This is a genomic window from Thalassotalea euphylliae (assembly GCF_003390395.1).
Classification (GTDB): domain Bacteria; phylum Pseudomonadota; class Gammaproteobacteria; order Enterobacterales; family Alteromonadaceae; genus Thalassotalea_F; species Thalassotalea_F euphylliae_C.
On sequence record NZ_QUOV01000001.1, the window covers coordinates 576,713 to 692,055 of the forward strand.

80 protein-coding genes and 1 other RNA gene (2 of these 81 running past the window's edge) are annotated in these 115,343 nt (G+C 43.8%); 45 read left to right on the forward strand and 36 right to left on the reverse strand.

All coding sequences use genetic code 11. The annotated features are described in order from the left end of the window. On the forward strand, window positions 1-68 hold the 3' portion of the coding sequence (locus DXX92_RS19075; RefSeq protein WP_181901675.1) for a hypothetical protein. Its footprint begins 97 nt before the window's first position; 68 of the gene's 165 nt are visible here — the last part of the coding sequence; its start codon lies off the left edge, out of view; the stop codon is at window positions 66-68. A 106-nt stretch (window positions 69-174) separates the two neighbouring features. Here DXX92_RS19075 and DXX92_RS02570 read toward each other — a convergent pair whose 3' ends face one another. Next, window positions 175-1,386, reverse strand: coding sequence for a uracil-xanthine permease family protein (locus DXX92_RS02570; RefSeq protein WP_115998998.1), 1,212 nt, complete (start codon window positions 1,384-1,386; stop codon window positions 175-177). 1 nt (window position 1,387) lies between these two features. Beyond that, the gene (upp, locus tag DXX92_RS02575) at window positions 1,388-2,017 is read right to left on the reverse strand and encodes a uracil phosphoribosyltransferase (protein ID WP_115998999.1); all 630 of its coding nucleotides are present in this window, start codon (window positions 2,015-2,017) and stop codon (window positions 1,388-1,390) included. 318 nt (window positions 2,018-2,335) lie between these two features. Between upp and DXX92_RS02580 the strand changes: the two genes are divergently transcribed. Both DXX92_RS02580 and DXX92_RS02585 read left to right on the forward strand, forming a co-directional pair. Continuing rightward, window positions 2,336-3,475 (forward strand): FIST signal transduction protein, encoded by a 1,140-nt coding sequence (locus tag DXX92_RS02580; protein ID WP_115999000.1) that lies wholly within the window; start codon window positions 2,336-2,338, stop codon window positions 3,473-3,475. Then, entirely contained in the window at window positions 3,468-5,384 is a 1,917-nt protein-coding gene (locus tag DXX92_RS02585; RefSeq protein WP_115999001.1) for a putative bifunctional diguanylate cyclase/phosphodiesterase, read from the forward strand. Before DXX92_RS02580 ends, DXX92_RS02585 begins: the two co-directional genes overlap by 8 nt. Before the next feature lie 85 nt (window positions 5,385-5,469). Here DXX92_RS02585 and DXX92_RS02590 read toward each other — a convergent pair whose 3' ends face one another. Then, the gene (locus DXX92_RS02590; protein ID WP_115999002.1) at window positions 5,470-7,041 is read right to left on the reverse strand and encodes a methyl-accepting chemotaxis protein; all 1,572 of its coding nucleotides are present in this window, start codon (window positions 7,039-7,041) and stop codon (window positions 5,470-5,472) included. Between the two features lie 497 nt (window positions 7,042-7,538). Between DXX92_RS02590 and DXX92_RS02595 the strand changes: the two genes are divergently transcribed. The 3 genes from DXX92_RS02595 (at window position 7,539) to DXX92_RS02605 (ending at window position 9,932) form a co-directional block, all read left to right on the forward strand. Continuing rightward, window positions 7,539-8,018: a BufA2 family periplasmic bufferin-type metallophore gene (locus DXX92_RS02595; protein WP_115999003.1), complete on the forward strand. Its 480-nt coding sequence runs from the start codon at window positions 7,539-7,541 to the stop codon at window positions 8,016-8,018. Window positions 8,019-8,279: 261 nt separating this feature from the next. Further along, entirely contained in the window at window positions 8,280-9,125 is an 846-nt protein-coding gene (locus tag DXX92_RS02600) for a DUF692 domain-containing protein (RefSeq protein WP_220347679.1), read from the forward strand. Between the two features lie 15 nt (window positions 9,126-9,140). Next, entirely contained in the window at window positions 9,141-9,932 is a 792-nt protein-coding gene (locus DXX92_RS02605; RefSeq protein WP_115999005.1) for a DNA-binding domain-containing protein, read from the forward strand. Between the two features lie 76 nt (window positions 9,933-10,008). Here DXX92_RS02605 and DXX92_RS02610 read toward each other — a convergent pair whose 3' ends face one another. Then, window positions 10,009-10,614 (reverse strand): short chain dehydrogenase, encoded by a 606-nt coding sequence (locus DXX92_RS02610; protein ID WP_115999006.1) that lies wholly within the window; start codon window positions 10,612-10,614, stop codon window positions 10,009-10,011. 220 nt (window positions 10,615-10,834) lie between these two features. On the opposite strand from DXX92_RS02610, the gene DXX92_RS02615 reads away from it, so the two are divergent. Then, window positions 10,835-11,761 (forward strand): LysR family transcriptional regulator, encoded by a 927-nt coding sequence (locus tag DXX92_RS02615; protein ID WP_115999007.1) that lies wholly within the window; start codon window positions 10,835-10,837, stop codon window positions 11,759-11,761. Window positions 11,762-11,861: 100 nt separating this feature from the next. On the opposite strand, the gene DXX92_RS02620 is transcribed toward DXX92_RS02615, so the two are convergent. Then, complete coding sequence (locus DXX92_RS02620; protein WP_115999008.1) at window positions 11,862-13,517, reverse strand: methyl-accepting chemotaxis protein; 1,656 nt, start codon at window positions 13,515-13,517, stop codon at window positions 11,862-11,864. Window positions 13,518-13,734: 217 nt separating this feature from the next. Then, window positions 13,735-15,123: an ATP-binding cassette domain-containing protein gene (locus DXX92_RS02625; RefSeq protein ID WP_115999009.1), complete on the reverse strand. Its 1,389-nt coding sequence runs from the start codon at window positions 15,121-15,123 to the stop codon at window positions 13,735-13,737. 205 nt (window positions 15,124-15,328) lie between these two features. On the opposite strand from DXX92_RS02625, the gene DXX92_RS02630 reads away from it, so the two are divergent. Next, window positions 15,329-17,560, forward strand: coding sequence for an ammonia-forming cytochrome c nitrite reductase subunit c552 (locus DXX92_RS02630; protein WP_115999010.1), 2,232 nt, complete (start codon window positions 15,329-15,331; stop codon window positions 17,558-17,560). Window positions 17,561-17,632: 72 nt separating this feature from the next. Here the strand turns inward: DXX92_RS02630 and nagA are convergent, their stop codons facing one another. The 4 genes from nagA to DXX92_RS02650 are packed head-to-tail and all read right to left on the reverse strand — an operon-like array spanning window position 17,633 to window position 22,300. Next, complete coding sequence (gene nagA / locus DXX92_RS02635; protein ID WP_115999011.1) at window positions 17,633-18,850, reverse strand: N-acetylglucosamine-6-phosphate deacetylase; 1,218 nt, start codon at window positions 18,848-18,850, stop codon at window positions 17,633-17,635. Beyond that, entirely contained in the window at window positions 18,847-19,842 is a 996-nt protein-coding gene (locus tag DXX92_RS02640; RefSeq protein ID WP_115999012.1) for an ROK family protein, read from the reverse strand. The genes nagA and DXX92_RS02640 overlap by 4 nt, the downstream gene beginning before the upstream one ends. A gap of 3 nt (window positions 19,843-19,845) precedes the next feature. Continuing rightward, complete coding sequence (locus DXX92_RS02645; protein ID WP_116002271.1) at window positions 19,846-20,967, reverse strand: SIS domain-containing protein; 1,122 nt, start codon at window positions 20,965-20,967, stop codon at window positions 19,846-19,848. Window positions 20,968-21,010: 43 nt separating this feature from the next. Next, entirely contained in the window at window positions 21,011-22,300 is a 1,290-nt protein-coding gene (locus tag DXX92_RS02650; RefSeq protein ID WP_115999013.1) for a D-tagatose-bisphosphate aldolase, class II, non-catalytic subunit, read from the reverse strand. Between the two features lie 298 nt (window positions 22,301-22,598). Between DXX92_RS02650 and DXX92_RS02655 the strand changes: the two genes are divergently transcribed. The 4 genes from DXX92_RS02655 (at window position 22,599) to DXX92_RS02670 (ending at window position 27,719) form a co-directional block, all read left to right on the forward strand. Further along, window positions 22,599-23,927, forward strand: a complete 1,329-nt coding sequence (locus tag DXX92_RS02655; RefSeq protein ID WP_115999014.1) for a sugar MFS transporter — start codon at window positions 22,599-22,601, stop codon at window positions 23,925-23,927. A 32-nt stretch (window positions 23,928-23,959) separates the two neighbouring features. After that, window positions 23,960-24,742 (forward strand): transcriptional repressor AgaR, encoded by a 783-nt coding sequence (gene agaR / locus DXX92_RS02660; protein WP_115999015.1) that lies wholly within the window; start codon window positions 23,960-23,962, stop codon window positions 24,740-24,742. Window positions 24,743-24,998: 256 nt separating this feature from the next. Then, window positions 24,999-26,699, forward strand: a complete 1,701-nt coding sequence (locus DXX92_RS02665) for a sulfatase (protein WP_115999016.1) — start codon at window positions 24,999-25,001, stop codon at window positions 26,697-26,699. Window positions 26,700-27,125: 426 nt separating this feature from the next. After that, the gene (locus DXX92_RS02670) at window positions 27,126-27,719 is read left to right on the forward strand and encodes a hypothetical protein (RefSeq protein WP_181901676.1); all 594 of its coding nucleotides are present in this window, start codon (window positions 27,126-27,128) and stop codon (window positions 27,717-27,719) included. Window positions 27,720-28,388: 669 nt separating this feature from the next. Here DXX92_RS02670 and DXX92_RS02675 read toward each other — a convergent pair. After that, a complete protein-coding gene (locus DXX92_RS02675) occupies window positions 28,389-32,747 on the reverse strand; it encodes a chondroitinase family polysaccharide lyase (protein WP_115999018.1) in 4,359 nt (1,452 codons plus the stop codon). 416 nt (window positions 32,748-33,163) lie between these two features. On the opposite strand from DXX92_RS02675, the gene DXX92_RS02680 reads away from it, so the two are divergent. Then, a complete protein-coding gene (locus DXX92_RS02680) occupies window positions 33,164-35,836 on the forward strand; it encodes a TonB-dependent receptor (protein ID WP_115999019.1) in 2,673 nt (890 codons plus the stop codon). A 151-nt stretch (window positions 35,837-35,987) separates the two neighbouring features. On the opposite strand, the gene DXX92_RS02685 is transcribed toward DXX92_RS02680, so the two are convergent. After that, a complete protein-coding gene (locus tag DXX92_RS02685; protein ID WP_115999020.1) occupies window positions 35,988-37,601 on the reverse strand; it encodes a sulfatase in 1,614 nt (537 codons plus the stop codon). 53 nt (window positions 37,602-37,654) lie between these two features. After that, on the reverse strand, window positions 37,655-40,822 hold the full coding sequence (locus DXX92_RS02690) for a chondroitinase family polysaccharide lyase (RefSeq protein ID WP_115999021.1): 3,168 nt from the start codon (window positions 40,820-40,822) through the stop codon (window positions 37,655-37,657). A 295-nt stretch (window positions 40,823-41,117) separates the two neighbouring features. Here DXX92_RS02690 and DXX92_RS02695 point away from each other — a divergent pair, with 295 nt between their 5' ends. The 3 genes from DXX92_RS02695 to DXX92_RS19295 all read left to right on the forward strand — a co-directional run bounded on the left by DXX92_RS02695 (window position 41,118) and on the right by DXX92_RS19295 (window position 46,224). After that, a complete protein-coding gene (locus DXX92_RS02695) occupies window positions 41,118-42,422 on the forward strand; it encodes a glycoside hydrolase family 88/105 protein (protein ID WP_115999022.1) in 1,305 nt (434 codons plus the stop codon). 347 nt (window positions 42,423-42,769) lie between these two features. Continuing rightward, window positions 42,770-45,277, forward strand: coding sequence for a TonB-dependent receptor (locus tag DXX92_RS02700; RefSeq protein ID WP_115999023.1), 2,508 nt, complete (start codon window positions 42,770-42,772; stop codon window positions 45,275-45,277). Between the two features lie 368 nt (window positions 45,278-45,645). After that, window positions 45,646-46,224, forward strand: coding sequence for a type II secretion system protein (locus tag DXX92_RS19295; RefSeq protein ID WP_428977326.1), 579 nt, complete (start codon window positions 45,646-45,648; stop codon window positions 46,222-46,224). A gap of 150 nt (window positions 46,225-46,374) precedes the next feature. Here the strand turns inward: DXX92_RS19295 and DXX92_RS02710 are convergent, their stop codons facing one another. Both DXX92_RS02710 and DXX92_RS02715 read right to left on the reverse strand, forming a co-directional pair. Further along, the gene (locus tag DXX92_RS02710) at window positions 46,375-47,937 is read right to left on the reverse strand and encodes a sulfatase-like hydrolase/transferase (protein WP_115999025.1); all 1,563 of its coding nucleotides are present in this window, start codon (window positions 47,935-47,937) and stop codon (window positions 46,375-46,377) included. Between the two features lie 9 nt (window positions 47,938-47,946). Beyond that, window positions 47,947-49,257, reverse strand: coding sequence for a DUF4861 domain-containing protein (locus tag DXX92_RS02715; protein ID WP_115999026.1), 1,311 nt, complete (start codon window positions 49,255-49,257; stop codon window positions 47,947-47,949). Window positions 49,258-49,727: 470 nt separating this feature from the next. Between DXX92_RS02715 and kduD the strand changes: the two genes are divergently transcribed. The 6 genes from kduD (at window position 49,728) to DXX92_RS02745 (ending at window position 56,717) form a co-directional block, all read left to right on the forward strand. Further along, complete coding sequence (gene kduD / locus DXX92_RS02720; protein WP_115999027.1) at window positions 49,728-50,498, forward strand: 2-dehydro-3-deoxy-D-gluconate 5-dehydrogenase KduD; 771 nt, start codon at window positions 49,728-49,730, stop codon at window positions 50,496-50,498. A 61-nt stretch (window positions 50,499-50,559) separates the two neighbouring features. Continuing rightward, the gene (kduI, locus tag DXX92_RS02725; protein WP_115999028.1) at window positions 50,560-51,402 is read left to right on the forward strand and encodes a 5-dehydro-4-deoxy-D-glucuronate isomerase; all 843 of its coding nucleotides are present in this window, start codon (window positions 50,560-50,562) and stop codon (window positions 51,400-51,402) included. An 89-nt stretch (window positions 51,403-51,491) separates the two neighbouring features. Continuing rightward, window positions 51,492-52,490 carry a TRAP transporter substrate-binding protein gene (locus DXX92_RS02730; RefSeq protein WP_115999029.1) on the forward strand — a complete coding sequence of 333 codons (999 nt, stop codon included), beginning with the start codon at window positions 51,492-51,494 and terminating at the stop codon, window positions 52,488-52,490. Beyond that, window positions 52,483-52,986, forward strand: a complete 504-nt coding sequence (locus tag DXX92_RS02735) for a TRAP transporter small permease (protein ID WP_245961383.1) — start codon at window positions 52,483-52,485, stop codon at window positions 52,984-52,986. Before DXX92_RS02730 ends, DXX92_RS02735 begins: the two co-directional genes overlap by 8 nt. After that, window positions 52,976-54,274 carry a TRAP transporter large permease gene (locus tag DXX92_RS02740; RefSeq protein WP_115999030.1) on the forward strand — a complete coding sequence of 433 codons (1,299 nt, stop codon included), beginning with the start codon at window positions 52,976-52,978 and terminating at the stop codon, window positions 54,272-54,274. The genes DXX92_RS02735 and DXX92_RS02740 overlap by 11 nt, the downstream gene beginning before the upstream one ends. A gap of 67 nt (window positions 54,275-54,341) precedes the next feature. After that, entirely contained in the window at window positions 54,342-56,717 is a 2,376-nt protein-coding gene (locus tag DXX92_RS02745) for a DUF1961 family protein (protein ID WP_115999031.1), read from the forward strand. A gap of 108 nt (window positions 56,718-56,825) precedes the next feature. Here DXX92_RS02745 and DXX92_RS02750 read toward each other — a convergent pair whose 3' ends face one another. Further along, window positions 56,826-57,572 (reverse strand): FadR/GntR family transcriptional regulator, encoded by a 747-nt coding sequence (locus DXX92_RS02750; protein WP_115999032.1) that lies wholly within the window; start codon window positions 57,570-57,572, stop codon window positions 56,826-56,828. Window positions 57,573-57,813: 241 nt separating this feature from the next. On the opposite strand from DXX92_RS02750, the gene DXX92_RS02755 reads away from it, so the two are divergent. Further along, complete coding sequence (locus DXX92_RS02755) at window positions 57,814-58,764, forward strand: sugar kinase (RefSeq protein WP_181901677.1); 951 nt, start codon at window positions 57,814-57,816, stop codon at window positions 58,762-58,764. 118 nt (window positions 58,765-58,882) lie between these two features. Here the strand turns inward: DXX92_RS02755 and DXX92_RS02760 are convergent, their stop codons facing one another. From DXX92_RS02760 to mutS, 3 genes are all read right to left on the reverse strand, one after another. Next, window positions 58,883-59,296, reverse strand: coding sequence for a hypothetical protein (locus DXX92_RS02760; RefSeq protein WP_115999034.1), 414 nt, complete (start codon window positions 59,294-59,296; stop codon window positions 58,883-58,885). A gap of 280 nt (window positions 59,297-59,576) precedes the next feature. Continuing rightward, on the reverse strand, window positions 59,577-60,065 hold the full coding sequence (locus DXX92_RS02765; RefSeq protein WP_115999035.1) for a hypothetical protein: 489 nt from the start codon (window positions 60,063-60,065) through the stop codon (window positions 59,577-59,579). A 32-nt stretch (window positions 60,066-60,097) separates the two neighbouring features. Next, window positions 60,098-62,662: a DNA mismatch repair protein MutS gene (gene mutS, locus DXX92_RS02770; protein ID WP_115999036.1), complete on the reverse strand. Its 2,565-nt coding sequence runs from the start codon at window positions 62,660-62,662 to the stop codon at window positions 60,098-60,100. Window positions 62,663-62,931: 269 nt separating this feature from the next. Here mutS and recA point away from each other — a divergent pair, with 269 nt between their 5' ends. After that, a complete protein-coding gene (gene recA, locus DXX92_RS02775; protein ID WP_115999037.1) occupies window positions 62,932-63,960 on the forward strand; it encodes a recombinase RecA in 1,029 nt (342 codons plus the stop codon). A 468-nt stretch (window positions 63,961-64,428) separates the two neighbouring features. Continuing rightward, the gene (locus DXX92_RS02780) at window positions 64,429-65,508 is read left to right on the forward strand and encodes a hypothetical protein (RefSeq protein WP_115999038.1); all 1,080 of its coding nucleotides are present in this window, start codon (window positions 64,429-64,431) and stop codon (window positions 65,506-65,508) included. A gap of 116 nt (window positions 65,509-65,624) precedes the next feature. Here the strand turns inward: DXX92_RS02780 and dolP are convergent, their stop codons facing one another. Genes dolP through DXX92_RS02800 form a run of 4 tightly spaced genes read right to left on the reverse strand, consistent with a single transcriptional unit; the run spans window position 65,625 to window position 68,990 of the window. Further along, window positions 65,625-66,194 carry a division/outer membrane stress-associated lipid-binding lipoprotein gene (gene dolP / locus DXX92_RS02785; protein WP_115999039.1) on the reverse strand — a complete coding sequence of 190 codons (570 nt, stop codon included), beginning with the start codon at window positions 66,192-66,194 and terminating at the stop codon, window positions 65,625-65,627. A gap of 5 nt (window positions 66,195-66,199) precedes the next feature. Then, on the reverse strand, window positions 66,200-66,787 hold the full coding sequence (locus tag DXX92_RS02790) for a phosphoheptose isomerase (RefSeq protein WP_115999040.1): 588 nt from the start codon (window positions 66,785-66,787) through the stop codon (window positions 66,200-66,202). Window positions 66,788-66,802: 15 nt separating this feature from the next. Continuing rightward, complete coding sequence (locus DXX92_RS02795; protein WP_115999041.1) at window positions 66,803-67,177, reverse strand: YraN family protein; 375 nt, start codon at window positions 67,175-67,177, stop codon at window positions 66,803-66,805. Then, window positions 67,164-68,990 (reverse strand): penicillin-binding protein activator, encoded by a 1,827-nt coding sequence (locus tag DXX92_RS02800; RefSeq protein WP_181901678.1) that lies wholly within the window; start codon window positions 68,988-68,990, stop codon window positions 67,164-67,166. The genes DXX92_RS02795 and DXX92_RS02800 overlap by 14 nt, the downstream gene beginning before the upstream one ends. 124 nt (window positions 68,991-69,114) lie before the next feature. Between DXX92_RS02800 and rsmI the strand changes: the two genes are divergently transcribed. The 4 genes from rsmI to DXX92_RS02820 all read left to right on the forward strand — a co-directional run bounded on the left by rsmI (window position 69,115) and on the right by DXX92_RS02820 (window position 71,991). Continuing rightward, on the forward strand, window positions 69,115-69,966 hold the full coding sequence (gene rsmI, locus DXX92_RS02805; RefSeq protein WP_115999043.1) for a 16S rRNA (cytidine(1402)-2'-O)-methyltransferase: 852 nt from the start codon (window positions 69,115-69,117) through the stop codon (window positions 69,964-69,966). Between the two features lie 6 nt (window positions 69,967-69,972). Then, complete coding sequence (locus DXX92_RS02810) at window positions 69,973-70,374, forward strand: hypothetical protein (RefSeq protein WP_115999044.1); 402 nt, start codon at window positions 69,973-69,975, stop codon at window positions 70,372-70,374. A 55-nt stretch (window positions 70,375-70,429) separates the two neighbouring features. Beyond that, window positions 70,430-70,811, forward strand: an RNA gene (rnpB, locus tag DXX92_RS02815) — RNase P RNA component class A. Window positions 70,812-71,124: 313 nt separating this feature from the next. Continuing rightward, entirely contained in the window at window positions 71,125-71,991 is an 867-nt protein-coding gene (locus DXX92_RS02820) for a tetratricopeptide repeat protein (protein ID WP_115999045.1), read from the forward strand. A gap of 503 nt (window positions 71,992-72,494) precedes the next feature. Here the strand turns inward: DXX92_RS02820 and DXX92_RS02825 are convergent. The 3 genes from DXX92_RS02825 to DXX92_RS02835 all read right to left on the reverse strand — a co-directional run bounded on the left by DXX92_RS02825 (window position 72,495) and on the right by DXX92_RS02835 (window position 78,297). Further along, window positions 72,495-73,730, reverse strand: coding sequence for a methyl-accepting chemotaxis protein (locus DXX92_RS02825; RefSeq protein WP_147301920.1), 1,236 nt, complete (start codon window positions 73,728-73,730; stop codon window positions 72,495-72,497). A 186-nt stretch (window positions 73,731-73,916) separates the two neighbouring features. Then, window positions 73,917-74,804, reverse strand: coding sequence for an aspartoacylase (locus DXX92_RS02830; protein ID WP_115999047.1), 888 nt, complete (start codon window positions 74,802-74,804; stop codon window positions 73,917-73,919). A gap of 256 nt (window positions 74,805-75,060) precedes the next feature. Continuing rightward, complete coding sequence (locus DXX92_RS02835) at window positions 75,061-78,297, reverse strand: VPS10 domain-containing protein (RefSeq protein WP_428977355.1); 3,237 nt, start codon at window positions 78,295-78,297, stop codon at window positions 75,061-75,063. 556 nt (window positions 78,298-78,853) lie between these two features. Here DXX92_RS02835 and DXX92_RS02840 point away from each other — a divergent pair. From DXX92_RS02840 to DXX92_RS02865, 6 genes are all read left to right on the forward strand, one after another. Then, the gene (locus DXX92_RS02840; RefSeq protein WP_181901679.1) at window positions 78,854-81,031 is read left to right on the forward strand and encodes a tetratricopeptide repeat protein; all 2,178 of its coding nucleotides are present in this window, start codon (window positions 78,854-78,856) and stop codon (window positions 81,029-81,031) included. 298 nt (window positions 81,032-81,329) lie between these two features. Beyond that, a complete protein-coding gene (locus tag DXX92_RS02845; protein WP_147301921.1) occupies window positions 81,330-81,902 on the forward strand; it encodes a hypothetical protein in 573 nt (190 codons plus the stop codon). An 8-nt stretch (window positions 81,903-81,910) separates the two neighbouring features. Further along, window positions 81,911-82,774 carry a hypothetical protein gene (locus DXX92_RS02850; RefSeq protein WP_115999051.1) on the forward strand — a complete coding sequence of 288 codons (864 nt, stop codon included), beginning with the start codon at window positions 81,911-81,913 and terminating at the stop codon, window positions 82,772-82,774. Between the two features lie 190 nt (window positions 82,775-82,964). Continuing rightward, a complete protein-coding gene (locus DXX92_RS02855; RefSeq protein ID WP_115999052.1) occupies window positions 82,965-83,156 on the forward strand; it encodes a hypothetical protein in 192 nt (63 codons plus the stop codon). 197 nt (window positions 83,157-83,353) lie between these two features. Further along, window positions 83,354-84,754: a flagellin gene (locus DXX92_RS02860; RefSeq protein ID WP_115999053.1), complete on the forward strand. Its 1,401-nt coding sequence runs from the start codon at window positions 83,354-83,356 to the stop codon at window positions 84,752-84,754. Between the two features lie 269 nt (window positions 84,755-85,023). After that, window positions 85,024-86,799, forward strand: coding sequence for an AMP-binding protein (locus DXX92_RS02865; RefSeq protein ID WP_115999054.1), 1,776 nt, complete (start codon window positions 85,024-85,026; stop codon window positions 86,797-86,799). 55 nt (window positions 86,800-86,854) lie between these two features. On the opposite strand, the gene DXX92_RS02870 is transcribed toward DXX92_RS02865, so the two are convergent. The 5 genes from DXX92_RS02870 to DXX92_RS02890 form a co-directional block, all read right to left on the reverse strand. After that, window positions 86,855-87,487, reverse strand: coding sequence for a Crp/Fnr family transcriptional regulator (locus tag DXX92_RS02870; protein ID WP_147301922.1), 633 nt, complete (start codon window positions 87,485-87,487; stop codon window positions 86,855-86,857). Between the two features lie 511 nt (window positions 87,488-87,998). Further along, window positions 87,999-88,448, reverse strand: coding sequence for a cyanase (cynS, locus tag DXX92_RS02875; protein ID WP_115999056.1), 450 nt, complete (start codon window positions 88,446-88,448; stop codon window positions 87,999-88,001). A gap of 48 nt (window positions 88,449-88,496) precedes the next feature. Beyond that, a complete protein-coding gene (locus tag DXX92_RS02880; RefSeq protein WP_245961384.1) occupies window positions 88,497-90,290 on the reverse strand; it encodes a bifunctional protein-serine/threonine kinase/phosphatase in 1,794 nt (597 codons plus the stop codon). A gap of 106 nt (window positions 90,291-90,396) precedes the next feature. Next, window positions 90,397-91,242 carry a formate/nitrite transporter family protein gene (locus tag DXX92_RS02885; RefSeq protein ID WP_115999057.1) on the reverse strand — a complete coding sequence of 282 codons (846 nt, stop codon included), beginning with the start codon at window positions 91,240-91,242 and terminating at the stop codon, window positions 90,397-90,399. 542 nt (window positions 91,243-91,784) lie between these two features. Then, entirely contained in the window at window positions 91,785-92,522 is a 738-nt protein-coding gene (locus tag DXX92_RS02890) for a substrate-binding periplasmic protein (RefSeq protein ID WP_115999058.1), read from the reverse strand. A 535-nt stretch (window positions 92,523-93,057) separates the two neighbouring features. Between DXX92_RS02890 and DXX92_RS02895 the strand changes: the two genes are divergently transcribed. The 4 genes from DXX92_RS02895 to DXX92_RS02910 all read left to right on the forward strand — a co-directional run bounded on the left by DXX92_RS02895 (window position 93,058) and on the right by DXX92_RS02910 (window position 100,902). Then, entirely contained in the window at window positions 93,058-93,519 is a 462-nt protein-coding gene (locus DXX92_RS02895) for a RidA family protein (RefSeq protein ID WP_115999059.1), read from the forward strand. 222 nt (window positions 93,520-93,741) lie between these two features. Next, window positions 93,742-95,790 carry a TonB-dependent receptor gene (locus tag DXX92_RS02900; protein WP_245961385.1) on the forward strand — a complete coding sequence of 683 codons (2,049 nt, stop codon included), beginning with the start codon at window positions 93,742-93,744 and terminating at the stop codon, window positions 95,788-95,790. Between the two features lie 29 nt (window positions 95,791-95,819). Next, window positions 95,820-96,311, forward strand: coding sequence for a TlpA disulfide reductase family protein (locus tag DXX92_RS02905; protein ID WP_245961386.1), 492 nt, complete (start codon window positions 95,820-95,822; stop codon window positions 96,309-96,311). A gap of 160 nt (window positions 96,312-96,471) precedes the next feature. Next, complete coding sequence (locus DXX92_RS02910; RefSeq protein WP_115999061.1) at window positions 96,472-100,902, forward strand: PAS domain-containing protein; 4,431 nt, start codon at window positions 96,472-96,474, stop codon at window positions 100,900-100,902. Window positions 100,903-100,948: 46 nt separating this feature from the next. Here the strand turns inward: DXX92_RS02910 and DXX92_RS02915 are convergent, their stop codons facing one another. The 3 genes from DXX92_RS02915 to DXX92_RS02925 are packed head-to-tail and all read right to left on the reverse strand — an operon-like array spanning window position 100,949 to window position 104,434. Next, window positions 100,949-102,367, reverse strand: coding sequence for a sigma 54-interacting transcriptional regulator (locus tag DXX92_RS02915; RefSeq protein WP_115999062.1), 1,419 nt, complete (start codon window positions 102,365-102,367; stop codon window positions 100,949-100,951). Then, window positions 102,367-102,960: a hypothetical protein gene (locus DXX92_RS02920; RefSeq protein ID WP_115999063.1), complete on the reverse strand. Its 594-nt coding sequence runs from the start codon at window positions 102,958-102,960 to the stop codon at window positions 102,367-102,369. The genes DXX92_RS02915 and DXX92_RS02920 overlap by 1 nt, the downstream gene beginning before the upstream one ends. A 1-nt stretch (window position 102,961) precedes the next feature. Next, a complete protein-coding gene (locus DXX92_RS02925) occupies window positions 102,962-104,434 on the reverse strand; it encodes a sensor histidine kinase (RefSeq protein WP_115999064.1) in 1,473 nt (490 codons plus the stop codon). Window positions 104,435-104,854: 420 nt separating this feature from the next. Between DXX92_RS02925 and DXX92_RS02930 the strand changes: the two genes are divergently transcribed. The 5 genes from DXX92_RS02930 to DXX92_RS02950 all read left to right on the forward strand — a co-directional run bounded on the left by DXX92_RS02930 (window position 104,855) and on the right by DXX92_RS02950 (window position 111,228). Continuing rightward, the gene (locus DXX92_RS02930) at window positions 104,855-105,205 is read left to right on the forward strand and encodes a hypothetical protein (RefSeq protein ID WP_115999065.1); all 351 of its coding nucleotides are present in this window, start codon (window positions 104,855-104,857) and stop codon (window positions 105,203-105,205) included. A 151-nt stretch (window positions 105,206-105,356) separates the two neighbouring features. Continuing rightward, complete coding sequence (locus DXX92_RS02935) at window positions 105,357-105,674, forward strand: hypothetical protein (protein ID WP_115999066.1); 318 nt, start codon at window positions 105,357-105,359, stop codon at window positions 105,672-105,674. 66 nt (window positions 105,675-105,740) lie between these two features. Then, window positions 105,741-106,595, forward strand: a complete 855-nt coding sequence (locus DXX92_RS02940) for an alpha/beta hydrolase family protein (RefSeq protein ID WP_115999067.1) — start codon at window positions 105,741-105,743, stop codon at window positions 106,593-106,595. Window positions 106,596-107,007: 412 nt separating this feature from the next. Continuing rightward, on the forward strand, window positions 107,008-108,537 hold the full coding sequence (locus DXX92_RS02945; protein ID WP_115999068.1) for a methyl-accepting chemotaxis protein: 1,530 nt from the start codon (window positions 107,008-107,010) through the stop codon (window positions 108,535-108,537). A gap of 123 nt (window positions 108,538-108,660) precedes the next feature. Beyond that, a complete protein-coding gene (locus tag DXX92_RS02950) occupies window positions 108,661-111,228 on the forward strand; it encodes a bifunctional diguanylate cyclase/phosphodiesterase (RefSeq protein WP_115999069.1) in 2,568 nt (855 codons plus the stop codon). 100 nt (window positions 111,229-111,328) lie between these two features. Here the strand turns inward: DXX92_RS02950 and DXX92_RS02955 are convergent, their stop codons facing one another. Together DXX92_RS02955 and DXX92_RS02960 are read right to left on the reverse strand one after the other, a co-directional pair. Continuing rightward, window positions 111,329-112,867 carry a sensor histidine kinase gene (locus DXX92_RS02955; RefSeq protein ID WP_428977356.1) on the reverse strand — a complete coding sequence of 513 codons (1,539 nt, stop codon included), beginning with the start codon at window positions 112,865-112,867 and terminating at the stop codon, window positions 111,329-111,331. A gap of 8 nt (window positions 112,868-112,875) precedes the next feature. Then, a complete protein-coding gene (locus DXX92_RS02960; RefSeq protein WP_115999071.1) occupies window positions 112,876-113,589 on the reverse strand; it encodes a response regulator transcription factor in 714 nt (237 codons plus the stop codon). A gap of 647 nt (window positions 113,590-114,236) precedes the next feature. Between DXX92_RS02960 and DXX92_RS02965 the strand changes: the two genes are divergently transcribed. Continuing rightward, window positions 114,237-115,343 carry the 5' portion of a dehydrogenase E1 component subunit alpha/beta gene (locus DXX92_RS02965; protein ID WP_115999072.1) on the forward strand. Its footprint extends 1,206 nt past the window's final position, so 1,107 of the gene's 2,313 nt are visible here — the first part of the coding sequence; its start codon is at window positions 114,237-114,239; its stop codon lies beyond the right edge, outside the window.

Sequence of the window (115,343 nt, forward strand, 5' to 3'; positions counted from 1 at the left end):
CTTTGTTTCCTGTTGTTGGCGCAATTGCCATTGCCTTATTGAATATTAAGTACTCAGATTTTTACTAGTTTTTTATAAATGCTCGCAGAAAGAAAAAATCCACCTTATTTCGGTGGATTTTTTTATGTCGATATTTTTTATGTCGACAGATGCTAGTCAAACTAAACGTAAAACTTACTTCTCGTTTGGCAGTAATAGGTTAAGTGCAATTGCCGAGATTGCAGCCAACGCGATACCTTGTAGTTGGAATAAGCCCAAATCGAACTGCATACCGCCAAGGCCAAATACCAGGGCTACAGCGACAATCGCCATATTTTTACCTTTGCCAAGGTCGACTTGTGCAGTAATTAACGTTTTTAAACCAACAACAGCAATAGCGCCAAATAGTAATACCATAATGCCACCCATCACAGGTGCAGGAATGGTTGCTAGCAGTGCGCCTGTTTTTCCTAGGAAAGATAAACCGATGGCAAAAACAGCCGCCCAAGTCATGATAACTGGGTTAAATGATTTGGTTAAAGCAACTGCGCCAGTGACTTCTGAGTAGGTCGTATTTGGTGGACCACCGAAAAGTGCCGCAGCTGAAGTGGCTAAGCCATCCCCCATAAGCGTGCGCTTTAAGCCCGGCTTTTCGAGAAAATCTTTACCAGCTACATTGGAAATTGCCGTGATATCACCAATATGCTCAACTGCTGGCGCAATGGCTATTGGCAAAATAAACAGAATCGCTTCCCAGTGAAACTCTGGGGCAGTGAAGTTAGGTAAAGCAAACCATGCCGCTTCACTTACGGAATCAAAATTAACGATGCCGAAGTATAACGAAAGCAAGTAGCCAACAGTTAAGCCAATTAAAATCGGTACTAACTTAAATAACCCTTTACCTAAAAGCGAAACCAATACCGTAACCGCGAGCGCCGTTAGCGAGATGGTTAATGCCGTACTTGCTTCAACCAACTGAACCGCGCCATCACCTGTTTTACCAAGCGCCATGTTCACACCAACAGGGGCTAAGTTTAGGCCAATCACAATGATCACCGGCGCCACCACAACGGCAGGTAAAACGCGATGAATGATTTGGTTGCCTTGCCATGCCACAAGTAACCCCAGTGCCATATACAACACACCAGCGGCGGCTAGGCCAGACATAGTGGCGGCGATGCCCCAAGTAGCGACGCCGTAGCTAATGGGGGCGATAAAGGCAAAAGAAGAAGCTAAGAAAATAGGGACTTGGCGTTTCGTCACTAACTGAAACACCAAAGTACCAATACCCGCAGTAAACAGGGCAACGTTGGGATCTAATCCCGTTAAGATAGGCACTAAAACAAGCGCCCCAAAGGCTACAAACAGCATTTGTAACCCAAGTAATGGGGTTTTCAATTGCTGCATGTTACTTAGTACCGAAAATCTTATCGCCTGCGTCGCCTAGGCCAGGAATAATATAGCCTTTGTCATTTAAGTGATCGTCAACCGATGCGACATAAATATCCACATCAGGGTGCGCTGCTTCGAGTTTTTCGATACCTTCAGGAGAAGCTACCAAGAATAGACCCATAATGTCTTTACAGCCTTTTTTCTTAAGCAAATCGATAGTGGCAATTAAGGTACCGCCAGTCGCCAGCATAGGGTCAACAATCAGTGCCGTGCGTTCGTCAATATCAGCAACGACCTTGTCAAAATATGGTACGGCTTCTAACGTTTCTTCATCACGATATAAGCCAACGACACTGACTTTGGCACTTGGTAGTAGTGACATAACGCCGTCTAGCATGCCTAAACCTGCACGTAAAATAGGCACTAGTGTGATTTTTTTACCCTTAATGTGCTCAACGTCAATTGGCGTACCTTGCCAGCCGTCAATGGTTTTTGTTTCTGTTGGTAACTGTCGTGTTGCTTCATAGGTCAGCAAAGTACCAATTTCAGAGCAAAACTCGCGAAAGCTTTTTGTGCTAATGCCGTTAGCGCGCATTAAGCCAAGTTTGTGTTGAACAAGCGGGTGAGTAATTTCGTGAACAGCCATGGTTTTCCTTAATCAAAAATTTGTAATAATTATAACAATTTGTAGGTCAACTATGGCAGTAATAAAACGTAATGAATGACCTAGTGTTGATCTAAACAGCAAATTGAAGACTAAGTGCGCGAGCTTGCTTGCTAAGGCTTCACGTATATCTGCTAAAATCAAGAGCATAGATAGTTTGTTACATATTGTAACTTTAGTACGACTTGGTAAGATTAGTCACTGATCGTATTAATCATATTTATTGTTAGTCGAAGTAGCAGTTACCCGCAGTTATTAGTAGAAGATAGCGCCGTAAGTTGCTTTAGAAATGAGGAAGTAATGAAAACATTTCAGTCAATTTATCGAGCGTCTGCTTGGTCAACACCACTTGTCCAACATTCACCTGCACAGTTGGTTATGGCGTATGGCAATCGTGACTTTGCCTTAGACCAAACGCTTTATGCAGAACTTCAAGAATCTTTCCCTGATGCACAAATTGTCGGCTGCACCACCAGTGGTGAGATACAAGGTGCGCAGTTACACGATGACACCTTGTGTTTAACAGCGATTGAATTTGACCGTGTAAATGTCGAAGTTTTTAGCCAACTAGTAAGTGATTTTGATAATAGTTTTCAACTTGGCCAAGCGTTAGCGCGTGGTATTCCAGCACAAGGTCTTAAGCACGCTTTTGTTATTTCTGACGGTCAGGCAATTAACGGCTCTGAGCTTATTGCTGGGATTAGTGGCGTGCTGCCAGAAAATGTTGTTGTTACCGGTGGGTTAGCGGGGGACGCCGCTAAGTTTCAAGAAACCATTGTTTGGCATAATGACCGAAAAGCCAGTGGCTTAGTTGTGATCGTTGGTTTATACGGCGATGCGTTAGTGGTTGGGCATGGTCACCTTGGTGGTTGGCGGGAGTTTGGCCCCATGCGCGAAATTACCCGTTCAGAAGACAATGAATTATTTGAAATTGACGGTAAGCCAGCGCTCGAATTGTATAAAGAGTTTTTAGGTGAGCATGCCGATAATTTACCTGCCTCTGCGCTACGTTTTCCGCTTGCGATGAAAACTGAGCAGCAAGAGCAACCTGTGGTGCGCACGATTTTAAATATTGATGAACAACGTCAAAGTATGATTTTTGCGGGCAATATGCCAGAGGGGGCAAGTTGCCAACTCATGCGTGCAAATTATGACCATCTTGTTGATGGCGCACAAGATTCAGCTGAGCAAGCACTCACTTTTTTTGACCAAATAGAACCTCAATTGGCAATATTAATTAGCTGTGTTGGCCGCAGATTAGTGCTGGCACAGCGGGTAGAAGAAGAACTCGAAATTGTTGAAGAAACCTTACCAGCAAATTGTGCTATGACAGGTTTTTACTCTTATGGTGAAATTTCCCCCATTGTGCCTGCTGGTCGTTGTGGTTTGCATAACCAAACCATGACCATCACCTTGCTATCAGAGCTGTCGAGTGACTGAGTTACACAAACTAGCCAAGCGCCAACTTAAACGCTTTGGCATTGACGATTCATTAAAAACAGAGCACCGAGATTATTTTGCTGCGGTGTCTGAAGCTTATGTCGGTTACGAGCAAGACGTTAGCACCCTTGAACGCTCTTTATTTTTAATTTCGGAAGAGCTCAATGAACGCAACGCGCTGCTCAAAAATCAACTTGGTGAACTCAGCGAAACAAAAAACCAATTGCAATCATCGTTGAGTGTACTCAACGCTACCTTTGATGCGACGGGCGAAAACATTGTGGTTTACGATGTTGATGGCAATGTCGTGAGCATCAATTGCATGGGGCAAACATTTTTCCTGCAAAATGGTGTTACTGAATATCAACGTTGGTCAGCGTTGCTATCATTATTTAAATACCCAAACCAAGCGGTTCAAGTTAAGCAAAAACTAGAAGAAGACCCAACGCGCCACATCAATGGGGTGATCGAACTGAGCAGTAACCGCTTTTTTGAATATCGCTCTTTGCCACAAATAGCTGAGGGTAAACTCATCGGTCGAGTGTGGTGTTTTCGTGACATTACGCAGCAAAAAGAAAGTGAAGATTTAATTCAACACCAAGCCTACCACGATGCTTTGACGGGCCTGCCCAATCGCAACTTGCTATTAGATCGCGTTGAACACGCACTTGCATTAGCAAAGCGCTCAGAGCAGCTGTTAGCGGTTTTGTTTATTGATTTGGATAACTTTAAGCGCGTTAATGACACTGAAGGGCATAAAGCAGGGGACGAATTACTGATTGAATTAGTGCAACGAGTTAAATCTCGTTTGCGCGAGCAAGATACGCTTGCTCGCCTAGGTGGTGATGAATTTGTCTTGCTGCTGGAATCGGTCGCAAATAAACAAGATATTCGCTTACTGTGTGAGGAGTTACTGGCGATTTTAACCGAGCCATTTTGTCTTTCCGGTCGCCAGCACTTTGTCAGTTGTAGTATCGGTGTTGCCTGTTTTCCACAAGACGACAACAACGCTGAACACTTAATTTTGAAAGCCGATATGGCGATGTACCAAGCAAAGGCACAAGGCAAAAATAACTACCAGTTTTATGATCAAAGCCTAGAGCAGCAAGCGATGTTGCAAGTAAAAGTTGAACGTGAATTGCGCGAAGCTTTGCAGGCAGATGAACTTGAGCCTTATTTCCAGCCAAAAATTGATTTAAGCACTGGTGAGATCATCGGCGCAGAAATATTGATGCGCTGGTTTAAGCCAGACGGAAGTTCAATTCCTCCCGATATTTTTATTCCGGTTGCAGAAACTACAGGGCTTATCAGCCAAGTCGGTAAGAAGGCTATTGACTCTGCGTTTGAATGCATCAGTCAGTGGCGCAGCCAAGGGCTTAATCATTTAAAACTCGCGATTAATTTATCGATTATTGAATTTCAAGATGCCGAGCTTATTCGCTATCTACTGAGTAAATGTGACGAAAGCAACGAGTGCGGAAGCCAATTGATTATTGAGCTAACTGAATCTATTTTCATGGAAAACAAAGAAGTCATCAGCCGTACTATGGAGCAACTTCGAACCCGTGGCATTGCGTTTGCACTTGATGATTTCGGCAAAGGTTATTCGTCATTTAGTTATCTGCAAATTCTGCCCATTGATTATTTGAAAATTGATAAGGCGTTTTTACAGGGAGTTACCACCAATAAACAAAGTGCAGCGATCACGCGTACCATTATTGATATTGGTCACAACTTGGAATTGTCGGTAATTGCTGAAGGGGTGGAAGATCAGGCAACGCTCGACTATGTGATGCGTGAACGTTGCCAAAGTGCACAAGGCTATTTCTTATATAAACCCATGCCGAGAAACGACTTTAATGAGCTTATAAAGCAAGAGTGTCTGCAACTAGCAGCCGGCAGCGAATAGGCGATAATTGCCTCTAGGCTAACGGCCTTTAAACCTCGTTTCTCATTTAAAGCCCAGTTGCGAGTGCGAGTAAACCTGAAGTTAGTTAAGCTGAGGTATTAAAGCGACGAATCAATGAGCTGACATTAGCGATGGTATCTTTTAGCTGCTGGCTGGCGCCAAACGATTCTTCTGCTGCCTGTTTGGCGACTGGTGCACCTTGTGCGATATCACCCACTTGTTGGTTAATATGCTCAGCCACTGCGCTTTGTTCTTCAACTGCAGACGACATTTGAATTGTCATATCCGCAATATTGTCGACCGCCTTATTAATTTCGCCCAAAGCAATGCGCGTACCATCGACAATTTGCATGCCTTTTTCCGCTTCTTCTAAGCCTTGTTCAGACACTTCAGCAGCTTTTTGCGAGCGAGTGATCAACTTGTTAACAATACTATGAATTTCTTCGGTTGATTCGCGTGTACGCATTGCCAAGCTGCGCACTTCATCCGCTACCACCGCAAAGCCGCGACCTTGCTCACCCGCGCGGGCAGCTTCAATAGCGGCGTTTAAGGCGAGTAAATTAGTTTGCTCGGCTATGGATGAAATCATGGTTGCCGCTTGGTTAATCTCTTCTGTCGATTCGGCTAAGTCTTTTACTGTGCTGGCGATGGAAGTTACTGAATTTTTCAGTTCCTCGATGGATTTTGCGGCTTGCTTAGCCTGCTGGTTACCATTGTTCACACTTGCCGCAGCTTCTTTAGCGCTGCTTGCGTTACCTTCAACACGCTCGGTAACTTCTTGAATGGCACTCGACATTTCGCTAATAGCGGAAGCAATGACTTGAACTGCTGTTTCTTGCTGTTCAATAACTTGGCTGGTTTTTTCTGCTTGATAGTGGGTTGTTTCGGCAACTTCAGCAAGCACCACAGAGGCGTCATCAATTCTTGTGAGGCCGGTTCTGCCGCGGGCTATTTCGCAAATTAGTGCCAGCTTGGCACGTGCCTGTGCTTGGTTAGCATTAAAGTAAGTTTGCGCTACGGTAGTATCTTTATAGGCATCAGGCGCAATATTTAAAAATAATGACCATGACTTTTGCTGACTCTTAATGCTCCAATATCCACACAGCACCATCACCGCTGGGCCAATGAGCATCAATTCTGTAGAGTTGGTGAGCCAGCCAGCGCCAACACAGGCAAGGCCGCCGACGATAAAAGGTCTTATTTGCCGAGTAAAGTGGCGAATTGTGTCGCTAATTGGCAGTGCCGACTTATTTTGTTGCAACCTTTGATATGCTTGGCTAGCTCGCTGCTTTTCTGGCTCAGAAGCATTAACCCTCACTGATTCGTAACCAACGATATCATCGCCTTCAAAGATCGGGGTAACGAATGCTGATACCCAGTAGTGATCGCCGTTTTTGCGTCGATTTTTAACAATTCCCATCCATATTTTGCCAGCGCGTAAGGTTTCCCACATCTCTTTAAACACGTCACTTGGCATATCAGGGTGGCGAACAATGTTGTGATTACTGCCGATAAGTTCGTCGCAGGTAAAACCACTAACTTCGACAAAAGCATCGTTACAGTGAGTAATTATGCCGCGCTTGTCGGTTGATGAGATAAGTCGTTGACTGGTTGGGAATTGATATTCTTTTTGGCTGATATGACGGTCTTTATTCACGCTGTCTTCCTTTAATGCGAGTTAAGCAAAGGCTTAATTCATTGGACGTCTGATGATATTGCTTGTAGCTACCTGCTAGCGATATCTAGTTGCTAAATGATCAGGTGTAAACAAAATGGGTATTAAAAATGGAGTAAATCTAATGCCTTAATAGAGTGAGGTTTAATTAAACTATAGATGCAATTAGACTATTTGCACTTTATTTTGCTCTCCAAAAGGGCGGAGGATTATATTGTTACAGTGCTTATTGTTTCAACATCGAATTTGGTGGTCAGAGCTCTCTTTGTAAGTGCTTATAGCTAAGTCTATATGAGCAAGTTTTTACCCTAGGAATGCTCAACTTTTTGCTCATCGACTATGCTTATCTTTTGTTCGATTAAAATTTTTTTACAATTTGTGTCAATTTTTTTGACGGTGTCGGGTCTTATGCCCTGACTCATGAAAAACAAGCGGTATTTGAACAATTTTCAATACTGCGTTTAAGCCCCGGAGAAATTATGAAGAAAGCAACAAAGACTCATTTATCAGGCGCAGCAATGGCATTAGCGGCAGCTACTTTAGTTGGTTGTGGTGCAACTGCTTCTAACTCAGGCTCTGCTGGCAGCACAGTAGCAGCAACAAACACTAATACAGTTGAAATGGTTCACTGTTACGACGTTAACGTATGTAAAGGCCACAACGACTGTAAAACAGCTGAGCACGCATGTGCAGGTCAAGCATCTTGTAAAGGTACTGGCTTTGTTGGCATGCCAACTAAAGCGTGTAAAGATGTTGGCGGTACCGTTTCTGATGAATGGACTGGCCAAATTTCAACGGCTAACTTAGTACACTGTTACGGTGTTAACGTTTGTAAAGGTCACAACGACTGTAAAACTGCTGAAAATGCGTGTGCAGGCCATGCAACTTGTAAAGGTACAGGCTTTGTTTCTACCACAGCGAAATCATGTGGCGATATCGGCGGTACTGTAGGCAAATAATATTAACTAAAAAGTATTAGTTAGTATGTTTAGACAAGGTTGTTTAGTGACTTACGCTAAACAGCCTTGCAATAAAGTAAAGCAGTTATTTGAATGTAGCGACAAATTCAATTGCTGCTTTACTTTGCTTGACCTTACGTAAACTTTGCGAGCAATTCGCATAGATCAACAAACTGACAATTTTCCTGTCATCATTAGCCTTTGAGTTTTTATCTACCCCAAGCTCATTTACACTATCTCTATTACTAGACACGAGTGACTATTTTGAAGAAATTTCTAGGATTTGGCCTTGGCCTGCGAACGAATCATTACAATGATGTGATTGAACAAAAACCAGATGTTGATTGGTTTGAGATCATTTCAGAAAACTATATGGTTGCTGGTGGTAAGCCAAGATATTACCTTGACCAAATCAGAGAAAATTACCCTATTGTGATGCATGGGGTGTCGATGTCGATTGGTTCAACTGATCCATTGAATATGGAGTATTTGACCAAGTTAAAAACCTTAATTGCTGATGTGCAGCCAGAGTGGTTCTCTGATCACCTTTGTTTCACGTCGGTTGGTGGTGTTAACAGTCATGATCTACTGCCACTGCCATACACAGAAGAGTCATTAACTCACGTTGTTCAGCGTATTAAGCAAGTACAAGACTTTATGGGCCGTCAAATGCTGATGGAAAATGTATCCAGCTATTTAACGTATAAAACTGACGAGATGAACGAATGGCAGTTTTATCGTGAAGTTTGTGAGCAAGCTGACTGCCGCATGTTGTTAGATATCAATAATATCTACGTAAGTGCACGCAACCATGATTTTGATGCCATGGAATATTTACGCTCGTTAAACCCTCAGCGCGTGCAACAGTTCCATTTAGCAGGTCATTCTGACTTTGGAGATTATGTGGTTGATACCCATGATCACGATGTGCCAGATCCTGTCTGGCAACTATACAAAGAAGCATTAAAATTGTTTGGCCCGGTAAGCACTATGATTGAGCGCGATGCGAATATTCCCAGTTTTGCTGACTTAACGGCAGAGCTAAACATCGCACGAAATATTGCTGAGCAGCATATTCCCAATATTCGCAGCCAGATTGAAGCCTAGTCTGAGGTTGGTTAAATGAGTTCTCTTAAACAAATTCAACAAGACTTCCTGCACTTTTTACTGCATGGCAATGGCCCATTCGCCGAGCATGTTGTAAATGATCAAGGCAATATCAGCGCTGAGCAACGCGTGTCTATTTATGGCAACGCGTATCGTATTCGATTACAAGAGGTGGTTGAAACCGACCACGAGATTCTTGGCTTGTATTTAGGCGATGAGCTATTTGATAAAATGTTTGCAGGTTATCTTGATGCCTATCCATCAAAATTTGATTCATTGCGCCATTATTGCCAGTTTATTCCTGAATATCTCGCCAACAATGCGCCTTTTAGTGAACACCCGATATTGGCCGAATTAGCGCGTTTCGAGCGCTTATTATTGGCCGCCTTTGATGCTGCAGATATCGCGCGTGCTCAGCCGCAAGACCTAGCAGCAATTGCACCTGAGCTGTGGCCGACGATTCGAGTGCGTTTCCACCCAAGCATGCAACTCTTTAATGAGCGTTATAATGCGGTTCGCAGTTGGCAGGCAATTAAAGGTAATCAAGCACCATCACCAGCTACTGAGCATGCCGAAGAGCAACATTGGTTGCTATGGCGTAATCACGACCGTTTAACCGAATTTAGATCATTAGAAGCTGACGAGCGCTATATGATTGAGCAGTACTTACAAGGTGCAGACTTTGCTGACGTTTGTGAAGGCTTGCTAACATGGCATGCACCAGAAAAAGTGCCAGTGTTTGCCGTGCAAAGTATTCAAACTTGGTTGCAACAAGGGCTAATTTATCAGTTTAAAACAGCGAATTAATACTGCATACCGTTAAGCTTTGTTGTTAAATAACTTTAACTTAAAAGGCCTGCATTACTGCTGGCCTTTTTAATATTTATTGAAACACCTTATAGATAGTGCCAGTTTGCACTCCCATAGCACTTTTTAGATAAGCGTTAGCGAGTTTAGCTGCTGGTACGGCGGTAAACCCTGGAAAGTAGTCGCCAAACACAGGGATAGATTCTGTAACCAGTGTCGGGCTAACCGCGTTGATTCGAATGCTTTTTGGTAACTCGGTTGATGCAGCTTTAACAAAGTGGTCAATAGCACCATTAACTGTGCTAGCGGCCGTTCCCCAAGCAACAAATTCATCGGTCAAAATACCACTGGTTAAGGTAATTGAACCACCTTGATTCAAGTGCTTGGTGGCATAACGGGCTAAATTTATCTGCCCCATAAGTTTATTTGCTAGGCTAAATTGCCATTGCTCGCTGGTCATTTCATTGAAATCGGCAAAGGCGACATCGCCAGCGGTGACAATAAGCTCATCAAATGCCCCAATATTGTCAAACAAGGTGCTAATGCTTTGCTCGTTGCTCAAGTCTACTTGCCAGTCACCACTTGAATTTGCAACGCTTATTACCTGATGTTGGCCATCAAGGGCCTCGACTACTGCTTTACCAATCGTACCTGTTGCGCCAATAACTACAATCTTTTTCATTACATTTACCTCATGTGTTGTTGATAAAGTGCATCTTATGAGAATTTATTTGCCTGAAAAACCGCGTAAACAGAAAGTATTGTTGCAAAAACTTAGTTAATTGCATCTGGCATGGGCTAGAATTGAGCAATATTTTAAGACTCGTTGCCAAGTCCGTGAGGTTGCGGCTTGAGCATCGGGTAAGACAACCTAAGTCGTAAGGTATCTGATTGAGTACACCATGAAATTAAGTTATCTGGAAAGTTTCTATTTAGTGACTAAATTAGGCAGCATCACCAAAGCTGCTGATCAGCTAAATGTCTCGAAAAGTGTTGTCAGCCGTTATATCAAACAGCTTGAATCGCAATGTGCTGCTCAGTTGTTATTGCGCACGACGCGCTCAATAACGCCAACCGAGGCAGGACAAGCGCTATACATTAAATGCCAAGCTATTTTCAGTCTCACCCAAGAAGCCGAGCAAGATATTCGAGATATCACCCAGCAAAACCATGGTCGGCTTAGATTTTCATGCACAGTATCGCTAGGGGAAGTGTTAGCTGAGCAAGTATTACCTGTGTTTTGTCAGTCAATGCCAGAAGTGAAACTTAAACTCAACTTAAGTAATGACAAAGCGGATATTGTTAATGGCGAGCAAGACATCGCCTTGCGCGCTGACGATTCGCTAGATGACAATTTGGTTGCCAAGTATTTAGGGCGGTTAAAAGATGTGATTGTCGCTTCGCCAGTCTTAGTTACATCATTGGTGCGCTCTCATGGGGAGCTCACTCAGCCGAATCAATTAGCAGAAATGCCCTGTCTTATTAACAGCCACCAACAGCACTTTAATCAGTGGCAGTTTAGCCATAGTGAGAAACCTGAAGTTTCTGTCGATGTGAGTGGCGATCGAGCAGGCGCTATTGCCAGTAACAGCTATTTCGCCATGCGCCAATTGGCACTCAATCATATGGGAATTGCCCGTATGCCTTATTATTTAGTCGCTGACGATATCAAAGCTGGTGCCTTAGTATTATTGCTGGCGGACTATAGCATCTCGACACATTCGCTTTATATCGTGCACGCTCGCCATAATCGATTGCCCAATAAGCTCAGAGTATTTAAGCAGCTCTTGGTAGACTGGCGAGCTGCACATCCTGAATTATTTGAATAAATAAACTGAAACACCAGTCTTTAGGCTTAACGACAAGAAATTCTAAGTTCAGTAAATATGAAAAATACCAAACTAAAAATTTTTGCTTGCTCTGCAAGCTTTAGTTCAGCTTAAAGAAACCAACATCTGATTTAAGCTGGTCAGATAGCTCAGATAATGAATTTGTGGCGCTATTATTCGCTTGCAGTGAGTTAATCGAATTTTCTGACATTTCTGCTATTTGCTCCATGGTATGGGCAATATCACCAATACTGCTCACTTGATCACTGGCAGCACTGGCCAATTCTTGAATACGAGCCAGAGAATCTGACGCCTGTTGTTCAATATTTTCCAGTAAATCTGTTGCCTGTAAGGTCAACGCTCGGCCATTTTCTACTTGCGGCTGGGTTGTTTCCATAGCGCTTACCGATGCAGCGGTTTCCGCTTGCACTTGGCCAATCATATTTTCAATCTCGGCGGTCGCTTCACCAGTGCGTTTGGCTAGTTGGCGTACTTCATCGGCGACTACCGCAAAGCCTCTACCAGATTCACCTGCGCGTGCCGCCTCAATTGCTGCATTTAGTGCCAATAAGTTGGTTTGCTCAGAGATGCCGCTAATGACATTGGCAATACCACCAATTTCTTTAGTGCGCTCTTCTAAACGTCTAATTTGCTCAACGGTGCTGTTCACGGTTTCGGAAATTAACTCCATTTCTTTGGCACTGGCGTTAATTGCTTCGCGCCCTTGTTTCGCATAACTGGCAGTTGAACTGGAGTTTTCTTCGGTGCGAGTCGCGGTTTGTGAGACTTGGTCGATATTGTCGCGCATCGTTTCCAATCGCGCGGCGGTATCTGCGGTTAGCGAAGCTTGATTTTGCGCCGCTTGGTAAGCCTGCTCTGAGCCGGAAGAAACTGTCAGGGTTTGATGGCTTAGCTGGTCGGCGGCGTTCACAATATTAGCGACAATCCCCGTCAATTTATTCTGCATGGCATGCAACGAGCCTAGCAAGCTATTGCTGTCATTGCTGGTAACACTTGAGGTTAAGTCACCCTGTGCAATTTTGGCGAGCTCACCAGCGGCTTCGTATGGCTCACCGCCGAGTGAGCGGCGCATACTCTTTTCAATCAAGTAGCCAACAAACAAGCTGATCACTAAAGACACTGCGGTCAATGCTAACATCAGCTCTTGGAAACCACTGGCCACGGCGCGTGCTTCTGGTGTCGCTTTTTGGTTCGCGGCTTCTTGATAATCAATAAATTGATTAATCGCCGCTAGCCAATCAATAAAGGCGGGCCTTGCTTGGTCAAGCACTAAGTCATTTATCTGCTCGGTTTGATTGTTATTTTTCAGCTGAATAATGTTGTTCACAATCGGTAAAGTGCGCGCTTGAATACGATCGATATTGGCTAAAATACTGCGTTCTTGGCTACTAAAGCTCTCAGGCGTGTCGCTTAACATGGCTTGCATTTTGCGCTCAGACTCAAGGTAAAAGGCTTCCAGCTCAGTAATTTCACGTGCAAACGCTTGAACTTCATTTGTGCTTCTGGCGTTAGCCACATCGCGAATCGCAATGGCTCGATCGTGCACACTGCCGCGATAGTTGATGGCATACCTTTGTTTAACCGAATTGATATCGGTAATTTCCGTTAAGGTGTGGTCAATCACATTCACTTTTTGAATGCCGAGAACCGTTAAGATCAGCATAAGTAGTAAGATAATGCCAAAGCCAAGCGTTAGGCGAGTTTTCACGGGAAGTAGAGTCAAATAGTTTAACATCGAGCGCTCTTTTGTTTGTTGTAGTGTTGCTTGTTTAGATTAATTGTCTTGCTTATCTAGCGTATGTGCCTAAACCATACCAATTGTATAGCAGATTTATGCGACTTCAGAATAACTAAACAGCTTATTCGGGGGTTTTATTATTATATTTGTGCGCTAAGCAAGTTAAATTAACAATTGTTAATTGACCGTTAAAAGTAACCGTTAATTCCTGACATTAAAAAGAAATTGACTGAGTGAACAGCGGTAGATGTTCATCCTCTCGATGACTGACATATAAAATAGTGGTTTGCTTCATTGCGGCAAGTTGTTCAAGAAAGCCGAGTAACATATGCCGGCTGGTTTCATCTAACCCTTGTGTCGGTTCATCGAGCAGTAGCATTAAAGGTGATTTAACTAAAGCGCGGGCAATTAGCACCAATCGTTGTTGGCCGTGGCTTAAGTCGTGAAATAACGACTGGCTATGATCTGCTAAGCCAATAATGGCAAGCCATTGTTTTGCATCGTCAATATGTTGCTGACTAACTGCCTGATAGACACCAATGGAGTCAAAGAAGCCAGAAATCACCACCGTCAGTACGTTGCAACGCACGCGGTAGGAGCGATGCAAATCTGAGCTTACTAGCCCGATATGCTTTTTAATGTCCCAAATGGTTTCACCGCTGCCGCGCCGATAGCCAAATACGGTAACATCATTGGCAAAGCATTGTGGGCAATCGCCGGAAATAAGCTGCAACGCGGTTGACTTACCGCAGCCATTCTTACCCTGAATCAAGGTATGTTGCAGTGGTCTAATGGTTAAATTAAAGCGTTCAAATACAGGTTTATCACCATAACGAACAGTGCAATTGACCAGCTTGGCTATATATGGGTGTTGGTAATTATCAAGTGGTAAGTGTTGATTGGGCCAGTTTATTTCCTCTCGTTGGCTGGCAAAGTAGTGGTCAATTTGCTGGTCAATTGTGTGAGTTGTCTGACTTAGCTTATCGGTTAACACCTCCAATTGCCCATGTGACATGGTGGCAAAGTGTTGGCAATCAGTGGGGATATCTTCGCGATTATTGACTAGGTAGATAACTTGAATACCTTGTGCCATCAACTGGTTAAATAGTAAGGCTAATTTATGACGAGACTCTTTATCTAAGCTGTCATTCGGGTTTTCGCAAATCAGCAGTTTAGCGCCATCTGAGATTGCTTTAATGATCATCAGTTTACGACTTTCACCAGTGCTAAGTTGGCGAAAGCCGGTGCCGAGTTTGTGGCTTAAACCGATTAACTCTATCAACTTGAGGTTAGGCTCGCTAAGCGGAATAAAATCACGGACGCGTCGGCCGATATCGAGTTTATTAAGCTCATCTGAGCGATCCCTTTTCAGCTCAACTTCATAAAGATTTTGCAGCGCCTGAAAAGAAAGAACCGCGATCTTATCTTGTGCTGGCAAGGTTAAGTTGCTGGCTTGGTAACCGACTAAGTCACCATTAAATAGATCAAGTAAATATTGTTCACCGCAGCCAAGCTGAGTTAACACACACCAGTGCTGGTTTGGTGATAATTGCCAATGGTCTATGGTTAGATTTGGGTGGCTGAGTTTCTCAATGGTGAACATCTTGGCGCTTGAACCTTAGTTTTGCTATCACTGGTGACTATAGCCATTGAATATCAGTTTTTTCCAAACTAAGTCAAGCAGCTAGGCTATTAACAATTGAATAAACACATAGATAACCAAGTGGAATTAGCCGTGGGCATTAATCGTAGGCATTACCTAAAGAAGTGGTTATAGTATTTTCACGGTTTACTATGTAGTTACTGGTTTGAATCTCGTCGTTTTAGCTCCTTGTTACCTTGCTTTTTTACTGGTTAGCCTCGGCTTTTTTAGCACTGCCAATGCAACCGATTTTGCTGATTGCCAATCTTGTCATCGTCAGCAATATCAGGATTGGCTCAGTTCAGATCATCGGCAAGCGATGCAGCCAGCCAACCGTACAACGGTAAAAGGAGATTTTAACAATGCGCATGCAACGCACTATCAGCTGTCCGCACGCTTTTACCGAAAAGACGGCGAATATTGGGCAAGATTAAGTAAACAAGACCAAGCGCAAGAAAACAGGCAAACAAGTCAGGTTGAGCAGGCGCAGCATTATCAATTTGCCTATACCTTTGGCCATTATCCACTGCAGCAATATCTAGTAAAAACCGCTAACGGTAAAATGCAGGTGTTTCCATTTGCATGGGACAGCAGAGCCGCTGAGCAAGGTGGGCAGCGCTGGTTTCATATTTACCAAGAAGCTAATACCGAGCAAAGTGCCGAGCAAATTACCGAGCAAGATCGCTTACATTGGTTACAGCCTCTACAAAACTGGAATGGCATGTGTGCCGACTGTCATTCTGATGGTTTTCAGCGAAATTATAATGCGCAAAAAGATAGTTTTGACAGCAAGTGGCAAGCAGATAATGTTGGCTGCCAATCCTGTCATGCTGGCTATCAACAAGCACATTCTAAAGTAAATCCGCAAGCGCAAGTTCAATCGAGTGAAAGTGCGAGCAGCAAGGTAGTCGGTAGTTGGCAACGAAACCAGCTGCCAACGGCGCAATGGCAAGGCACGGCAAGGAAGGAAAGCGCTATGTGGAATTGCTTTGCTTGTCATTCACTGCGTACCCCACTAACCGATGGTTTTAGCCCTAACGAGCACTTTCTCAACCAATTTTCCCCCAGTTTATTAAATGCTCCGCTTTATCACGCCGATGGCCAAATTAAAGAAGAAGTTTATGTGATGGGATCATTTTTACAGAGCAAAATGTATCGCAAAGGGGTGCAATGTGTGGATTGTCATAACCCGCATTCCGGCAAAGTGAAAATTGACGGTAACGGCCTTTGCCTGCAATGTCACTCACCACAAGTGTTTAATGATAAAACGCATCATGGCCACAGCGACAATTCACAAGGGGCGCAATGTGTGAATTGTCATATGCCAACGACCACGTATATGGGGGTTGATGCCCGTCGTGATCATAGTTTTAAAGTGCCTAACCCTAAGCTTGCCAAACAGTTTGATACGCCACTTGCTTGTTTAACCTGTCATCCAAAACAGAATGCTGACTGGGCACAGATGAACATAGCAAGCTGGCAAGCAGACTCAGTAAAAAGCTCCCAACAAGCGGCTAAACATCAGCTTGCCTTTGATTATGCCAGTTTTATCGCTGGCAAAGCGTCTCATCCAGAGCGGCTAGCGCGCATGCTAGATGATCCGCAATTACCGGATATTCAAAAAGCGAGTTTACTGGCGCAAGTTCCGTATTTAACGCAGTCATTACCCGGCAATTGGTTGGCGAGATATTTACAGTACGAGTCGCCATTAATTCGCATGGCAGCAGCAAACCTTGGTTCCCTATTATCCTCGCCAGATAAACAGCGCTATATGCTGCCGATGTTAGCCGATCAATTTAAGGCAGTGCGTATTGCTGCGCTATCCAGTTTGTTGGGAACTCATATTCCGGCAGCTTTTGCTAAGCAATATGCGCAAGTCTTTAATGAGCTCAGCACAGCACAGGCACAAGTGGCATGGCGTGGGGAAGGGCGTGTTAATATTGCTCAGCGCCAGTTAGCAGTGGGGCAGACCGAACAAGCAATCAATCAGTTAACACAAGCCATCGCAATCGATCCTTATTTCGAAGCCAGCTATATCAATTTGGCGGATATTTATCGCAATATCACTAAGGTAAATGAGGAAGTTGAAACCTATCAGCAAGGTTTAGCTGTGCTGCCAAAATCCGCGACGTTACACTACGCCATGGCATTGTCTTGGGTACGCCAGCAGCAATATCGTCAGGCGTTAACCAGTTTGGCACAAGCAACGCAGTTGGCACCGAATGAAGATCAGTATCATTACACTTATGCGTTGGCGCTAGAAAAAGTAGCAGGTAGGCCTGAGGCATTAAGCTATGTGCAGCAGGCATTGGTGAGCTTGCCACAATCGGTACTGCTAAGAAATCTTGAGCAGTACTTTATGTCGACTACCGATGCCAGTACTGATAATCAAGGGTGATATCAGGTATTAACATCGGCAATCGAATTTAGCCTTAAATTAGCCTTAGAGGCTAGCTGAAAAGTGCAGCGCTTATGCAGGCTCTGTTTGTGACAGGGTAGGTGCGCCGTAAACTAGTTGGCCATCAATTATGGTTGCTTGCACATCATAATTGTCGTCAACAATGGCAAAACAGGCGCGTTTACCTACTTTAATGCTGCCTAACTGATCGTCAATGCCAAGAAACTCTGCAGGTCGCAAGCTGGCAGTATGCACGGCATCAAGCGCTGGAATATTCGCAAGCTTGATCAAATTAGCGACTGCTTGCTCTAAAGTTAAGGTACTGCCGGCAAGTGAACCTGTGTCTGTGCGAGCAATGCCTTCATTGACGAATACATCCAGCATACCAAGGCGATATTGACCATCGTTAAGCCCACCAGCAACAATACAATCACTGATCAAGCCCATTTTCTCGGCGCCTTTTAAGCGATAAATCAATTGCAAAATCGCAGGGTGCAGATGAATACCATCGGCGATAACTTCGACATAAGCGTCCTGCTCAAGTAATACCGCACCAGCGCAACCGGGGTCTCTATGATGAATACCTTTCATGCCATTAAACACATGTACCCCACCACAGGCACCCGCATGCAAGGCATTGCAGGTTTGCTGATAGTTAGCGGAGGTATGGCCGAGCATAGCGCGAATACCTTTGCTTTTTAGATAAGGAATAATAATTTCGGAATTTTCTAATTCTGGTGCCAAGGCAACAACTTTAAGTGAGCCTTGCGCAGCGTCGATGATGGCATCAATATTGTCTTTGGTAAGCGGCAAAAAGTATTGCTCGTCGTGGGCACCTTTATGATCTTTGGTAAAGAACAAACCTTCGTTGTAGGCTCCTAACACTTGTGCACCGCTGGGCTGTTGGTGATAAGCCTCGCCAACACAACGAAATGCGTCGAGCGTATTTTGCCATGTCGAGGTCACAGTGGTACCTAAAAATCCGACTACACCGTGTTTGGCTAGTGAGCGTGAAATAGTCTCAATTGACTCGCGTTTAGCATCCATAATGTCACAACCTTCACGGCCGTGAATATGAAGATCAAGAAAGCCGGGCAAGACACTATTATCACCTAAATCGAGTACCGGTAAATCTGCGCTTGGGCGTTGCTCGATGGCGGCGATTTGCCCTTGCTCGATTAACACATAGGCTTGTTCAAGTACTTGCTGCTCAGTAAAAATTTGCTTAGCAGTAAGGTAGTAGCGAGCCGGTAGTGGCTGATTTTTTTGTGTATCTAGCGGTAAGTTCACAAACGCTCTCCATTTACGTCATTTTTAGCTAGTTGTGTTCCTAGAATTGCGGCGCCGCGCACACCACTGGAATCACCGAATTTTGCCGCTTGAACTGGTGGCACTTCAACACCGGCAAACAGATGTTTGGCAATAGCCGTTGGAAGTGCGTCAATAATCGCGGTAATTTTTGATAAGCCACCACCAACAACGATAACATCTGGATCATAACTTAACACAAGACCTGCAAAGGCTGCGCCGAGTAGATCCATATAACAGTCAAAGGTTTTTTGGGCGACGGCGTCACCCGCTTTAAGCTGTTCGACAAAGACTTTAGTATCAGCCTTGTCGGCACCAAAGTACTGGTAAAGCTTAGCTAAACCTGGGCCGGCAATATAAGTTTCGTAGCAGCCTTGGAGGCCACAACCACAGGCGTAGATCGGTAATTGATATTGATTAATCACACTGGCTGAGGCGGCAATATGGCCATATTCACCAATAATATTTTGGCGACTTTTAGCCAGTTGGCCATTGATACAGAATCCGCCCGCAGCACCCGTACCGATTATGGCGCCGTAAACATTCATTTTGCCATCGCCCGCGCCACCATTGGCTTCAGATAATGCAAATAAGTGGCAATCATTAGCGATGTGTAGTGGTTGCGCCAACGCTTGCTGTAAGTCTTGCGCAAGTTGTTGGCCTGTTGCACAAGGAATGTTGGCGGATTTTACCCTTCCTTGTGAATCGATAATGCCCGGCATACCGATGCCAATAGCGTTAGTGGCACCAAATTTTTGCTCAGCTTGCTGCACTAGGCTAGTGACGGTGGCAATAAATGCTTGGTAGTTATCTGTTGGGGTTGGTGTGCGCCAGCTGTCGACTAAATTCAACTGGTTATCGAATACGGCAATTTCTATTTTTGTGCCACCAATATCTAGCCCGTAGCAGTATTGTGCTGAGCTGGATTGTGATCTGGCTGCCGCATTGACAGCTGCATTAACTGCAGACTTCATGGCTTACTGCTCTAACGAATAAATGGTTACCCCTTGCACCACGCGGTTTACTTCACCGGTTGGGCAAGGGTTATCTGGCGTTAGTTTAGCATTAATTGATTTGAAAAAGGCCAGTATCTGGCAATAGAAAATATAAGGTAAACCAGCCCATACATCCTGCAATTTGTCATTGCTGCCAAAGCTGGTGTTGTCCAGTGCGGTAATGGCTAAGGCTTGATCGTCGCGAATCAGTTCGGCCAATAAATCTTCATCGTATTGCTGGGTATAAGCATCACTTGAAGTGAGTAAGATCACTTCGGTGGTTGCGTCCATTAACGATTTGGGTCCGTGACGAAAGCCCATTGGGCTCTCACAATAACTTAGGGTTTGACCTGCCGTCAGTTCTAAACACTTTAATGCGGCTTCACGGGCAATCCCCTGTAAGCCACCTGAGCCGAGGAAGACTAAGCGTTGACATGAACGCTCGGCGACTTGCTTCAAATTGCTAATGCCCTGCGCTAGTAAGGTTTCGCTCCATTTTGCCGCGGCTTCCAACTGTAATTGATCGGGTGTGAAAATCGCTAAGGTACTGACCAACATAGAAGTAAAGCTGCTGGTCATGGCAAAACTTTGATCTAAGGTGCCTGCTGGCATCAACAGCGAAAACGCATTAGCATTTTGCTCGGCATTTACCGCTAATGCGCCTTCTGGGTTACAGGTGAGTACCAAGTGATAACATTGGTCGACCACTTGATTAGCAAGCTCTATCGCGGCAACGCTTTCTGGGCTATTGCCAGAGCGGCCATAAGAGATCACTAACGTGGGGGCCTGCTTAAGTAAATACTGAGTAGGGCAGGCAACCAAATCTGTGGTGCTGATCGCCTCAAATAGATGGCCGGTATGCTGCGTTAAGTGCGGTGCTATGCTATCACCAACATAAGCTGAAGTGCCTGCACCGGTTAGAATAATGCGCAGTTTCGGCTGGGCTAATATCGGCTCTAACCAGTTATTTAATTGCTTGCGCTGAACGTTGACATTGGCTGCTGCTTGACGCCAAATTGCTGGCTGTTGCTCAATTTCTCTTGCTGTCCAATAACCATTGTTGGCTTTAAGAAATTCTTCACTGTAGGTTAAGTAAGTGCTCATTGGCTTTCCTAAATTTAATTCGTTGGTACTTTTTCGTCTGCGATTAGCTGGCAACTTGGCCATAACAGGCATTGGCGTAGCTATTGGTTACTTGCTTGATTTTTGCTTTGATTAAAGCATGAGGCTCAGCACTTAATTGACCATTGCGAATTGCGCGGTATTGCTCTGGTAGAAACTGGCTGATCAACGGCAGTGGAATATCGATTTTCGCTAAGTTGCTCAGCAAGGTTTCGGTTGCCGCTTGAATGCGCTCGTTAGGCCAATAGTAGCGAATGCGATCGCTGTAACTATAGCGACGATATAACTCTCCTTTACTCGCCGGCACAGGGTAAAAACGTTGCCAGTTGGCGGGCATTTCTTGCATTTCCTGCTCGCAAATATCACGAAGATAAGAGCGCTGCTCGTTAGCAATAAGTTGTTCTTCAATATAACTAAGTGCAAATAAGGCTTCGCGCAGCGCAAAAGTTAATTGCGGACCTACTTTTAGAATAGCGAAGTGATCTTTTACCAGATCGATATAGGCCTGATCGTTTTGATAGTCAGTAGAGTGCGCTTCATAGACGACTTGCGGCAACTCTTGCACGCAGGCTTTAAGTGCCTGTGCTTTATCGGATTGATAGTCAATTAAGCTGGTGTGATCAAACTCAACCCCCGGCTGCACCACTAAGCCGACAACACGTTGCCACGCTTGGCTAAGCCCCGCTTGTTCAAATGCTTGCTGATGTAGCTGATAGGTTTGTTTAACGCGACTTACTGGAGTTAGCGCTAACTCATCAATTTCTTCAGTGGCACCACCTGGCGGCGGTACTTCCGTGCCAACAATATAGACTAAATCTGCGTCGCCAAACGCTTTGATTGCGGTTTGCTCAGCAATTTCACAAAGGCGGGCGGCGCGAATCGCTACCGTTTCATCTGGCAAACAGCTGGGATCATCTACGCACGGCATACTGGTGTCTAAGTGAATTTTCTTAAAGCCAGCAGCGACATAGCTGGCAATTAATGCATCTGCTTTGTCCATCGCCTGTTCGGCGGGTTCATTTACCCAACAAACAGGGCCAAGATGATCGCCACCTAAAACTAATTGCTCACGTGGGTAATCAAGCTTATCGGCAATAGCACCAACAAATGCCATAAAATCAGCAGGCAACATACCAGTGTAACCGCCAAATTGATTTACCTGATTAGCGGTTGCTTCAATTAGCAGCGGTGTATTGTCTTGCTTGGCTTGTTCGATTGCAGCTTCAATGACCATAGGGTGGGCAGAGCATACAGAGTAAATACCGCAGGCTTGGCCATTGCGGTTAGCGGAAACTATATCGCGGATATCAGGCATCTTTTTTCTCGATTGGCAGTGAGTGTTGATTACATTTTGATCTTATCTTAACAGTGGAAATGAAACTTTCAATATCTTTCATTTGGTTTTTTTACTTTCTTAATGTTTCCTTGATAAGTATCTATAGGTGCTTTAGCAGCATAAATGACAAGTGAAAGGAATTTTTAATGGATGCTTGCAATTATTTCGAGATGTGAATACAGTTTATGAAAGCAAATGAAAGTTAGCTGTTCATTATTGTTCAATAACATCTGCTAATGAACGATTGTTAATAAATGGAAGAAGGGAGACGAAAATAATGCCAACAAAAGTGTCTAACGCCTTACCGATCGCCATCATTGGCGGGTTGTTTTTTATATTTGGTTTTGTGACTTGGTTAAATGGCTCGTTAATTCCTTTCTTGCAAATCGCCTGTGAATTAAATCATATGGAAGCCTACTTGGTGACCATGGCCTTCTATATTGCCTATACCGTGTTTGCCTTACCCATGGCGGCTATTCTAAAACGCACTGGCTATAAAAATGGCATGATGCTGGGATTATTATTAATGGCGGTCGGCGCGCTTATTTTTATTCCCGCAGCAGAGTTTCGCACTTACAGTATCTTCTTAGTTGCCCTATTTGTGCTGGCTTCTGGCTTAACCATTTTGCAAACCGCAGCTAACCCCTACATTGTTTTATTGGGTGATAAAGACAAAGCGGCGATGCGCATCAGTATTATGGGCTTTCTCAATAAAGGCGCAGGCTTTCTAGCACCACTGGTATTCACGGCACTAGTACTTAGCGATATGTCACAATTTAGTGAAGCTTATTTAGCCACTTTAAGCCCCGAGGCGAAAGCGCAAGCATTGTCTGAGTTATCGTCACGCCTAGTCACGCCCTACATTATTATGGCGATTGTCTTGTCAGCATTGGCAGCTTTGATCAAGTTTTCGCCGTTACCTGAACTAGAAGCAGAAAGTGATAACGATGATGAAGCACAGGATAGCTGGGCGATTCTGGGCCATCCAAAACTGATTTTTGGCGTCTTCGCGCTATTTTTCTATGTCGGTGTTGAAGTGGTTGCTGGTGACACCATTGGCTTGTTTGGTAAAGAAATGGGCGTAGCGAATTTTGGCCAACTGACCGCCTATACTATGGCCTTTATGATGCTAGGCTATGTGCTGGGGATGATTTGTATCCCGCGCGTGATTTCGCAGGAAAATGCCTTGGTGGCTTCCGCGCTACTTGGTTTAGTGTTAACGACTTTGCTATTAAGTGCTGACACAACCAGCTATAGCGTATGGAACAGCTTATTGGCGTGGACGGGAATAACGGCATTGCCTAATGTCGTGCTTTATGTGGCGGCACTTGGCTTAGCCAATGCTTTAGTTTGGCCAGCGATTTGGCCAATGGCGCTCGATGGCTTAGGTAAACTGACGAGCATAGGTTCGGCGCTATTGATTATGAGTATATCGGGTGGTGCGATTATGCCGATGGTGTATGGCGCTTTGGTGGAGTCGAGTGGTAACTCACAAAGCTCCTATTGGATCATGTTACCTTGTTATCTGGTGATCCTCTGGTATGCGGTTTATGGTCATAAAATTGCGCGTTGGTCAAAATCAAAAGCAATTGCAAAACATGTATAATCGTCGCCAGTTAGCAATATCTGAGAGCTGTAATGTCAACTCTAGAACGTAGACAAAGTATTTTAAGCCTGCTGCAAACAGATGGCCGAGTCGAAGTACCGGCCTTAGCTGCGCAATTTGCGGTGTCGACTGTTACCATTCGCACCGATCTCAATTATTTGGATAAGAAAGGGCTATTGGTGCGTTCGCACGGCGGTGCTGTGGCCAGTGAGCGGATCACTAAAGCACTTTCACAAGAATTATCAATTGGTGAGAAAAAGCAGCAAAACCATGCCATTAAAGAGGCCATTGGGGAGCGTGCTGCGCAGTTTGTTGAACATGGTGATAACTTGATAATTGATTCCGGTACCACCACTTTGGAAGTCGCCAAGGCACTATTTGCCAAGGAAAACTTAGTGGTGATGACCAATGGCCTCAATATTGCCTCTGAGTTAGCTAAGCATCCGTCGTCAGAAGTGATGGTAACGGGCGGGCAACTTAGAAAGAAATCTCTGTCGTTTTATGGTCGTCAAGCGGAAGCCAGCTTAAGCAGTTATCGCTTTAATAAGTTATTTCTCGGTGTTGATGGCTTTGATGTCGCGACTGGCATTACCACGCATTTTGAACCAGAAGCCCACTTAAATCGCGTGATGTGCCAAGCCAATGTGGAAATTATTGCGGTTGCTGACTCCTCTAAGTTTAGTAAGCAAGGGCTACATATTATTTGTGATGTCGCTGATATTGATGTGTTAATTACCGATAGCAAGTTATCACAAGCGCATCAGCAAGCATTGATTGATGCTGGTATTCGACTTGAATTAGTGGAAGCCGACTAAGTTACTTACTGATATCTTTAGTTTTCGCGCTAGCTTTGGCGAATACTTGGTAGTGAAAGCTTGGTCTTGAAAACTTAGTGGCTCAGTGTAAACCCTTTTGGTTTTTGCCACTGTTATTTTTCATCTTGTATGATAAGATGAATTCATACCTTTGGTTTTATATGCGACGCCGATTATTGGCTAGTTGGTTGCTAGCTGACAATAGTGAGTCAATGAGCAGCGGATAAGCATTACTAGCGTTAGGAATGGGATAATAATGATAAAAACACATAGAGTTACTCACGCTAAGCGTTTCACTGTCAGCAGATTAGGTGCTGTATTCGCCAGCCTCGCCATTGGCTTGCTAACTAGCCAAGCGCAAGCATTGGCAACAACATCAGATGGCCAGCAATCACAGCCAAGCTCTCAGCTAGAAAAACAGGCAAGTGGCCAACCTAATATCGTGCTGTTTTTGGTGGATGATATGGGCTGGCAAGATACGTCATTGGCTTTTACTGCCCAGCCAACGCCAGCGAACCAGCATTTTCGAACACCCAATATGGAAGCGCTGGCGGCAAAAGGGGTAAAGTTTACCCAAGCCTATTCGCATGCGGTGTGCTCACCTAGTCGCGTGTCATTAATGACCGGGCAAAATCCGACCCGTCACCATGTCAGTAACTGGACGAAATTACCGGATATTGATCATTCAGGCAGTTGGGGGCCAAACGCCGCGCCTCGCGATTGGCGCACCGAAGGCTTACAGCCAAATGATGTGACGCTAGCGAAAACACTACAACAGGCAGGTTATCACACGATTCATGTCGGCAAAGCACATTTTGGCGCTTACGGTACTCGAGGGGCCGAGCCGAAAAATTTAGGCTTTGATGTCAATATTGCCGGCCATGCCGCAGGTGCGCCAGCCTCCTATTGGGGCGAGAAGAATTTTGGTAATGGCATGGATGGGGCTGAAGGTTTGCCTCAAGGGGTGCCGGGCCTAGCAGAGTACCATCAACAAAAAGTGCATCTAACTGATGTACTAACTGAGAAAGCCAAGCAAGAGATTTCCAAAGCGCAGCAAACAGGCAAACCTTTCTTTTTAAATATGGCCTACTACGCGGTCCATACACCGATTGAAGCACACCAGCGTCTGGTCAAGCACTATCAAAATAAAACCTATGAAGGTACAGATATCGATATCCCTGTAGTGGAAGAGAATTATGCGTCATTAGTAGAAGGTATGGATGACAGTGTAGGTGGCGTGCTTGCGCATTTAGAGGCGTTAGGTATCGCTGAAAATACCTTAGTGGTGTTTACCTCAGATAATGGTGGTTTATCTGGTCATAGCCGCCAAACCACGCCACGTGGCACTGAGCTTAATAGTCATAACTGGCCACTACATTCAGGGAAAGGCTCTGCTTATGAAGGAGGAACACGCGTACCTTACATTGTTGCTTGGGCCAAGCCAGATCAACAAGCTGCGATGCAACAAGCGCTGCCAATCGCGGTTAATAAAATGTCGTATCAGCAAGTAATGATTGAAGATTTATTTCCGACCTTAGTTGCGGTTGCCGATGCAAAACAACATTTACCGCAAGGCTACCCATTAGATGGCATGGATACCCGTCAATTTTGGCAAGCTACCGATAAACGAGTGATGCGCCCCGTTGTTTTTCACTACCCGCATGTATGGGGGCCGCATGGTCCTGGCTACGAGCCACACAGTGCAATGCGACTCGGTGATTGGAAAGTGATTTATCTGTACAACAGCCGCACTTGGTTATTGTATGACCTGGCAACCGATCTGACCGAGCAGCACAATTTAGCAGAGCGTTATCCGGTTAAACTTGCGCAACTTGCGAGTCGCTTAAAACAAGAGTTGGAAAGTATGGATGTGCAGTGGCCAGTGAATCGCGTCACCGATAAAGATGAGGAAATGAAGCTGCCGCAAGGCAGCGAGAATTTGTTGGCACAACACTAGATCGTGCTTTAATAAAAGATTTTAATTTATCGCTTTTATGTAGTTATACCAAATGAATTAAATAATTGATCAATTCAGAGCGATGTCAGCGGTGGGAGAACAAGCCAAATTTTTGTTGATATAGTTATTCTACATCTCATCAATTTGGCGCAGTTATCGCGACGCTGACAGGCTCCCGAAGGGCGAGTTTAAAAGTCTCATATGCAGCGTTATTGATTTTGACAAGGGAATAACCATTCTCTGCAATCAATGCCTTGCCTCTGAGCCTTTTAATTCTCGCTGAATGATTAAGTATTTATTTCAATTGGTATTAGTCATGCAGTTACCCAGCGTTTATCGGTGACTTATTGTCTGATAACTGATGTCATAAAAATAAAGTGTAGATAATCAAACTACCAATAGTAACAACATGATAAGCAGGAAACGATGATGATAAAAAATATAGTAAGTAAATCTTGGTGGCTAGGGATATGTTTGGTACTGCCGCTCTCAGTACAGGCCACACTTATTGACTTTGATGCGCTGCCAGATGGCAACTATGCCACGGTGGGGGACACCAGCTTTTCGCTAGTTGGCGAGGGTGTTACAGGCGACCCTATTAAAAGTAGTTTGTTAGGATCCGGCTATTTGTTTAATTCGTCGCAACCTTTTTTGCTTCCCACTAACTCGATTTTACGAGTCGACTTTAATGGCTTAGTCGATAACTTGATGTTTGATTTTAACGGCTTTGGTCCAGAAGCAAGTTTAATGACGTGGCGTATTTTTGATGAAAATCTCACAGAGCTTGCTACCGGCAATGATCTTACGGCTAGTCTAGCGAGCTTTGATCTCTCGGCATTTTCAGGTATCAGCCGAATCGAATTTTTTAATGGTGGCGGTAACGTTAATCGCTTTTTTGGTTTACGGCAAATTAGTTTTGATAGTCAAGTTGCCAGTGTGCCGCTGCCACATACTATTTTGCTATTAGTCAGTGGCTTGCTGAGTTTCGCTTTAGTTCGAAAACACCGTTCGCAAATATAGCTTAGAACGATCAAGCGCTGAAAATAACTTAATAGACGCAAATTTAATAGCAACTGGCCGCTATGGTTATTTAACAACAGCTACGTGCGCCTAAAACACTTCTCTCTTAAAAGGCATATCGCTTATGGTGATATGTCTTTTTATTTTGGTCTTATTTGAAACAACGCCTTGCGCCTAGACAAGAGCTTTTAGATAAGTATTTTCGGTATATACGCAAGAAATTTCACTTAAACAATGAGCTGATGCTCATTAAGCGTATCACTGGGAAATCAGCATATTTTAAGCAAGGTTTAAGTAGCGGCTGTCAGGTGTATTGGGTTATTTGCTGGAGTAGTTTACTGGAGTTATTTACTGGACTAATTATTGGCCTAATTGATGCTGAATAACATACCTAAATGCCTATCAATGATACTTGATAATTACATACTATCTGTCTCTGGCAGCTAACACTTCAATCAACGTTAGCCAAACTTGCTCTCGACCAAAACCTGCTATCGGTCTAGCCTGTTACATATACCATGGCAGCTTTATGCGGATAAGCTAAGTTTTTGCGAAGAGCGAATATAGGTGATAGAAATAAATAAAAAACGCCCGATACTAATGAAACTATCGGGCGTTAACTTTGAGCCTGATTAAAAGCTTAATAAGCTCTGGCGAATAGCGCCAACACTACTCGACTTGGCTAAGGCTTAGATCATAGGCTTTACCATCAGTTGTGGTAATGGTGAACTCAGTATTTTCGCCGACAATGCCAAAGCTAGTGATCTCAGCCACTGGCTGGTTAAGTGACCATTTCCCCTTCAGTGTCACCGTGACCGACATTGGCTGATTATCGCCCCAGCGCGGAGCTTTACCAGTAAAGTTGTGATCTGGGTTACTCAAGCTGAGCGCCATTTGTGTACCTTGTTGCTCAGCCATGACCAGCACAGGGGTATCACTTCCCTCAACATAGCGGCCTGCGAGGCTATTGCTTGGGTTAAATATGACGTAACCTTCTTTGGTGCTGCGTCCAAAGCTGACGATATGCGCATCGCTGTCTTGCTGTAATACTCGATATGAAAGCTGCATTTGCATTTCCATGGCAAAGCGGAACATGTCCATTTTGCTGCTATTTGGCAAAATAGCGTATTCGTATTTGCCATTGAGCGGTGCTTCACCGTGATTAATCCACGCAGAAGCAAAGTCACCAAAACTTAGGTTATTAATATCATTATACTTTTGGCTAGGTGAACCTTGGTTTTGAATTCTAACTTCGAGGTCGCCACCATATTTCACATAGTAACCTGTGCCATACATATCGATTAACCAGTTCCGCTCTGCTGTCAGTGTTTTACTGTAGTTATTGCCACTGATATCCGCACCGTTTTCCACTAAGTTTTGTGGTGCTTCAAGCAAACTTTGCTGGAATAGGTTAGTAGCAATGATGTTCTGGCTGTCATCACTGTTAATGTCAGAGCCTAACGCGATAATCATACCTTCACAGGCAAACATTGATTTTTTAAAAGTGAAGCTACCATCGTGAGTTGGCGACCAATCAGCACGTTGCTGGAAATCTAAGCCGTATATGCCACACTGGCCTTCGATATCATGGTCGACATACAATAACGCATTATTTTGCTGGCCAAAACGCAATGCACCAGCAAATGCTTTATCGTTCCACTCATCTTGTCGGTCTTTGGCGGCGACGAGATCTGCCCACGCTAAGTGCTTAGTCGTTGTCCCTGGTATTTTATTCCAATCCCAGCCAGCCTCAGTATAGCCAGTTGAACCTTTTACGGTGACTGTGCCACTGTGTTCATCGTCAGGTAGCTGGTAGTTCAGAATGATGCTGCCGTAACTTTGATAACGACCAAAACGGTTGGCATCTTTATAAATTTCGCTCCCCCAAAAGTACTTGTTTAAGCCTTTAAAGTTGGCTACCCAGTTTTCATCGCGATAAACCCCCATAGGTCGGTAGTTGAACTGCCAGAAGCCCCAAGGGTTAGGCTCTTTACCTGCATCTTGTGTAGTTTCATTTTCGAGGAATAAGCGATTGTAAGTTTGATAAAAGCTTGTGTCACCAGTGGTATTGGCTAAGTTAAGCAAGCTACCTGCTAGTGATGGCACAGAGAATGGGTTACGTCCAGATAATGAAATCGGCATGTCTCGATTGGCATGCTGAACATTGTAGCTTTTTACCACTTTTATCAGAAAATCGAGCTTATCTTGGCTGATTGCAAAGCTAGAACTGGCAATGTTATCGACCGCCTTGGTGATTGAATTAATAGCGCCATAGACATAGCCGGGGTAATGCGTATTGTGATGGAAGCCTGAATAATCTGGTTTAAAGCCGTTCTGACCGCGACTGTAATAGGTTAACCAAGTTTCTAGGTGCTGTTTATAGCCGTTGAGGTACTGGATACGTTTATCTGGATCATCAATATGTAAGATAACTCCCAGAATAAAGCCGACGCGCGTACGCGCATGGTCAACGTTGCTGTCGTTATCGGACACTGGCTGCCATATTTGCTCTAAGGTGTTATACCAAGCAACCGCATCAAAAGCTTGCTGCCACAAACCAGCTTCTTTTAGCGGTGTTTCCATTAGTAAAATAGCATTGTTAATACCGCGCGCGTGGTAACCAATATGGCTCATGTTTTCGAGCATAGAGCCTGCCGCGAAACCTTGATCTAACATATAGCGAACAAGGTTGAGGAAGTACTCTTTGCTGAGCTCGTCGTTGTTATCTAGATATTCTCGAGCAAATACCATGATGTAGCTGTCGACCACGTCACTTTTTATACCAAAGTCTTTGTGGATATGGCGAGGCCCAAATAAAGGTACTTGTGCAGTGACTTTGTCGCCATCAACAACAATGCCAAGCTCGTCATACTTAGCAATTGCATCGGCTAACGAGGTAATACCGGATGTTCGACTACGTTCAGACTCTAGCGCTTTCTCGCGGTAGGTGGCTTTCATTTGCACTGATTCTGCAATTTGAGCATCGCTGGCGGTGACGCTAGGCCCTTTCGGATAAGTTTCATACACCAGCATATCGGTCCAATGATTTCTGTACCCTGTTGTTGCCATTGGTACTTGATAGTCGCCCCCTTGAATTAAGGTTTTAGGGGCAGTGAAATCGACTAAATCGATAAGTAATTTACCGCGACAAGTTGATGCAGGTGCCTTGATCTTCATGGTGGTTAGATCTTGGCTATTTTTGTTGCCTGACATATCAGTACGATATTTTACGCTTGCTGGACGCCAACCAGTGAAGTTTAAATTGATTGGATAAAAGTATTGTAGCTCGTCATTTGCATCATAAAATTCGATGCGCATCGTATCGTTTTCAAGTGGTGTTTCATTGTATAGCCAAAGGCGGAAAGTGGATTGATAGAAGTTAGTGCGATCAATAGCGTAAGGGTCTAAACCTTGGTTTTGAATATCGCTAACATCAATACTGTCACCAGCAACCCAATGCCACTCCAGAGCACTGCTGCCATGCTTGGCGCGCTCAGAATTTATTGCCAATTTTCCTTTGTTAATTTGCCATTCATAAGGCACATCATTTTGCTCAAATGAAACAAAGTCATTATTGCTCAGCAGCGCTGTTGAATTGCCCGTGCCAGTGCCGGCTTCATCGCCTAAGGTGCAGTACTCTAGCTGTTTTTGCCAGAGGCCAAGAGCTTCGGTGCTTGATGCTGCGCCTTGGAAAAACTGTACTTCGTCAAGTACACCAGCAAAGTTCTCGCGCGCTGCTGGCGTGCTGGCATCAATATTCTTAACCCCTAAGCGCCATGGTCGGAAAAAGCCTTGGGTAGAATGATCGCCAGGTTCATAGTCGCGGCTGCCTGCCAAACGACCGTTGACATAGATGCTTAAGTTTCCTTCATTACCATTAACCGCAACGGTAATGTGGTAGAACTGTCCCGGCTCAAAACTTTCATTTGTGGTGACTTGTTTTGTACCCGTCGCGGTTCGATGCTTAAAGTTGAAGGTTTTATCTGCGTTGTAAAATAGTCCTTGGTGAACTCCCCAGCGAGTGATCACACCGCTGCGGTGTCCCAAAGCTGCAGTTGGCTGTACCCAAGCTGAGATGGTGTAGTTGTCTTCATGGAGTAGGTCAAGCGCTGAGTTATCAACATTATTGATATCAACATAGCTATTAACACCGTCAAAGCTTAAGCCTGCATCGTTACGTCCCGACACCCATGTGGCATCATATAAGTCGGCGTGGTTGTCATTGCCTGAACTGTCTGTCGCGGTTAAACCTGTATTGTCATTGAGCTTTAAGTAGACTAGGGGCTTTAACTCGCCCAATTGTCGCCATAATTCATTGGCTTCTGTCGAGCTTAGGACGTCATCGTAAAAATAAACTTCATCTATTAAGCCAGCAAAGTTTTCACGTGCGGCTGGACTGCTGGCGTTGGGATCTTTTACGCCTAAACGCCATGGTCGGAAAAAGTTCTGTGTTGATTGAGCTGGTGCGTAAGTTAACTTGCTGTCTTCTTGACCGTTAATGTATAGCGTTAACTCGCCATTGGTACCGTCAATTGTGACTAGGATATGGTAGAACTCACCTGCCGGATAAGCTTGGCTAGAATTTAAATTTAGCGTCTTACTACCAATTCTATGTTTAAAGGTGAAGGTTTGATCAGCGTTGTAAAATAATCCTTGATGCACGCCCCAACGGGTAATAATACCACTGCGATGAGCGAGGGTAGCGGTTGGCTTAACCCAAGCGGCAATCGAATGATCTTGTTTATGTAAATTGTATAGTTGGCCATTAGGGTCATTGGCTAGATCTGCATGACTATCGTCACCATCGAATAATAGTGCACTACCATTTTTTCCCGCAAACCAAGTTGCGTTGCCTTGCAGTGTGGCATCATTACTATTGCCACTCGTGTCAGTCGCTTGTAAGCCTGTGTTTTCATCTAGCGGCAGTTGCACTACTTCATTGGCAAGAATGTCGGCATAACTGATGGATGGGGTTAGCAGTAGCAGTGAGATCACTGTTGCCACTTTTGTTTTTTGAATTCTTTTCATGGCTAACTCTTAGTTGTCGTTATATGTGTGGTGTTCCTGTTGTTTACTGCTCCTTAGTACCAGTTATAAGATAACTGATTAGATCACAAGTTATACTAGGATTGAGGAATGATCAAACTTGTGACGCTTCATTCAGATACTGGATGCTCGAAATGAACATGTGAGTTTCTTATAAATTATTTAAAAACCAGTTATTTAGTGGTTGTTGTGAATTTCTTATAAATATATAAAAAAATTTACTTATTTTATGCCATCTACTTTAGCCGCGCCTTAGTGCGAATTAAAAATTGCTTGTTTTTTGTTCTGGTGATATTGTTATCATACAACTTGGTTTGCGTTAGCTATTATAACTTCATTTGTTATCAATGGATTAGTTGTAATGTGGCAAGCACATATAACAATAATAAAGGTAGGGTATGGAATATAAAAAGAACTTATTGGCAGCATCAATACTAAGCGCTTTTGCTAGTGTGCCTGTGTTTGCCCAAGAGTCTGGCCAAAGCGCCGAGGAAACGGAAGTGATTGAAGTTAGAGGGATTCGCAGTTCAATCATTAACGCACTCAATGTTAAGCGTGCCGACATTAAGATTGTTGACGGTATTTCGGCTGATGATATTGGTAAATTACCGAACGATAATATTGCCGAAGCGATTCAGCGTATTCCCGGTGTGCAAATTACCCGCTCGCAAGGTCGTGGTGGTCAAATCGCGGTACGTGGTTTAGACCCGCGTTTAGCGCGTACTACTGTTAATGGCCAAACTTTCGCGGCGGCAGGCTTTGACGGCTTTAATTTTGGCTTTGTCGAATCGGAAGTGGCATCAAGTATAAATGTTTATAAATCGCCAACAGCTGATTTAGATGAAGGTGGTTTAGCTGGTGTGGTGAATATTGAAACCGCGTCAGCATTAGATTTTGATGAGCGCCGCGTAATTATCTCTGTTGATGGTATTTATGGCGATTTAGACAAAGAAGTGGATCCGCGGTTAAGCGCGACATTCGCGGATAAGTTTCTCGATGACAAGCTAGGTGTCTTGTTCAACGTCGTTTCCGAAGACGTTAACACGCGCTTTGATGCGATTTGGATCCAAAGCCCACGCTTGGTTGATACCAACGGTGATGGCGAAGACAATGCCGTGCGCTTGAGTAAAACACGTTCGCGTATTGAGCGCTACGAAGCGGATGGATTAACCTTTAACTTAGCGCTTGATTATAAAGTGAATGATCAGCTTACCCTTGGCCTTAAGGGCATTAAAGCTGAAAACGTTGGTGTGAACTCAATTGCCAACCTACGCCCAGACTTTAATACCGGCGACAACATTGTTGATTCTAAGGTTGAACCAGCCAGTGTTGATGGCGCTAAAGATACCATCTTTGCCACTGAAGCTGACAATGTACAACTTTGGAACCTACCGGTTTATCGTACCGACGATATGAAAACCTATGCTTATACCGCAGATATGGAATGGACAGACGGTACTTGGACGGTAAGCAGTGCCCTGCATAGCTCTAAAGGTGAATCTTTCCAGAATAACCAGTTCTTTATCTTTAATTTCAATGTCGATCACTTAGCGGCTGATATGACTTCATCGGGTGCGGGTGATACTAATGATTTAAGCTTTGTTTCTTCGCAGGCGGTGAACGATCCGAATACTTGGTCAGCCAATGCCCGCCCTGACGCAGTTAACTCAATTTCATTGGGGGCGAACCAGCCAAAAGGTACTGAGCTGGAAGAAAATGCCTTTCAAATTGATGTTGATCGCATGTTCGACAACGGCATCTTGAGCTCGGTTGAATTTGGTGTCAAATACCGCAATGAGAAAAGTGAGCGTACTCGTACTCGGGTAACTCATGACGCTGCACTGGTGGCACAGGTGATGCCTGACTTTACCGAAGTGTCACAAAATGCCGCCACTAACTTCTTAGGTGGTAACCGCCCGAATGGTTGGCCAGCACATTGGTTAACTGTCGATTTACCACGTTTGTTAGATATGGTGTTAACACCTGAAGTGCGAGCGACTCGTCAGGAAACGGAATTCAGAGGTGATATCTTCTCTGCTGAACGTGATATCTATGCCGCTTATGCAATGGCGAACTTTGAAGGTGAAATTGGTGAAATGCCATTTAGAGCGAACCTTGGCGTTCGTCATATTCGTACCGAGCAAACCAGTAATGCACCTGTGGTACAAGGTGATCAAGACGTAAACTTTGATAGCGACTACAACAATACCTTGCCAAGTTTCTCGTTCTCGTTAGATATTAACGATGATTGGGTAACGCGCTTTAGCGCCTCGCAAGTGCTGATTCGTCCGAAATTGGCGGCTAGTAACTTTAATCGCACGGTACGCCAAGTGGAAGATCCTTCTGCAGGTACCACTGACTATACGATTGTTGAAGGTAACCCTAACCTAGAGCCACAATTAGCCGATGCTTTTGATGCGACGCTAGAGTACTACTACGGCGATGGTAATGCGGTTTATACCTCGGTTTTCTATAAAGATGTGACTGATGCTGTGGGTACACGCTCTGTTTGTCCAAGCACTTTTGATTTAGCGACAGGCGCGCTAAGTGAAGCCTCCGGTGTGTGTATGGATAGCGCTGGCAATACGTTTGATATCAGCCAAACCTACAACTCACCTGAAGGTAATACCTACAAAGGTATTGAGTTTGGTGTCACCCATAACTTTGAAAATGGCTTTGGTGTGGTATTCAATACAACTTATTTAGAAGCCGATTCTGGTGAGCAAGATCCAATCACAGGTGAAGACTTACCGCCAATTAACTTGTCGAAGAATACTTACAACTTTATTGGTTACTATGAAACGGATGATTTCGCGATTCGTGCCGCTTACAACTATCGCAGCTCGTTCCTTGCCAGCTTAGGCGGCTTCTTAGGTGTGCAGCAGCGTGATTCACGTGGTCAGTTAGATATCTCGTCTAGCTACAACGTTAACGACAACCTAACCCTATCGTTACGTGCGCTAAATGTGACGGGTGAGCCTGATGTGGATTACTCAGGTGTACCTGAGCGCTTCCAGCAGCTTGGTTACGGTGGCCGTACCTATTACTTGGGTGCTCGTTACGAGTTCTAATGGCATGATGGCATCTGGTTCACAGGTGCCAATATTGCTGTCTGCAAAGACTGTCAGTAAAACAAAAAAAACGATAGCAATAGCTATCGTTTTTTTATGTCTGTTCTTTACGGTTAAACTTACGTTATTGAGCCTATTAGCTTAACCACTTTCAACTTAACCAATCGGGCACACCATTTGCCTGCTGCCATTGATTAATTCGTTGCTCTAAAAAGTCGCCCGTAAACTCGCTCATCCCCGGTGGTAATTGGTTGTGCTTCGGTAACCAAATCTGCAGGGCATTTTTAACCGCTTGGTACTCTGGCGTGTTAGCGAGATTGTAGTGCTGATTAGGGTCATCAATATTGTGGTAAAGCTCTTCGCTGCCATCGCGATATTGAATATAGCGCCATGTCTCTGTGATCACCGCATGGTTTTTATAACCCCAAGTGCTGACTGCCGGTTGCGCACGCTCCAAGCTCGGTTCAGCACACAAACTGGCTAATGATAAGCCTTCATTGGTATCGACTGCAGGTAGCTGACACAGCGCGGTTAAGGTTGGATAAATATCTAATAGGCTAACCGCTTGTGGACAAGCTTTGCCTTGCGTTTGGCCGGGCAGGCGGATAACAAAAGGCACATGGGTAGACTCTTGCCATAAGGTCATTTTTCGCCAATTTCTGTGCTCACCAAAGTTTTGACCATGATCTGACCACAGCATCACTAAGGTATTCGCGCTGTTTGGCCCAGCTTCTAGCGCATCTAACAACTTACCCACTTGATCATCAACAAAGGCAATACAGGCGAGGTTTGCTCTAACCAGTTCGCGCCAAAAGCTATCACTGACTTGCGTAACCGCTGCATGATCGCCACCGTCAATAATGCCCAGTGCCATGGCTTTGCCATACAGCGGAATATCTGCCATTTCATCGTCAATAATTTCTGGCATTTGCACTTGTTCTAATGGGAACAAATCAAAATATTCTTTTGGCGCGGTAAAAGGCGAGTGCGGCCGAATAAAACCTGCTGCAAGGAAAAACGGCTGTTGATGTGTCTGCTGCAACTGCTTTATTGCCCAGTTGGCAATATATTCATCGGGCATCACACCATTGTGAGGAATGTCTTTACGATCTAACGCGCCCCAGCATAGCGACTTACCACGGGTATCTGGCCCTAAGGTTTGGACAATTTGACCGCCATCTTTAGGGAAGGGGTAATACTTGTGATCTTTGTTGCCATAGCGGCCATAACCATAGCCGCGGCCTAACAAATACTCATTGGTGATCACATATTCAGGTAAGGTTTCATGCCATTGGTGGTGACGGTAATCTGAAACCCCGGTATGAAATACTTTGCCGCCTGCCATGGTTTTATAGCCATTATTTTTAAAGTGCTCTGGCAAGGTCGGAATATCTTTTAAAATATCATCGACTGAATGCTCAAATTTAGCATTGGTATACCAGCCAGTGGTACTGGGTTTTAAACCAGTGAGTAGCGAATTGCGCGAGGCCGAGCAAATTGGGGCAGAGCAGTGGGCGTTGGTAAAGTTAACGCCGGAACTCATTAAGCGATCGATATTTGGGGTTTTCGCTTGCGGATGCCCCCGTAAGCTGCCAATCCAATCATTAAGATCGTCAATACAAATAAACAGTACATTGGGTTTATTAACGGTTGGATTAACTGATGAGCCAGCGACTGTTTGCTCTGGTGTGGGCTTACTGCAACTTGCGGTAGCAAGTAGCGGCGATAATCCGGTTAATTGCAAAAACTGTCGTCGGGAAACCATCACCTTACCTTCTCTTTGTCCTTTAAACTTAGCTTGCTAAATCTCTATGTTGGCTAAATTTGGGTTAGCTGAATTTGCACTGGCGTACCCGCAATCGAGGTAACCGCCAGTACCGTTTGATTATTGTCATGGCTAAGCACTTGGTAATGTTGCCCTTGGCCTTGCCATAGCCCATTTAGAGTCAGCTGGATGGTTTTGGCTTGTGGCTGGTTATGTCGCCACTTGGTGGAATAAATACTGACTTCTTTTTGTTTACCATCAGCTCCTACTTGATTGGCATCAACCCCTTGGTACAAGTTTAAGTCGGGATCGGTAACCGCGAGTTTTAGCACCGAGGCCTGCTCGCCCTGTTTAGCTGGCGAAGCAGCTGAGGTCTTGACTTGCGCCATAACCATAATTGGGGTGTCGTTGGCGGCAATTAAGCTATCAGCCAATTGCTGGTTGCTGCTAAATAACGCATAGCCAGTAATATCCGTCGCCTTATCGTGAACGATATGAGCATACTTATCTTGCTGTAATACCTGATATGGTGGTGTTTTACTGTCTAGCTGCTGATGAAAGTTTTGTGCTTCTGTCGGCGTACTGCCAATTAATACGGCGTACTGATAACTGGCATTTTGTGGCGCTTTACCGTGGCTTAACACTAGGCTGGCAAAGTCCCCTTCGGTTGGCTGTTTGCGCTCATTTTCCAGTGACTGCTGATGCTGGCGGGCAAATAATACAGTTTGGTCTTTAGGGATAAAGTAAGCGTTATTTAAAGTATCTAGATAGAAGCTATCGGCATTGAGTTGTGTGCGCTTTTTCGTGTTGTTACCAGTGATCGCCTTTGTGCCAATAAAGCTTGGTTGGTTTTCACTAATACTTTGCTGGAACAGGGTGGTTTCCGTTGGATATTGGCTATTTGAATTGCTGATATTGGAGCCTAGCGCCACCATGCGATTATCGAAAAAGAAGACGGATTTATTTGCGGTTAAATCATCATTGTATTTCGCATGCCCCTCTAACTTCATGGCGAACATGGCATTTTGCTGATCAAGCTGATTCGCCCCCGCATAACTTTGCGTTGACAGTAACATCTCTTCAACACCCGAGTATTGATCTACTTGATAAATATTCGCGGCCAGTAAATCTAACGGTAAATGCACTGTAGTGGTTCCGGGCCAGCGGTTCCAGTTCCAACCCGCTTCTTGATAAGCGCCGTCTTGAGTTGCTGATGGCAGAATTTCGACATGACCATAATTCATATAGCGGCCAAAATGGTTAGCGTCGGCATAGCTTTCATTACCTACCAAGTAGCGGCTAAAGCCACGAGCGGTGGCGAGCCAGTCGTTACGTCGTTGTATGGCTAAGCCAGAGTAGTTCATGACCCAAGCGCCATTGGGTGTTGCTTCTGGGGTTATTGAAATAGCTCTGTCTTTGAGTTTATTGGTATCGATGTTGGCTAAACGTAAGTAAGCACTAGCGACTTTTTTATCCCCCATTAAAGTAAGGTACTTAAACGGGGCTAGTGTGATCTCTTCGTATTTTTCAGGGTGCCGTCCAGCTAAACTTATCGGCGCCTTTAAACCATTAGAGAAAAGGCGTGTCATCATCACACCGTGGCGCAACCTCTGGTAAGCATCATCTGACAGTGCAAATGGTGTATGGCTAAGATAGTACACCACTGGGGTTAGGCCATTGAGGCCACCATTGCCATAAGCGACATAATGCTGGGCGTGATGGTAAAAAGAGCCATCTGGCTGAATGCCGCCGCTGAGCCCTTTTATTGCCAGCATAGAGTAGGACATCCATTGCGACAGCGCGCGTAAATAAGCAACCTGTAGATCTTGCTCAGTTTGCATTACGATTGACATTACCATACCGGGTAAAAAGGTATTCATGACATCGACATTAAAGCCATTGTTTTCTTGCTCAGGGCGGAAGATTCGGCCTAGGCCAGTTAGCCAAGCAATGGCTTGCTGGCTGTCTTTTAAAAGTTCAGGGTTAAGCATTTCACGGCCAAGAAACAGCGCCTTTGACCATTCACGCATTGAGTAGCCCTGGTGGTGCATTATACCGACCGCACTACCGCGCACATAACCTTGCTGATACATATGAGCAACCAGACTCGTAAATTGTTTTTTTACTTTCGCTTTCATATGTGCAGGTTTAGTTAGTCGATACGCTCTAGCGAGTTGAAGGAGATGCCTAGCGACTTGTCTAAATTTTACCGTTTCTTTATTTAGTGACTGCCACTGTTGCTTATTTACCGGCGCTTTTTGGTAAACCTCTAATTGACGCCCCATTTGTATTGGCTTTAATTGGCCATTGTCGGTGAAGTAGCGTTCTTCGCCTCGATTGAGAGTATTTTCTGCGTACTTGCCTGAAACTAAGTTTTGTTGTTGGCTTCTCAACGCCTTACGGGTTTTGTGTTTAGCGCGCTCTTTCACTTTACCGTTCTTGTTGAGTGAACTGTTAAAGCTATTGAGAATATCTTGATCGATGCGGGCGGTAATTTGTGCGATAGCGCTTAGCTCTACAGAGGTAGGCGCTGCATGCGGTAATTGTTCGTACTGCTGTTGCCATTCGTCATAGGTCAGCAGTGCACCCCAATGTGCATTGGCCCTTGCCATGATCGCTTTATTAACATGCGGAACTTGAAAGTCTGGTGTTGGCCAACGAGGGTCAACAGGAATGCTTAGCGCCATTAAATCGAAGTAAATGGTAGTCGTGATGTTGTGAGAAAGAGCAGCTGGGGCCTTAACAATGAGCTGGTTCATCGCCTCATGTGGTTGCCCCTGCATATCTGTCTCAAAGGGGACTGCTACCGCTCGCCAGCCTTGGAAGTCAAGGTTAACATCAAAACTGGCCGCCACCTGCTGGTTCTCAGCAAATTGAAAAGTTAGCTTATCTTTGATTGGTGTTTCATTGTACAGCCATGTCATAAAGGTATGGCGTGCTTGCTTTTTAGCGTTTGGGTTAAACGTCTTAAAGCCTATATGCTGATTTAACGTTAATTCACCGCCTGCGCTAAACTGCCACTTTAGCGAGTGTTGGCCGAATTTTGCTTGCTGGTTAGTAATCGTAAGCTGACTATTGGTGGCGTTAATCTGTTGCAAGTCGATGGTCTGCTCAAACGACAGTAATTGAGTTGTCTGCTCGGCTTGTGTTGTATGGCTTGTTGATATCAGCAATAGGACAATAGCGAAGATAAACAATTGTGGATATGCGGACAGTTTCATTTGTTCTTCCTTAATTCAGCTATTGCTCGTCAGTACTTAGTGGCGGTTCATTCAATAATGAACGCTCTCTCTTGTAAGATATCATATAACTAAGTTTGGTATTTGCAAGCAATACTTACACTTGCTAGCCTAGTTTCGTTTGTGCCTGCTTTTTCAACAAAAACTATTTAACTTTTCGACAAGTTTATTCTTGAGGTTCTCTTTAATGTATGCTTATATGAAAACATACAACTTGCTGGGTGAATCATTCACTAAGTTCAAGCATAGATAAAGTGTATTCACAGGAATAGATGCAATGACGCTGATAAATAAGAAAAAACTTTCCGGACTTTATTTGGGGGCAATTAGTGCTGCAGTGCTGGCATTTAGTGCTTGCAGTGAGCAGCCTAGTGCGGTGCAAGCGAGCAGCCAGGCGGCTAGCCCAGTATCTGATGAGCTAAGTAAAGCAGCCGTTTACCAAACTATGAAATATGTGTCTGACTGGCAGATGAGTAAGTTTAATCAGCAAACAAATCTGTTTGAAGGTTATGAGGAAGGCGCTTTTATGTCGGCAGATCAAGCTGATAGTCATCCGCAAGGCTGGGTGTATGCAGCGTTTCATGTTGGCATGGCGAAGTGGGCAAAATTAGCGGCAGAGCAGGGCGATGAAAGCTACTTCAAGCAATTGGCAGACATTGCCAAACGCAACCAATACCTATTTGCGCCTCGTATTTACAATGCTGATGACTATGCGATAGGTCAGCTGTATCTCGACTTATACGATCAATACCAAGACCCTAGTGTACTTGAACCACTAAAAACCATTTTCGACATTATTTTGTTATCGCCGTCGACCACAGATTTGTACTTCAAGAAAATTAAGGTTGACCCCAAGGCAGATCAAGATAACAACGAGCTGCCGTTTGATGAATTTGAAGGCCGACAGTTTAGTATCGTACCTTGTAAGAGTCGCTGGTGCTGGGCAGATGCGTTGTTTATGGGCCCACCTGTATGGATGCACCTAGCTAAGGTAACAGGCGAACAAAAGTACTTTGATTTTGCCAATAAAGAATTCTGGGAAACGGCAAATTTGCTATGGGACAAAGAAGACCACTTATTTTTCCGTGATACCCGTTTCTTTGACCGCCGAGAAGCCAATGGTGAAAAGATTATCTGGGCCCGCGGTGTTGGCTGGGTCGTTGCTGGCTTAGCGCGTATTTTAGAAAATGTTCCAGCAGAACATCCACAACGAGCTGACTATGAAGATATTTTCAAAAAAGTCATGGCACGCTTAGTCACCGCTCAGCAAGGCGATGGCTTATGGCGACCTTCGGTGTTGGCACCTAAGTCACAGCCATATAAAGAAACCAGTGGCACGGCATTAATTGCTTATGCGTATGCGTCAGGCATCAATCAGGGATTGCTGGATAAGCAAACTTACTTGCCAACAGTGCAAAAGGCGTGGTCAGGCTTAGTTAATGCAGTACAGCCGGATGGCAAATTAGGCTGGGTACAGCAGATTGGTCATGCACCAGATACTGTTTCTGCAGATGACACACAAATATATGGTGTTGGCGGTTTTCTGTTAACGGGTGTTGAACTTTATAAGTTGGCAAATTAGCTAACTTAGCTATGGCGAGATAGGTCTCCACTATTTTACACCCGATAAATACTCAACTAGCTCCTGAATAGTAGGCACCAGCAGAGTGCCCCTTCCAAGTTGCCCAGTAATAATATTACTGGGCTTTTTTTATCTTCCAAATCAACCTACTCACATATTTGTAACTATCTATCTGATTTTTATTGATTTTGTGTCGAACGAAAAATAATCAAAAAAGCATTTGCTTATATTCTGGTCAGGTAGTATTGTTATCATATAAGCTGTAAACAACACTAAAACAAACGAGCTTTATCATTAACTGGCGTATCCAACCAAGTTAATGAAAAAATAATAAGTAGGGGATAAGTATGAATTACCAAAGATCACTGATCAGCAAAGCTATTGCTACCCACCTATTAGGTGCGGCTGTCGCCAGCGTGTCGCTTACTGCGTTTGCTGAGGACGATAAAGAAATTGAAGTTATTGAAGTTACCGCGCAAAAACGCGTTCAAAACATTCAAGACGTTCCAGTATCGGTTTCTGCGATTAGTGGCGATTTCATTGCCAATTCAGAGCTTTCAACGTTTGCGGATATTGTTTCGCTGGCACCTGGTATTACGTTAGACCAAGGTGCTGAAACGCGTACTACATCGATTAGCATTCGCGGTGTTGGTTCAAGCCAAAACAATATGGGCATTGAACCAAGTACGACTATGATGATTGATGGCGAAGTACTGCCGCGCTCTTCTGCGCTAAATGGCGACTTAATGGATACTGAGCGAGTGGAGGTTCTGCGCGGCCCACAAGGTACGTTGTTTGGTAAGAATACGTCATCAGGTATTGTTCATTACATTTCAAAGCGCCCAGAGCTGGGTGAAAACTACGGAAAGGTAAAGTTTGCTACTGACGAGTATAGCCTAAAGCAAACACAGTTGACGACAAACTTTGGTGTGACTGACGATGTTGCGCTGCGCTTAAACCTGCTTTATAGCGACACTGATGGTTTTATGGAAAACCTCAAACCTGGTCAAGATGATATTGGTGCCCGTGATAGTCAAGGTGCACGATTGCAAGCCTTATATAAGCCAAGTGATATTTTCGACTTGCTTGTGCGTGCAGAATACAAAGAGAGTAGCAGTAATTGTTGTGGCTCAACCATTATTGAAACCGACCCAACACGCCAATTTAATGCTCACTTAAACCACCCAGCGATACGCGACTTTGTTCAGAATAATACTGGCTGGGGTGAGTTTGCCACCTATATGAGCGATGACCAAATTAGCGACATTGAAAACACAGGGTTCTCCGTTGAAGCAAACTACGATTTTGGTGATTACTTATTGACTTATACTGGCCATTATCGCGACTGGAGTTTGTTTAACAATACTGAATTTGGTGGTGCAACGTTAGATAATACCGAATTCTACTTTGGTGGTGAAAACGCCTTCCAATCACGCCAACATGAGTTAAGAATTTCGGCAGACAATGAGAAAGTGTCGTTTGTTGCTGGTCTATTTTATCAAAACGTTGATCAATCTCGTGAGGCCAAGGAAGCGTTCTGTAACCAAACCGCACGGGATACTTTCTGGAGTTTAGAAAACTGGGAACCAGGTAATGAAGCCAATGACGGCAACCCGACCGACTTTGATGTTGATGGCAACTTGCTAGCGTGTCGCAATGGTTGGCAAGAAACCGGTGGTATCGCCACAGGTGGCGGGCTTTACAACCAAATTGCTCAATATCGTACTACCGTGGAATCAACCAATAAGGCAGTATTTGGTCAGTTTGATTTCCACCTTTCTGAAGCGTTAACCGCTTTTGTTGGTGCTCGCTACTTAGATGAAGATTCGGAGCTTTATTATGAAGGTGGTCGTAACGCGACTCGTGCTTTATTAAAGCAATTAAATGGCCGAACTTTGAATGCTGCAGATCAAGAAGCACTGGGTTTTACTCATGAAGCAGACAGCAATGATACAGAATTTATTTACCGCTTAGGTGCGCAATATCGCGTAAATAAAGATCTAATGTTTTACGGCTCATACGGTACAGGTTACAAAGGTGTCGGTTGGTATAATGCGATCTCAAATGCACCAGCAGATATTGCAAATGATGAACTAAACCCAGTTAAACCTGAAAAGTCGAAGTCGGTTGAACTAGGGATGCGCTCAGATTGGTTTGACAATGATTTACGCTTGAATGTTACTGTGTTCCGCACTGAATACGAGGACTTCCAAGAGCGCGTGCGCGTTGAAGATGAAGATGAAGAAGCAGAAGATGGTACAGTTGGTCGCCCACTATTCGTTAATGCGGGTAAGGTGATATCTCAAGGTTTAGAAGTTGAGTGGAAAGCGATTTTATCTGAAAACATCACCCTAGATGGTACTTATGCATTTATTGATGCGACGTATGATGAATTTGATGGATTCTTCCAGAACTGTCCTGCTGGGCTAAAGGGTACAGACGAATGTATGTTTGTGAATGACGGCGCTCTAGAAGTATTGATTCTTGAAGGTCGTGAATTAGCTCAAGCACCAGAGCATCAGTTCCGTATTGATGTTCGTTATGACTTTGACTTTATGGGGCAGGAGTCACATGTTCGTCTAGGTTATCGTTGGAAAGATGAAATTCAATACCGTTTCGACCATAACCCAGACACTATTCATCCATCTTTTGGCTTACTAGACCTATACGTGGGTACCGAAGGAACAATTGGTGAGTACGATTACAACGTTAACCTATTCGTTAAGAACTTAACCGATGAAGAATACTACACTCGATTAGTTACACGCTCTAATCAAGTGGGTGGTGGCTTACGAGGTGTTATCGGTAAAGATTCACAGCGATACTGGGGCGCATCAGTTACTTTCCACTTCTAAACCGAAAGTTTTGGTATCGTGGTTAATATCGCGATAAATTTTGCGAAGCAGCAGAAAACTGACGTAGTAAAAAAACCAGCCAACGGGCTGGTTTTTTATTGCGCTTTTTATCACGCTTTTTATCACCTTAAGATGCATTCTATTTATTGTGATATGCCGAGAGTTTTGTCACAAGTAACTCGTTTGATAAGAGCAAATATTTAGTTAAGTGGTTGATTGAGTAATGTTGGCTAATATGCTTTCAGAAGTGGTGCTAAAACATATGATTTATATAGTGTTTAACAATTATTTTACTTTACATCGACAGATATAACTTTGATAATTGCAGCCAATATTAGTCGTAATCTAACCAAAATTTAGTCATGGCAGTGCAAAAGAAAAATCAGGGTTTTACATTAATTGAATTAGTGGTCGTTATTGTTATTCTTGGTATCTTAGCCGCGGTAGCCTTACCTCGCTTTATCAATTTAAATCAAGATGCAGAGCGCGCTGTGTTCAATGGTTTTGTCGGCGCATTTCGTTCAGGAGTTAACCTTTACCACCTAAGTTGGCAGGCAAAAGGACAACCTGACCAAGCTTTTGCTGGTGTTACTAGCGTACCTTCGGCTACTGGCTTTCCTGCCGGTGGGAATGATATTACATCAGCGTTCGAAGGTGATTGTCGGATTATTTGGCAAGATGTGATTGACGATCAACCAATACCGAGTTTTATTACCGCTAATCACGGGTGGTCGTCTAGTGTTAACAGTAATAATGCACAGTGGTCGAGCAATGCTGGTCAGCTAGCACTATTAAATGAAACCACTGATGTCTTTTGTCATTTTGTCTATACTGGCGGATTTCTAAGTGGTGGATTTAGTGGTCAAGACGGTTCTCGCTTGCCAGTGATTCAATACAATATGCAAACAGGTGAAGTGCGCGCACTAGAGTGGCCGTATAATCCTTAGCAGACCTTAGCACTGCTAGCTGATAAAACAAAAAAGGGCGTTTTTTACGCCCTTTTTTGTTGGTATGACCCGTCCTAAATAAGGTTGACACTTTTCAATCAATGAATTGGAGAGCGTCATGAAATCAACAACTAAACGAACTCAAAAGGATTACTCACTCGCTTTTAAGTTGGCGGTTGCCATAATTCGCATATAGGCAGCTTTCATCGCCTTTGTTTTTTCTGGGTATTTATCCGCTAAATTGGTTTGTTGCCCGGGGTCATTAGCGAGATCATAAAGCTGATAGCAAGAACAGGCACCGGTTTCGATATCTTCTTTTGCCAGTTTCTCATCACCCCAATAGGCAGGAATAAATAACCAGCTTTGCTCGCGATAGGCAGTTCGCCCGCCCAATGCTTGCACAACTAACGCTTTTCTCCCCTTAGCTGACTTACCTAACAGCGTTGATAGGTGGTTTTCGCTATCGAGCGTATCGTTATTGCTAACTGGCTGCTGAGTAAGAGCTGATAAAGACGCTAACAAATCGAGCTGAGAAAATAGCTGCTCTGATTCGCTATTGGCTTCGATTGTCCCCGGCCAGCTGGCAAGCAGTGGCACATGCGCGCCAGCATCAAATAAGCTATATTTGCCACCACGGTAGATACCCCAAGGAGTATGCTCGCCGTTTTTGCTAACCGCCTGATCTTGATAACCATCATCTAGAACTGGGCCGTTATCAGATGAGAAAATTACGAGTGTATTGCGCGCTAAGCCTTGTTGAGCTAAGTGTTTGATTAACCGACCAATCGCCCAATCTGCTTCTAAAATCGCATCACCCCTTGGTCCTAGCCCTGAACTGCCGGCAAATCGCTGATGCGGCACTCGTGGCACATGAGGCTGATGTAAGCTGTAGAATAGAAAAAATGGTTGGTTTTGGTTTTTTAGGGTCACAGTTGGTACTACTTGGGCATCGATAAACTCTGTTGCTTTTGCCAAGAATAGATCTGACATATCTTCATCTCGCCACTGTGCCTTTTTCCCTCCTGTTTGATAGCCAATACGCGGTATGCCATTGTTAATACTATGGAAGTGACCGTTGCTAAACTTCATCTTGGTCATTAACTCTGGGTTGTCGAGACCAGTTGGCTGGTTTGCAAAGTTCTTTTGGTAGCTAACATATAAAGGATCGTCTGGCTCAAGGCCAATAACCGCACCATTTTCTAAATAGACATTTGGCACTCTATCATTCGTCGCCGCCATTATATAAGAGTAATCAAAACCCACTTGGTTTGGTCCAAGTGCTATGGTTTGGTTCCAATCAACCTGACCATGGCCAAGGCCTAGATGCCATTTACCAACAATGCCGGTGCGATAGCCAGCACGCTTGAGCATTTTAGGGAGCGTCTCTTGTGCCGGATCAATCAGTAATGGCGCATCACCGGGCAAGATCTTAGCGTTTTTACGCCACGGGTATTGGCCAGTCAACAAGGAGTAACGACTTGGAGTGCAGGTTGCGGCCGTAGCATAGCCTTGATTGAATTTCAGCCCCTGATTGGCGATTTCATCAATATTTGGGGTTTGTAGCTTGCCCATTTGATAAGCGCTAACATCACCAACTCCCAAGTCATCGGCATAAATAATGACAATATTGGGCTTTTGTGTGTCTGCCTGTGAATAGCTGGAGACTAGCAGAGCTAGTGCCACTAGCAGCATAGTGTTTACCTTAGTCATCATACCGCGCGCCTATAAATTAATGGTAAGCGGTTGATTTAGTCCCGCTAAGGTTTGCTCTAAATAGTCCACAAAGCCTTGTTTAGTGGCAATACCGTCGACATCTTGCGCCCAAGTACCAGCAAAGTAATAGTCCAGCTTACCTTGTGTTGGCTTCATCACCACTAAGTGGTTATGGCTATCTTCACTGACTTCAAGTAATGTCGATTTTTTATAGAAAATCGCCATGCCCATTTCATCGCCGACATAACTTTGTTTGCCAAAGGTTGCTATGTAAGCCCAGTCTCCTAGACTAGTGTCAGAGGTGATTAATTCACTCGGTTGGTGTTTAACAATACCTGTCACTAAATTATCTGGCGAGCCATCTATGGTTAATTGGTTGTGAGTCAAACGCGAGCCCGCGCTTAGGGTTAGATCACTAGTTAACTGAAATTTTTGCTCGGCGATTGCCCAGTCAGTATGCTTTACCTGTAAATGAGCGCGGATTGGTCCCTGCTCAATAATGTTGACACTCATATCGCTGGCGGTGGCAACCCGGCTTAACTTGCCATTTACCAACATACCTAAACCGCCGATTCCTAATGAGGGGCCAACCTTTAATATATCCATGCCCCACGGCGCTGGTTCATGGTAGCTAACGCCGATATGACCCACTTCCGGCAAGACTATATCAGGCACTCTTTTACCGAAAATATCGTTAACGTTTCGCTCGTCAAAGTAGAGGCGATAGGCAATTTTATCTGACTCCCAGCCTGGCCCTTCATAACGAAATTGAAAGTCACCGGGGATATGATTTTCTGGGATCTGTTGAAACTTAACAGGAATAAATTCACCACCTTGCAACTTGCCATCGGCGCCGCGAATACCACCTTGATTAATCGATAACTCAGCATGCGCGCGCGACGGGTATTGATGTGTCACTTGTCCTTTAGCTTGATAACTTAAGGTAAAGGTTTTATTTTGCTCGGCGTCAAACTGGCTGGTAAAGAGCAGGGCATCTGCTTGCCCATCACCATCATTATCAATCGTTTGACTAGCAACTTCTTGCTCACCTTGATACAGGGTTGCCGCGTTTAGGTTAACTTCTGACGCTAACGTTAATAGTTGCGCTTTAGCTATGGTGACTAGCTCTTCACTGCGATTTTGCTTTGTTGGGTTAGCGACTGAAAAGGAAATGCTCGACTCAGCCGGTGCAGTGGTCGATACTGTGTTATTCGAACCATTGTCGGTCGCGGTTAGTTTCGGCTGTGGCGAACAACCTAGCAGTGTGGTGGCTGCCGTCGCAGCCAGAAGATAGGTGAATTTACTTGGCTTATTATGCATGTCTTGCTTACCTGTTGTTTATTCCTGTCGCCATCGTTATCTAAATGGGTTCAACTTAGCACATGAGTGTTAAGTTGAACTTGGTGGGTACAGGTTATTGTCATCTTGTATGATTACATATAAGTAACGAATGGATGTCAACGTTTAATAAGTAACCAAAGGCGGAAGTTTGAGCTTACTTTAGCTTGTTGGGCTAATAACCAGCGCTGTTCTTTATCCTTAATGGGAACATTGGCTAACACTAAGCAACTCGATACCTGATATTCATCTCCTGACAATCACTTCAGTGCTTTAATTTAAGTATTTGTTTATCATTGTATTTATTAGGGCGAAAACAAATAGCGAAGTGATAATCACTCGATAGTTCCCCTGTATATCTGCAAATTATCTTTTTATTTTTACTTGTATGATAACATGAGGACTGATATCTTAATTAGTAAATCAAGGTAATTAGCTTAGGGCGTATGATAATGAGTTCACAGCAAGCACTATTCTCGCTGCACGGTAAAGTCGCTTTGGTCACAGGAGCGAGTAGAGGTTTAGGCCGTGCCTTGGCGATTGGGTTAGCACAAGCGGGCGCGGAAGTGATTTGCAGCAGCTCTCGCCCTGGCGGTAGCGCTGATACGGAAGCTGCGATTACTGCAATGGGCGGTAAAGCTTATGGTTTAGCTGCAGATTTATCAGATCCTGATCAAGTAGCCAGTCTAGCTGCTCAGGCATACCAACTGACTGGCCGAATTGATGTGCTGATAAATAATGGCGGCACAATTTCACGTTTTCCAGCAGCGAAATATCCACTCACCGAATGGCAAAAAGTGGTCGATGTTAACTTAAATGCTGCGTTTCAGCTCAGTCAGCTTATTGGTCAAAAAATGCTAGCGGCTGGTCAGGGTAAGATCATCAATATCGCGTCAATGCTCTCATTTCAGGGGGGCATCACAGTGCCAGCATATACCGCGAGTAAGCACGCTATTGTCGGCTTAACCAAAGCACTTGCTAATGAGTGGGCGGCTAGCAATGTGCAGGTGAATGCCATTGCCCCGGGCTACTTTAGAACTGATAACACCCAAGCGTTGCAAGACAACCCTGAGCGCAATCGTGATATTGAAAAGCGTATTCCTGCCGGACAGTGGGGCGAGCCGGAGCAGTTGGTGGGCGCCGCAGTATTTTTGGCGACAGCTGCAAGCGACTACGTTAATGGCCATGTTTTGGCTGTTGATGGTGGTTGGTTAGCGAGGTAGGCCGTAATGAATCAACAAGCGTTAATAACGATAATAATGGGCACAACAACGGAATAGTATTATGACAATTGATTATGAAAACAGATATGCCATTGGTCATAACGAGGCTAAAGGATTTGATACCACTCAGCTAAGAGAAAACTTTCTCGCTGATGATTTATTTCAGCAAGACAAAATCAAGCTGGTTTACACACACTATGAACGATTAATTGTTGGGGGTATTGTGCCCGTCAATCAAACCTTATCGTTAGATGCTATTGACCCACTAAAAGCACAACACTTTTTAGACCGACGTGAACTGGGTTTGATCAATATTGGCGGCAGTGGCGTGGTGGTTGTTGATGGTCAGGAATACTTCCTTGATAACAAAGAAGCGTTATATGTGGGTGCTGGCAATAAGCTAGTAACCTTCCGTAGCCTTGATAGTGCATCACCTGCTAAATTTTATTTAAATTCAGCACCTGCCCATAAAAGTTATCCAACTAAAAAGGTCACTAAGGCTGAGGCAAATGTATTAGAGCTGGGCTCGCAAGAAACCTCAAACGAACGTTCAATTTATCAATTGATCATTAACGGTGTTGTCGATACCTGCCAGCTTCAAATGGGCATGACCAGCTTAAAGCCGGGTAGCGTGTGGAACACTATGCCAGCCCATCAACATGATCGCCGGATGGAAGCCTATTTATATTTTGATTTGGCACAAGACCAAGCAGTTGCCCACTTTATGGGAGAGCCTAAGCAAACGCGCCTAATTTGGACGGCGAATGAGCAAGCGGTGATTTCACCAGCATGGTCAATTCACAGCGGTGCAGGCACCTCAAATTACACTTTTATTTGGGGAATGGCCGGTGAAAATTTAGATTACGATGATATGGATAAGTATGCGCCAACTGAGTTAAGGTAATGATAAGCAGACAAAAAACAGGCCAATAGGCCTGTTTTTTGTCTCTAGGAAGCGATGGGGGAAGTATGGTGATTAAGATAACAAAAATAATGATAATCACGCTGCTGAGCCTAATGATGTTAGGCTGCCAGCAACAAAGCAACAAGCTAACTCTTAGGGTCGGGCATACATTGGACATGGGACATAATGTCCATTTGTCACTGCAGCATATGGCTGAGCGACTGGCACATTACTCCGACGGTAAAATGGCACTTAAGCTATACGCCAATGGTCAGTTAGGCTCAGAGCGTGAAATGGTTGAGTTACTGCAAATTGGCAGCTTGGCCATGACTAAGGTCTCAGCGGCGGCGCTAGAAGGCTTTGTGCCAGATATGAAGGTCTACAGTTTACCTTATATCTTTCGCGACCGAGCCCATCGCTGGCAGGTGCTGCAAGGCGATGTCGGTAAAGATATTCTTGATTCGTTAGCACAAGCACGGCTTGCTGGCCTTGGCTATTTTGATGCGGGGAGTCGCAGCTTTTACACCTGTGATGACATGGTGCACTCGCCACAAGATGTCGTCGGTAAAAAAATTCGAGTGATGAATAGCCAAACTGCCGTTAAGATGATTGATGCCTTTGGCGGCGCGGCGACACCTATTTCGTGGGGGGAGCTCTACGCGGCCTTGCAACAGGGCGTGGTTGACGGTGCGGAAAACAATCCACCAGCATTTTATTCATCACGTCACTATGAGATCTGTCAAAACTATTCGTTAAATGAACATACCTCAATTCCCGACGTTATTATCGCAAGCAAGCATATTATTGATTCCTTGACCCTGCAACAGCAAGCATGGTTGGCACAGGCGATGAATGATGCGGTTGAGTTTCAAAAGTCGGGCTGGTTGGCGGCAGAAAACCACGCTTTAGCGGAAGTTAAAAAAGCCGGCGTTAACGTTGTCTATCCTGATAAAACCGAATTTTTCGCAGCCGTTGCTCCCTTTCACGCCACGTTTAACAACACCTTAGTCGGGCGTTACCTCGAGCGTATTAAACAAGTAAAAACCATTACTGTCGCTGACTATCAGCAGGAGGGCGCAGGTGAATAAAATACTACAAAGCTTGGACTGGATTATTACCCGGACTTTAATGGTGCTGATGCTGACAATTGTGCTAACCGTTACTTGGCAAGTGCTTTCACGCTATATTTTGCAATCGCCAAGCTCAGGCTCGGAAGAGCTGGCGCGTTTCTTATTGATTTGGATCGGCATGTTAGGTGCTGTCTATTGCTATCGCACCAGAGCGCATTTAGGGCTAAATATTTTAACTAACAAAATGACGGCGCAGGGGCAACTAGTTGCGGCGCTGATTAGCCATGCCATGGTGTTTTTCTTTGCGGTCACTACCTTGATCATGGGCGGCTTTAACTTAATTGATATGGCCATGTCGCCAGTACAAACCTCTGCCGCGCTAGGCATTAAAGTGGCGCATGTTTATGCCATAGTACCACTGAGTGGCATATTGTTCTGTGTCTATGGCATCGCCGAAATTGCTGAGTTGTTAGAGCATGGTGTGGTCAGTGAAGGGGAAGAGCATGGAAGTTAGTGGTCTAATACTGATTGGCGTATTCTTCGCGCTATTGCTGATTAACTTGCCAATTTCCGTGTGTATTGGCGTTGCTACCTTAGCGACCATGTTATTTAGCATCGACTTTATGCCGGCGGTAACCACCATAGCTCAGCGTATGGTGGGTGGTTTAAACAGCTTTGCCTTGCTGGCGATTCCATTTTTTGTGTTATCTGGGTTATTGATGGGGCAAGGTGGCGTTGCGCGGCGACTGATTGAATGTGCCATGGCATTAATTGGCATGTTACCGGGCGGCTTAGCCTTAGTTAACGTGTTGTCGTGTACCTTGTTTGGTGGTATTTCCGGCTCAGCAGTGGCAGCGACCAGTGCCATCGGCAGCTTTATGATCCCAGAAATGGAAAAGCGCGGTTATGATCGCAGCTTTTCATCGGCGGTCACAGCTACCGCAGCGACCACAGGGATGATCATTCCACCCAGTAATATCTTGATTATTTACGCCATTGCCAGCGGTGGTGTGTCAATTTCGGCATTATTTGTCGCTGGCTATTTACCGGGCGTGCTAGTGGCGACTTTCTTGATGTTGGTCTGTTCGGTTTATGCGTTACGACGAGGTTTTCCAACAGAAGACAGGTTGCCAGTTAAACTGGTCGCGGAAAAGGTGATTGCGGCGCTACCCAGTTTATTACTGATCGTCCTTGTTATTGGTGGCATTGTCGGCGGTATATTCACGGCAACCGAAGCTGGCGCCATTGCGGTGTTGTACTCTTTGTTTTTATCTGTGGTGCTCTATAAAGAAGTGAAGGTAAAAGAGCTTCCAGATGTCTTGCTAAAAGCGGCAGGTATTACCGCAATTGTGATGTTTTTAATTGCCACTTCGTCTGCGATGTCGTGGATTTTATCCTACGAAAACGTACCGCAAACCATCAGCGACGCCTTGTTAGTGTTAAGCGAAAACCCGCTGATTATTTTATTGATCATCAATATCGTACTGATTGTGGTTGGCGCCTTTATGGATATGACACCAGCCGTACTAATTTTCACTCCAATCTTTCTACCTGTCGCTGAGAGCTTAGGTATGTCGCCGATTCATTTCGGCATTATGATGGTGCTGAATTTATCGATTGGCCTGTGTTCACCGCCCGTTGGGGCCGTTTTATTTGTTAGCTGCTCGGTCGCTAAAACCTCGATAGAGCGAATGATCAAACCTATGCTACCACTGTATTTTGCGATGTTTATCGCCTTAATGTTGGTGACTTATATTCCCGCGATTAGCGAGTTTTTACCTAAGCTATTTGGCTTAATGTAATGATTTAACCTAATGGGGATGGTCGCCAAGTTGTGTATAGCAATTATCTACTCTGATGTTGAAGTAAATGATGCGTAATAAACTAATGATATTACTGTGCTTGTTAAGCATGCACGCGGCCGCCCAGCCCAGCTCAGTTGTTCAAGAGAGCTCAATTGTTCAGCACAGTTCGGTTGTTCAAAAAACCTCCATTGCGAGGCAGTCACTACCTGTCGATCACCCAATGCCGGTGTTATTGCAAGGTGACTATCGAAGCGATGAGTTGCATCAAGTACTTGGCAGTCAGAGGATTTATCAGGCTGACTTTTCGTCAAAGGAAAGTCTAGCTAAAGAATGGCAAGTTGAAGGGCCTGCTAAGCTCACGTTAAATAAAGCTCAGCAACTGACTTTTGAATCGCAACTTACTACTGATTTTATTCAAGCTTATCAGCAAGGTTTATTTGATTTTGTGCCGAATCAACTCGGCCAATATTACCAAGTGCTGGGGCAGCTGGCGCAAGCGACATTGCCGAACGAGCAATATCAGCGTATGTTAGATGCACAGCAGCGCTTTAAAGGTGGGCATGTAGTGCTGTGGAACAAACAGCAACTTCCTGACAGTTACATTGTTGAGTTTGATTTACAGCACCAGTCGCCAATGGGATTGTTTATTTTGTTTTTCTCTGCGTCTGGACTCAACAATGAATCCATTTTCTCGCCAGCGTTGGCCAAACGTAATGGCGTGTTTAAACAATACACCAGTGGTGATATTCAGTCTTACCACGTGTCCAGCTATACGCCACATCGCAGTACCGCGAATTTACGCAAAAACCATCATGGTGGCCAGTTACTGAAAAGCCAACCTGATATGGCAGCATTGGCGCCGGATAAAGCCTATAAATATCGGTTAATCAAATGGCGTGATCGCTTTCAACTTTACTTAAACGATCAGCTGCAAATGGATTACGTGGATAAGGATAATGCCTTACAAGGTGGGCATGTCGGTTTAAGGCTTATGGCTAGTGCCCGTGCTATGGTCAGTGATTTTAATCTGTATCAATTGCAGCAAAATCCATTTGAATTACCCGCGAGCAAACAGCAAGTTACCGTCAGCAATAGTGAGCAGTTAATCGATGCGCTGGCTAAGGTAACAGCGGGCACCACTATTTGGTTGGAAAGTGGCAAATACCCTGATGTTGCTGCTGAACTAAGCACTTCAGGAACTCTTACCGAACGCATTTATATTAAAGCGAAACAGCCGGGACAAGTGTTATTTACCGGCAAACCGGCATTAAAAATTACGGGCTCGCACATTACCTTAACTGGCATTCGCTTTACTGACGGAAGTCGTTTTGATAACAGTGCTTATGTGAAAAATAAAGGCAATAAGATCAGCCAAAAAGCCCCATATATATTGGATCTTCAGGGGAGCTATATTCGCATTAGCAACTGCAGTATCGACTTTTTCGACCGTCATCATGCCACTTGGCTTAATATCGAAGGAAGTAAAAATCGAGTGGATCATTGCACCTTTGTCAATAAGCAAACTCATGGTGGTGTGCTAAGCAATGCTAAACCACCGGCCAGTGGCGCGTTTCATCGTTTTGATCATAACTATTTTTCACGACCAGATATTGGCTCTGATAATGCCGAAGTTATCCGCCTTGCGACTGGCTGGTCACACAATATTGATGCCTATATGACGGTTGAATACAACGTGTTTGAGCAATGTAATGGTGAAGGGGAGGTGATTTCCGACAAATCGAGTAGTAACACCATACGTTTGAATCGCTTTACCAATAACTTGGGTGGGCTGAGCTTACGCCAAGGCAATTATAGCCATGTATATGGCAATTGGTTTGAGCGCCAGCAATCGCCGCATATAGGTAATATAAAAGAAAGTAGTCAGCATAAGCGTAGTAAGCGGGCTCGTGACTTTGGAGTCATGATCCGTGGTAAACATCATCTAATTGAGAACAATCATTTTCAAGGTGGTGGCCCCAACTTGGTGAAGCTAGTTAATGGGCAGCCAGAAGGGTACCAAAAGCCGGGGCGGCCAAAATCGTTACCGCGTCATCATATTGCAGCTGAACAGGTAGTGCTACGTCGCAATAATTTTATTCCAACGGGTGTGCTGGCTGAAATAGATAAGCGAAAACTTAATAAAGACCGCAGTGTTTTGGCCCATGATGTTAGTTTTATTGCCAATTTAATTTACGGTCAGCCTGGTTGGCAGTTACTATCCTCTATGCCCTATGAAGGCGTGAGTTGGCAGGATAATGGGATAGTTGCTCTGCAAAACCCAGTTGCCGATCTAGATAAAGGCACTAATGGCTATTTTAAACGCCGAGCAGACTTGCCTAACGCTTACCAGCAACGTTTTGGTAGCCAACCATTAACTAACTACATGCAGCTTCATCGCGCTGGTGCAAGTTGGCAAGATTACCCAGTAGCACCACACTAATAAGTGTCTGTAGCTCACTGATTACTTTGTTTATATAGCTCAATAAAAAATGGCGCTTAGTAAGCGCCATTTTTCCAGTTACCTTAAGTTAGGCAGGTAAAGTGAGTATTACAAGCCTTGCTTGCGTTTCACATGTTCCGCAATTTTTATATGGCGATCACGGCTATTTCCTAAGTGCTCACGCGTAGCCGAGCGAGCCGCTTCGCTGTCTTTCGCTTCAATCGCTTCAGCAATCTTTTTGTGCTCATTTTGAATAATTTTCAGGTAATCTGTTGAGTCAATGGACTCTTCATAGTCAGTGACAATATCTCGGTCTGGGATAACACCTTCGCCAATATATTTAATAAAGCGTGAAAAGTATGGGTTACCAGAAGCGCTTGCCACAGATAAGTGGAAATTCAAATCTTCTTTGACAGCATCATTTCCATTAGCTACTTGCTGGTCAAACGCTGCAAGTGCCGCCCAGATATCAGCCATCTGCTTATCTGTGCGATTGCGCGCTGCCATTGATGCCATTTCAATTTCAACAGCCATACGCAGCTCTAGAATTTGGACAGCTTCTTCAATGCAAGTAAACTCTTTGTTTTCAATTTCAAAAGACTGCTTAGGTGTGTTGTTAGCGACGAACATGCCAACACCTTGTCGACTGACAATTAAGCCCTCTGCTTTTAACGCGGCAACCGCTTCACGCACTACACTGCGACTAACACCCGCTTGTTCTTCAATATCTTTAGCAGCTGGCAATTTTGTACCAGGCTCCAGATTACCTTCTAGAATTTGGCTTCTTAGTGACTCAACCAAATCATTAGTCAAGCTGCGTGAACTTTGAATTTGTCCAATGTGTAAATGCTTCATGCGGCGATTATTCTTTTCAATGTTAATAATTTGTTTCAACTAGGGCACATTAGTGACTTTACAGCGTTTATCGGCAATGAACAATGATCTTTAGTGCCAGTTAGCTGCATTTACTGCTCTAATTCCTATTGCAGCCTGTCAAAAGTAAGCTGCTTGAATTTTAAACTAAATTGTTGACTGTTTGCTATCATACATGATGTCATGTGATATGATAAGTGTTTTGGCGATTTATATTATAATTATGAAAAAAATAGTCGTATTTGGTGAGTGCATGTTGGAGTTTGCACCCTTAGCTGCACAGCAATATCAGCGTGGTATTGCTGGCGACGTTTATAATACCAGTGTTTATTTGCAACGCTTGGCGACTGGGTTGGCGCAGGTATCACTGCTATCTGCGGTCGGCCGTGATGCGGTAAGTGACAATATGGTCAGCCAGTTTCAAGTGGAGCAGATTAGTACCGATTACGTCTATCGTCACCCTGAGCAAACTGTTGGTGCTTATTTAATTGATATTGATAGTGCAGGGGAGCGCAGCTTTACTTATTGGCGAGGTCAAGCGGCGGCGCGCGAGACCTTTGCTTTAGCCAATGATAAGCAGCTTAGTCAGCTTATTGAGCGCACCGATATTTTTTATTTCTCCGGTATCTCAATTGCGATTATTGCAAAAAATGATCGTGAGCGTTTTTGGCAATTTGTTGAGCGACTGGCTGCTCTTGGCAAACAAATTGTTTTCGATACCAACTTTCGCCCTCAACTATGGCCAGACAAAGCTCTAGCTCAGCAAGCGTTTCAACGTGCGTTAAGGGTAAGCACTACGGTATTTGCTGGCGTGGAAGATCTCGAACAACTAGCGATGGGTAATTGCTTTAATTCCGTAGCAATGTCCCTGAATGACTTTGCCATTGATGAACTGGTGATTAAGCATGGTGAACATGGCGTGCAAGTGATTCAGGACGAAAAAAGCCAGTTTATTGCTATTGAACCTGTAGCGAATGTTGTCGATACCACGTCGGCGGGTGACTCATTTAACGCTGGTTATCTTTATGCTCGCTTAGTTGGCAGCAACATAACTTTGTCGGTAAGTTACGCGAGTTTATTAGCAGCGCATGTTATTCAGCACCGAGGGGCGATTATTGCGGCGGAGGAATTTGCGCCAATTCAAGTATCGTTAAATACATTAATGCAAAGTTAATTTGCCCTGAACTATGTCAACAAGAATGGTAAGGGAAAAAAAAAGCTCGTTATTTAACGAGCTTTTTTATTGGCAGTACTTGTGCCTTTCGGTTTGAGTTACAGCGTAGGCTTGTTGATTAAGAGCGTTTTACTGCCTTAACAAAGCTAGCAACAGATTGACCATTGCATTTCAATGACGAAACTCGGTGGCCAACAGCACGCACGCCTTCTTTAACGGCTTTCATACACAATTGGCTTTCCATTGATTGGTTGCCAGAAACAATCACTGTCTTGTGCTCAACTTTGTTGGCACTTGCTTTGAATGACGCAGCGAAGTCTTTTAGTGCTTCACCATTACATTTAGTGTTATGTAATTGGCGTTTATTCTGGGCAAGTTTTGCTGCAACAGCGTTGTAGCCTTGCTCAGCTGCCAGCATGCATAAATTGGTTTCTGTTGACTTATCTTTGCCAACAAATTGGATGTTTGCCGCTGATGTCTGTGTGCTTAGCGTCACTGCGGTAAATGCTACTAGACCGATTAATTTTTTCATCACTACCTCGCTATGAAAATTGTCAGGCTGTACATAAAGCACGGCATGACGGGAGTCTCTTACTAATAATCGGCGTGGATTATAAGGTCAGTTGCGGTGATGTAAAGAGAACGGGTGATCAAAAAGTAGACTGTTTAAGGCATTTATAAGAGCACTTTGTAAACCATACTGAACGTTTCATAGGTCTCAGATTCGCTGCTTAATTTATTCCACCAGCTAATCAATAAGATAAGGCGTTAGATAGGCTACAGCTATGTAAAAAATGATTTTAGCCGTCAGATTAATCTATCAAGTCTAAGCCAAAGTGTGTTGCCATGGTCAATAGCCAAATACGGGTAACTTGCTGGAGCTTTACCGCGTTTTCTGAGCCTATCCACTGACTAGTTTCGCTTTCATGGCTTTTGTCGCTAGTGTTACTTGTTTGAGCTAATTGCTCGGTTAGTATCTCATCTGTGGTGCTGATCACAATCAGTTGTTTACTGCCAAGTTCTGCAAATTTAAACGCTACGGTTTGACTCTCGTCTAATTGAAAGCCTGTTATGGGGTCATCGCTACTCGTTGTTTGTAACTGAGCGCTGAACTTCTTATCAAAATATTCAGGCGACACTAAGGTGATCTGACAGCTTGGACTATTGGCTTCGTCGCCATACCAATTGGCTTTTAAGGTTTCAAAATTCGCCCAAGCTTCAATGCGCTCTAACTCATGTTTAGTAATATTTAGGGCATCAGACACTTGCTGCTCGGCAGCAATACGAATGGGTAATTTCACTAACTGATGCTCCTGTTTTGATATAAATAAAACTATAACTGTGATTTTAATTGATAGAGTAAATCAAGTGCCTGCTTGGCACTAAGCTCGTCAACGTCAACCTGTTTTAAAGACTCTACCACAGGATGTTCAACATCCATTAACGGCAACTGCTCAAATGCTTGCGGCTTTGTTGCAACCGTAGGTGCTTGTTGCGTTTCCAGTTCGGCTAAACGCTGTTTGGCGCGGCTGATCACAGGCTTTGGAATACCGGCTAATTGCGCCACTTGTAGGCCAAAACTCTTGCTGGCGGCACCTTCTTGCACAGCATGCATAAAGATAATGTTGTCATCGTGCTCAACCGCATCTAAGTGGACATTAGCTAGCGTGTCGATTTGCTCTGCCAATAAAGTCAGTTCGAAATAGTGGCTGGCAAATAACGTAAAGGCTTTAGTGTTTAAGGCGAGCATTTCGGCAACCGCCCACGCCAGTGATAAACCGTCGTATGTGCTAGTACCTCGGCCAATCTCATCGAGTAAAATCAAACTCCGATCACTGGCGTTGTGCAAAATGTTGGCGGTTTCTGTCATCTCCACCATAAAGGTTGAGCGGCCACTGGCTAAATCATCCGATGCGCCAATACGGGTGAATATGCGATCGACTAAGCCAATCTCAGCGCTGTCAGCCGGAACAAAGCAACCAATATGCGCGAGCAATACAATCAGTGCGGTTTGGCGCATGTAGGTGGACTTACCGCCCATGTTCGGGCCGGTAATGATCAGCATTTCGCGGCTGTTATCAAGCACTACAGGGTTGGCAATAAAGGCATCATTGGTCATTTGCTCTACCACAGGATGGCGACCTTGCTCGATGTTAATGCGCTTGTCTTTGGTTAGCTTAGGCTTTACGTAGTTAAGCGTTTCTGCGCGCTCAGCAAAAGTGTTAAGTACGTCAAGCTCGGCAATACCTTGCGCTAAGGTTTGCAGCTGTTCAAGTACAGGCATCACCTTATCGAATAGCTCGTCGTATAGGCGCTTTTCTAGCGCGAGAAAACGGCTTTGCGCGGTCAGTACCGTTTCTTCATGAGCTTTAAGCTCTTCGGTAATATAGCGTTCATTGTTTTTCAGGGTTTGACGACGGATGTATTCCGCAGGTACTTGATTTGAAGAGGCTTTGCTAACTTCAATAAAGAAGCCGTGTACTTTGTTATAACCCACTTTTAGCGTTTGAATACCCGTACGCTCTTTTTCACGGGTTTCAATTTCTGCCAGTAAGTTCGTTGCTCCTTCGCTTAAATCACGCAGCGTATCCAGCTCTTGATGATAGCCGGGGGCTATCACACCGCCATCTCGAATTAGCACCGGTGGGTTGTCAATAATCGCGTTGCTCAGTAGCGAAAACAAGTCATCCATCGGCTGGGTTTGCTGTGCTAATGCCGCTAAGTCTGACGTGCTTGATTCAGCCAATAAACTTTGTAGTTCTGGCAGCTGACCTAACGCGTTACGCAGGCGGGCAAAATCACGAGGACGTGCAGAGCGCAGGGCAATACGGGCAACAATACGTTCAATATCACCAATTTGCTTAAGTACGGTTTTAAACTCTGGATGTAACTCGTCGTTGATAATACTGCCAACGGCGTTTTGTCTTGCCGTTAATACCGCTAAATCACGCAGTGGGAAGTGCAGCCAGCGTTTTAACAGCCGAGAGCCCATCGGCGTTGCTGATTTATCCAACACTGAGGCTAAGGTGCTTTCAACGCCACCTTGTAAGTTATGGGTTAGCTCTAAATTACGACGCGTCGCCGCATCTAAAATCACCCCAGTTTGTGATGATTCGGCGACAATGGCGCGAATATGGGGCAGGGCAGTACGCTGGCTGTCTTGTACGTAATTAAGCAAGCAACCGGCCGCCATTAAACCGCGCGGCAGGTCATCCACGCCAAAGCCAGTGAGCTCTTTGGTGTGAAATTGCTTGGTGAGAATACTAATGGCGGTGTCTAAGTCGTAATCCCACTCTGGGCGGCGGCGCAGTCCCTTGTGCGCTTCCAATAATTGCGGTGCGCTAAAATCTTCTGGGTACAGCAACTCCGCCGGTGATAGTCGTTGAAGTTCTGCTTGTAATTGTTCCGCGCTGTTTGGTTCACTGACCACAAAGCGGCCACTGGTCATATCTAAGTAGGCTAAGCCAAAACCAGTTTTCACTTCGCTAATGGCAACGATTAGGTTGTCTTGACGATCGGATAATAAGGCTTCATCGCTGACGGTGCCGGGCGTAACAATTTTTACTACTTTGCGCTCAACTGGCCCTTTGCTCGTTGCCGGATCGCCCACTTGTTCGCAAATCGCGACCGATTCCCCCAGTTGAACCAGCTTGGCTAAATAGCTTTCGACCGCATGGTAAGGCACGCCGGCCATCGGAATGGCATTACCACCAGACTTACCACGTGCGGTCAATGAAATGTCCATTAAATCTGCGGCTTTTTTCGCGTCGTCGTAAAAAAGCTCGTAGAAATCACCCATACGGTAAAACAACAGAATATTGGGAAATTCCGCTTTAATTTTAAGATATTGGCGCATCATTGGCGTATGCGTAGATAAATCGGCAGGCGCTGTGGTCATAAAAAGACAAGTGTTGTTAGCATAAAATTGACGTGGATTATGCCATAAAGCCCTGCATTCCCCTACTAGAGAATTACTCGCTAAAGTACTGGTTAAAACTACTGGATAAGAAATGCTCAAACTAAGGGGTGAAACAATAAGTTTATTATTAACAGTGCTTTAGCTTTGATTTGGTAAATAATATTATTTTACACTTGATACTGTACGAGCGTACAGTATACTAAGCGCAACTTAACAAATTAACGCTATCGTATTTATTGGAGCGATAAATGGACGACAACAAAGAAAAAGCACTCTCGGCCGCGCTTGGTCAAATTGAACGCCAGTTCGGTAAAGGTTCAATTATGCGCCTTGGTGAAAACCGCAGTATGGATGTAGAAACCATCTCTACCGGTTCACTAGGCTTAGATATTGCCTTAGGTGCAGGCGGCTTACCAATGGGTCGTGTTGTTGAAATTTACGGTCCAGAATCGAGTGGTAAAACAACGTTAACGTTAGAAGTTATCGCAGAAGCACAGCGCAACGGTAAAGTATGTGCATTCGTTGATGCTGAGCACGCGCTTGACCCAATTTATGCGGAAAAGTTAGGTGTTAACATCAACGATTTACTTGTTTCTCAACCAGATACTGGTGAGCAAGCATTAGAAATTTGTGACATGCTGACTCGCTCTGGTGCGGTTGACGTGATTGTGGTTGACTCGGTTGCAGCATTAACACCAAAAGCAGAAATTGAAGGTGACATGGGTGATTCGCACGTTGGTTTGCAAGCACGTATGTTATCGCAAGCGATGCGCAAACTAACGGGTAACCTGAAGCAGTCAAACACTATGATGATTTTCATCAACCAAATTCGTATGAAGATTGGTGTGATGTTTGGTAACCCAGAAACCACAACTGGTGGTAATGCCCTTAAATTCTATGCTTCAGTTCGTTTAGATATTCGCCGTATTGGTGCAGTAAAAGCGGGTGATGAAATTGTCGGTAACGAAACTCGTGTTAAAGTTGTTAAGAACAAGATTGCACCACCATTCAAGCAAGTAGAATTCCAAATTATGTACGGCGAAGGTATCAACAACCTAGGTGAGATCTTAGATCTTGGCGTACAGAACAAGATGGTAGAAAAAGCTGGTGCTTGGTATAGCTACAATGGCGACCGTATTGGTCAAGGTAAAGCGAACGCAACCAAGTACTTAAAAGAGCACCCTGAAGTAGCGCAAGAACTTGATGGCCGTTTACGTGAGATGTTCCTATCTAAGCCAAGTGAAGCCGAAGCGGAAACTGAAGCAGAGACAGAATAGAATATTGCACACACTATAGGTGTGCTATTACTAGAGCTTCATTTAAGCGCTATTTCTAAGTGTAGAGCTCAAGCTCAGAAATAGTACAAGCCCAGAGATAATTAAAAAATCCCGCCAGTGCGGGATTTTTTGTTTTCAGCGCTAAATTACTTACGGCAGCTGATGGTTACCAATTGTGCTATGGCATGACATAACTCGACACAAACTTTTCATCAAAAACTCCTCTACTTTTGTCATAAATTTCAATATGATTCAATAGCTTCTTTGATGAAAGTTAATACTTAAGCCTGCTATATTAACGATAAAACTAACTATTCGGCTGAATCATCTAAGTAAGTAATCTACAACATGTGTTTAAACAATGCGCCAAGTTATAGGCATCAACAATTAACCTAAGGTTCTGCTAATAATACAAAGGGCTGAGCAAGAGGATAATTGTGCTGCCAGCAATATGCTGATAGGGACGTTATGAAAAAGTTTTATGCTGCTGTGCTGTTAACGGCAGTACTTACAGGTTGCGATACCGCAAATCTCCACCTTACCGAACAACAATATGAAGACGCGCTAGACAATGGCGACATTGTTACTCAACTCACCTTACTTGACGAGCTATACCAACATGCGCCTGAGGTTTATGCGCAAGATTATGAAGATAAACAAGCGTTAGGTGCAGTGATTGAACAGCTCATGGCAAACCCGAAAAACTTTGCAGGCATTAGCGACGAGCAATTGTCATTGGTCATTGATTTTGCGCCTAGTTATCAGCCCTTTTCATACGCGGCGATGCATTTAGCTGAAAAGCAGCGAATTAAAGGCAATATTCAAAATGCGCAGAACAAGGTAGCTTTGCTTAAGAAGGGGCTATTAGAGAAATTAAAAAAAACACCAAGTCATATTGACGCTTACGAAACTCAAATCACTTTAAAAGGCATAGCGCCGTATTTTCTTCAATCACAGTATGCTCGCAACTTACTTGGTAGCTATCGTACTGAAATACTCAATAGTTATCAGCTTAATGCAATTGTTAATGGCTTAAGTAATGTTCATAGTATCAATCAAGAGCAAATACGTTTACATCGCTTTTTAGTTAAGCTAACGCCCGAAAAAGTAGAGGCATTATCTGCAAGTATTCGCCAAGAGCAAGCGGATATCCAACGTATTTTAGTTTGGCTTTACAAGCAGCAAGTTGAACAGGGTATAGCAACTGCTAGCCAGTCAAATGATTACTTACTTTCGCTACTAAACAACCGCTATGGTCGTCAGCGACTAGATTCGGTGTGGTTAAATGTGGTGGAGCCAAAAGCTAAAAAAGCGGTGATGACCGCGAAAGAGACATACTTGAGTGATCTAGACTTGATTGCGACTAAGATTTACCGAGTGGCGGGTGACAATAACCAACTAAAAGCGCTTTATAAGCAAACACTTGAATTAGACGCTAAGTTGTTATCGCTAATGTGGCCTCCCAACGGTCTGATTAATTTCAAAGACAGTTCAATAAAAACGAAAGCTGAGTTAGCGGCATCTTTTTCCGTGATTCAACAACTTTAATGACCTGTAAAAAGGAAAAAACCGTCATAGGCTATGACGGTTTTTCGCAACTTATTTAGCGTGTGCTAGGGCTAAGGGTTTAGGGTCTAGAGCCCTGGGCTAAAACTAGCCTCGCCTTATTGGTACTCAAACGCTTTAACGACGCGATTGACACCACCGATATTGCGAGCGATATTCACCGCTTGATCTGCTTCGCCACGGCTTACTAAGCCCATTAAAAAGACCTCGGCGTTTTCCGTGACCACTTTAATATTGTTAGCGTCTACTTTATCGCTTTTAAATAGTGCCGTTTTAACTTTCGAAGTTAACCAAATATCGTTAGATTTAGTCGCCACTGAGACGGTATTACCGAGACGAATTTGATTGTGAATTTGCACGACACCTGTCACTGATTTGAGGATTTTCAATGCCTCATCACGTAAGTAGGTATTTGGGGCCTGCCCAACGACTAATACAGAGCCGTTCATGCTGGTGATTTGCAGGTTAGTGTTGTCACTAATGCCTTTATGTTCAGCAAGCTTTGCATAGCCTTGTAATTCGATATTTTGATCATCAATTTGGGCGCCGACTGAGCGATTATCTGCTGCCACGGTTGCACCACCAACAACACCAACGACCGCGGCAGCGACACAGCCTTGTAGCAACGAAGCTGCGGTAATGAGCGCAGCTAGTTTATGAAGTTTCACGAGAACTACTCACCTTGTGGAAATAATGTGCTATCGATAATTTCGCATAAACAATGAATAACTAGCAAGTGTACTTCTTGAATACGTGCTGTACGCGGTGATGGAACGCGAATTTCGACGTCATTTTCACCAAGCAGGCCAGCAATATCACCACCATCACGACCAGTTAACGCGATAATTGGCATATCACGGGCAACAGCCGCTTCAATTGCTTTGATGACGTTTTTTGAATTACCACTAGTCGATATTGCTAGTAGTACATCACCTTCATTACCAAGGGCTCTTACTTGCTTAGAGAACACCTCATCGTAGTGGTAGTCATTAGCAATAGAAGTAATTGTTGAGCTGTCTGTGGTTAATGCGATCGCAGGTAAACTTGGACGCTCTGTTTCATAGCGATTTAATAGCTCTGATGAAAAGTGCTGAGCGTCGCCAGCAGAGCCACCGTTACCGCAACTTAGAATTTTTTTACCGTTAAGTAGGGATTGTACCATCACCATACCTGCCTGCTCAATAGGAGCCGCCAACGCTTCACTTGCAGCGATTTTGGTTTGAATACTTTCGGTAAAATTACTTTTGATACGCTCTAACATAAGAGTAATGGTTCCTTAAAAGGCATTTTTTAGCCAGGTTATATTCGGTTGTTCAATTGGCCCTTGCAGGGCAACCACATCGAAACGACATGGCGTATTATATTCATTTAATTGTGCCTGTTGGAGATAAAAAGAGGCGCAAAGTTTCAATTTTTGTTGTTTAGCAGCAGAAATGGCGGCAATTGCGCCGCCATAGTTTGCTTGTTTGCGATATTTTACTTCAACGAATACGAGTACATCGTCATCTTGCGCAATAATATCGATTTCGCCATATTTGCTGCTAAAGTTGCAGGTTAAACAATTCAGCCCCTGTTGGCGCAGGTAGTGCGCAGCTAGTTGTTCGGTTTGCTCACCAATGTTTTTGGTGGTGAGTTGTTTAATCCATCGCAATTTGTTGCACACTATCCTTGTTGTAGCGGCCCCATAATAGCGTACGCGTTAATATCTGATTTGCAGCAAGCTGTAAGGTGCCTACCTGCCCATAGTGGCGCACATACGGGTACTTTTGCATTAAGGCTAACTTGTTCACTAATGCGAGTGAGTCGTAACCCATTGCGAATATTCGTTGCAGGCTATCACTGCGGGTTGGAAAGAGTTGCTTAGTGACTTGCATTAGCGGTTTGTTTTGCGCTTGGCTCGCTAACAGCCAAGGCATTTCGGTGAAGCTCATGCCTGCAAGGTCGCGCGTATCTCCTTCATCAACCGCGAGGCTATGACTGCGACTACTGGCATAGATTGGAATAGTGTCTGCAAATGGGCTAATGCTCACATCAATATGCGGTTTTAGAAGTCGCGTTTGCGTTGCTGAACCGACAATATAAATCATATCTATATCGCGTCGGTTGCGTGTTTCGGCCTTAATTGTGTGTTTGATTCGACTGTTCAAGTCATCGATGCGCGCCTTACTTTGAAAAACGCCAAGCGCAGATTTCAGCATCGTTTGCATTTTCTTGCCTTTACTGAATGGCATTAATTTAGGCGCATAACCAGTAACACGCTGCCACTCATCAACAAACGCTGTGGCAATGCGCTGACTTACTTGGTCTTGATGCACTAAGACAATCGGCATTTGGTAATCTTTACGCGCTAATGTTGCCGCCGCTTGCACGGCCTCATCTTCTGGACGCATTGAAATGGCAAATTGATTTTCGCTTAGGGTATGTTGCGCTGAAACGTTCAGCAATAGGCTTGGAATTGTGATGTCATCAATTGCTAGGTATTGATTGACCCGCTCTCTTAACAAGGGGCCGATGACGTAATCTATTTCTAGTGTCTCTAACGTCGATTTTAGCGTGGTCCAGTCGAGGGTTTCTGAATCAAAGAAATGTAACTTAGTGATACTTTGCTCTTGATACGCAGCTAAAATACCTTGCTGTGCTGCGCTACCAGCTGCTTGCTGTCTGCCTGATAAAGGCAGAATCACTGCGATACGCTGAGCCCCCAGTGGGTAGGCTTTTTCTTTGTTAAGTAATTGACCTACTAAATTATTGGCGGGGTGAGTTGGGAATTGTCTGCGCCACTGCTGTAAATAGCGGTGAAAGGCAGACAAGTCATCGCCAAAACGATGAGCGTATTTCGTTAATTGTACCCAGCCACTTAGGTAAGGTGCTTTGTTATTATCAAGTTGGCTCAATTGCCAAGAAGAAAGCTGTTGAAACGCTTGCCATAGCGCCTCAATCTCTTCTTCACCGGCCTGTGGATTCATCGAAAATGCAAATAGCTGAGCGTCTAAAGCATCAAGGGTAAACCCTCGCGCTAAATTAACTTGGTGTGCTAACCGATAGTATTTGACGTCGAGATCAGTATTTACCGACTGTGCCTTAACTAACTGCTGCCAAGCTAAATCAATTTGTTCTAGCTCTAATAGTGCTTGCGCCTTAACGATTAACAAGCGGTATTCTTGCTGACCCGATGTCTGTGCTTGCAGTTGATTTGCTAACCAAAGCGCTTTTAATGGTTGGCCTTCAGCTAACTGGTAATCACTTGCGGTAATAAGAGAATTTAAGGCTTGCTTTCCCGTTTGCTCTTTACTCTGTCGAATAAAGTAACTTGCACTTTGCTGCTCAGGCTCGGCTGTTTTTGCAACTTCAGGCTGTTGCACAATTTTAGTTGTTTTAGGAGCTGCGCAACTTGCTAGAAACGCAACAATAACGGCGCTTAACGTAAGTTGGAGAATAGAGAACCGATGACTTTCTGACTTCACTACTTGGAAATCCGTGGGTTTAAGTATGAGTTTATAATAAACTTCATCCTAATGACTCTCAACCACTGCATCACTTGATGCGCAAGTTAACGCATCACCTGATATAAAGCATAGCGGTAAATAAATGACAGAATTTCAAATAGTGCCCGGTACGTTATACGTAGTCGCAACGCCAATTGGCAACTTGGGGGATATGACTCAACGCGCAATAGACGTGCTGAGCCAAGTTGACTTGATTGCTTGCGAAGACACGCGCCACACACAAAAATTGCTAACAGCGTTTAGTGTTAAAGCCAAAACATTTTCGCTGCACGATCACAACGAACGTCAGCGACAAGAACAGATTGCCAACTGGTTGGAAGAAGGAAAAAGCATTGCTCTAGTATCCGATGCGGGTACGCCTTTGATCAGTGATCCTGGTTTTCATATTGTCCGAGGGTTAAAACAGCAATCGCTACCTGTGGTACCAGTGCCTGGGGCATGTGCGGCAATCACTGCTTTGTCGGTTGCAGGCTTGCCAACGGATCGTTTCGCGTTTGAAGGCTTTTTACCGTCGAAATCAGGCGCACGTCAAAAAGTATTAGGCGAGCTAAAAAACGAAACTCGTACTATGATTTTTTATGATGCACCAAGGCGCGCACTCGACACCTTGCAAGATATCGTTGAAGTGATGGGCGCTGAGCGCCAAGTAGTCATTGCTCGTGAGCTAACCAAAACCTTTGAAACGATAAAAGCAGATAGTGCAGGTAATTTTGTTGATTGGCTTAGCCAAGATCCTAATCAGCTAAAGGGAGAAATGGTGCTGATGATCGAAGGTTATCAGCCAGAACCAGACAGTATTTCTGCAGAGGTTGAAAAGACATTGAAGCTGCTGATTAAAGAATTACCACCGAAAAAAGCTTGTGCAATTGCTGCTGAAATTTATGGCCTTAAGAAAAACAAGCTTTACGATTTAACCTTAGCGATGAAATGGTAAGCGCTTATGAATATACATGGTGAATGCGAAGTAAATCGCCAAGGTAACATGTTATTTGGCACCTTAATTGGCAGCTTCAATGAAGATGGCATCACTTTGTATATTCAACAAATGCGTGAACAAGTGGAAGGATATAACGGTCAACCATTTGTTGTGCTCGTCGATTTAACGCGAGTGGAAGGTGGCACACCTGAAGCTTATCAGATCCTTGATAATTATAATCGGTGGCTGGCTACACAATCTATCGCAGCTAAAGCGTTACTTTATGATAGTGCGGTTCAGCCTGATATTTTGTTTAGCCGCTCCCCTTCATTAGATCTGCAAAACACCAAAATATTTACCGATAGAGTTGAAGCTATCGCTTGGCTACATCAACAACTTGATAGTGCTATTTTGAATAAACAATGAGCTTAGCTCAATAAGTTGCTTTAATTTGTCGGTAAGCTTGATGTAGAATACGCGCCGAGTTGGCCAGACAATCGCTGCCAACACTTATTTATAAGTGTTGGGGGAGGAAAGTCCGGGCTCCAAAGAGCAGGGTGCCAGATAACGTCTGGGCGGCGCAAGCCGACGACAAGTGCAGCAGAGAGAAGACCGCCGATCGCTGGCAACAGCACAGGTAAGGGTGAAAGGGTGCGGTAAGAGCGCACCGGGCCACTGGTAACAGTCGGCAGCAGGGTAAACTCCACCCGGAGCAAGACCAAATAGGGTTCCTTATGGCGTGGCTCGCGTTGGAACCGGGTAGGTTGCTTGAGCCTTAGCGCGAGTTAAGGCCTAGACGAATGATTGTCGCTTTCCTATATATAGGATAGACACAGAACCCGGCTTATCGGCCAACTCACATATTTCACAAGCCCTTGCAGCAATGCAGGGGCTTAATCATTTCAAAGCGGTTTCTTTCAGCGTTATCAAAGCTCAAGCATGCCACATGCAAATGCGTTTTTGGTTAGTTCATATAGCATATTTTTCTTTGCACCCAGGTGATTAGCATATTTTAATTTTGGTCGCTAGATGATAAGTTGATACTGTTTTTGAAGTGAATACTGAAGTTTGAAGCGGCCTCTAATTGACGTTCATTTCAGTTAACTGCTTGTTGATGGTTAGTAAACGTTATCACTTCAAATATACTCTATTAGCTGCTTGGAAGGGATCTCACGCATGTTTAAAAAATCACTACTCACTTTTTTCTCCGTTTTTCTCTGCTTTAATTCACAAGCTGTAAATATTGTCAGCTCGCCAAAAAGTAGCGAGCTTAGTGCTTGCCAAACGGAACTGTGCCAAACCTACTTTCACAAATTTAAATTGGCGGCTAAAAGAGGACACAGTGAAGCCTATACAACACTAGGTCAGTTTTATTACAACGGTTACGGTGTAGAGAAAGACGAAGCTCAGGCACTGAAATACCTCAAAAAAGCGTCTAAATATGGTGAGCCTGCTGCGCAGTATAAAGCTGGATTAATTCACTTAATAAGTGAACAGCATTTAGATGCCAAAGAATCAGTAAAGTATCTAAAGAAAGCCGCATTTAGAGATTATAAAGACGCCAATATTCTGCTTGGTGTACTTCATTTCAACAATCAATTTATTGAGCAAGATCTCGCTATTTCAGATAGCTACTTGATCAGAGCTTATCGCGAAGAGCACCCAAAAATTCCTGAAGTCATTAATGCTTTAGAGCGTCAAGGGCTTTTCAACCAAACTAATTTTCCGATGCTTTTTGCTACGACGTTAACGGATAAGTTAGAGAAAAATGCTCAAAATGAGTTTGTTTGGCCAAAAGATGAGGATATTGAAGTGATTACGGTTACCTCCCCGCCGATCACTGATATTTTGGATCAGCAATTACTTAGCTATCGAAAACATATCAAAACAACTGGCTCAAGGCTTAAAGGTAAACAATGTGCAACGTCTATAGGTTGTCATATAGCCATTGGGCGACAAGGGCTTGAAGGGTTTCCAAGTTCTTTCCTTGGCGTTAGAGATGCTACTGGCTCTGGTGGTCTTTCTGCTCGGTCTTCATTTTAAAAATTATTAGTGATAAAAGCGCTATTGCAAAACCTTTTGTTAAGTTTTTGGGATCAGAAAAAACTCCTTTATGAGATGAATCGCAAATGAATAGAGCGCTTGCTTCAGTTCTTGAGCCAAGCGCTTTTGTTTACCAAGAAGTTTTTCAAACCTTCTTGGGCATAATGGCACTGCCATCGTAGCACTATTTTAATTTCAATGCTTAGAGCCATTGTATCCAAATTAAGTTAGACTCAGGAATGTGGATGTCCAAGATTATTGAAATGCCCATATTCTCTCAATGTTTTGATGTTCAAATGGCACTGATTGGGAAGTTGTGTAGTGATAGAAAACTATTTTACTTTTTGAAGACGATGCAGATATCCTTAACTAATTCATTTTATTTGACTTAGTCGAATGATTTTCTGAAATTAAATAGCCTCAGTTAGCTGACCTGCCGACTCAAAAATTCATTTGCCGCTCGATACTAGCTATCAAGCGACATATAACTTTTTTAAGCAGGATTACCTAGCAAAGCGAGATAGTCGGTTTTGGGTTTGTTCGGCTTGTGTTTGTGCCACTTGTGCTTCGTTATTGGCTTGCTGCATTTGTCCTTGTAAGGTTTCACTCAAGCTTGAGATGTTTTCAACGTTGCTGTGGGTTTGAAGGTACTGTGCGTTGAGCTCGTGAATGGCATCACTGATGGCATCAAACTCTTTGGTGTTGGCATTAAAGTCAGTCATCATTTGAGCAAACGTTGAGTTGGTTTCCTCAATGGTATTATGCGTTTGCTGCGATTGGTCAACTAGCTTGTCAGATTCCGTTTTAGTGTCAGTGACCAAACTGTCCATATCGTTAATAAACGAAGTAATCTGCTGGGTTGCGTCAGCAACTTTAGAGGAAAGCGAGCGCACTTCATCAGCTACTACGGCAAAACCTCTACCTGCATCACCCGCTCGCGCTGCTTCAATTGCAGCATTCAATGCCAGTAGGTTGGTTTGGTCGGCAAATTCTTCCACCATTTTAAGGATGTTACGGATATTACCAGCATTTTGCTGTAGGCCGTCAACGGTTGTTGCGAACTGGCCAAGTAAGGCACCGATTTGTGCAGTTTGCTCTTGTATTTGGGTCAGCTGCTGGTTTGCTGACATCGCTTTATCTAAGCTCGATTTGTTGCTGGTTGCAACCGTTTCTGACGCATCAACAATATGGCTGATACTGTTGTTGATATGGTTACTGGATTCAAAAATTTGCTCACTGAGCTGCTTTTGAGAATTCGCTTTGTCGTTGGCAACAGCGACTGCGTGAACAACGCTGTCGGTAGCACTATTGGCTTGCTCTGAATTGCTGTGAATGGTGTTAAGTAGCTCAGATAAGTTGGCAACAAAGGTGTTGTAACGTTCAGAAAGTTGGCGAAATTCGTCATGAGTGAATGCCGGTAGCTGAGTGGTTAAGTCACCATCATGGGAGTTAATGTTTTGTAAGCTGGCTAAAATCGCTTTAATTGGCCTAACAAATAAGTAGTGCAAATAGAACAGGGTAAAACCGAAGGCTAAAAAGCTGAGGGCAAACAGCGTTTTACCCCAAGTTAAAATAGTTTCTGTTTGCTCGGCAGAAGCGCCATCTAATTGTAGAAATAAGACAAACGCAGCGATTTGAAATAAGAGTAGAAAACCTATGTTGCCGATGATTTTTCGCGACAAGGTATAAAAAAAACTCGTTTCAATAAACGAATATAACTTCCAAAATCCTGAACCCATAATACCTTTCTCTACTTTATGCTTGGCTGATGTAAATTTGCCCAAATGATGAAAAATTGATTAGTGCCTTTGGTTTTCAGCCGATTAATAAGACTATCAAATTCTAGATGTGGCAAGTATAAACGTCCTACTTGTTCCCGAAAAGTCTAATAAAATTTTGTTGTCGAGCAAGTAAGTCATCACGCTTTAATCAAGCGTAATGGTAATTTTCTCAGCCAGTGACATCGCTAGGTTGTTGTCGTAATACGCTGCTTCATTAATAAAGTGCGGATAGGCTTTATATTCACCTTGGTAAGTAATTTCACCGCCATCAAATAGGGTGAAAATAGGGTCGCCTTTGGTTAATGGTTTAAAGTCATTGTCTTGCACGTTTTTGTGCACCATACCAATACGCTCGCCGTCTTCATCTTGAGGTAGTGTGAGGCTTTCTGTGTATTTGTAGGCGTCATAACTAGCAGGCAGTTCAGGCAACTGGTTGTTATTGTAGAGTGCGACAAAATCTAAGATGGTTTGCGTCATGGTCTCCATCCAATCGAGCACGTCTTGGCGTATCACCGATTGCGGCTGAGGACCAATTTCAACAATCACCCCCTGTGGTGCAATGGATGCCAAGAAGTAATGTTCTTCCATCGACACCTGATCTTCATAAACAACAATAGCTTCAGGCATTTTCGACAATACGTAAGCACCCATTTTTTTATTAAAATCATCCGATTTTAATAGGATCAGGGTTGGCCCCATGTTGCTGGTGGTATTGTGTAAATCAATCACAAAGTCGGTTTTTGAATTACCTTTTGGCCCAAGCTGAGCATTAATCACTTTAGCACGGCTTTGTTCGTAGTTCGCCAAGGCTGGATTGGCGAGATCTTCAAGCGTGAACTGTCGGTTAAGGTCGCAGTCTAGGTAGCGTTTGTTTTCTTCAAAGCCCTTTGGGTTGGCGAATAAGGTTTCGACGTTAAGCCCTTCTCTGGCGAGTAAATCAGGGGATTTTTGCCATTTTCTTAACAGGTAAATTCCACTGAATTCGTTACCGTGCGTACCACCGACTACGGCAACTTTGTTGATTTTTTTCATTAGTTAAGGCGTCCCTTATTCGATTGAGCGTCTGCTGAGCTCTTATCTTACTCATGCTGATGAAAATTAACATGAGTAAGCCGTTATTTTCTATATCAATTTGCAAGGTGAAGACAGGAGGCAAGCTTTGTTGATATTTGTTGATAAGCGTATGGGCATAAAAATGGCGTCTAATGTAGACGCCATTTTTGATTACTCACCCGTCTCAAATTGGTGAGAGGAGGTTAAGCAGTAAAAAGCTTTCAGCTCAACCGAACTATTGTGTGATAAGTGCAGAGCCAACCGTCCAAGGGGCACCTGCCTCACTCATTGCTTTCTGTAATGCTGGAATTGTCGTGACTTCCAGCACATTCAAGCGCTTGGTTACCGAATTTAGGCCTTCAAGTGCATAACCAAATTGCTCGCGATGCTGCTTAGTAGGGCCATAAGACGAGCGTACTGCCGACATGGCGTAACCTAAGCGGCTAGCGATATTGGCTGGTTTCGCGCCTTTGCGATCACGTGATTTCAAGCCAGTTAACTCAAGATTGATGGCGTTAATTTCTGCCTGAATGTCAGCATATTGTCGCTCTAATGCTGCAATATTGTTAGGCGTGCGATCAATGGCTGTGCGAATCGCTTCCATCTTCTTGGTAATACCTTTAAGTACGGCACTTGCGGCTGAAGATTGACGCTCTGCTGCAACCACATCTTGGCCGAACTTAACGATTTCATCTTGTGAATTACCACTAATTGCCGCGTCAAAAATAGGTTTAAGATCAAAGGCTACAGGGCTAGCAAGTTGACTAATTTCACTGCCGACGCGCTGATATAAAGTCGCTGTGTATTTACCTGGCGATGCCATTAAACCCTTAGCAAGTGGGTGCCAAGGCGATTGTTTCTCGCCTGTAACCGCAGTGCTTTTAGCGTAGGTCATATCCCAAGTGATACGGTGTAAACCTTTTGTTGTTTTACCTGCAACGCGGTTAACAAATTGGCCGTTTGCGTCGGTAATTTCAAGGTAAACAGCAGGTTTAGCTTCTTGATTTTCTTTTTCAATCGCTTCCCAGCTTGGGTATTTAGGATATTTCTTATCTTTCACCATTTTCTTTTCAGCAGCTTGGCGCTTTTCTTTTGCCGTGAGTAAGCTGTCTTTCAAGAAGTAGGTGAGCGTTGCACCGTGCGCTGGGTTTTTCGCTGCATAACGGTCATCACCGTCAGATCTTGCATGATTCGTATCTAACGAGAACCATTTGACTGGGCGGCTTGGCGCAAATAATAGTGCGTCTTGCTCCATCGCTTTTTCAGTGAGATTACGCAGCGGTGCATAGTCATCTAAAATGTAGATACCACGGCCAAAAGTACCGGCAACTAAATCGTTTTCACGGCGTTGAATTTTTACATCGCGAGTTGAAATAGTTGGTATGCCGCCGTTTAGCTCTAACCACTTCTTACCACCATCAACCGTGAAGAAAACACCGAATTCAGTACCAATAAACATCAGGTCTTTATTCACGTGATCTTGCACAATGCGCCACACTAAGTGTTTCTCTGGTAGGTTTTTGGCCAGCGATGTCCACTTCTTACCTAAGTTAGTGGACTTGATTAAGTAAGGCTTAAAATCACCGTATTTATGGTTATCAAGTGCCACATAAACCGTGTTTGGATCGTAAAGGTCGGCGCGGATATCGTTTACATAGGCAGTCGCAGGTACACCGCGTACTTTACCTAAGTCAATTTTCTTCCACGTTTTACCACCGTCAGTGGTGACTTGAATTAAACCGTCGTCTGTACCGACCCATAAAATGTTCTCATCCACTGGGCTTTCTGAGAAATTAGCAATGGTGTGATATTCCGACATCGCGTAAATATCCCAGCCAGCTTCTACCGACCAAGTACGACCCATCATTGGGATGTGCATGCGATTACCGTTTTTAGTTAAATCACCTGAAACGGGTGTCCAACTGTCGCCGCGATCATCTGAGCGCCAAACGCGCTGTGAAGCAAAATAAAGGCGCTTTGGATCATGCGTAGAAACATTGATTGGCGCATCCCAGTTGTAACGCTCGGCTGGCTCACCCGGACGAGGCTGTGGCTTGATATAAACATTTTCACCCGTTTTCACGTCGCGGCGGTTCAGGTTACCTTGTTGCCACTGTGAGTACATAATATCAGGGTTGCCCGGCTCTGTTGCTGGTTGGTGGCCGTCGCCGCCAAGTGTGAGGAACCAATCTTTGTTTTTAATGCCTTCTGCACGCGCAGTGCGCGATGGGCCACCTTGTGTTGAGTTATCTTGTGCGCCGGCATAAACATTGTAAAAAGGTTCTGCATCGTCAGGAGCGACTTTGTAGAACTGGGTTAATGGCAAGTTGGCGATAAAGCGCCAGTGCTCCATGCGGTCGTGTGACATGTAAATGCCGCCGTCTGAACCAATTAAGACAAAATCAGGATCGGTTGGATGGAAGGCAAATGCGTGATCGTCAACGTGCTTGCGTTTGGTGCTAATAGGTGTCCAAGTTTTACCGCCATCATCTGACACTTTTGAGTAGTTACTGGCGATGTAAACGCGATCAAATTGATGCTGATCGGCAAAAATTTCTTGGTAGTAGTGTGGGCCTGTGCCACCACCGACTTCGTCAGACATTTTCTCCCAGCTAGCACCGCGATTTGCTGAGCGGTAAAAACCACCTTTGCGGTTGTCGGTTTCGATAGTCGCGTAAACCACATCTGGATTCGTTGGCGAGATTGCCATACCAATTTTACCCATGTTGCCTTTTGGCAGGCCTGTTTTTAGTTCTGTCCATGTTTCGCCGCCATCGTCTGATGTATGAATACCAGAGCCTGGGCCTGTACCTACGTAAATTGCAACTTTACGCTGGCGTGACCAAGTAGCAGCGTAAAGCTTGTCAGGGTTACGTGGGTCAATCAAAAGTGAGGTAACACCCGTCCATTCGTCTTCAGGCGTTAATACTTGCTTCCATGTTTCACCACCGTCAGTGGTTTTGTAAAGGCCGCGTTCGCCGCCGCCCGTCCACAATGGACCTTGCACTGCCGCCCAAACAACATTGGAATTGGTTGGATGAACGATGATATCGGAAATGCGCTCAGATTTTTTTAAGCCCATGTTTTTCCATGTTTTACCGCCGTCGAGCGACTTGTAAATACCATCGCCGAAGCTGATATGGCGGCCACCGTTATTTTCACCGGTACCTACCCAAATAATGTCTGAGTTACTTGGATCGATAGTGACATCACCTGTTGAGTAAACCGCTTGCTTGTCGAAAATAGGTGTCCAAGTTGTACCAGCATTAACCGTTTTCCAAATGCCACCTGAGCCTACCGCGGTATACCAGGTAGACGGATTGTTTTGGTCGACGGCAATGTCAGCAATTCGACCCGACATATAAGCGGGGCCGATGTTGCGCATTTCCATCGCATCAAAGGTTTTACTAGTAAAAAGGGAACCGTTTTTTGCGTCATCCGACTTGGCTGAGACGCCAGCGGCAGACACCATCAAAGAGGCAGCTATCGCTGCTTTGAGTAGGTTTTTCATGTTTCACCGAGTTTATCGTTATTTTTTGTTACAAAGTAACACTAGTTTGAAATGATTCTCTGTTCAAGCGCAGAAGCGTTTAGGTAACAGATATTTGCGTTAAGTAGCGACCCCAAAACGCGTAATTTTACTTTTTATTGGCTCTTAAATACTCAACAATATTTAGTAAAGATATATTTTTCAATAGATTAAGTGCTAAAAATTGGTATCCATATTTCTTGCACATTTTGCCGCTATGTTATTAATCGCTCTTTCTTATCGCATAGGCTTCGTTATGTACTTGCTGCGAGTGGAAGCGAGCGAAGGAACCAAACTAATATTTACGAGTCATCACGCATTATCAACTAAAGGCATCAATTTGTATTTCATACAGTTAACGCAGCGCATATTGAGTATTCATGGTCGCTCTTCACGTCTCTTTTTTCTTGTCTTTTGGCTTGTCTCTTCGTTTCTATGCAGCACCATGATATTCACTAGCGTGCTGTCTACCAAGGTACTCGCTAGTGAATCTGCAGCTATGTCTGCAAACATAAACGCAAACACGAACACAAACACAGAGACGACTATTGTAGATCTGCCATCATCAGCCATTAAAGCGCAGTTGGCGAAAATTGAAGGAGCAGACTTGAGCGCCGAGCAAGCTGTGATGGCGTTAATTGCAGAATTAAGTGGCGAAGATAGAGTCTATGCGCAGCTAAAATTGGTCGGTATTTATCGTCGCAGTGCACAAGTTGAAAAAGCTAGTGCCTTGTTACTTGAATTAAACAAAGCCGCAGCACACTTTAGCAATGAATTGCAGTTGGAAGTTGTGATCAGCGGCGCGCAGCTTGAACGCAAGAAAAATAACTATGTGACTGCCGCGACGATGCTTGAAACTAAAGGGATACCGCTCGCTGGTCAAAATACAGGTTTGCTAGCGCGTATTTATCAACATACAGGAAGGTTTTTCCGCCTGGACAAACAACATGCTGAAGCTGAAAAGTATTACTTGTTGGCATTAGAAAATTATCAAGCGCTAGGTGATGAATTAGAAATTGCACGTATGTATGGCTCTTTAGGGGTGTTGTATGAATCACAAGATGACTTGGTGCTCGCCGCTGAATATCAAATCAAAGCCATGAAGCTATTTGAGCGAATCGGTAATGCGCAAGACCAAGCCAGTAGTTATTTCAATTTAGGTGAACTGTTCTACCGCTCAGAAGATTACGATAAGTCACTATCTTTTTATCAGCAGGCGCTAGAACTCGATAAAAAGCTCAGCGACGCAGAATATATTGGTTACGACTATCATCGAATTGGCTCTATTTACATGGCGCAGCAAAAGCTTGATGAAGCGCTGGATGTTACCCAAAAAGCGATCGATATCTTTGCTGAAGGGGCTTTCCATCAGGTCCTGTCTCGATCGTATGTTCAGCGGGCGCAAATTTTGGACAAGCTCAATAATCAAGAGGCCCGTTTAGCCAGCTTGCTATTGGCTGAAAAAACAGGACAAGTCTCTAAAGCTGATTTCCAAATGAGGTCAGTATGGCACAACCTTGGGGTTTATTACTTTGATCATCAAGCATTAACAGAGGCAGAGCATTACGTCAGCAAATCCTTGGCAATATCAAAAAAACTTGAGCTTTTTAAAGACCAGCTCGATGACAACAGGCTACTCAGTGAAATTCATCATCAACTAGGCCAAGACTCCCTCGCCCTCACTCATTTAAAGGCTGCGTATGAGCTCAAGCAAAAAATAGATTCAGAGCTGCGTATTAAAGAACTAGAAAAGCACAAGCGCGATATCAACTTGCTGAAACAGCAAGTGAAAGTCGCGAAATTGGAAGAGGCCAGTAAGCAATCGGAACTAGAAGTGGTTGCACAGAAAAAAGTCACGGAAAAAGTGACTTTGCTCACTTTGGGCTTGGTGGTGCTATTTCTGCTAATTTTCTATGTGCTACATCAGCGGCGCAAACTTGCGATGATTTCTGCCAGCTTGTATGAAGATGCACTACAACAGAAAAATCAGCTACTTGCCGATGTTTCACACGAGCTGCGCACACCGTTAACTGCCTTGAAACTGCAAGTAGATGCGCTGCGCTACAACTTGGTGGATGATGTGGAGCTGAGCTATCAAAAACTCAGCAACAAAATAACCGATCTAAGTCATTTGATTCGCGATATTTATGAATTAGCGGTTTCAGATGTGTATGGTTTGTCTATCAATACGCGGCAGCTCGATATTTCTCCTGTGCTCAAGCAGTGGAGCAGCGAGTTTGAACAATATGTGATCGGACACGAGCTGCAATGGCATGACGACATCGTTTCAGCGCCTGCTTGGGTAGCCATTGATCAAGATCGCATTAAACAAGTGTTGGCGAACCTGATTAACAACAGTGTTAACTACACCGATAGCTACACCGATAAACCAGGTCGAGTTGAATTAAAAGTTTGGCAAGCACATGGGCTGGTGCATTTGCGCGTACAAGACACTTCGCCTTCAGTGCCAGAAAGTGAGTTTGTTAAAATTTTCGAGCGTTTATATCGGCTTGAAAAATCGCGAAATCGGGCGACCGGTGGCTCTGGTTTGGGGCTTGCGATATGCCAAAATGTTATCCATGCACATCAAGGTACCATTGAAGCAAAACAAAGCGCATTGGGTGGTGTCGCTATTTTGATCACTTTGCCACTCATTGATCACTTTGCCACGCCATAGCAAACGGCTTGTTTGTTCTTTGATAACCCTCGGCGAACAACCTTTTATGAACAAAGCTGTGCTTTTGCCACTTATAGCAGTGCTGCTTGTTTCTGCCTCATAGATAACCGCACTATTTTTATTGGCGCTTCCTTTTCTCTAGAAAAACAAACGAGAAGCCTATCCATATTTCCTCCCTATTTGCAGTTTATAGTCCTAGGCAAAATACGAGTCTACCCTTGGAGCTACTGTTATGGACTGGCTTTTGTTCAGCATAATCATCTTAATAATAATTGCCGTTTTGATTGATTTATATCTGATGAGACAAAGTCGCTATAAGCTCAATCACGATATAGTTCTTAACTCTTCAATAGCCGACCTAGCCAAAATTAACCAAGCTAGCCAAGCCAAGGAAGTCTATCAATATACAAATGCTCTAGCTGAGCAAACCGTTAATCAAAACCTGGAAAACATTAGTTCGCAACCTTTGCAAAGTGCGTTTAAGAAAAAAAATACAATTGCTAAGAACAGTACTAGAAAAAGCGATATTAACGCCGATGAGCTTGATGCAGATGAAGTTTTAAGTCGTATTTTCACCATAGCTCGCCCCGATACCAATAATTGCCTTGAAGTACTGATGATGCTGGAGCAGTTGGCTGGCAAGGTGACACCAGAGCATCTAAAAAAATTAAAGCTTCTGTTTAACGTGTATGGTTCAAATAATCATTTGTTTGACGAAGGTTTAGTGAAAGTTGTTACTACTTGTTGTAGCTGCCGCGCTAAGTTTGAGTTACTTGAGCACATTTTTACCGAAAGCGAGTTTTACCCTTATGTTGACCGCTCGCTTGAACTCGATTCATCCGCAACAAAAACTCGATCAAAAGTGCAGTAGGATAAGTGATGAGCGAGGAAAGACTATTCATTTTTGGGATTAAGCTGTTGAGCAAATGTTTTCCCGAATATGCTTACGGACTAGTTAAGCGCAAATTACTCACCCCACGCTCTTCAAGCGTGCGTTGGACTAAGGAGAGCAAGCGAAAATTATATCGTACTAAATATGGTTGTATTCGCACTTACACTACCGGCGATAACAACAGTAGAGGCGAAAGCCAAGGTGACACAGAGAGTCCGTATATATGGTTAGTGCACGGTTGGGGGAATGCGCATCAGTTTACTCCGCTTATAAAACGCTTGGTTAAGCAGGGCTATACTTGCATCGCCATTGAATTTTTACCAGAGCGAGGTGGTCATAGCAAAACCGGACATAACCATAGTCAAAGCCGAAGCGAGCAATTTGTCTCTCTACCCAATTGGAGTAATGCGCTTGATATTGCATCACGTTATTTGCCAGCACCATCACATGTGATTACGCAAGGAGTTGGTACCTCAATTGTCGGCAACAGCATGTGGTTTTCCCGCTATCAAGGCAAATTAACCTTGGTTTCGCCAGTACTTGATTTCTACCAAAGGTTACAGCAGTTTATTCGTGAAAACCGCCTACCGAGTATGTTGCTTGCACGCATGGAAAAAGAGGTGTTCATCAACGATAGAGTGCGTTTGAAGGCGCTTTCAGTGACACGAGCAATAGATAATTTTGCTGGTCAACTTGCGGTGTTTTACAGTCAGGTAGATGGCACTTCAACGGTTGATGAAATTCACGCGCTAGCACCTCGCAATAATCGAAAAATCGTTGAATTTAAGGGTTCATGCACCAATCGTATGATTAATAGCCGATCGTTATTCTCGAATGTTAGCGAATATTAGTGAACGTTAGCGACTATTGGCTAACACCTGCGAACATTAACGAACAAGCGCCAAGCCAGCCAGTTAATCGATTTCACGGATATTAATAGCGGTAACCAGCTATAAAGCAAGCGTGAGTGTTTTTGTGCCTGCAGCAAGCTGCGCACAGCAGAGCAATACCTCATCTTTGGCCACTTAGCTCATTCGACTTATGTGGTATCAGGTAGGCGAAGCATTTGCAACAGGCCAGCTTAAGCGAATACTAACTGACTTTGAGGAAGATGATTTACCTGTATCCATTGTTCATGTTGAAGGGCGTCAAGCCAACGCCAAAATTTGGACTTTTATTGATTTGGCGGCCGAGCCATGGCGTGCTAACCCATATCTTCAAGGTGAGGTTTAACAAAGTTCAACCCCCTCCTAAATTTTTGTCTTTATTGCCATTTTTCAATAGTAGAACACATGTAAAGGATTTCTTTATCGGTTAATTCTACATTGGTATAGCTCGTGCTTTACCAGCATTACTTAGATTTCTGTCAATTTTTTGAATCGTTTTGAAAAGGTAATGCAACTTGGACTCGGCATAGGGTTTAGTGACTGATGTTTGTTAATACCAACACGTCAGCACTCAACGCTATCAATCAGCTTAACACTAATGCTAATCGGCTAGAAAAAAGCTATGAAGCGCTTTCATCGGGGAAGAGAATAAACTCTGCCGCCGACGATGCTGCTGGTTTGCAGATCTCTGTACGGCTTACCGCCCAGTCGAATGCATTAACACGCATTGAGCAAAATATTAACGATGGCATTAGTTATGCGCAGGTGGCTGAAGGTGCGTTGGCTGAGGTGTCAAATATGGCACAACGCATGTACCAATTAGCAATTCAAGCGGCAAATGGCTCGCTTACGACAACCGATAAGCAAGCACTAGATGTTGAATTTCAAGGGTTAAAGCAAGAAATAAATCGCATCGCTAACGAAACCGAAATTTTTGGCAGATTCCCGCTACTTGGTGGTGACAACGTACCTTCGCTCGGGGATATTTTTCCCATCAGTGGGGGAAGTGGTACGTTTAGCTCTGGTATCCGTTCGTTTGCTGCAATCCCTGCTGGCTCTAACAATATCAGCTTAACACTTGATTCACTTGGATTAGATGATGACATCCAAATATTTACACAGGATGGTAGGCATTTGGTGGGTACCGATTTAAATGATAATAGCTGGCAAAATAACGCTGACAATATCCCTATTAGTACACCGCAAGATGTCGAAAATAATTTATTTACCCCGCCAAACGGTTTCCCCCCAGGCGCGAGTTATGACGCGAGTAATTTAAACTCAGGTGGGCCCGTTTACTCGCCTAGCGCGGCGAACAGTACTAGCTACAATGGTATGACGATAAGCTTTGGCGGAGACGGTGATCGTACTTCTCCCGCTGATGGAAATAATGATGGTGTTAATACCGGAGGAACGCTTATTGAAGCGGTTCATATTGATACCACGACAGAGCCGCTCTATGTGGCGGTAGTCGGTAGCGGGAGTTTTGACCTCACCGTGAATTATAGCAACCTAGGGAACACGGTTAATAACGATGAGCCGTTTAAAGTGTTTGTCGCGACCACACCTGACGGAAACAATGACGATTTTATTGATATCGAAAAAACTGCCAGTTCATCGGTTGATTTGGGCATAGCCCCCTTAACCATTGCCAGTGCATCAGGTGCTCAAACAGCAATTAGCGCGCTGCAAAATGCGTTAAACACGATTGCTGGCTATCGCAGTGAATACGGTGCGTCGATAAACGTGTTGTCGAGCGCCGCTCGAACTTCAATGAATTCACATGAGAATATTGTTGCCGCCACTTCTCGCATTCAAGATACCGACTATGCCAGCGAAACGGCAAAATTAGCCAGAGAGCAAGTTTTGCAACAAGCATCACAATCGATTTTGTCGCAAGCTAATATCCAGCCAGAATTAGCGCTGTCACTGCTTAATCAATAAACGAGTCAATAAACGAATCCGTACGCGAATAAATAACTGAAAATAGTTGGTTTTTATTTGTAAAACCAAGGCTTTCTACCAATATTATTCTTTCTTTTCTCCACCATTTATTTCCTCGTTAGAAAGCATTAGCCGATAGCGATTGCAGCGCGAGCAAACCAAACGCTTGCCGTTACTTGCTAACAATTGCATTAACATTTGTTAATGACCCTAGTTTCAATAACACTCAGTATGTTTCTTAAAATATTAAAAAGAAACGGGGAGAGTTCATGTCACATTCCGCATCACCAGCACCGATTGATATGCCAAGCGTTTATCATTTATTGCAACACGTTTGTCAGCAGCAGCCTAACGCTAAAGCATTCACCTTAATTAAACAGTTAGCGTCAGAGCTAGTCGACGAAACCGTTAGTTATCAAACATTTCTTGATAATCTGCATCGCACCGTCAGATTAATTCGTCATCATGTTGGCCTCTCTGAAGACAGCAGTGAGCGCCCTGTGGTTTCTTTCTTACTGCCGAATATTTCCGAAGCTCAATATATTCTATGGGCAGCGGAAAGTTGTGGCATTGCTAACCCGCTAAACCCACTGCTAAGTGTTGATGCACTCACCGTGTTAATGGACAAAGCAGAAACCGATATTATTTTCGCATTAGGGCCAAACCCTCGAACGGACTTTTGGCAAAAGGCACAAGCTGCCGCCGCAAAATCTGCTCGCGATATTAAACTCGTCCCCGTGGTTTTTCCTGCTGATGAAGCCCCAGCATTTAGTGCTCAGCTAAGCGATTTTGATGCGGCTGTGTTACCTCAGCATTGGCTGCCAATACAAACTGATGTTGCGGCCTATTTTCATACCGGTGGAACAACCGGCTCGCCTAAGTTGGTAGTACAAAGCCAAGCAAACCATTTAGCTACAGCCAACGCTTTTGTTGAAGCGATGCAAGCAAGTGAAAAAGACACGTTAATTAATGGTTTACCGGTATTTCATGTTGCCGGCGCACTCGTGCTTGGCCTCGGCGGTTTGGCGGCCGGTATTCATACTGTGTTTCCGACCATGGCTGGATTTAGAGATCCGCAAGTTATCAAACAATACTGGCAGTTGGTTGAGCGTTATCAAGCAACGCTAGGTGGTGCAATCCCAACCTCTGTTGCAGCGCTAACTAGCGTGCCAATCGACAGCGATATTAGCTCTTTACGCTACTTACTTTCAGGAGGTGCTTCACTGCCAGAGAGTGTTGGACAAGACATCACTAAACTGACTGGCCTTGAGCTTTATCAAATCTATGGTATGACCGAAACGTCAGGCGTTATTGCCATGCCGCATTTAGATGCACCCTCTAAGTTGTTGAGCGCAGGCTACAAAGCGGCTGGAATGGAAATTGCCATTGATGAGCTAGCACCTGATTCAGATGGTGTCGGCGAGATATGTGTACGCGGCCCTATGGTTTTTGAAAACTACCTTGGCGTTTCGGAATCTCCACTCACTGACGGTTGGTTTAGAACCGGTGATTTGGGGTATTTAGACGACGAAGGCAGTTTATTTATTACTGGCCGTTCTAAAGATTTGATTATTCGCAGTGGGCATAATATTGACCCTGTGGTGATTGAAAGTTGTTTAGAGGAGCACCCAGCGGTGTCACTGGCAGCAGCCGTAAGTAAACCAGATGCCTATGCTGGTGAATTGCCTGTGGTATACGTGCAATTGCATGAGGGAGCAGATGTCAGTATTGAGGAATTAATGGCCCATGCTAAAGAACATATTGATGAGCCACCGGCACAGCCAAAGGCGATTACTTTGCTTGATGCATTACCACTAACGGCAGTGGGTAAAATTCAAAAAACGGAATTGCGCGCTCTAGCTGCTGCATCAGCGGTAAAAGAGCAGTTGGCAGAGCAAGAGCCGAGTGTTGCTGTTGATATTACGGCGAAAATGCTGAGCTGCGGTAAAGTGTCGTTAGATCTTTCAACATCTGAGTCTAGCGAGTCTTTAGCCCAAACATGTCATCATTTAGCGGAAAGCTTAAATCTTGAAATTAACCTTTAAGTTACTTGAGGTTTAAAACATAAAGGCTAAACGTTAAAGGCATAAAAATAGCGCATTAATTTGCGCTATTTTTACGTTTAAGACGTGATAGGGAAACCGCATCCATACTCAGGTATGAGGCAATGTGATATTGCGGAATTTGCCTGTCAATTAGCCAAGCTTCATTTGCCATCAGCCATTGATACCGCTCTTCTGCATTGCCCGTTAGCAAAATTCCTTCACGTTGCTCATTTCTGGTAAATAACTTAATCGTGAGATTGTTTAGAAATCCCATAATTTTCGGGTGTGCTTTGATCAGGCGATTAAAGTCATCAATTGCGATTTTATATAGCGTGCAAGGCTCAATTGCTTCAACGGTAAATTGACTGGGTGAGTCAGTTAAATAGGCTGACAACGAGCCAATTGGGTCGCCTTCTTTAAAAAACGCTTTATTCCACTCTTTGCCGTCAGGAGAAATATAAAAAAAGCGCACCACACCTTGCTTGATAATATAAAAGTGGGTTTGCTTTTCGCCAGCTGATAGCACTTGTTCACCCGCTGCTATGGTCACCGGCTTGGTGATTGCGTGCCAAGCCTCCCATAAACTGTCATCCATAGTGACAATAGGGCTAAGCAGTTGTTTCAAGGCTTGGTACGGCATAGTAATAGACTGGTTAAATGATTGTGATGTATTGAAAAGTTTCAACAAAACGAGAACCTAACCTCTAGTCTAACAAACTCATATTCGATGAAGAACACTTTTTGATGAGCTTGGCATAAGGTTCGGGTTTATCAAAAATCCTATAAAATGCGGCTTTGAGATGCTGTTAACAATTGCCTAAAGGCCGCATTCTTATAAGATTCAACTTGTTGATGGTGAGTGGCTAGGGCGTGTTGATCTTTCAGGGTTGTTTTTGCAGCAGTCTGTTTGGGTTTTATACAAGGCGGCACTTGTGCAGTGTAGTCATTCTCCATAAATAAGTGCCAACACAGTAGAAAATTCAAACAGACGCTGCCCCTTTATTTTATGTTGAGGGGGTTCATCTAAACGCTTCCTGCTCATTGTTGCTCGATTTTTACATACGACGGCATGGATGTAGGAGGTAGAGCGACTCAGGAGACAAAGCCGAGAACGACTATGCGACAAAGCGAGCGCCGCGATCAGAAAGCGTTTAGATTGAACAAAATTCAATCTCGAAAGATCAACACGCCCTAGTTGTTTAATAGGTTTTATACGGCAGGAATTTGCCCGATAAAACAACATTGACACGATCGCCAGCAGGGTTTTCTTCCCGTTGAATATCCATCGAAAAGTCAATCGCGCTCATAATACCGTCGCCAAACTCTTCATGAATAAGTTCTTTAATGGTACTGCCATAAACATTAACGACTTCATACCAGCGATAGATTAAAGGGTCTGTTGGTAAAGCCGTTGGCAAAGATCCCTTGTAAGGAACAATTTGCAGCCAAGCAATGGCTTCGTCACTTAGCCCGAATATCTCACCTACTTGCTCTGCTTGCGCTTTGGTAAAGGTCATTTGTCCTAAGCATGCTGCGGTTGTCCATTCTTTCGAAAGGCCTATCGCAGCCGCTACATCGCTCCATTTGATGTTAGTTTGCACTTTGTGCGCGACTATCATTGCGGTAACTTCTTCTCTACTTGTGATCATTTTACTTTCCTCATTTTTATTAATATTTAATGTGAAACTGGTTCGAGCTTAGCGGGTGAGTTGCTCAATATAGATAAGCAAGCCAAAGACACTCGTTGCCAAAATAAATGACAACCCTTTCCAAAATTTCAGTGGATTGCGCTCTATCAGCGGTGCACGCGCTTGACGCATAAATTGAGGGTTAGGGTTACTCAGGTCATGGATAAATTCTGAGAGCTGTTCGTAGCGCTTTTCTGGCGTCGGTTGCAGTGCTTTGCGCAAAGCGTAATCAACCCAAGCCGGAATAGCGCGCTTGTCGTCAAGTACGCTTTGGTACACTAAGCGCCTCTGCGCGGCGTGCGTGTCGAGTTTGGCAACTTGCGTACCATAGGCAAAACGGTTGCTTAACATGTGATAAGCAATCATGGCTAACGAAAATTGATCGCTAAGTGCACTGACTGGCTCGCCTACAAAATATTCTGGTGCCATATACAAAGCGGTACCTTGCATATCATCTTTTTGCCTTGCTGATTTTGCTTCAACAATGCCAGCGACTCTAACGCCACCAAAGTCGATGATTTTCACCGTCCCTGTGTGATCTATCATAATGTTTTCAGGGCGGAGGTCTTGGTGCAGAATTTCAAGGCGATGTAATGCCATTAAACCCTTAGCAATTTGCTCAATAATCTCGCGTACATTCGCTAAGTTTGGAGTTGGGTGGTCAATCAGCCATTGGCTTAATGTCACCCCTTCAATGTACTCAGATACGGTATAAAGGTAGTTGCGTGAACGTTGTTGCAATTGTGCTTTCATGACATAAGCACTGTTGATGCGCCGAGCAACCCATTCTTCCATTAAAAATCGCTCAAGATATTCAGCGTTTTCTCTAAGCTCGAACGAGGGAATTTTAATTGTGCATTGCTGGCCTGTTTCAATGTCTTTGGCTAAATAAACGTGGCTGCGGCTGCTGGCGTAGGTTTCTCGCATGATCAAATAGCCATCAAACTCTTGCCTTGGTGATAGCAAAGGAGGAAGTTGCAGCTCATCAAGCTGAGCCTGCATCATTGAGGTAAGTTTTTGCGGCAGTTGTTCTACTTTGACAATCTGTACCGTGATGTTGTCGTCGCTGCCATTGGCAAGTGCTTGCTGGCCAATAGCATTTGCCGCTTGTGGTAAATCGTTTTTATGCTCAGCAAGGTGGCAGAGGATCGACTCGGTACTGCAATACTCAAATATGCCATCAGTACAAAGCAAAAATATATCGTCAACGGCTAATTCAAGTGCTTGGTAATCTAGCGCTAATGAGTGGTTAATACCTAACGCTTTGCTTAAATAGCTTTGTTCGCTAGAGAGCCAGCCACGGTGATCTTTGGTCAACTGCTCTAATGCTTGGCCTCTAATGCGGTAAATTCTGCTATCGCCAATGTGAAATACGTGCGCGGTTGAGGCTTTAAATACAATGCCACTGAAGGTACAAACCAATCCTTTATCGGGATTTAATCGATATTCTCTTTGCTGATTTTGTGCGTGAAGCCAGCCGTTAATTGAGGCAAGTACTTTAAGACCAGCAGTTTTCACCGACCACGCGTCAGACGTACAAAAGTAGTCATGAAGAAAGGTTTTTACCGCTGTTTCACTGGCAATGTGGCTAACATCGCTAGAGCTAATACCGTCAGCAAGTGCAACGGCATTGCCCTTTAAACTTAGCTGTGGCTCTGGTGATTGAATAGCACCGTGAAAATCTTGGTTTATGGGTTTAGGGCCACTATCGCTAAACTCCCCTATGGCTAGGCGAAGACTAACGTTTGACTGAATGTCTAACGAATTGCCTAATAGAGTGCTTGATTGCTCAAAGGTACTCACTGCGACACCTTAGATTGTTTGGGGGCTAAGTGATATCTGAAGCCGTGAATAAGTGCCAATTCACTCGTTCACCGCTTCAGTATTCACACAAGTTTGCGATCTTGTGTTACAACGCTGCCATACTAGGCTTTTCTGCTACTGCTGAGGCTTTTCTTTCTTTACTGGTTTTCACATGAGTTAAGTAAAGCGGTAAGCCCACAAGTAAGAAACCACCAGCTAAGTTACCTAGCGCAGTTGGAATTTCATTCCATACCAAGTAATCAACAACCGTGAATTCACCACCCATGATCATTGAGAATGGGAATAGGAACATATTGACAATTGAATGTTCGAACGCCATGTAGAAGAACAGCATAATTGGCATCCACATCGCCGCCATTTTACTGCCTGCTGATGTTGAAATCATTGCGCCAACAACACCCATCGAAACCATCCAGTTACATAGCATGCCGCGAATGAAAATAGTGAACCAACCTAAAATTCCTTGCTCTTTGTAGCCTAAGGTTCGCGATTCACCGATGGTGCTAACCTTTTCTGCAACAGCGCCACCATCTATTTGATAGCCATAAGTGAGGATAAAGGAAGCAAAGAAGGCAACCATTAATGCGCCAGCAAAGTTACCGCAAAATACTAAACCCCAGTTACGCCACAACTCTTTCATGGTACAGCCAGGTCGCTTATCAATAATAGCCAATGGCACTAAGGTAAATACCCCTGTGAGTAGATCGAACTTCATCAAGTACAACATAATAAAGCCGACAGGGAATAGCACAGCACCAAGTAGCGGGTTACCGGTTTTACTGATCACTGTGATCGCAAAAAAAGCAGCCAGCGCTAAGATTGCTCCCGCCATAAATGCACGGATAAAGGTGTCTTTAGTGGACATAAATATTTTTTGTTCGCCAGCATCGACCATTTTGGTCGCGAACTCTTTGGGTTCTAAATAAGCCATAATTTTCCTCTGGTTGTTATTATTAATTTCCAACGATTGAGCGGGTTTTTAAGCAATAAAAAAGCGCTCACACTTTCCTTGTGTTATGCACAAGTAAGTGAGAGCGCCGTTGCTCGGTTATGTGTTGTGTTGATAATCGTTAGTCGATATTGCCGATTAGCTAGCTAATATCAGATAACTCTTTAGTTCATCTTTGAACTATTAAATGCTTAGCAATCAACACTTTGCATATTTCAAACCAATTAACAATAACCCTATAATTTCAATGGGTTATAACTTTTAATGGAAAGTTATGGAAATGTATTGTTACTAATTGGTGCAGCACATTAGTTGCTTTGCTCAATATTTGAGCAATTACTCTTGCGGTATTGAAGTTTGAGAACAGACAGTCCTGTAAGGGGCATAAACTGAGAGCTGTTTAGACGAATTAAACAGGGGATAAGTACTTTCACTGACTTGTTGGCAGTGTCATTAAAATGATATCAACATAATAAAGTTAGTGGCTAGGGAGTGATTGCGGCTACTTATTGCTCATAAGTTACTTATGAGTTCTGTGCAACTAACCATTGCTTAAAAGCTTTATCGATTTTATCAATAATCTTTTCATCTGTGCCTTGGCTTAGCGCCATACAATGCTCTGTTTGTTTTATGGGATGCAGAGTAAGTCCTTCAACAATCGTTAGGTGGCTGGCGTTAAGCTGTTTTAATCGATAACGCAACGCTTGCTCTGACTGTATTACTACATCAATTTTGCCAGTAATAAGCTTCAACAAATTAATCTCTTCATTGGCAGAGACATCCAAATGCGTATCTTCTTCAAATCCTTTGTCGAGTAGATACTTGTAGCTATTGTCACCGCGCATCACACCAACAACGGCAGACTTCAATGCTTCAAGTGAATGAACGTCAGCGTCGTTAGTGGCTAATTTGTAGGCTTTAATTGGTGTGGATCGGTAAATAGGACAGAACCAATGAAACTTAGGTGCCCTTTGTTCATTTTTAAAAATTGAATAAATCAGTACATTTGGTTTATTGGTTGCCAAATGATAGCTTCGTGCCCATGGGTAAATGGTTAAAGAGTAATCAAGCTCCGCCAGATGTAAAATTTCACGGACATTGCGGGTAACTTGGCCAGTGACTTTATGCGTTGACTGATGTGCAAGACCTTTCTGATGAACAATAAAGGGTGGCCAATGCTCAGAAACTACCTCTACTTGGCTGGCAGTTGCGTGTGCAAAGGTACTGGCAATGATTAATAAGATGAAAAATAAATGCTTCATTAGCTCTATTACTTGTAACTAAGTGATTGCGACTCGTTAAGTTTAACTTATTGAGCGATAAGGTTATTAGTCGCGCAATATCCAATAAAGGCCGCTGCCTTTATCGCTATGATGATTATTGCAGTCACGAATTTACTAATACTTATTACCATAGCCTGTCGTTTATTAAGTTGAAAGTGAAATTCCTCTTTGTTCATATAAATTAAATGCATGCACGTTATCTGTATTTGTTCTTTGTATCCATTGTTCGCTTTGAATAGGTCAATATATCAATGGTGATGAGCAGTACGGCCTAATTTTGATGCCAATAACCAAATGGTTTTTAACAAGCTTTCATAGGGAAGGCTTGGTGAATGTCATGCATATCAATTTTAAATTAATGTGAATGTAAATTTACATGCATCGTTTTTGAATGTATTTTTTAATCCGCAGGTCTTACTATGTCGTAAGCAAGCACAAGAAAGACTCGGTAGCTGACATCCTATTACTGAGTTAGCAAACCACATCAATAAAAACAATTAGATTAGGTTGGAACATGAAAAAAACGATCACTGCACTAGTGACTGCGATGAGTATATTAGTCGCAACAACTTCTTTTGCATCTCAAGAAAACGATATTCAATTCTTAAACAGCAAACCAAGTAACAAGGCTTTGCCATTTTCGGAAGCAGTGAAAGTTGGTAACACACTCTATCTTTCTGGGCAAATTGGCTGGAATGCAGCTAGCGGAAAGTTAGCAACGGGTGGCTTTGAGGGCGAAGCACATCAGGTTATGAAAAACATTCAAACGACATTAACTAAACATGGCTATCAAATGTCTGATGTTGTCAAGTGTTTAGTCATGCTCACCGACATCAAACAATTCAAAGCATTTAACCAAGTTTACACACAGTATTTTAGTGCGCCATATCCTGCACGCAGCGCGTTTGCAGTAAGCGAATTAGCGCTTGACTCTCTAGTCGAAGTGGAGTGTATTGCAGCGGTTAGTGGCAACTAATTTACGTAGCTAATTTCAGTAAGTGAGCAGCGATCTTTGCCTATCTGACTACTAACTAAATCGATTGCTTAGTGCTCACGAATACTTACAAAAATACTGATAAAACAAATAAAAATATTGGCTAGAAAGTCATAGCGAAAATTCATAAATAGTAGCCCTTTTTAGCTGGTGCTTTCTGCTTGAACTTTCTACCTGAGCTTGCGGCCTTACTAAGGACAAATTTTGAACTTTTCTCGCTTATTGACTTGCTCTCCTATTTATACCTTTTTGATTTGTCTCTCTTCGCAGGCCTATGCTCAACAAGAGCAAACACTTGAAACCATAACCGTAACGGCATCTGGTATTGAACGACAGCTAGCAAAACTGAGCAGTAATTTAACGGTGCTTGGTCAAGATGCCTTGCATGAGGTGAATCACCAACACATTAACCAAGTGATGTCTCGTGTGCCTGGCGCTTGGGTAAGTCGAGGAAATGGTCAAGAGCATTTAACGGCATTGCGCTCTCCTGTGCTCACTGGCGGTGGCGGTTGTGGCGCATTTTTTATGGCGCAAGATGGTATTTCGTTGCGCGGTTTGGGATTTTGCAATATTAACCAATTGTTCGATACCAATGCGTTACAAGCACAGCGTGTTGAGGTACTGCGTGGGCCAGCAAGCACGCTTTATGGCTCAAATGCGGTACATGGTGTAATTAATGTTATTACCCCAGATCCTTTGTCGAACCAGGGTGGTGAGCTTGGCCTTACGTTAGGTCCTCACGATTACCAACAAGCTAAGTTCAGTGTCAGCCATCAACAAGGTGAACATGGTGTAATGGCTTATGGCAATGCCAGCCATGACGGTGGTTACAAGGATGACAGCGGCTTTGAACAGCAAAAGCTAACGCTTATTCATCAATTTAAAGGTGAAAATTGGTCGATAAAAAATGTCATATCAGGTGCTAACTTAGCGCAAGACACCGCTGGTTTTATTCGGGGCTTTGAGGCGTACAAAGAGCAGTCTCGCAAACGTGAAAACCCAAACCCTGAAGCTTATCGAGACAGTCAAAGCGTGCGAGCCTACTCGCTTATTGACTACCGACCTAGCGAGCAGGAAGTGGTTAACATCACTCCTTACATTCGCTGGACTGATATGGAATTTCTGCAACATTTTCTGCCGTGGCAGCCTGTTGAAGAAAATAGCCAAACTGGGGCAGGCGTAAAGCTCAGTTATCAACAAGTACAGCAAACGTTTAGCTGGATAGCAGGTGTAGATATCGACCATACTCAGGGTGAACTTACCGAGTTTCAAGCTGAGCCATTTGCACCGCACTTACCCGCTGGTTTTCACTATGATTATGAAGTCGATGCCACGGTAATTGCCCCTTATGCGAAAGCATTTTGGCAAGTGGCAGACCGATTAGAGCTATCGGCTGGTATGCGCTATGAATACACAGATTATGACTACCAAAACAACTTGAGTGATGGCAGCGCTTGCGCACCAGAGGTAACGAATTGTCGGTATACGCGCCCAAGTTCACAGCAGGTGAGCTTCAATGAAACCTCTTTTGAATTGGGGGCGAGTTATCAGTTAGCACCCAACCATCAAGTGTACAGCCAGTACTCACAAGGTTATCGAGCACCACAAGCAACGGAGCTTTTTCGCCTGCAAGCGGGGCAAACAGTTGCGAACTTAGCGCCAGAAACATCAGATGGCATTGAGCTTGGCATGCGCGGTCAAGCAAGTGAGCTGTTTTATGATGTATCGTTATTCGCGATGGAAAAAGAGCAGGTTATTTTTCAAGATGCTGATCGCCAAAACGTTAATAACGGTGAAACAAGTCATCGCGGTATAGAATTCTTGTTACGTTACCAATTGCCTAATCACTTTTTTGTGCAAGCCAATGGCACCTTAGCCAACCATACGTATGAGGCTGACCTGACGCTAAGTCGCGTGAACATTAAAGGAAATGAAATAGATACCGCGCCGCAACACATGGGCAGTGTTCAGTTTGGCTGGCAATCACCTGACGACAAACAAGTGGTGCTTGAGTGGCAACATATGGGGAATTATTTTGTTAACCCTGAAAACACGGCAGACTATGAAGGCCACAACTTGATTAACCTTCGTGCCAGTGTGCCCATTGCGACGAACTTAACCTTAGCAGCACAATGGCTTAATATAACGGATCAAGATTATGCTGAACGCGCTGACTTTGGCTTTGGTCAATACCGCTACTTTGCTGGTGAGCCGCGCTCGCTCTTTGTTTCACTTAGCTACCGTTTTGACTAATTGTTAATTTACTCCATATTTTTATGACTATGAAAAAGATATTTGCTCCTCTGACTCATCGACTACTAACCATGCTAAGCGTCGTGCTGATGCTTGTGTTTTCGAGCCAAGTGTCAGCGAAACACGCCAAACTTATCGAATTGGAAAAGTCACTTGCCAATCATAAAGGCCAGGTGGTTTATTTGGATTTTTGGGCGTCGTGGTGCATCCCCTGCAAAGCGTCTTTCCCTTGGATGAATGAGATGCAGCAAAAATATCAGTCTCAGGGATTAAAAATCATTACCGTCAATTTAGATGCAGACAAAGCACACGCCTTGGCATTTTTGCAGGAGCATCCTGCGGATTTTGATGTTATTTACGACCCAAATGGCAAAATTGCTCGCCATTTTAACTTGCCGGGTATGCCAAGCAGCATGATATTTAATCGCGAAGGTAAACTAGTAGAAACGCATGTCGGTTTTACTGAAGAGAAAAAAGTGAAATATCAGCAGTCGCTTAGTCGATTGTTAGTACAAGAGTAATCAATATCGAGCATGAATTGTTCTGTAACTATGGCTATGCAGTCTGTAACGAACAACTTCGGCATTGATTTGCTTTGCAGGCGTGCAATACTTTACAAATTATTGATAACTCTTTCTTTAACCTAATTTACTTTTAACCTATATCTACTAGGGTTGCTAGATGCAAAAAATGCACTCAGTACTCGCCAATTTTACTCGACGTTATGTTTTATTATTTGCGTTGAATGTTGTTTTGGTGATTGCTGCTTTTTACCAGCTACGCGTTCATTATCAAGAGCAGCAAATTTTTCAACAAGTGTCGATAACAGCTAATGAACAGCGCAATTTGCTTCAACAAATAACCCTGTTACTGCAAAGTTATCAGCAGGGCAATGGAACTGCTCGTGATGCGAAGTTAGCAACCAAAGTAATTTCCACAGCAACTAGAATGCGAGACAACCTCAGTGTCTTAGTGCAACATGTTGGTTTGCTGATGGAAAATAAATCGTCAGACTTCTCAAGAAATTACCAAGCTTATTATGACTTGAGTCAACGTCTTGCTTCCTATTTAGATAGCGCTAAAGCACTGGGGCTAAATTCTACTATTTCTGCTGAGCAACAAGCGCAAATTAATGAGCTGGCAAGTGATGATTTTGTCTTTTTATTTGAGCATGCCTTAGATGTTTTTCAGCTAGAGGCGAGCCAGCGATATCATGCGAGTGAGCGCAAAGGCTATGTGATTTGGTCAATCACTATTTTGGTTTTTTTGTTTGTTGCTTATTATGCCTATTATGTGATGCGCAAACTATTGCGCGACACATACTCAAAGTTAAGTAATGAGCGCAATCGTGCTTCAGACTTTCAATTTGCCATTAATAAACACTCACTGGTACTACAGTTTGATCAACAAGGCACTATCACGTTTTATAACAAACGTTTTAGCAAAGTTTATGGTTACCAGCCAGACGCACTTTTGTTTCAACCAGTCGAAAAGCTGCGTAGCGATCATCACAGCGATAGCTTTATTGAAAAAATTTATCAAACCTTACGTACTGGTAATGTCTGGCGAGGTGAGTTGTGCACGCTCTCAAGTTACGGCCGAAAACTTTGGTTCACGACTACCATAGTGCCATTAAAGGCAGATACCAAACGCAACAAATTTATCCTTATTCAAAACGATATTACTGAGCAAAGACGAACTGAGTTTGCCTTAAAGCGTATACACGAAATCACCACAAACAGTAACGCTGACCTTGACGATAAAATGCAGCAAATTTTAGCGTTAGGCTGTGATTTATTTCACCTGCCTAATGGCATTATTAGTCAAATTGAAGATGATGATTATGTGATACTCAGTGCCCTTAGCCCTGACGATGCTTTACAGCCAGGAGATACTTTCACTCTGGCTAAAACTTATTGTTTTCATACGCTAAATGCTAATAAACCCTTGGCAATTGAACACGTTGCTAACAGTGAGTTAAGTGGTCATCCTTGCTATCAAGAGTTTGCTTTAGAAACCTACATAGGTACGCCACTGTGGGTTGATGGTAAACGTTATGGCACCATGAATTTTTCCAGTGATTCGCCTTCGGCGCATACCTTTAAAGATTCCGACATTGAGCTATTGCAACTTATGGCGCATTGGGTTGGCTATGAGTTAACTCGCAATCGCCAACGTGAACAGTTGTCTGGTCAGCAGCAGTTGATGGAACATATGAGTCAGTTAGCACGCCTTGGTGCATGGGAAGTCGATTTAAAAACGAATCAAATTTATTGGTCATCAATGACCAAGCAAATTCATGAAGTGCCGGCGGATTACGTGCCTGAATTGGCTACGGCGATAAACTTTTATAAAGAAGGCCGTAGCCGCGATCTTATTACTCAGTTGGTTGAGCGTTCTATTGCTTATGGTGAATCTTATGAGCAAGAGCTGGAGTTAGTCACCGCAACAGGCCGTGAAATATGGGTTATTGCCAAGGGCGAAGCAGAATTTGAAGACGGTGAGTGCGTGCGTTTGTACGGCTCATTTCAAGACATTACCGAACGCGTTAAAGCGCAGCAGGCACTGTCTGACAGTAATGAGCGATTAGCCTCCGTAATACATGCTACCGCCGTGGGTATTTGGGATTGGGAGATTGACACCGACAAAGCGGTACTCAACGAGCGGTGGGCGAATATTATTGGCTATACCTTAGAAGAGCTCGCACCAGTCAGCGCCAAGTCTTGGTCGTTAAGGGTTCATCCTGATGACCTACCAAAATCTCAACTTGAACTTGAACGTCATTGGCGCGGTGAAACCGAGCGTTACAATTGTGAAACCCGTTTAAGGCACAAAGACGGACATTGGCTGTGGGTGTTAGACACGGGCAAGGTTGTTGAATGGCATGAAGACGGCCGACCTAAACGAATGATAGGAACGCATCTCGATATCAGCGAACAAAAAGCGGCTGCTCGTGAAATAACGGAAAGTAATCAACGTATGAGCTTAGCCGCTGATTCTGCGGGAATTGGTGTTTGGGATTTTAACGTGTTGACCAATGAGCTCCAATGGGACGAGTGGATGCTCAAACTCTATGGTCTTGAGCGTGATAGCTTTTCTGGGGCGCTTTCGGCGTGGCGACAAGGTTTGCATCCGGATGACAGAAAGCAAATCAGTGCTCAATTACAAGAGGCGATTAGCACTGCCAATAAGTTTGATGCGCAATTTCGAATTATCCGTCCATCAGGTGAGGTGCGTTATATCAAAGCCTCGGCGATTAATACCCTAAATGAAACCGGGCAAGTTACTAATCTAATTGGTGTAAATTACGATGTAACCGATCGCGTGCGTGACGAACTGGCGCTGAAAGCGGCGAAAACGCAGGCTGAGTCGGCAGTTAAAGCTAAGAATGAATTTCTTGCCAGCATGAGCCATGAAATTCGCACACCGATGAATGGTGTTATAGGTATGCTAGAGTTGCTGCAAGACAGTGAATTAGATCGCGATCAACAGCACAAAGTGCAACTAGCACAAAGTAGTGCAAACTCATTGTTACAGTTGATTAATGATATTTTAGATTTCTCTAAAATTGATGCAGATAAACTAGATCTTGAAGCAATAGTGTTTGATCTAGCGCATATGATGGGTGAGTTGAGCGAAGCGATGGCGCCACAGGCTCAGCGCAAAGGCATTGAATTGATCCTTGATACAGTTGGGCTGAGCGACCGGCAAGTCATCGGTGATCCAAGCCGTATCAGGCAAGTGCTGACTAATTTAATTAGTAACGCGATTAAGTTTACGCACAGTGGTGAAGTGGTTATTTCAGCAAGCTTGACGGAAGAAGATGAAGCTTATTGGCGTTTGAAACTGGTTGTTAAAGATACTGGCATTGGCATACCACAAGATAAACTGCATTTATTATTTGAAAAATTCCGTCAAGTAGACTCATCAACAACTCGCCATTACGGTGGCACAGGCCTTGGTTTAGCGATTGTTAAGAAGCTTTGTCAGCGCATGAATGGCAATGTATCGGTCAGTACAGTGCAAGATAAAGGTAGCGAATTTACTTGTGATATTCGGGTTGGAAAAACACCGCAAATCGTTGCCAGTATGCCGGAAGTTGATATCAGTGAACTGACTATTCTTTTAGTGGATGATAATGACACTAATCGCGAAGTCTTAAATCGCCAGCTCACTCAATGGGGAGCGAATGTGACGAGTTGTAGTAGTGGCGAACAAGCACTACTTGTATGTCAGCAACGTATTGAAACTGAGCAACCGCTATTCGATATTGGTATTTTAGATATGCAAATGCCAACCATGGATGGTGAAATGCTGGCGCGTGAGTTAATAAAGCTTGACCCTGAACAGCAGATGAAACTGATTGTGATGACATCGATGCAAACGCCGGGTGATGCAAAACATTTTGCGCAAATGGGCTTTAGTGGTTATTTCCCCAAACCTGCAACGATTAACGATTTGCGCGCCGCAGTTAATATTATTGCGGACGATGGCGAAGCGTTGCGTTTTGCTAATCCGCTTGTGACGAGACATTACATTAGTGAGCTAGGCAGCCAAAGTGAACAGGGCAACCAAAGTGAACCAAACAGCCAAGACAGTGCAAATGACCAGCCAAGCAACTTAGCGCAGCCCGCTGAGAATAACAACAACCCAATATCGACAGTCGACACTGAACGTGTGACGCCAATAGGCACAAGTTCGCAACCAGCAGAAAACCCAGCGACGCCACATAAGATTCTGCTAGTTGAAGATAATCGCGTTAATCAAATGGTTGCTAAAGGGGTACTCAATAAATTGGGCTACAGCTGTGATATTGCAGCCAATGGTATTGAGGCGATAGCTATGTTAAGTGCGAGCAATGCACACTATGATGTAGCTTTAATGGATATTCAAATGCCTAAAATGGATGGCTATCAAGCAACACGTGCGATTCGTGCTGGCGACAGTGGTAAGCGGCATCAAGAAATGGTGATTATTGCCATGACAGCTAATGCCATGGCAGGAGACAGAGAAAAGTGCTTAGCGGCAGGCATGAATGATTATTTGAGCAAGCCAATTAATAAAGACGCGCTATCTGAAACGCTAAATCGTTACCTTGCTACGGTGAGTTAGCTGACTACCGCAATTCTCAATCGTGCAATTTTCATTCGTGCAATTCTCATTCGTGCAAGTCACTAGCATCTCGAAAAGCCTCTGGTGTTAAATGATGGCGATTTAACAGCTTGTAAAATTCGCTACGATTGCGTTGAGCAATTCTAGCAGCTTGCGTTACATTGCCATTAGTTAGTCGTAGCAGCTTGGCTAGGTAGTCGCGCTCAAATTGCTCTCTAGCCTGGGCAAAAGAGGGCAGTACACCGGGTTTGTTGCGTAGTGCATTGCTAATCAATTGCTCGCTAATGAGTGGCTCGGTTGCCAGCGCAATACTTTGTTCCACAACATTTTCCAATTGACGAATATTGCCAGGCCAAGGGGCAGTAATTAATAGTTCCATCGCTTCTTGGGTAAACCCTGTGACGTTGACACTGTCGGTCTGGTTTTTACTTTTGTGAAGAAAGTGCTGGGCGAGCAAAGGAATATCTTCACGGCGCTCTGCTAACGACGGAATTTCAAGCTCGACGACATTAAGTCGATAATATAAATCTTCTCTAAACTTACTTTCGAGTATCGCTTTACGCAGGTTTTTATGGGTCGCTGAAATAACCCTAACATCAACTGCAATTGACTGAGTGCTACCAACCGGGCGAATCTCTTTTTCTTGCAATGCTCGTAGCAACTTAACTTGAAAATTCATTGGCATATCGCCAATTTCATCGAGAAATAAAGTGCCGCCACTGCACGCTTCAAACAGGCCAATATGGCGTTTATCTGCCCCTGTAAAAGCACCTTTGACATGGCCAAAGAGTTCTGACTCTAACAATGCTTCTGGGATTGCTGCGCAGTTGATCGCGGTAAATGGCTGGCTTGATCGCTTACTGGCTTGATGAATAGCATTGGCGAGCAATTCTTTCCCTGTACCGCTTTGACCTTGTATCAATAAGCTAAAGTTACTTTGCGCAACCTGCTTCGATTGCATCAGTAGTTGAGCCATTTTTGAACTTCGGCAAATAATACGTTTACGCCAGTTTTCGTCAGCTGTGTCATTGGCGTGCAAAGGCTGCAATTTGAGTGCTTGTTCAACCGTATCTAATAACTGTTTACTCTCAAAGGGTTTGGTTAGAAAGCTAAACACCCCTTGTTTCGTCGCATTAATAGCATCGGGAATTGTGCCGTGTGCGGTCATGATGACAACGGGTAAGTGGGGATGACGGGCGCGAATTTGCTCAAATAGCGCAAAACCGTCCATCCCTTCCATTTTTAAGTCGCTAATCACCATATCTGGCTGAAAGCTTGTCATTACACCAAGCGCAACCTTTGCGTTCTCAGCGGTTTCAACTTGATAACCAGCACCGGCTAAGCGAATACTGAGCAATCTAAGCAAGCTAGGATCGTCGTCTACAACAAGAATTCGGGCATGCTCGGTGGCGCTATCTGTAGTGTTCTTTGTGACGTTTTCTTTGGGGAATAGGGGAGTAGACATTACTGGTGTTCTCTTGCGTTGAGCTGGGCTTCAATAGCTTTAAGTTGTTCAAGTTTTTCATTGAGCGAGGTATTTGCTTGTTGATACATGGCAAGCTTAACCGTCAGTTTGGCGATTTCTTGTTGGCTTTGCTCAATCGTTTTTTCATTCGCTTGTATGAGTAAAAGTTGTTGGTTGAGTTGATCGCGCAACATAGTGACAAAGGCTAAATCGGCGGGGCTGACATTGGCATAAATGTACTGGTTGAACTCCCCTTGATTAAGCATAGCTTTCGCTGTGTATGGGTTGTGAATGGAAGTGCTAGGTAAGCTTCTCAGTAACAGTAAGAATAAATCAGCATCTGGGTTATCTTGTGTTTTGCGCGACTGTTGCAGTGCCACTTCACTAGCCAGTTGTTCAGGCTCTAAGCCTTTTAGCCACTGATAATAGCCACTCAAGTTAAGTTGACCGATACTATTTACCCGAGCATTTGCGTCTATTGAATGTGATTCCTGCGGTTGAGAAGAAGTAGGCGAGGAGGGCAAGATTAAATGACTGCACCCTATTAATAAGTTTATAGCAAATAGACCAATAACAAGTTTGATGCGCTTCATGCTATGACTCCTGCCCACTAGGACGCGGTAAGTTTACGACAAATTGACTGCCGTGAGTGTGCTCACTTTGGCTAGAATTTACGGTAATTTTGCCATTTAAACGCATCACTAACTCTTGCACTATGGTTAGACCAAGTCCACTGCTGTCTATTTCACTGGTATTTGCTAACTTGCCCTGATAAAAGGCATCAAAGATTTGCTCCATCTCTTGTGCTGACATACCCGGCCCATTGTCACTAATTGATAGTATTAGTTGCTCTTTATCTAGCTTAGTCGCTACTGTGACGGTATCGCCATGATGTGTGTATTTGATTGCGTTCGATAAGAGGTTCTCAACGACCACGGTAAGCTGTTTCTGATTGGTCATGAGTTGAACATCAACTAACGTTAAATCAACTGTTAATGCTTTACGTTGCAGTGCGAGTTTATGTTGACTGACAACCTCTTCAATAACAGCTGAAACTTTGGTTAGCTGGCGGTCTTGCAAACTCGTTGAATCAAGCACAATGTTAAACGCTAGCAAGTCTTCAATAAGCTGCTGTAAGCGCATAACGCTATTAACGATAATGCCACTGACCTCTTGCTGGCCAGCATTTAAAGGCCCTAAGCTGCTGTCGTTTAACAAGGCACTCCCTTCACGAATTGCAGCTAGCGGTGTTTTTAATTCATGCGAAATATGGCGGATAAACGATGATTTTTGCAGTTCTAATGCGCGCAAGCGAACTCGCATAGTCTCTAATGCTCGGGCTATATTATTAATTTCTTTTGGGCCGCCTAAGGCAAAGGCATGCTCAAAATTATCTTGCGTCAGCTGCGCAATCTGCTGAGTTAACCGGCGCAGTGGTCGATTGATCAAATAAACAAAAATCGCAGCGATCAGCAAACTGATAGGCACGATAAGTAGGCTTTGATAAATAACGCTATCAACTTTTTCTGTTTGCCCACGAATGGCATGGGCTTTTAACTGAATTAGCTGATCGCTACGTTCTCTTAGTGCTTGACTCAAGGGGGCTATATCGCGAAATGCCTGGCTGACTTCTTCAAGATTATTTAGCTCTCTGGGTAAACGTTCAGCGACCCAACTTAATTGCTGATTGAGTGCGTCAATATTGCTGTCGAGTTTCGGATCTTTAATTTTGGCAAGTTGGCTATCCAAAATATTGACCGCTTTAAAGTGTTCAACCGTGAATCTGTCTAATAATTCAATTTCTTTAAGTACGATGTATTGGCTGGCAAAGCGCTCGGCTTTAGTGAGTGTTTGACTGAGATCTTGGTTGGCCTCCACCAAAGTAGACACTGCCAAGATCGATTTCACACCTAAGGTTGATGCAGCCTTAGTTTGCTCTGCAATAAACAGTAAAGCCGCAAACAAAGGCCCAATAACACTAAAAAAACCTAATACTGCCAAGTGCTTAATTGACAACTGTCGAACCGTTCGTTGCACTCGTGCTAGCAGCGGTAGATCGCTGGTCATGCTGATTTTCGCTCTAAAAGATTGAATATGATTGTTATCACTTTAAAGGTGTTTAATTGCTAAACACAAGCGTGTTGCTTTTTGGCGACAGTGCAAGAGTTATTCGCTTTTTTTAGCTAACGTCTTGATAAATATAAATAAAAAAATCTGGAGTAAAAGAGCCTGCAAAGTTTAGTTATTTCCTTGTTTATATCTGTCGTTGATAAACAACAATTCCGCACTGTGAAAATAGTTAATATTTATATATTTCAATGGTTTACCTTCTTGGTACGGCAAGTGCAATAGAACAGGAGCACAAGAGCAATAGCACAGGTGCGATAACTGCATACTGGTTATTTAAGGAGCATAGACATTTGTTATTGCATGCGAAACGTCTGACTCCTCAAACCAGCGATATTATAGAAACAAGGATATTACATCATGAAAAACATAAGCTTACTTGAAGTATCTGCATTGGTATTTGCCGTAGCTGTTTGTTCAATTACGGTACAAGCTAACGAAGATCCAAAAGAAAAAGCAGCGCTTGATAAGGCCAAGGCTCAAATGGAAGAAAAACCTGTGAAAGCAGGCCATATGGTGTCGCATGACAAGCTGTTTGCCCCGCTTGATATCGACAGCAATGGCGTGATCAGCGAACAAGAGCTGAGCATGAGTAAGAATAAACTACTCAAAGAGCAGTTCAAAAAAATTGATCGCAATGAAGATAAAGGTATCAGCGAAGAAGAGTTGAAGAGCTTTCTTGCCAAAGTTGATGTCAAAAAGAACTTCTAGGCAGTTTATACCCGTTTGGTATTAAATGTTTCCGCATAACTTATAAAGAGTATTTTCTCCCATCTTGCCGATTGTACCCCCAACCTGCAATCGGCTTTTTTACAACACATAACTTTTTAAAATAAGTAACATAGGACAATAAGGTAGCACGATGACTGAAGCTATTTCACGATGTGTGCGCATGGATGACTGGATTTTTGAAATCAAGTTAGTACGCGCTCTAAAAGTTGATAGCTATGGACAGCCATATAGGGCGATTGCCCAACTAAACGTTAATGGTGACTTTGCGTTTTTAGACGGTAGTTTACACGCCGGTGAAGAAGGTTTTTGCGCGCAAGATATTGCCACCTTCCAAAAATTCTGTCAGATGTTAGAGGTAAAAGAGCTACGCCTGGGCACAGAGCCGCAGTTACCGAACCAACAAGAAGTCGTCGAAAAGATAGGTAAAGCTGCCCGTAAAATTGCTTAAACAAGCAGATTGCTTAAGCAGGTACAGTTTTATATGCTAGAGCAAAAAGTAAGCGAGGAATAGCTTGTGCAGCAAAGATTTAGTGCAGAAATTTGTTGTCATAATCCATTGGTTGGATACCATTTTCAAAGCAGCAAAGCCGATCGCGGTGTGGTGGTCATTGCCGCTGCGATGGGCGTGGAGCAAAAGTTTTATTTCGACTTTGCTCAGTGGCTGGCAGAGCAAGGATTCGAGGTACTAACTTTTGATTACCGTGGCATGGGGCAGTCATTGCGACAGCCGCTTGCGCAAGTATCGATAACTATTTCTGATTGGGTACAGCAAGATTGTGTTTACATGATCGACAAAGCTGAATTACTAGCGCAAGGAAAACCTATCTATTGGCTAGGCCATAGTTTAGGTGGGCAAGTCTTTGCGATGATCCCCAATCGCCACAAGGTAACGCAATTAATTACGATAGCCTCAGGTTCAGGTTATTGGAAAACATCAGATATTAAAATTAAATCTGTTTCGTTAATGTTGTGGTTTTTAGTGGTGCCGATTGCCACTCGTCTTGTTGGTTATTTTCCCGGTAAAAAACTCGGTATCATTGGTGATTTACCTTATGGTGTGATGCGTCAGTGGCGGCAATGGTGTCTAAATCCAGACTACTTAGTTGGCTGTGAAGGCAACCAAGTGCGCGAACAATACCATGCGTTAACGTTGCCGGTTACTGCCTTAGCTTTTCAAGACGACGAACTGATCAACTATGCCAGCGTTGATAAACTGCATAGCTTTTATCAAACAGCTGAAAAAAATCATCAATATATTTCACCGAAAGAACAAAACCTTGAACAGATTGGTCACTTTGGTTTCTTTCGATCTAAGCATGCACAAACGCTGTGGCCGGCTTTTATTACGCCTATTTTTGAGTGCTCGTAGCAGTACGTTACCTGTTCGATAATTATACGAACTTGGTGATTATTGCCCCCCTCTATACTTAAACCAACGATTACAATTAGTTACGTTGATTTAATTTTGACTACGTTATTATTTTGACTGCTTGGTCAACTCTTTTGCTTTTCTGATTTATCTAAATTGCGTGCAGTAACACCTTGTTACATATACATGCAATTACTTAGCTTGGAATAATTTGCCATTAAGCCACTGGTATAGCGGCTTAAGATAGGTATATCCCAAATAAAGTTATGAATTTGAGTGGCCTTGCATCTATTTCTATAGTTATTGATAATGATCAAATTTTGATCGGATTCATGGATGAGTTCATTGATGAAAAACAAATAAATTACAAATTTTATATAAAAAATCAGGCGTAATCATTGGGGTAAATATTATGAGCGGTGTAGAAGTTTTATTTCCAGAATCAGAGCAGCTGGTTTCAATCACGGATACCCGTGGTGTGATCACATATGCCAATGAAGAGTTCTGTAAAATTGCTGGCTATAGTGAATACGAGTTAATTGGCCAGCCGCACAATATTGTTCGCCACCCTGACATGCCTAAAGTGGCTTTTGGCGACTTATGGGAAAAACTAAAACGCGGTGACTCTTGGCGTGGTTTAGTGAAAAACCGCTGTAAAAATGGCGATTATTACTGGGTAGATGCCTTTGTCACACCACTCTACGAAGGTGGAGTCGTTACTGGTTATCAATCTGTGCGTTGTAAACCGAGCCAAGCCCAAAAAGATCAGGCTCAAGCACTTTATGATGCTGTTAATCAAGAAAAGTCACTGACTGACTTTCATGCAAATCGCCCACTGAAACTTAGCTTGGCTGGAGTGGTAACACTACTCACTGCTGTTCTACTTTACTGGCAAACGGGCGCTTTGAGCCTAGCGTTTTTACCCTTTTTGCTAGTAGCAATACTGGTCGTTATATTTTCCGAAGAATTTATTCGCCTGCCTAAATATGTGGCCGAATCAAAAGCACTGTACGATAGCCCTACGCGTTTGATTATTAGCGGTAAAGGTAGTGTCGGTATTATTGATTACCCTCGTCAAATATTGTCAGCCAAAATTCGCACTGTGTTAGGGCGCGGTAATGATTCAGGCCGTAAGCTAAAGCGTGTTGCTGAGCAGTTACAAACATCAACCGGTGAAGCGTTTGCTCGCATCATGGAACAAAGCGGTCACTTTGATCAATTAGCAGCGGCAATCACGCAAATGAGTGGTAGCTTTGAGGAAGTGAATCATAATACCGCGAATGCCTACGAAAAAGTCCGTGAAGTACAAGCGACATGTGATGATGCCATTGAAATTGTTAACTCCAGTCAAACAAAAATCAGTACATTGGCGGGTGAAGTTGATAATGCCGCAAGTACGGCACATAAATTAGTGAGCGATGCCGATGAGATATCAACCGTCATGGCAGAAATTGAAGGTATTGCCGACCAAACAAATCTATTAGCCTTGAATGCTGCCATTGAAGCTGCGCGAGCAGGCGAGCAAGGACGTGGCTTTGCTGTTGTTGCTGACGAAGTGCGCACCTTAGCAAGTCGTACCCAAGGAGCGACAGAGCAAATTCGTGGTTCAGTGAAAGAGTTACAAGCGACGTTAACCTCATGGAGTAATTTAATGTTGGTCAGTAAAGATAATGCAGAGCAATGTAATTCGGAGTCTGTTCAAGCAAAACAGGCGATGGATAAAGTCATTCACATGATGCATGAACTTGACAATGTTACTTCGCAAATTGCCGCTTCGACAGAAGAGCAAAGTGTCGTTACCGAGCAGCTTAAAGAAAGTGTTCAGACTATTACTGATAGCTCACATCGCAGTAATGAAATAGTGCGACAAGTTGAGCAAAACAGTATTGATGTTTTCAGCAATGTTGAAGACATTGAAGAGCTAACAACAACGTTTAATTAATTCATTGACCTATAATCAATAAACAACAGGGCTGTTTAGGTAATATGTCGCAACTTCACATTATAGGGTGAGGTTGCAACCATATTACGACTTTAAGTGGCCTTTGTTATCCGGTTTTAATATATGACTAATGATCTAGCGCAGTTTTTTGGCATCCAGTCCAGTCAAGGACGGTATCGTCATGCGTTGCACAGTATTCAAGAAAAGCTACAACCTAGCCATTGCTTTATTGGTAAATTTGTCGATGACGATCAAGTAAGAACCGTATTGCACTTAGCCGATGGCAAAGAAGCTGAAAACTTCGTTTATCAGCTTGCTGGCACTCCTTGTGCTAAAGCCAAAGAATCGCTTGGAACATGCAAGTTCTCAAGTGGTGTGCAGGAAATATTCCCCTATGATGATGCGCTAAAAGACTGGCAAATTGAAAGCTATATTGCCGTTACTATTCGCTCATTTAACGATAAGCCCGTTGGCATTTTAGTTTGTTTGTTTGATTGTCCAACTGATGTGGCACCGAGTGATTGCGCTTGGTTTCGTGAAGTTGGCTACCTAATTGGTGCCGAATTTAAATATGAATTAAATTCTGTAGAAAATGAGCAGTTAATCTCACATATGTCACTGGGCGAGTCGCTCGCAAAACTTTGTACGCTTGAGTGGCACTTAAGCGCTGACACCGTATTTGCGAGTGATTATGCTTACCAACTTTTTGGTTTGTCAGAGAAGCAACAACTTACACGTAAACAGTTAGCAGCATTAATTGTACCGCGAGATCATCAAAAAATAACTGAACAGTTAGCTGCTATCGAACAAGGTACTGTTGAATGCTTTGCTATTGAAGTTGAAATTACGACAACTGCTGGCGAGAGTAAATATCTGAAAGTGTTGGGTGAAACCAAAACTGATAGCCTTACCGATGAACTCGTTGTGCAATTGAGTATTCAGGACATTACTGAGCAGCAGCAACTGATTAAGCGACTGGGTTTGGCTGATACCGTGCTAGAAAATGCTTCTGAAGCGGTAATGATTTCGGATAGTAAAAACAAAATTGTATGGGTTAATAAAGCGTTAGAAAATTTAACTGGCTTTGATGAAGCAGAGCTAATTGGCCAAGATCCCGCTATTTTTAGCTCAGGTAAACAAGACGCAGATTTTTACCAAGATATGTGGAAAACCTTGGTTGAAAAGGGAGTTTGGCGCGGAGAAATTTATAACCAACGAAAAAATGGTGAAATTTTTCCAGAAGAATTATTGCTCAATGCTGTAAAAGACGAGCACGGGGAGATTACTAACTACGTCGCCATATTTAGTGATATTAGTGAATGGAAAGAAACTGAGCGCCGTTTGCGCTTTTATGCTGATAAAGAGCCATTAACTGGACTAGCTAATCGTCGAGCTTTTATTGAAAATGTCGATTTGCAGGTCAAACGCAGTAAAGCATCTCACCAACCGTTTGTTGTCATGTATCTTGATATCAACCGCTTTAAAGAGATCAATGATATTTACGGCCATGTCATGGGGGACTTTTTGTTGGTCGCTGTTGGTAAGCGATTGCAAGAGGCCTACGACAATCACGACCTCATTTGTCGTTATAGTGGCGATGAATTTACCTTGTTGTTGCCCAGTAGTGATCTCAAACAAGCAAAGATGAAAGCTGAGCAAATTCAACAGCTATTGTCAGCGCCTTTTGAGTTTGAACAACTTGCTCTATCGATACAAGTGAGTATTGGCTTGGCAGAATTTTCTCAAGGCCTTTGTTGTGAAAACAATGCCACCGCAACTGAGCTTTTAAAAAATGCCAGTCATGCAATGCAGCGGGCAAAAGCGAACAGTAATCGTGAAAGCTCAAATAAACACGCGATTGGCGTTCATGACCAGCAATTACAGCAACAGTACCTGCGTCGCTTGGCATTGAGAGACAAACTAAAACTCGCGCTATCCGCACATGCATTAACGGTTAATTACCAACCTATTATTTGCGCAAAAACTCAGCAAATAGAAAAGTTTGAAGCCTTAGTTCGATGGCATGATGATCAGTTTGGTTTTGTCTCTCCAGGAGAGTTTATTCCTATCGCAGAAGAGTTTGGTTTGATTTCAAAGTTGGGCCAGTTTGTGCTTGAGCGTGCTTGCCAAGATTTAGGCCGCTTACACCAATTAGGCTATGAGCGCATTAGTTTTAGCATTAACCGCTCAATCAATGAGTTTCGTACCGACAATGACCAAGTGGCGTTAGTGACGCAAGCCATAGCCAAATATGCTATTCCAGCTGACAAAGTTGTTATTGAAATTACCGAGTCAGTGGCAATGTCATCGAATCATTACGTAAATGAAGCATTGGCTAAGCTTAAAGATACAGGTGTTAAAATTGCGCTAGATGATTTCTGCACTGGTTTTTCATCAATTAGTAACCTGATTGAATACCCAGTCGATATTTTGAAAATCGATAAGTCGTTCGTGGATAACATTTTGATAGAGCGCAATCAAAGCTTACTGACACAAACCTTGATTGATCTTGCTGGTAAATTAGATATGCAAGTGATTGCCGAAGGCGTTGAAACCATAGAGCAACTCAATTGCCTGCGAGACTATGGCTGTAATCAAATTCAAGGCTACTATTTTAGCCCTGCGGTACCAATTGATGAGTGTATTGCCTTGCTCGGCAAAGCTGCCAAAACCGCCAAAGAGCCACAGTAACAAACTGATATAAACCTTAAAGCTCACCGGATAAGCCTGTATCTAGTTAATACAGGCTTATCATTGCAACTATTAAACTAAGTACTTATCTATATTAATGCTAACTAGCTTGCGCAAGCGTCAGAGAGAAAGCACTGCCTTTACCTAACTCACTGGTCACGCTTAAGTCGCTATTAAGTAGCTGACTCAATCGTTTACTAATGGCCAAGCCTAGGCCAGCATGTCGGTTCTTTTCTCCTTGTGCGTTACTGGCGCGATAGCGGGCATCAAATATGTAAGCTAAATCTTTTTGATGAATACCTGTGCCAGTGTCCACTACACTAATTCTCAACTTATCGTTCACTGGTGTGATTTGAACACTAATGTTGCCGTTTTCTGGCGTATGACGCAGCGCATTTTCAATAAGGTTAGTTAAAATACGCTCAAGTTTAGCTATGTCAGAATAAACTACACGCTCGCAGTGGTCGGGCAATAGCGATAAATTGATATGCTTTTGCTGTGCTTTTAGTGCAAATTTCGCAATGATGTCATGCAGTAATTCGCCAACAGCGAAAGCTTCGTTGTTTACTGATACTTGCCCATCTTCTAAGTGAGCTAGTTCAAATATTTGATCGATGAGCAGTTTGAGCTGTTCAACATTTCGCAGTGCTGTATTGATGTACTGCTGACGCTGCTCACTGTTAAGCTCTTCATTTTTAAGCGATAAGGTTTCTACATAGCCTTTCATCGCCGCCAACGGTGTGCGCAAGTCGTGAGATAGATGAGCCAGCAGTTCGCGACGAATTTTGTCGTTGTGCTTGAGCTGTTGAAATTGGCTATTGATTTGTTCCACCATGGCGACAAAATTAGCGCCGAGCTGCTCAACTTCATTTTGCTTAGTGCTCTCTTTGCCCTCGTCATAAGCAGCTTCAGTTAAGGCTTGGTCAGCTGTTGTCGCCGAGTTTGCACGCCAGTGATTTAAACTAATTTTTTCCTGATCAAAGTTGGCATCACGAATGTTATTGATATCGCGTACCAAACGGCGAATAGGGCTAGTGAAACTGCGAAACAGCATAAGCAATAAAATCAACAACAGCAGTAAACTGCCGCCCAGTAGCGACAAGTGTTCTAACAATTGCTGATCAGACTTTACTTTTGCATAAGTTGAATCATAAATTTCGCCGCCAATGATCACATATAAATAGCCTTGAAGCTTTTCGCCCTTGTAAACTGGAGCCGCAGAGAATATTTTTTTCCTCGACAAGTGCCGTGGATCATCGCCAAAAATGGGTACTTGGTGAGGCGCATCAATAAGCTGCGAGATTGGTGTTAGGTCAACTGATTTGCGTTTAATTTTGTCGGGCTTAGCCGAGTAGGTCAGAATCTTACCGCTCGGATCGAGAAAATAAAATTCAAATGCTGGGCCAAGCAGCATTAAGGTGTGAAACAAGTTTTCAAGGGCTGGTTTGTCGTAAACGCCGTCTTGTAACAAAGGGTTGTCTTGCGCTAAGTGCTCCGCGAGCTCAATGTGAAGTTTTTGCTCAGCTTGAAATTGAGAATGCTGGGCAAGTGAGCTACTCCACCAAAAAAACAAATACCCCAATAAAGCAAACGTTAAGGTGACAGAAATCGCCAGCCGTTGATAAAGAGAGTTGGCGATAACCTTCATCAATGCACTCCTGCTGAGTTGAGTTTGTAGCCTACGCCCCAAACGGTTTGAATAATTTGTGGCTGGGTAACATCTTTTTCCAGCTTATTGCGCAAGCGGTTAATGTGGGAATTTACCGTATGCTCGTAGCCACTGTGGTGATAACCCCAGACCGAATCAAGTAATTGGCTGCGTGAAAACACTTGATCAGGATGCTTGCCTAAAAAGCTCAATAGTTCAAATTCTGTGGAAGTTAAGTCGATAGCAGTGTCTTGGTAAGTCACTTTGTGACACTGGTGATCTACCGTTAGGTTGCCAATACATGTGACGGCTTTGGCTTGAGTAGGAATGGCAATACTCTGTAGGCTGTGCACACGCCTTAATTGTGCTCTGACTCGCGCTTGTAGTTCTCGTACGCTAAAAGGCTTTGCCATATAGTCGTCAGCACCAAGTTCTAAGCCCAGCACCCGATCTGTTTCAGAACTGCGCGACGTAAGCATCATGATGGCTTGCAATGGCTTGGCTTCGCGTAGTTGTCGGCAAATATCCAAACCGCTCATATCGGGCAACATCACGTCAAGAATAACTAATTGATAGTCCTGACTTAATGCTTCTGCTAAGCCGAGTTTTCCGGTGTGACATTTGTCAGGTGTTAAACCAAGTTCATGCATATGAACAGCAACTAGCTCAGCAATATCTTGTTCGTCTTCAATGATCAAAATTTTGTCAGTCATAATCCCTGGCCACCAGTTGGCTATTGCCAACTGCCTATTCTGTTTGTGTTATAAGAAAACTAACATTCGACCCTAATTCAGAAAAAACTCAGAAAACTTTATAAATAATCTGAATTAGAACCAATTTTTTAACTATCATCAGCACTTACAACACCTAAGTGGCAGTGACGGAAAAGCCCGAAAACAAAGCTTCCCGTCACTATCGATGATAGAGCTAATAATTCATGACCGGATAACATCACATTTTTATTCAGTCTTATTTAATTGTTTTTAAATAAATTAAAAGATAGGCAAAAGCGCGCTAATCTGCAGGTCGATTAGCGCACTAATTGAAAGTGTGATCGTCATATCGATCACCACAGCGCGAGCACTTCTGTATTTCTACAATCTAAAGGTTAAAACAAGGTCTAGCTAGTCGATTAAATAAAGCTAAGTGAAACAAACGAATTAGCGGCCAGGCAGTTACGTTTGCTCACACAGCAAGCACCTAGCTAGCACCTTGGACCATTACAGCATGACCGATAGATATTGCGCCGCCATTGCAAAGTGGTCACAAAAGAATCACGTTTTTATCACAAATGAGTTTGCGCTCTGGGCGTTTGGTTACTAGCGTTAGAAGGGGAAATAATGGACTAAGTACTTGAAATATGAGTGATAGAAATAAGCTAGTCAAAGATAATTTTGCTAAGTTTGTCAGCGTCGGCAGTTTACCGGAACTAAGCGTATCGCACCCCCCTGATACGGTTGGCCTTAATGCGTCAGACTTGATTGATATGTTCACGACTCAGATGATGAGCCGACATTTAGATCTGCAATCGCGGGTGATGCAAAAACAAGGGCAAAGCTTTTACACCATAGGCAGTGCAGGCCATGAGGGCAATGCAGCCTATGCCAAAGCATTTCGCATTGATGATATGGCGTTTTTACATTACCGCAGTGGTGCTTTTTGTTTGCAACGAGCAAAAGAGGCAACAGGCCATGCTCCGCTTTATGAAATGCTACTTTCGTTTGCTGCAAGCAGTGAAGATCCTGTCTCAGGCGGTCGCCACAAGGTGTTGGGCTCTAAAGCTCATCATATTCCACCGCAAACGAGTACGATTGCCTCCCATTTACCCAAAGCAATGGGGGCTGCATTTTCGATAGGCTTAGCACAGCGATTAAATTTCACCGGAAAACTGACCAAAGACGGCGTTATTTTGTGTAGCTTCGGTGATGCTTCCGCAAATCACTCAACAGCGCTTGGGGCAATTAACAGTGCTGCTTGGTGTGCTTACCAGTCGATTCCTATGCCCATTGTCTTTATCTGTGAAGACAATGGCATCGGTATTTCAACTTCAACGCCGCAAGGCTGGATTGCTGCCAATTTTAGCAATCGAGCCGGTATCACCTACCTTTATTGCGATGGCCTAAATTTGCTGGATACTTACCAGGCTGCTTGTAAAGCCGAGAAAATTGCAAGAACCCAACAAAAGCCTGTGTTTTTGCATGTCAAAATGGTGCGTTTGTTAGGCCATGCTGGCTCTGATAGTGAATTTGCTTACCGTGATCTAAGCGAAATAGAAGCTATTGAGCGACAAGATCCTTTGCTGCATTCTGCCCAGTTGTTACTTACCCACAGCATAATGACAGCGGACAAAATGATCGCGCTTTATCAGGCGACGGCAGCACATATCGCCGAACTAGCAGAGCAAGTGGCTGAGCAGCCAAGGCTTGAAAGTGCAAAAGAGGTGATGGCAAGCCTAATTCCGAAAGCA

Bases quoted from the DNA above. Each gene is read 5' to 3' on its own strand.
- DXX92_RS02745 (WP_115999031.1), top strand. From the start codon at position 54,342: ATGATGCGTAATAAACTAATGATATTACTGTGCTTGTTAAGCATGCAC.
- DXX92_RS02695 (WP_115999022.1), top strand. From the start codon at position 41,118: ATGACGCTGATAAATAAGAAAAAACTTTCCGGACTTTATTTGGGGGCA.
- DXX92_RS02860 (WP_115999053.1), top strand. From the start codon at position 83,354: ATGTTTGTTAATACCAACACGTCAGCACTCAACGCTATCAATCAGCTT.
- DXX92_RS02790 (WP_115999040.1), bottom strand. From the start codon at position 66,787: ATGTTAGAGCGTATCAAAAGTAATTTTACCGAAAGTATTCAAACCAAA.
- DXX92_RS02700 (WP_115999023.1), top strand. From the start codon at position 42,770: ATGAATTACCAAAGATCACTGATCAGCAAAGCTATTGCTACCCACCTA.
- DXX92_RS02615 (WP_115999007.1), top strand. From the start codon at position 10,835: ATGAAATTAAGTTATCTGGAAAGTTTCTATTTAGTGACTAAATTAGGC.
- DXX92_RS02950 (WP_115999069.1), top strand. From the start codon at position 108,661: ATGACTAATGATCTAGCGCAGTTTTTTGGCATCCAGTCCAGTCAAGGA.
- DXX92_RS02675 (WP_115999018.1), bottom strand. From the start codon at position 32,747: ATGAAAAGAATTCAAAAAACAAAAGTGGCAACAGTGATCTCACTGCTA.
- DXX92_RS02865 (WP_115999054.1), top strand. From the start codon at position 85,024: ATGTCACATTCCGCATCACCAGCACCGATTGATATGCCAAGCGTTTAT.
- DXX92_RS02645 (WP_116002271.1), bottom strand. From the start codon at position 20,967: ATGAGCACTTACTTAACCTACAGTGAAGAATTTCTTAAAGCCAACAAT.
- DXX92_RS02830 (WP_115999047.1), bottom strand. From the start codon at position 74,804: ATGAAAAAAATCAACAAAGTTGCCGTAGTCGGTGGTACGCACGGTAAC.
- DXX92_RS02905 (WP_245961386.1), top strand. From the start codon at position 95,820: ATGAAAAAGATATTTGCTCCTCTGACTCATCGACTACTAACCATGCTA.
- DXX92_RS02680 (WP_115999019.1), top strand. From the start codon at position 33,164: ATGGAATATAAAAAGAACTTATTGGCAGCATCAATACTAAGCGCTTTT.
- DXX92_RS02760 (WP_115999034.1), bottom strand. From the start codon at position 59,296: ATGAAAAAATTAATCGGTCTAGTAGCATTTACCGCAGTGACGCTAAGC.
- DXX92_RS02670 (WP_181901676.1), top strand. From the start codon at position 27,126: ATGATGATAAAAAATATAGTAAGTAAATCTTGGTGGCTAGGGATATGT.
- DXX92_RS02715 (WP_115999026.1), bottom strand. From the start codon at position 49,257: ATGCATAATAAGCCAAGTAAATTCACCTATCTTCTGGCTGCGACGGCA.
- kduI (WP_115999028.1), top strand. From the start codon at position 50,560: ATGACAATTGATTATGAAAACAGATATGCCATTGGTCATAACGAGGCT.
- DXX92_RS02685 (WP_115999020.1), bottom strand. From the start codon at position 37,601: ATGGTTTCCCGACGACAGTTTTTGCAATTAACCGGATTATCGCCGCTA.
- DXX92_RS02650 (WP_115999013.1), bottom strand. From the start codon at position 22,300: ATGCCTGATATCCGCGATATAGTTTCCGCTAACCGCAATGGCCAAGCC.
- upp (WP_115998999.1), bottom strand. From the start codon at position 2,017: ATGGCTGTTCACGAAATTACTCACCCGCTTGTTCAACACAAACTTGGC.
- DXX92_RS02925 (WP_115999064.1), bottom strand. From the start codon at position 104,434: ATGACCAGCGATCTACCGCTGCTAGCACGAGTGCAACGAACGGTTCGA.
- kduD (WP_115999027.1), top strand. From the start codon at position 49,728: ATGAGTTCACAGCAAGCACTATTCTCGCTGCACGGTAAAGTCGCTTTG.
- DXX92_RS02755 (WP_181901677.1), top strand. From the start codon at position 57,814: ATGAAAAAAATAGTCGTATTTGGTGAGTGCATGTTGGAGTTTGCACCC.
- cynS (WP_115999056.1), bottom strand. From the start codon at position 88,448: ATGATCACAAGTAGAGAAGAAGTTACCGCAATGATAGTCGCGCACAAA.
- DXX92_RS02920 (WP_115999063.1), bottom strand. From the start codon at position 102,960: ATGAAGCGCATCAAACTTGTTATTGGTCTATTTGCTATAAACTTATTA.
- DXX92_RS02570 (WP_115998998.1), bottom strand. From the start codon at position 1,386: ATGCAGCAATTGAAAACCCCATTACTTGGGTTACAAATGCTGTTTGTA.
- DXX92_RS02640 (WP_115999012.1), bottom strand. From the start codon at position 19,842: ATGAAGTCTGCAGTTAATGCAGCTGTCAATGCGGCAGCCAGATCACAA.
- DXX92_RS02915 (WP_115999062.1), bottom strand. From the start codon at position 102,367: ATGTCTACTCCCCTATTCCCCAAAGAAAACGTCACAAAGAACACTACA.
- DXX92_RS02840 (WP_181901679.1), top strand. From the start codon at position 78,854: ATGTCTGCAAACATAAACGCAAACACGAACACAAACACAGAGACGACT.
- DXX92_RS02605 (WP_115999005.1), top strand. From the start codon at position 9,141: ATGAGTTCTCTTAAACAAATTCAACAAGACTTCCTGCACTTTTTACTG.
- DXX92_RS02850 (WP_115999051.1), top strand. From the start codon at position 81,911: ATGAGCGAGGAAAGACTATTCATTTTTGGGATTAAGCTGTTGAGCAAA.
- DXX92_RS02910 (WP_115999061.1), top strand. From the start codon at position 96,472: ATGCAAAAAATGCACTCAGTACTCGCCAATTTTACTCGACGTTATGTT.
- DXX92_RS02930 (WP_115999065.1), top strand. From the start codon at position 104,855: ATGAAAAACATAAGCTTACTTGAAGTATCTGCATTGGTATTTGCCGTA.
- DXX92_RS02625 (WP_115999009.1), bottom strand. From the start codon at position 15,123: ATGTTCACCATTGAGAAACTCAGCCACCCAAATCTAACCATAGACCAT.
- DXX92_RS02935 (WP_115999066.1), top strand. From the start codon at position 105,357: ATGACTGAAGCTATTTCACGATGTGTGCGCATGGATGACTGGATTTTT.
- agaR (WP_115999015.1), top strand. From the start codon at position 23,960: ATGTCAACTCTAGAACGTAGACAAAGTATTTTAAGCCTGCTGCAAACA.
- DXX92_RS02665 (WP_115999016.1), top strand. From the start codon at position 24,999: ATGATAAAAACACATAGAGTTACTCACGCTAAGCGTTTCACTGTCAGC.
- DXX92_RS02655 (WP_115999014.1), top strand. From the start codon at position 22,599: ATGCCAACAAAAGTGTCTAACGCCTTACCGATCGCCATCATTGGCGGG.
- DXX92_RS02825 (WP_147301920.1), bottom strand. From the start codon at position 73,730: ATGGGTTCAGGATTTTGGAAGTTATATTCGTTTATTGAAACGAGTTTT.
- DXX92_RS02890 (WP_115999058.1), bottom strand. From the start codon at position 92,522: ATGAAGCATTTATTTTTCATCTTATTAATCATTGCCAGTACCTTTGCA.
- DXX92_RS02620 (WP_115999008.1), bottom strand. From the start codon at position 13,517: ATGTTAAACTATTTGACTCTACTTCCCGTGAAAACTCGCCTAACGCTT.
- DXX92_RS02750 (WP_115999032.1), bottom strand. From the start codon at position 57,572: ATGAAGCATTTACACATTGGACAAATTCAAAGTTCACGCAGCTTGACT.
- DXX92_RS02945 (WP_115999068.1), top strand. From the start codon at position 107,008: ATGAGCGGTGTAGAAGTTTTATTTCCAGAATCAGAGCAGCTGGTTTCA.
- mutS (WP_115999036.1), bottom strand. From the start codon at position 62,662: ATGACCACAGCGCCTGCCGATTTATCTACGCATACGCCAATGATGCGC.
- recA (WP_115999037.1), top strand. From the start codon at position 62,932: ATGGACGACAACAAAGAAAAAGCACTCTCGGCCGCGCTTGGTCAAATT.
- DXX92_RS02730 (WP_115999029.1), top strand. From the start codon at position 51,492: ATGATAATCACGCTGCTGAGCCTAATGATGTTAGGCTGCCAGCAACAA.
- DXX92_RS02610 (WP_115999006.1), bottom strand. From the start codon at position 10,614: ATGAAAAAGATTGTAGTTATTGGCGCAACAGGTACGATTGGTAAAGCA.
- DXX92_RS02690 (WP_115999021.1), bottom strand. From the start codon at position 40,822: ATGAAACTGTCCGCATATCCACAATTGTTTATCTTCGCTATTGTCCTA.
- DXX92_RS02885 (WP_115999057.1), bottom strand. From the start codon at position 91,242: ATGGCTTATTTAGAACCCAAAGAGTTCGCGACCAAAATGGTCGATGCT.
- DXX92_RS02895 (WP_115999059.1), top strand. From the start codon at position 93,058: ATGAAAAAAACGATCACTGCACTAGTGACTGCGATGAGTATATTAGTC.
- DXX92_RS02845 (WP_147301921.1), top strand. From the start codon at position 81,330: ATGAGACAAAGTCGCTATAAGCTCAATCACGATATAGTTCTTAACTCT.
- DXX92_RS02780 (WP_115999038.1), top strand. From the start codon at position 64,429: ATGAAAAAGTTTTATGCTGCTGTGCTGTTAACGGCAGTACTTACAGGT.
- DXX92_RS02740 (WP_115999030.1), top strand. From the start codon at position 52,976: ATGGAAGTTAGTGGTCTAATACTGATTGGCGTATTCTTCGCGCTATTG.
- DXX92_RS02960 (WP_115999071.1), bottom strand. From the start codon at position 113,589: ATGACTGACAAAATTTTGATCATTGAAGACGAACAAGATATTGCTGAG.
- DXX92_RS02810 (WP_115999044.1), top strand. From the start codon at position 69,973: ATGAATATACATGGTGAATGCGAAGTAAATCGCCAAGGTAACATGTTA.
- DXX92_RS02855 (WP_115999052.1), top strand. From the start codon at position 82,965: ATGTGGTATCAGGTAGGCGAAGCATTTGCAACAGGCCAGCTTAAGCGA.
- DXX92_RS02835 (WP_428977355.1), bottom strand. From the start codon at position 78,297: ATGGTGTCTGCCGCTGGCGTCTCAGCCAAGTCGGATGACGCAAAAAAC.
- DXX92_RS02580 (WP_115999000.1), top strand. From the start codon at position 2,336: ATGAAAACATTTCAGTCAATTTATCGAGCGTCTGCTTGGTCAACACCA.
- rsmI (WP_115999043.1), top strand. From the start codon at position 69,115: ATGACAGAATTTCAAATAGTGCCCGGTACGTTATACGTAGTCGCAACG.
- DXX92_RS02595 (WP_115999003.1), top strand. From the start codon at position 7,539: ATGAAGAAAGCAACAAAGACTCATTTATCAGGCGCAGCAATGGCATTA.
- DXX92_RS02710 (WP_115999025.1), bottom strand. From the start codon at position 47,937: ATGATGACTAAGGTAAACACTATGCTGCTAGTGGCACTAGCTCTGCTA.
- DXX92_RS02820 (WP_115999045.1), top strand. From the start codon at position 71,125: ATGTTTAAAAAATCACTACTCACTTTTTTCTCCGTTTTTCTCTGCTTT.